The organism is Chitinophaga oryzae, assembly GCF_012516375.2.
In the GTDB taxonomy this organism is placed as follows: Bacteria; Bacteroidota; Bacteroidia; order Chitinophagales; family Chitinophagaceae; genus Chitinophaga; species Chitinophaga oryzae.
The window spans coordinates 7,436,534-7,551,876 of sequence record NZ_CP051204.2 but is presented as its reverse complement, the minus strand read 5'-3'; the positions used below and the strand labels follow the sequence as shown (position 1 = coordinate 7,551,876).

The window sequence follows — 115,343 nt, the reverse complement described above, 5'->3', positions numbered from 1 at the left end:
GATACCAGAGGCTTTCCAAAAAGGTAATATGTGCAGTTCGGGACTGCTTAAAGATGTTCCGATGATTGCCGGGCTTTCTGTCGGTCCTACGCCTTATGCGCCGACTGATGTCTACAGCATTCATTGTACCGGGGTGAAAACCGCCGCAGCGACCACGCCTGCCACGTTGTCCGTTGTTCCGGTTTACTTTTTGTGCAACCGGATTGGACATGGTATTATCAGGATCGATGAAAATGTGGTGATTAAAGAAGGCATGTACGTAATGCCTACGGTCTGTATGGCGAGCATACAGGTACTGGAATACGACATCGCGCCTGCGGAAATGGCTGCCAGAAATGCCGCTGCTGTAGCGGCTGCAAAAGCCGAAGCAGCCGCAGAGAAAGCCGAAGCCGCTGCAAAGAAAGCAGAAGAAAAAAAGCAGGAGGAAGCGGAAGCGCAACGGAAGCAGCAGGAGGAGGACTACTTCAGAGAAAGGCTCGATAAAGGAAAACCTTTCGGGATGGACGAACTGGATAGGCCGGTGCGCATAGTCCTCAAAGAGGATGTTGATACGGTTATGGCAGGCAGGGAGCTCGCCCGGTTGCTGCCCTCCGGAAAACGTGAATTTTATTCCTGTCGTGTCGAGGTGGACGCTACCGGTAATATTATCGATGTAGAAAGCGAAGACCTGAATGCTGAGGCGCTCCGTCCTCTGGTGACAAAGTATTTAAAACCAGCCAGGCGCGGTATGGTAACGCATCAGCATAAACAATATGATGTTCCCTTTTACCAATACCTTACGCTGCAGATAATTACCGAGAAAAAAGAAGTGAGCAGCTACGTACTGGCCGGAAAAAAAGGCATCGTTTTTATCTCACCTAAAACCGAGCAAAAGGATACAACGTCACCCTATGTTCCATTTTTGAGATATTATGTGAATAACCTGCCGGAGAAGGAACAGAAGTCGTTGCACAGGCGCTTGCTTCATACGGTTTATGTAAGGCAATACATCTCCATCAGCAATGGTAAACCAAGCCAGCTCTCGGGAAAATTCTTCGAGCAGGTGGTGCCGGGCATTGGTGCTGTTGAAGTAGATCCTAATGCCAGGCTGAAGAACGAAGTGGCTAATAAAATAGTGTCCGGAGCGCTGATACTGGGTTCTTTCCTGTAAGAAATTTTTCAGCAACCGCCGGGCTGTCTCATGTTACTGAGGCAGCCCGTTTTTTTTAACGCGTAGTTACGGTTACTTCTACGTTCATGCCTGGCCGTAATAAACGCAGTGTGGTATCGACGGCGTTTATTTTTATTTTCACCGGAATACGCTGCACTACTTTTACGAAATTGCCGGTGGCGTTGTCCGGCGGCAGCAGTGCAACTTTCGCGCCGGTGGTGGCCGCGAAATTATGTACGGTACCATTGAGTTCCAGGTCGGGGTAGGCATCTACCCGGATTTTTACCGGTTGTCCCGGGCGTATATGGGTCAGCTGTGTTTCCTTAAAATTTGCCGTTACATAGAGGCTCTTTTCATCAACGACAGAAAAAAGTGTTTGCCCCGGTTGTATCAGTTGCCCTGGCTGCGCTTTCCGCTTGGTGACAGGGCCGGTCACCGGTGCGGTGATGTGCGTATATGACAGCATCAGCTGTGCATAGTCCACGTCTACTGCTTCGCGGTGGACGGCGGTATGGGTGACCTGCAGCTGTGAGCGGTGGTTACCGATCTGCTGAAGGGCGGTATGGTATTGGCCATTGGCGGCGGCATAAGCAGCGGCTGCCGCATCTCTGTTGGTTTTGGCCTGATCGTATTGCTGCCGCGGAACGGCGCCTTTGGCGACCAGTGCGGAATAGCGGGCAAAGTCCTGTTCTGCCTGCCACAGCTTCGCTTTGGCGGCTTCTGTTTCCGCTTTATAACCGGAGGACGCAGCTTCTGATGTGGCCACCTGGGTGGCGGCGACATCGATGCGGGAACTGGCGAGCTTATGCGCGGCCAGCGCCTGCTCCAGTTTCAGGTGGTATTCCCTGTCTTCCAGTTTAATGAGCAACTGATCTTTTATCACCCGCTGGTTGTCTTCAAAATAAATAGAATCGATGTAACCGCCGGCACGGGATACCACCACACTCAGGTCTCCGTCAATCTGTGCGTCATCTGTTTCTTCGTGTGTGCTGTAATACTGGTACCTGTTTATCCCGATAATGACACCGGCGATAACTGCTACCAGTAAGATAACTGGCAGTAGCATTTTTTTCTTTTTCCTGTTTTCTTCCATGTGATATATTATTTAGTAGGATGTTGTAATACTACCGGTGGCTTTTAATAACCGGAACCATGCGAGGCTGGCGTCAGAACGTGCTATTTCTATGTTGGCCATCGCCTGATACAAGCGGCTGTTGGCATCGATCAGATCGGTGACAGAAGTGGTGTTGTACTGATAGCGGTCCGATTGTATACGGTTGTTTTCTGCGGCCTGCTCAATTGCCGATTGCAGCAGGAGTATCGTCTGAACGGCTTGTTCGTAGCGCTGGTAGCAGGCATTTACTTCCTGGCGTATGTGCTCTTTCAGCTGGTCGCGCAGGATCAGCGTCTGGTCCTGCCGGACCTTCGCCTGAGAAATCTGATGCCGCGCAGACCATAGCGAAGAGAAGTTCCAGGCTACCGTGACGCCTGCCGAGATAGGTGTCAGATAGGAGCCTGCCGGCGGGATAAAAGCAGCGCCTGCATGAATATAGTCAGCGGTGATACTGCCGGAAAGAGTGGGCAGTTGTTCTGCTTTGAGGCTGCGCAGATGGTACTGGTCCAGTGAGTACTGTACGGTTGACTGTTTCAGTTCCTGCCGCTGCCGGAAGGCCTGGGCCAGAAAGGTGTCCAGTGTATTGCCGGCCTGGAACGGCGGTTGTACCGGTGCAGGTGTTACTACCGTGTCTTCCGGGAAACCCAGCAATACATTGAGGCTGTATTGTATGGTACGGCGTTCTGCTTCCAGTTGTGTACGGGCTATTTGTATTTCCGAGCGTTGCAGCCTGAAACGCAAAACATCATTTTGGGTGACAATACCCTGTTCGTACAGATCAGTGGCTTGCCGCACCAGGCTGTCGACAGCCTGCGCCTGTTGTTGTGATACCTGCAGGTGACGATGGATTCTATACAGGTCGTGGTATAGCTCCGCGATAGCATAGGCTACTTCCGTGGTATGCTGTTCCAGGTCCAGGTTGGACAATTGCAGAAGCAGCAAAGCGGATTTCCGGGCATACCGGAGCTTGTTGCCTTCGTAGATAGTTTGTTTGATACCTGCATGGGCCATGTAGGTTTCGCCGCGTTTGCCCAGCGTCCAGTCGAGGCTGCCCAGCTCAATATGGTCTGCCGGCACTTCCATATGACTGAAAGTAGCGCTGATGCTGCCGGTGGGGAGACTGGCATCTTTTGCCTGCTGGTACCGCTGTATGGAAGCGGTGATAGCGGCCTTGTCCAGCCGTAGCGTATGGCTGTGGGCCAGTCCCCTGTTAATGGCGCTGTCGAGAAGGAGCACTGGTGTTTGCCCGTTGTGCCGAAGAGGCCACCAGAGGACAAGCGACAGGTATAAGAGCACCCGTCCTGTTTTAATTGCATTCATGATAGGATGATAATGTTGGCTTAATGAAATGATCAGTGAGCATCCGCAACGGCGGCTGCTTTTCCGTTTTTCAGTAACAGGATAAAAGGCACACAGCTGAGAAAGAGAAAACCGATAACGATGTAGACATCCATGTAAGACAATAAAGTAGATTGTTTGAGGACGACCATATCCAGCAGTTTATGTGCATGACCGGTGGCAACATCTTCCTGGAAGCCCTGGGCTTTAAAGGCCTGCGTAGTCTGATGCAGCCGTGCCAGCATGCCCGGCTCGTCTGCGCTCAGGTGCGAGAGCAATTGCCCGCGATGCAGCATGTTTCTCCGGACAATAAAAGTGGTGATGATGGCGATGCCGAAGGACCCGCCCAGTTGCCGCGTCATGCCGGTAAAGGCGGCGCCTTCTGCTATCTCCCGTGTCTGTAAGGTGGAAAAGGCGATGGCGCTGATGGACAACAGGATCATGTTAAGTCCGAAATACCGGAATATCAGCACCCAGAAGAATGTCTGAAAGCCGGTTTCCGGCGTGAGGATGTGGGCGCTCATATAGCAGTTCGCAAAGAAGATGATCATGCCGCAGCTCATCATGTATTGTGGTTTGACGCCGGACTTTAACAGCTTGTTGGTCAGCGGAAAGATCAGCAGGCTGGTAAGGGAGGTAAGGCATACCAGCAGCCCTGCGTCGGTGGCGGGCCAGTTGAGCTGCGACTGCGTAAATAGCGGCACGATAAACGTTGACCCGTACGACCCGAAGCCATAGATGAACGAGAAAGCGGTGCCGGCTGCCAGGTTCCTGTTGCGAAGCACCCTGAGGGAAACGATGGGATGGGAGCAGGACAGCTCTCGCCAGATGAACAATATGGCGCCGATGCCGGCGGTGACAGACAGGGTGATGATGGTACGGTTGCTGAACCAGTCTTCCTCCTGTCCCTTTTCCAGCACATACTGCAGGGAGCCTACCATAACGGTCAGCAATACAATGCCCGGCCAGTCCACATCGGCGGCCGGCAGCTTATTGTCATAGCTGGGTGACCGCACATATTGTAATGTCAGCAGGATGGCGAGGATGCCCAGCGGGACATTGATGTAGAAAATCAGCGGCCAGCTGTAGTGGTCGATGATGTATCCGCCGATGAGCGGCCCCATAGCCGGACCCACAATGACGCTCATCATAAAGATGAGGTTGGCCGTTCCTCTTTTTTCAACGGGATAGGACTCTGTGATGATTGTCTGCGAAGTAGCCAGCAGGGCGCCGCCGCCGATGCCCTGCAGAAAGCGGAACAACGCCAGCTCAGGGATGCTGCCGGCCATGCCGCACAGCAGTGAACAGAGCGTAAACAGGAAGATGGAAGCCGCAAAATAGTTGCGGCGGCCAAATTGCCGGGACAGCCAGCTGGTCATCGGGATCAGGATCACATTGCCGATACCGTAGGCTGTCACTACCCAGCTGACTTCAGAGAGGGTGGCGCCCAGATTTCCCTGCAGGTCGTTCAGGGCCACATTGACAATTGTGGTGTCCAGCAGTTCCAGAATGGCGCACAGCATAGCGGTGAGCGTGATAATGACCCGCCGCATCCCGTATTCTGTCATGGTATCTGACTGTGTCATCTTTTTTTAAGGGCAAATCTCGGCAGGCAGCCGCCGGGAAGCGTTTGATAAAAGGATAAAAAAGTATGCTAAAGGGATAATGTTTAATTTTACCGTATGTACCTCGAAGCTTTATTACCACATGCTACTTTAGTCAGGGAAGACAAAGCAAAGAATTACCGGCAGGCAGCTTATATGCTGTCGCCGGAATCCGGGCTGCAGGGCACCTTTGAACATACCGTTCTGGATGGATTTGAGATCAATTACAGCCATCTGTCGGTTTCGAGGCGTACTGCCGTGGAGCTGCGCGCCGGCAGGTCCTGCGTGGAGATGCATTTTTCCATGAGTGGCCGGTTTGTGGCCCGTAATGATGAACTCCGGAAACCGGTACAGGTAGCGGCGCTGCAACACAGCCTTTTCCCTGTGCCCGAAAAACTGTCTACCCACTTCGAATACCAAACCGGCGAACACCCGTTGGTGAAGGTGGATATTCTGTTTGACCGGCATTATTTTGAGTCGATCTCCCACGAGGAATGTACGGTACATACCGCGCTGCTCAAACAGCTGGCCCGCAATGAGATGAAGCTGGAAGACACCGGGATGCTGCATGTAACGCCGCAAATGCTCTCTGTGCTGACCGATATGATCACTTCCAGGCGTACCGGCTATTTCGGTAAAATGCTGATGGAAGCCAGGGTGCTGGAGCTGTTTATGTTACAAACGGAAGCGTTCCGGGATAAGTTCCCCGGCAAAGGCTGCGGTTACCTGTTGCAAAGTTCCCAGGATATAGAGAAGCTCTATTTCATTAAAGAGCTCATAGATAAAGAGCCGGAAACGGACCATTCTCTCCGGAAACTGAGCCGTCAGGCCGGGTTAAACATCTTCAAACTGAAAAATGGTTTTAAAAGTGAGTTTGGGGATACCGTATTCGGTTACATCCACCACCTCCGGATGGAGAAAGCACGGAAAATGTTGCAGGAAGGGGAGCAGGTCAGCACGGTGGCCTACCTGCTGGGATATACCAGCCCCAATAATTTCAGTACAGCTTTCCGCAAAAGATTCGGGGTGTCTCCGGGTAAATTCAAAGGGTAACATTTTGCCCCGTTATTTCGTTTAACGGTTAAATATTTTCATTCATTTAAAAACCCAAATTATGCATCTGTCGAAATCGTTGTTAGGAGCTATTCTGGCGGGTATTACCCTCCAAGCTGCCCCTTCCTGTAATGCACCCAAAGCTCCTGCCACCAAAGAGGAGAAAAAAGAAGTAAAAAGCGATTCGGTTCCTGCAAAACAAGATACATCGAAGCCGCAGCTGGCAGGTGACGGCTGCCCCGCGTGCGGTATGGGCTGAGGCCTGGCAGGTTATCTAGCAGAAGATCACTGTAACTTTTACCGCATGGCTTCGTTTCATACATATACAGCGCTGTAGTATTATTCATTATTACAAACCTTTAATTTATGAAATTGCCAAAATCATTACTGGGAGCTATCCTGGTGGGACTCACCCTGCAAACTGCCACATCGTGTAAAAAAGAAAAGCTTCCTACAGCGCAGGAAGAAAAGAAAAAACAGGAAGAAGAATTTAAGAAAAGATTCCCCGACGGCTGCCCCGCGTGCGGTATGGGTTGATTAAAACGTGCATTGTGTCGAAATTAGTTTCAACAGTCGCCTGTAATCTAGACAACAACATCCTGGCCGCCTGCCTTCCTTTGATGGAGGCGGCCAAGGTTGAAGCCATCGAATGGTCTTTCGATGCGCTGTATGCCGTAGAGAACGTGCCTGCCTGGTTTGAAGAGCTGCTGAACGTCTTCAGCGAAGAAAACAGATTGATCGGTCATGGTGTCTTTTTCTCTCTTTTTTCCGGGAGATGGTTACCGGAACAACAACAGTGGCTGGACCATCTGAAGACCGTCAGCCGTCATTACCGCTTCGATCATGTGACCGAGCACTTTGGCTTTATGACAGGTAAGGACTTTCACCACGGCGCACCATTAAATATTCCCTATACGCCGGTAACCCTCGGTATCGGGCGCGATCGGCTGAAACGTATGCAGGATGCCTGCGGATGCCCGGTAGGACTGGAGAACCTGGCTTTCTCCTATTCGCTGGAAGAAGTGAAAAGACACGGTGATTTCCTCAACGAGCTACTGGAACCGGTCAACGGCTTTGTCATCCTCGACCTGCATAACCTCTACTGTCAGGCCCATAACTTCGATCTTTCTTTTGAAGCGCTGAAAGACCTGTATCCGCTGCACCGCGTCCGGGAAATACATATCTCCGGCGGCAGCTGGGACGAGTCGGAAGCCACGCCGGGCAAGACCATCCGCCGCGATACCCACGATGATGCCGTACCCGCAACGGTCTTTAACTATCTCGATAAAGCGATAGACCTGTGTCCCTCTCTCAAATACGTGGTATTGGAGCAGCTGGGCTCCGGGCTGGCCAGCGAGGAAAGCCGGTCAGCCTTTCGCAACGATTTCCTCCGGATGGACCAGCTCCTCAATAACAAAAACAAGAGCACTGTTCCGCTGAATAGTTTCCTGCCGGAAGCCCTGCAGATACCGGCACAAGCGCAGGAAGACGAAACGTTGTACCGGCAGCAGCTGGAGCTGTCGCAGATCCTGGAAACGGCGGCTTCTTTCGGCGCAACCATGAAGGCGCTGCAAGCGTCTTCCCTGGCGCATTCCGACTGGCAGATAGAAAGCTGGGACCCGGCTATGATTGAGACGGCGGCGAAGATTGCACAGAAATGGAAGCGGAAAACAACAAACCCCTGAATTGGCTGAAGACTACTTTTGCGCCCTGACTACCGGGGCCGGTTGATACAACTTTCTCTCTTCGCCCTGCTCGAGGGAAACGAGCTTCCCATCCTGGAAATGCAGGATGTTGTTGATCTCAAACCAGTGGTCCTTATAAATGGTTTCCTTGTAGTAAAAATCTTCGTACAGTACATCCCCGATTTGCTCGAAGCTTTTTTTAAAAGGCTTTCCAAAGCGGGCAATGACGGTTTGTGTACTTATTCCCGGTTTTACCTCAGCGGAAGTGAAACGGCTATTGTAGGTGGTGGCACAGCTGCTTATCAGGATGGCTGCCATTAGCATAAGCATGATTTTCATAACACTGGTATTGGGTGATGGATGAATGCAAGAAATAACCGTACCACAATTATCTTTATGGTCCGAACGACAGTTGTATGAAGACTAACAAGATAAGATGCGTCATATTTGATTGCGATGGTGTACTGGTAGACAGTGAAATTATTGGTATCCGCGTGTTACTGGGGCTGGCAGCGGAATACGGCGTCACTATGGATGAAGGGGAGGCTGTCCGTTTTATGAGCGGCCGAAACCTGGCGGAGTCTGTAGCTGCGCTGCAGGCGCTGACTGACCGCCCCTTCGCGGATGATTTTATTGAGCAGTACCGTACCCGTTCTTACGCGCTGTTTGAAAAAGAAGTAAAGCCGGTAGAAGGTATCCGGGAAGTACTGGAGCAGCTCACGCTGCCTTTCTGTGTGGCGTCCAGCGGCCCGGTGAAGAAGATAGAGCTGAACCTGCGGTTGACGGGACTGCTGCCTTTTTTTGAAGGGAAAATATTCAGCGCCTATACGATCAACAGCTGGAAGCCGGACCCTGGTATTTTCCTGCACGCTGCTGCTACCATGGGTTATCCGCCTGCCGACTGCGTTGTGGTGGAAGATAGCCTTGCCGGCATACAAGCCGCTAAAGCAGGCGGGTTCCGTGCATTGGGATATGCCAGTGAACACAGTGCGGGTTATCTGGAAGCGGCGGGTGCGGAGGTGTTTTATTCGATGAAGGAATTACCCCGTTTGCTGTAAAAGCTTTTTTATTAATAGCAAAGGCCTGCTGCTTTTTCAGGAAAGCAGCAGGCCTCTATTGTTCACAGTGCTTAGTAGCCCGGATTCTGGGCGATATTTGGGTTAGCCCCTGTTTCCACTTCAGGGATGGGCTGCAGCCTTCTGAAGTCGGTGGTTTTTACGGTAGGATAACTGGTATAGCCTTTTACGCCCATGTTCTGACGGTGTATTTCTGCGTTGGTACGGGTAAGGTCAAAAAAACGAAGTCCTTCAAAGGCCAGCTCTTTGCGTCTTTCCAGCAGGATGGCATCGGTCAGTGCAGGGCCGCTATAGGTGTAGGGCGCCAGTGCGGCATCGCGGTTTTGTGCCACTTTATTCAGATAAAGCAGGGCGTTAGCTTCGTCGCCCAGCCTGGCGTAGGATTCAGCCAGTGTTAGCAGTACTTCTGCATAGCGTAGCAGCTTAACTTCGTCCTTGTCTGTTTTACCGGCATTCTGGTATTTGTTGACAATATACGCCTGATAGCCGCCACGGAGGCTGTCGATGATCAGTGAACGGCGTTTGTCCGTGGCCGTATAAAGGGCATAGGTGTCATCGGTGACGAGCAGGTCGCCCAGGCCGTTGCGGGAGTACATGTAATCCATTCCTTCCGGACCGTTGTTGGCGGCGGCGGAGTTGTTCAGTTCAAAAATGGTCTCCAGCTTGTCGGTGCGTGCGGCGGAGGATGACCAGTAGGCGTTAAAGCTGCCGGCGTCGGCCGCCAGCGTATAGCCGCCGTTCTTCACCACCAGCAGGGCGGCGTCGCGGGCTTTGGCATAATCGGCTTTGTACAGGTAGGCACGCGCCTGTAAGGCTTTTACGGCCTGTTTGGTGATGAAGTTGGAGCTGGCGGTATGGATGGATGGAGTGGCGTCGGGCATGATCTGATAGGCGCTGTCCAGATCGCTGATGATCTGATCATACACCTGGGCAACCGTGTTGCGTGCCGGTTTGATAAAGGCGCCGCCTACATCGGTGGAGAGAGTGACCAGCGGCACCCCGTCGGCGGAAGGCCTCACGGTGTATGGCGTAGCGAACCAGTTGACAAGGTTCAGGTAGCACAACGCCCGGAGGGTATAAGCCTCGCCTCTTAACTGGTTGACGTTATTGTTGATATTGATACGGGCGCCAATGATCCTGTTGGCCTGCAGGATGCTGTAATAGCTCTGCGCCCACAGCAACCTGGTTTCCGGGCTGGATACGATAAATGTATAACTGTATTGCGTCAGGAGGCGGCTGGAATTGGTGCTGCTGAGGTATACGTTATCCGCCAGCAGGTCACCGAATACGACCGCATTGCGGCCGAAAAGGAAATAGTTGTCGAGGTTTCTGTACAGGCCGGCCAGCGCTTCCATCATATCTGTATCGGTGAGAATACCTTTCTCTATGGAAACGGAAGTAGGGGGCTGTTCATCGAGGAACTGTTTGCCGCAGGCGCTTATCAGGGTGGTGGCGGCCACCAGTAGCAGCAACCATTTATGTTTATGGTATTTCTTCATGGTCAGTGGTTTAAAATCCTACGTTAATCCCGAAAGTGAATGTTTTGTATTTCTGCATGTTCTGGTAATCGAAGCCGGAATAGCTGACTTCCGGATCAAAAGGCAGACGGTCGTCGAACGTTTTGGTCCACAGGTTAGTGCCCCTGCCATATACATACAGCTTGTTGACGCCTACACGTTTCGCCAGCGGCAGCTGGCTGAAATCATAACCGATGCTGATGTTTTGCAAACGGATATGATCACCGCGGTACAACCGGTACGTGCTTACGGAATTATCGGTGGTGGTACTGAATTTGGGCACATCGGTTTGCTGTCCGGGTGTTGTCCAGCGCCTGTCGTAGATAAACTGGTATTTGTTGTAAGTGTAGTAGGCGCCGGAGGTGAAATAGATGTCGGAAGCGCCGTATACCCAATAGCCGAGGTTGTAATTGAAATCTACACTAAGACTAATGCCTTTATAGGTAAAAGTGTTATTGAATCCGCCTGCATATTTGGGTACAGATTGTTTGTCCTGTATCACGTAGGAGGCTTTTGAGATATCGGTGGTGGTGGCTGAATGCCCGCCGTCTGTATAGTACATGGGACTGCCGGTTTGCGGGTCTACTCCTGCGAATTCTTTCAGGTAGTAGTTGTTGAAACTGTAGCCCTCTTTCAGGTAGAACATATCATTGCGTTCCAGTGTGCCTTTGGGTAAGCGGGTGATCTCGTTTTTATTCAGCGCGAGGTTGAAATTGGCGTACCAGTTGAAATGCTTGTATTTCAGCACATCGCCTTTGATGGTGAATTCCCATCCTTTGTTGACCATAGCGCCAACGTTCTGGCTGACAGCGCCGAAGCCGGTGGTAAGGGAGGTGTTCACCGCGCGGATAAGGCCATCGATGTTGTTGTAGTAGTAATCGATGGTCAGCATGAAACGATCGTTGTTAAAACCTATATCGGCGCCGGCATCGAATTTTTTGGACGTCTCCCAGCGCAGGTCGGTGTTGCCGACGATGGAATACTGGCTTCCGTTATAACCTGCATAGCTATACGAACTACTGTAGCTGGCCTGCGGCATCCAGTCATAGTTGCCGAGGTTGGCATTGCCGGTGGTGCCGTAGGAGGAACGGATTTTCAGGGATGACAGTATCTGTTGCTGCTGAAAGAAGTTTTCTTCATGCACGTTCCAGGTGCCACCGATGGAATAGAAGCCTGCGTTGCGGTTGTTGGACGGGAACCGGGAAGAGCCGTCTCTCCGGTAGGAGCCGTTGAGCGCGTATTTGTTGCGGTAGTTGATGCCCGCGCTGGAATACAGCGATGTAAAGGCGTAGTTGCTGAACTGGCCATAGGCGCCTGTTGGCGTGGCAGCGTTACTCAGTGCGGTGAGGTCTTCATGGGAGGAAGGGAATCCGCTGCCGACGGCTGCCAGCAGGTATTTTTTGGATTTCTGTGCCTCGTAACCGACGGAGGCGGTCACGTAAAAATTATCATAGCCCGGAATATCATAACGATAGTCCAGCTGGTTGCGGGTAAGCCAGTTGGTGTAGCGGGAATAGTAGTTTTTGCTGGTGCCGCCGGCGGAAACGCCGTCGCCCATGACCGGGTTAAGGAAGATGGTTTCCTCCATGGTGTTATAATCGATGCTGAAGTAGCTGGTGTATACAAGTTTGTCCCAGATGTTCCATTTGAGTTTGGCATTGCCGAGCATTCTCGTTTCGGACAGTCGTTTACTATCGTTTTCAGCGATCCACAAAGGATTGTAGATGCCCGGAAAATTAGTATTGCCGGCGGTGGCGGTGTTTACGGCGCCATTGTCGTTGTAGGCGAGCTGGAAAGGACGCAGTGCGCGTGCTGCCCAGGTGGGGTTGCCGGAGTACTGGGTGCTATAGGGGGTGTTCTGGTCTACATTGGATACGTTGACGCCGGCAGACAGCAGAAAACGTTTGTTGATCTGGTGATCGAAGTTAATGAGGCCGGAGATGCGTTTGAAGTCTGCGCCGATGGTGGTGGCCTGTTGATCGAAATAACCGGCGGAGGCGAACAGTTTTGTTTTTTCGGTGCCGCTGTTGAGGCTAACGTTGTACTGTTGCTGACGGCCGGTGCGGGTCACGAGGTCGTACCAGTCGTTGCTTTTTCCGCTGTTGAGCCCATATTTATCAGCGAGGTCGGTGATCTGCGCATCTGTATAACCGGAGTTGCGCAGGCCTTCGCGGAACAGTTCGGCGTATTGCGCAGCGTTGAGCGGACGGCCGGCATGCGGGAGTGGGAGCTGGCTGGCTACGCCGCCTTCGGCGTCGGCTCTGACCTGTGTTTTTCCCGTTTTACCTCTTTTGGTGGTGATGACGATCACGCCGGTGCTGCCGCGGGAGCCATACAGCGCGGTGGCGGCGGCATCTTTCAGTACGTCGATGCTTTCGATGTCGTTCTGGTTGATGCCGGCGAGGGCGTTGGAGGTGGTCACGGCGCCGGAGAGCTGGCCGGAATTGACAATCATGCCATCTACCACGATCAGCGGATCGGAGGAGAGGGAGAGCGACCCTACGCCCCTGATACGGATGCTGACATTGGCGCCGGGCTGGCCGCTGGTAAGTGGCGCTGATACGCCTGCTATTTTTCCCTGCATACTTTGCATGAAGGTGGAAAAAGGTTTGTTTTCCAGTGCCTGGCCGCTGATGGTGCCGATGGCGCTGGTGTTGGCGGCGCGGGTGGTGACGCGGTAGCCGTCGGTGACCACTACTTCGTCCAGCAGCCGGACGCCTGGCCGCAGGCGGATATACAGCGGGGTGCTGCCGGCTTTTACTTCCTGCGGCAGATAGCCCATCATGCTGAACAGGATGGTGGCGCCTGCCGGCACCTGTTTCAGCAGGAAGTGTCCGGAGGCGTCGGTGGTGGTAGCCTGTGAGGTGCCGTTTACTTTCACCAGCACCCCCGGCATAGGAGCGCCGGTACTGTCGGTAACGGTGCCGGTTACACGTAGCGTGTCGGCCGCTGCGAGCGTCCGGGAATGGCATAGGAGCAGCAGGAGCAAGGAGAGCGCTGCCGTGAGTGACAATCTCAGGATACCAGGTCTGAACTGGTCAGTATTACTCCTGGTACGGATGTTGAAAACCATATTTTTAAATTACAGGTTATAAAATCCCGCAGGCCGTGGTGGCTGGCGTTGATGTTGGTTGCTTAGGTCCTGGTTACCAGCATGCCGCTCGTTGTTCAGTTGCTCACATACAAATCCTGTATCAGCCTTCGGCTGATGATCCTGTAAAATGGTATTGCTGGTATGATACTGTAATTCAATCGGCAGCCGGGAGGATGCCGGTTTGATTGGTTGATGTTTGCTTTATGGTCCGGAAAACCAGTGGTCCGCCGGATGGATCTCTACTCTATTTGTATACGAATATACATTTATTTTGTAAACAAAAAATTATTTCCAAAAAAAATGACGTCACTATTTTTTGATAGGCAAGATTGTGAAATGATCTCTTTGTAAGGTACTTAATACGCTTATTGTCTTTGCCTGATAAGACAAATTTGTTTACTTAATTTTTATTGTTTTGTATACAAAATGTATCTATCATTGTAACGGCTTCGTTATCTGTGAATGTAATTATCAACCAACATGTGTATTGTCAATAACAGCAGGCGTCTTCTTCTCATGCTTTCGGGACTGCTTTGGTGGAGCATCGCCGCATCACAACAACTGCAATGGAATGTGGATAAAGCAAAAATCAACCGGCATACAGCGGAGCTGGTGAAAGGCACGGGCAAGATAAGATGGGTAGCGCTGAAACCTGACCGGCCATCTGCCATAGACAGTAGTCATACCCCTGCCGATCTTGTGTTCCAGGTCAGCCTGCCACGGACAGGCACCTACGAAATGATCACCTGCGCCACTACCGCCCAAAACCTCGACTCCCTCGTGAAAATCGGGAAAGTGGAAACATCCCGCATTAAAATACAGTTCCCCGGCCAACGGCCCACCCGGCGCATCGTATTCGACAGCTGGAACCATTCTTTACAGACAGCCGGTAAATTCGACTTTTCCACAACCCGGCAACAGGTGAAAATATGGCTGCCCAAAAATATCCGCCTGCAATACATCGCTTTCAGGCCTTATGTGCCACCTGCCGTACCGGTTGCTGCGCAGCAATATAAGCCTGCCGTCGTGCCGCTTCCGGGAAGACCACGCTTATGGCTAAACGAAGAATCGCTGCCGGTGATAAAGTCGCGCTTACTCACAGGAGAAAATAAAACGGCATGGGAGAAAGTGAAGGCGGCGGCGCTACAACCGTTTGCCTTCGCCTTTGATCCGCAAAAAGAAGTGTTCTATAACGCCGCACTGGAACAGGCGGCAGAAAATAAAGCCTTTTATTACCTCATGACCGGAGACACCGCCATCGGCAGACAGGCGGTGGAGCTGATCACCCATTACCTGGTCATGCTGGAATTCGGAAATGTGAAATACGGAGACATTACCCGCGAAGTGGGCCGCGCCATCTACACCGGCGCGCTGGTATACGACTGGTGTTACCCGCTGATGGACACGTCCGCCAGACGAACGTTACGCTACCACATGATGCGACAGGCCCGCGAAATGGAAATAGGATGGCCTCCCTTTGACAACAGCGCTATTAATGGCCATGGTAACGAAGCGCAGGTCAACCGCGATCTGCTGGCCATGAGCATCGCTGTGTATGATGAAGACCCGCTGCCTTACCGGTACGCCTCCTACATCATCCTGGAGCAACTGGCGCCCATGCGGAAATTTGAATACGCATCGCCACGGCATAATCAGGGCGTAGACTACGGCGCTTACCGTTTCGGATGGGAAATGCATGCGGCCTGGCTGTTCAAACGGATGACCGGCCGGCCCGTTTTCGATGATAACATCAAAGACCTGCCTTACTGGTGGCTCTATATGCGCCTGCCCGACGGTACCATGCTGCATGATGGCGATATGTTCAGTGTGCGTGCCCACCGCAGGGCCGGCTATTGGAAACAACCGCAGACCATGCTGCTCAGTTACGCTTACGCCGATGATCCGGTGCTGAAAGCGGAATTCGAAAGGCAAGGAGGGCTGCCGGATAACCCCGTATTGTTCCTGCTGCTAAACGACCCGGCACTTAAACCGGACACCAGCCTCGCCTCTCTGCCGCTGACGAAAGACTACGGCCACGTCATTGGCAGTATGATTGCCCGTACGGGATGGAACAACCAGCCCAACAGCAACGATGTGATCGCGCAGATCAAAGGCGGCGGTTATCACTTCGGCAACCATCAACATGCCGATGCCGGCGCGCTGGAAATATACTATCACGGTATGCAGCTGGGCCATATAGGACTGTACCTCTCTTATGGCACGCCCTATGACTTTAATTTCAATAAACGCTCCGTTTCCCACAGCATGCTGCTGGCCGTTGACCCGGCGGAACCACTGCTGTTCCGGACCGAAGCTAACGATGGCGGCTCCCGCTTCAGTCAGCGTTTCCCTGTCACGCCACAGGAAACGGTTACGGACCCTTGGTTTAACTATGGCGCCGTTGCCTCTGCGGGCTATGCGCCGCCTTCCGCGGCACAGCCGGGCTACAGCTACTTTAAAGCAGACCTCACCGCCGCCTACACCGCCAAAATGCAGCAATACACCCGCGGCTTCTGTTTCCTTGATCTCGGTCGTGATGACGTGCCCGCAGCGATCATCCTTACGGATGATATGACCACGGCACAGGCGTCTTTCAAAAAATACTGGCAGATCACCACCTGCCAGCAGCCGGAACAGACCAACACCGGTTTCATCTTACACAACACGGTAAACGGCATCACAGGCAAAACGCATGTAAATATGTTACTGCCGGCGCCGGACAACCGGCAGCCGGATATACTGAGCGGAGACAGCGCCACCAGTACTTTCGGGCATCCTTATGTGGTAAACTCTCCGGCGGTGTACCGGATCATGGTATCGCCCAAAGCAGCACGCGTGCACGACCGCTTTCTGACGGTTTTCCAGATGGCCCGCGACAATGCCGCACCGCTGCCGGTCAGCTACTATGAGGCGGCACAGCGTTATGTGGTTACCATCGGCAACCGTATAGTTGTGATGGCCTCCGGTCCAGCGCTGATAGATACAGCATTCCCGCTCACTATTCCCGGCGATCAGGCTTACGAAGTTGTGCTGACCGGTCTTGCGCCGGGCTGCTGGAATGTGCAGGATGAGAGAGGTAACACCGTAAGCGTCATCGATATCGTTGCCGGGAAAAATGCATCGTCTTTCCGTGCAAAAGCAGGCACATATAAGATTTCGCCAGGAAAATAAATTTATGATGGTAACGGCTCGCCGCAGCCGGAAAGGTCCACCAGCTTTTTTACGTCGGTGATACAGATTTTTTTACCGGAAATAGTCAGTACGCCGGCCTGTTTGAAAGCGGATAAAAAGCGGGTCACATTTTCCACGCCGGTACCTACCATATTGGCCAGGTCGGTGCGGGGCACCTGGATGAGAATGTCTTCTCCCGCAGGTGTTTCGTCTTTAAATTTTTCCCGTAAAACAATCAGGGTGATAGCTAACCGCTCCTGTACGGAACGATGGGTGAAAGCGGAAATACTGTTGGTCAGTACCGTAAATTCGTGGCTCAGCGTTTTGAGCAACCGCCGCGCGAGGCTGGCAGAGCGGCTCAGCAGCTGCAGGAAATCGTCTTTAGGGATAAAAGCGATAGTGCTTTCTTCCAGCGTGGCGGCACTGTCGGGGTACCTGCCCCCGGCAAGGATAGCGTGGTAGCCTACCAGTTCACCGGTGTTGGCCACATAGATGATCTGTTCGTTCCCTGCTTTATCGGTCCTGTATTTTTTTACCTTTCCTTTTTGAATATAGTAGATGCCGAAGGCGGGCGCGCCTTCCCGGAATATGACTTCTCCTTTGTTATAACGCTGGGTGGTCATCAGTGAAGTGAGGGCAGCATACTCCTCTGCCGGCAGGTTGCTCAACACGGACCGGGACCGGAAGTTCCATTTGTCGATAGGAAAGAGGCCGGATAAACTCATAGCACCACAAAGGTAATTTTTAATTTTAAAATGCTAGTTTTGATCGCAATGAGCAAAGGCGCTTTCCCGATACATCAGTGGGATTTCAGTAATGAGTCTGTGCTGGTGGACCTCCCGCAGGAGGTGTACGACCGGCTTACTGCCCATAAGACCGAGCGGGTGTATGCACAGCATGAAATCCTTTTCCGCGAAGGGGCTTTCCCTTCCGGGATATTTTATATTGTCAAAGGCAAAGTGAAGAAGTATAAGGCGGACAGGGAAGGGAAGGAACAGATCGTGAACCTGGCCCATACCGGGCAACTGGTGGGCTATCACGCGGTCCTCTCTGAAGAACGTTATCCCGACACCGCCGCGACCCTCGAAAAGAGCACTATCGCTTTTATACCCAAAGAAGACTTTCTTGCCGCGCTGGACCAGTCGCCGTTATTGACCAACCGGCTGCTGACCACGCTCAGTCATGAGTTTGCGGTATTGGTGAATAACCTGACCATGTTCGCCCGGAAGACGGTCAGGGAACGGCTGGCGATGCAGCTGTTGATTGTCCGTGAGAAGTTCAGGGACGACGTCATCAGCCTGAACAGGGAAGACCTGGCCAATCTGGTGGGAACGGCCCGTGAAAATGTGATCAGGGTGCTGGCGGCTTTCAGGGAAGAAGGGCTGGTGGAAACACAGGGCCGCAAAATCATTATCCGCGATGTGGATAAGCTGATGGCGATTGCCAGCTACCCCTAAGCTACGTGGTCGCCGGCGTCTGCATGCGCCGCACCATTTTCCGCAGCCGCACCCGGAAAAGGTCGTAAAACAAAGCGATGACCAGCACGCCTGCGGGCAAATAAAAAGTGTAATAAGACAGCCGCAGAAAAGCATACCCGCCTGCAATACCTCCTCCCAGAAAAAAGAAGATGATCACCAGCCGGAGAACAATTTTTTTCCTGACATCGGTGTTGTGCTGATGCGGATGGAAGAGTACGCTATGAAGATCGATGCCCAGGTCGGTGAACATGCCGGTCAGATGGGTGGTGCGTACCACGTACCCGGAGATGGTGGATACCAGCGCATTCTGCATACCCATGGCAAACAGGAGACTCCCCGCAAAGTATTCCGTCTGTAAAATACTCTGGTCATAGGTATGCCCGAATGTGCCCACCAGTATAAGGATGATCATTTCGCAGAGGATGGGTATCACATAACCCCATCGCCTGAAAGGCCCGGTTTTACCGGAGAAGATGCTGGAGAAAAAAGCGCCTGCCAGGAAGAGCAACAGCCACAATGCTACCATGCGGGCGGCCCTGAAATCGCCGCTGGCCAGTTTTTGGGCCAGCAATGCGGCGTGACCGGTGACATTGGTGGTAAGAACGGCGAAGGCAAAAAGCCCCGCCGCGTTTACCATCCCTGCGGTAAAACACAACAGTACCGCCAGTCGTAGGTTATGCTTGTAACTTCTTTTTTTTCCGGTGTGGCGCAGCATAGGTCAAGCGCTTTTATTGCAGTTCAGGACATCCCCGCAGGCAGATCAGCGCATAGCGGAAGCTGCTCCATTGGGTGCTGTCCCATTCCAGCGGGGATTGGGTTTCCAGCCATGACTGCAGTTGAGCCGCCATGTCATCGTGGGAGATGCCGGAAACGATCTGTGTTACCTGTTGTTTATCTGTGGCCTGTTTTAATGCTTCAATAATTTCTGATATACGTCTGTCTATTACCATGATAATATATTTTATGATCGTTTTACCCACATCTTCAGCAGGAAATCCACGCTGGCATCTACCAGTTGATAGGTGGGAGGTATTTCATCTTCCAGGCTGTGGAAGGTGACTACCCTTGTGCCGGCTGGTTTGTGTGCCAGCCCCTGGAACATCTGCCGGCAATAGTAATGATACAGGCTGGCGGAATACTCCGTGTCCTGGTCAATATGCCCGTCTTCTGCCAGGTTCTCGAAAAAAGCGTTGTAGAAATAAAAGTGATCGAAATCGTCAAAGTCTATCTGGGTAACGTTCCCGTGGATAAACTGCGCGTTTTCGACACCGGTCAGCCGTTGTGCGGAGCGGGCGAAGTTATGCAGTTCCCTGCGTTGTTCGACGCCATAGAAGGTGCTCTCGGGGTAATGATGTGCGCCGATCAGGCAGAATTTGCCGACGCCGCTGCCTACATCGAGGATACGGTCGCCCATACCGGCAGACAGGAAGCGGGCCGCTTTGCGGGCCACTTCTACTGGTGTCCAGTGCCGTCTTGATAATTGCTGAATACGTTGCGGGTACAGCCAGTCAAAAGCTGCATCATTTACATACCACGTCGGGCTTGCGGTTATTTCGTTCATACCGGATGCAAAGTTAGCCTGCCCCGGCGTTGATAGCGTTGATACTTTTCAGGAAAAAAGCTGCAAAAAGTCACTTTTTGAGGGAGTTCCGGAAGGTAATATATGAGAAGAAGCGGATAATTTCCAAGAAGGGCGGACTTTGAATTCGCCCTAAATTTAATACCTTGGAAGAAAATTGCAACCAAAATAATTGATCGCACACCGGGTGGTTTTTTGAGGATGACCAGCCGGGTCTTATCTGTTTTAACATTGCCAACCGTCCAACTATATGATGATACGGCCCTTTTTAAAAAAGTGGCCCTCGGTGATGAAACGGCTTTCCGGACACTCTTCGACCGGTATTGGGATACCGTGTACGGCGTTGCTTTGGCCCTGACCAAATCAGCCAGCATGGCGGACGAGATGGCGCAGGACGTTTTCGTAAAGCTGTGGCTGAAACGGGATAAGCTGGCAGCCGTCGTCAATTTTGAAGGCTACCTGTTTATGGTGGCGCGCAACCATATCTTCAATACTTTCCGCAAAAAAATACAGCTCGCGTCTTTTACAGACCATCTGCTGGACTATGCCGCGGGGCACGTGGCGGCAGCCGATACGCCCGACAAACGCCTGTTGTGCCGGGAACTGGAAACCCTGGTGGCCAAAGCAGTGGACCAGCTGTCGCCGCAACAGCGGTCGGTGTACTGCATGAGCCGGCAACAGGGACTTAGCCAGGAAGAGATCGCAGATGCGCTGGACATCTCCCGGCATACCGTGAAAAGTCATATGAATAAAGCATTACATCTTATCCGCAATTATCTCCGGCAACATGCCACCATCGAAACGCTGCTGCTCTTTTATTTTATGGCGCTGACCGCCCGTTGAAAAAAAAATTTACTTCCGACTCATACCACCACCTTTTACCGGTGTCTTTACAGGCACAGCAACCACCATTGCCCATGGAACAGGCTCATTTGAAAACACTGCTGCAGCGTTATCTGGATAATTCCCTTCCGCCGGAAGAACTGAAGGAACTGATCGCTCACCTGCAGCAGGATGCACAACAGGATACGCTTTTACAGGCAGTGCAGCAGGCACTGGCCGGCGGCGCTTACGCCGTGCCCACTGATGCCGCACAGAAAGATGCCATTTTCCGGAATATCCTGCAAAAGGCGGCGGAGCAGGCAGCACCTGCCGCGCTGCAACCGGTGAAACACCGCTCCGGCCTGTGGAAGGCGGCCGTAGCAGCGATGGTGATCGTGCTGGCAGGTGCAGCGGCATATTTTACTGCCGGCCACCGGCGGACCAGCCACACGCCGGCGCTGGCCCGCCAGGATGTACTGCCCGGCGTCAACAAAGCCGTGCTGATACTGGCCGACGGCCGCCGTATCACGCTCGACAGCGCCGCCAGAGGCACGCTGGCACAGCAGGGCGACGTTACCATCTCCCAGACGGGCAACGGGCAGCTGGACTATAACGGCTCCGGCGCCAACGGAAAAGTAGTGTACAATACCGTTGCCACGCCCCGCGGCGGCCAGTTCCGCATCACCCTGCCCGATGGCACCAAAGTATGGCTCAACGCCGCCTCATCACTGCATTTCCCGACCGCTTTCCCCGCCGGCGAAAGAAACGTGGAGGTTACAGGGGAAGTATATTTCGAAGTGGCCCCGCAGGCGGCAGCCCCCTTTGTTGTAACAGCCCGCGGCACAGCAGTGACCGTACTGGGTACCCGCTTTAACGTAAACGCCTATACGGATGAAGCGTCGGTAAATACCACCCTGCTGGAAGGCAGCGTACGGGTAGCCCACCAGGGACATGCCGTGACGTTAAAGCCCGGTGAGCAGGCGCAGGTGAAAGAAGGCATCCGGGTGCTGGATAACGTGGACACGGAAGCGCTCATGGCCTGGAAAAACGGTCGGTTCTCCTGCAACGATATCCCGTTGGAAGACATCATGCGGCAGATCAGCAGATGGTACAATGTACAGGTGGTCTTTGAAGACCAGATTACCGATACCTACAGTATAGAAATATCCAGGGATGTGCCCCTGTCCAAACTATTACGCTTCCTGGAATTAAGCGGAGGTGTTCATTTTGAAGTCAATGAAAAAACAATCATCGTAAAAAAATAAAGAAAAACAACCATTCGCGCAGTTATCAGATACAATAAAAAACCGGGCGGTGTTCGCGGCACCACCCGGCGGATTGTTGGATCAGGACACTTATACAATCGTTTTCGGGACTGCTAATTGTTTACATCCAAACTTTAACAAAAGTATGCAAAATGTTCTTTGTAATTCCACATTACTGAAAGACTGCCATGCCCGTAAACCAAGGCGGCAAACGGCACTCATGGCCAAAATCGGGTTGATCATGAAGTTGACATTTATTCTTATGCTGGCGCTGATGCTGCAGCTGCATGCGGCTACCAGCGCCCAGACAATCACGCTCTCACTGAAAAATGTTCCGCTCAGGACAGTGTTCAAAGCAATCAGCCGGCAGGGCGGCTACAATTTTGTTTACAACAACAACCTGCTGCAACAAGCCGGCAAGGTGAACGTGGAGGTAAACAATGCGCAGGTGGAGGAAGTACTGAAACAGGTTTTCCGGCATCAGCCTGTCACCTATGAAATCATCGATAAAACGATCATCCTCCGTAAACCGGCCCCTGCGACACCGGCAGAGAATGACCGTGCGGCCGCGCCGGCCGCCATCATCCGCGGCCGTGTGACGGACGAAGCAGGCGAACCGCTCATCGGTGTCACCATCCAGCTGAAAGGCACCTCCGCCGGCGCAGTAACCGGCAGCAACGGCGAGTTCCAGATCAATGTGCCCGACAACTCGCCCGGTATCCTCGTCTTCACTTTTCTCGGAATGGAGAAACAGGAAGTGCTGATCGGCAAACGGGCTCATCTTGATGTGAAGCTGAAACGCTCCGTAGCACAGCAACAGGAGGTGGTCGTGGTAGGCTACGGCACGCAGAAAAAAGCGACGCTCACCGGCTCCGTGGCCACCATCAAGGGAGAAGAAATAGCCCGGGTACCGACGGCCAATGTGTCCAACGGGCTCGCAGGCCACATCCCCGGCGTTATCGCCAATAACCGCTCCGGCCGCCCCGGCGACGATTACTCCGCTATCAGCGTAAGAGGCTTTAACTCCTTCAGCGGAGGTACCGCCCCCCTCATCATCATCGATGGTATCCCCGACAGGAACATGGACCGTATTAATCCCAATGATATCGAAAGCGTTACTGTCCTCAAAGATGCGTCCGCGGCCATCTACGGCGTACGCTCCGCCAACGGGGTTATCCTCATCACCACTAAAAGAGGTAAAGCAGGTAAGCCCACCATCACCTACGAAGGTACCTATGATATCCAGCAGCTCACCCGTATGGACCACCGCGTGAACGCTTGGCAATACATGACTTACTACAATGAACTGAGCGGCTATCAGGGCACATCCCTTCCCTACAAACAGGTGGATATCGATAAGTATAAAGCAGGCAACGACCCCAACTATACCAGCACCGACTGGCTGCGTACGGTGTTCCGCAAAAACGCCCCCCAGACCAACCACAGCATCTCCGTAAGAGGCGGCAGCGAAGCCGTGAAATTTTTCCTCTCCGGCCAATACCTCTCCCAGCAAAGCAACTGGGCCAACAGTGATGAGAACTTCAAAAACTATAACCTGCGTTCCAATATCGATGCGGCTATTTCCAAAAACCTGAAACTGACGCTGGATATCGCTGCCAGAAAAGAAGACCGCAAATATCCCGCCCTCAGCGCAGGAAGCATCCTGCATGAAACGGTGAGCATGTATCCTTTTATCCCTGTACACTGGACAAACGGACTGCCTTCTGCAGGTATCGCTAACGGCAGGAATCCCTATACCATGACATCGTCAGCGGCAGGATATGATAATGTGACCGATCTCTTCGTACAGCCAAAAATCGGTTTCGACTGGCAACTGCCTGCCATCGTAAAAGGGCTGTCCATCAGCGGTTACGCTGCTTTCGATTACCGCCAGCGCAGCGGGAAAAATTTCTCCCGCCCCTGGGACGCCTACACCTACAGCGCCGCTACCAATACTTATAATAACCAGAAAGCCAGCACCGCCATCCTGAGCCTGTCCCAGGATGAACGCTCCTATAACGAAAACACCTATTTTTATAAAATCGCTTTCGACAGAACATTCGGCAAACACAGTATCAATGCTTTTGCCGGATATGAACAAACCGCTTCCACCTACCGGCAAACCATCGCTTTCCGTAAGAACCTGCTGAGCGACCAGCTGGACCAGCTCTTTTCCGGAGGCACCGTTGACCAGAACGCTAACGGCAGCGCCAGCCAGGACGGCCGTGAAAGTTACCTGGGCCGCGTATCCTACGCCTATGCGGATAAATATCTCGCTGAAATAGTAGGTCGCTACAATGGTTCTTTTAACTTCCCGAAAGACAGGCGCTGGGGCCTGTTCCCGTCTGTATCGCTCGGGTGGCGCATCTCTGAAGAAAGTTTCTTCAAAGACCGTGTGAAGTTTGTGGATAATCTGAAACTGCGTGCTTCATGGGGTATCATGGGAAGCGACGCCGTAGCCAAATACCTCTACCTCGCCCGTTATTCGCTGGTGAGCAATATGAGCCTCGATTATTTCTATAGCCCCAGGCAATACAATACCTATTTCGGGTCTTCTTATGCCGAGGCCACTGCTTTGTACCTGGCTTCCGCTCCCAACGCCAATATTACCTGGGAAAAACAGGATACGCGCAACTTTGGACTGGACGCTACATTGTTGAACAACCGGTTAAACCTGACCGTCGATTATTTCCGCAACGTGCGGAAAGATATCCTGGCGCCCAGGAACGCATCAGTACCGTTATATACCGGCCTTATCCTGCCGGACGAAAATATCGGCAGAACACTGAACAGGGGCTTCGACTTCATTGTCAGCTACAACGGTCAGGCACGTGCCGTGAAATATAACGTGGGCGCCAACTTTACCTACGCGAAAAGTAAAGTGCTGTTCCGCGACGAGGCTCCCAATATCCCCGATTATCAAAAATCTACCGGCCTGCCGATCGATTCATGGGTAGTATTTGAAACCAATGGTATCTATCATACGCAGGAAGAAGTGGATAAATCACCCCATATGGCGGGCGCCAAAGCGGGAGACCTGTGGTTGGTGGATAAAAACGGCGACGGCGCCGTCACCTACGACGACCAGGTACGCATACCCGAATCAGCCACACCGAAAATTGTATTCGGTATCACGATGGGCGCCGAATACAAAGGGCTCGCGGTAGACCTGGTATGGGCCGGGCAAACGGAAGCCAAACAGCTGATCATCCCGCAGGGACAGAGCGCTGTAGTAGCCCCGCCACAATGGTTATACGATGGCCGTTGGACGCCGGATAATCCCAACGCCGAATATCCCCGCGCCTTCAACTCCAAAGATCCCAGGAATAACGTCTACGCCGACTTCTGGCTGGTAGACGCTTCTTTCCTCCGCCTGAAATCCGCGCAGGTCTCCTATAACATTCCGAAAAATCTCTACCGCAGCATCGGCATAGAGAATATCCGGGTGTTTGTAAGCGGCTTCAATCTTTTCTCCATCGACAAGATGAAGAAATTCTACCGCGATCCGGAAACCAATGATATTACGGGTATCAACTATCCGCAAACCAGGATTTACCGCGCTGGTATCACCATTGGCCTGTAACCACTTTTATGACATTTAAATCTATCTACTGTGAAAAGAATATACCGGAGAATAGGTACTGCATTATTTGCTGCTTTGTTTTTTACAGCCTGTCAGAAAGATGTGCTGGATAAAGTGCCATTGGATTCCTTCTCAGACGAATCTGTCTGGAAAGACCTGCGCCTCGCCCGGGCCTTTGCCGAGTTCCAGTATAACATTCTGCCCGGCGCCGGTCATTACTGGAACACCCTGAGTAACCGCTCCTGGGCGCTCTCCTCCGCCTGTGATGAAGCCTTCAACAGGTTCGATGACTACAATGCCGTTGTCATGAATTCTGGTTCCCTTACCCCGGACAACCTGAGCAATTTTGACATCTGGGAAGAAACGTACAAACGCATCCAGGATTGTAATCTCTTTCTGTCCAGGATAGACGGCGTGCCCGGCGATGATGCCGTACGCGGCCGGTTGAAGGCTGAAGTCACGTATCTGCGTGCCTATGCCTACTTTAAACTTATCAGCGATTATGGCGGCGTGCCGCTGGTGACCAAACCCTTTGACCTTAACAGTAATTTCGTTATGTCGCGCAGCACTTTCGATGAATGTGTGTCGTTCATCGTGAAAGAATGTGATGCCGCCGCCGCCGTACTTCCCGGTAGTTATGGTAACAACGCGGCCGAACTGGGAAGGGCGACCAAAGGCGCAGCCCTGGCGCTGAAGTCACGGGTACTGCTATACGCTGCCAGCCCGCAATGGAACACCGGCAATGATAACGCCAGATGGCAGAAGGCATCCGACGCCGCCAAAGCAGTGATCGATATGCCCAACTACCAGCTGTTTACCGGCGCATACCCCATCCTGTTTACCACCTACAATACGGAGCTGATCATGACCCGCGGTACCAATAAACAATACCAGTGGTCTTCTTTCCAGGGCGTCGAAATGTTCCTGGCTCCCAATGGTTTCCGCGGCTGGACTTCTTTTGCGCCCAGCCAGGGCCTGGTAGACGCTTTTGGTATGGCCAACGGAAAAGACATCAGCGATCCGGCTTCCGGGTATGATCCGCAGCACCCCTATGCCAACCGCGATCCCCGCTTCTACCAGGATATCCTTTGCGATGGCCTTCCTTATGGCAGACCGGAATATTTCAAAGACCGCTACGATGCCGGTCATAGCAATGAGGTAGAGACCTACGAAGGCGGCCTGGATACCGAAACCGGGTGGGACACCTGGAACTCCAGCTATACCCGCTACAGCTTCCGTAAATACCAGGATACCACCTACAACTACAGGGTGGAAACACAAACCAACAAATTCTGGGTAATAGCGCGGCTCTCAGAGATATACCTGAACTATGCAGAAGCCGAATTTCACCTTGGACATGAGGACGTGGCCCGCCAGTACCTGGACCTGCTGCGTCACCGAGCCGGTATCACCACCGATCTCCCCGGTACGCTTGCCGGTGCAGCCCTGCTGAAGAAGATACAGAATGAAAGACAGGTAGAGCTGTGCCTCGAAGGTCATCGGTACTACGATGTGCGCCGATGGAAAATCGCCGGTGAAACGGAAAACAAACCGCTGAACGGTATGAAGATCGTGAAGAACGCCGACGGCACCAAAACCTATACTGTCATCAAAGTACAGGACCGTGTGTTTAAGCCGGAGCATTATCTGCTGCCTATTCCCCGCGACGAAATAAGAAGGACCAACCTGCCTCAGAATCCAGGATATAAATGATAACCATTAAAGTGATCAGCCGCATGAAACACCGATGCATCCTGGCACTACTGCTGGTAATAATGGGGGCGTGCAGGAAAAGCACCGCCCCCGCCGGTGGTAGCAGTCAGCATGACAAAATACAACTCACCGTCACCGCGCCGGAAACGGGTTACATCTATCTCGACGGCGCCTATACCGGCGTGCAGGCGCCGGGCAGTATCGCCGTCACCAGCGGTAAACATGTAGTAGGCGTGACCCTGCGTAACTCCTGGCAGTACCTGCGAAAAGAAAGCAATGTCACCGCCGCCACTACCATGAACTTCACCGCAGCAGACAAACCTGCTCCCAAAGTATGGAAAGCTCTTTGGATAGGACTGTACGAGACAAAAGGCATTACCTCTTCCGGTGAATGCAGTACGCATTTCTCCCAGGCCGACCTGAACATGGGTTACGATTTTTTTCAATGGAGCCTCCGGCAGCATTTTGAGAAATATGCCTACAATACGATCCATTGGGAGACGGTGCGGAAAGATATCACCCTGCCGGTAACGCTTACCCGTTCACCGGGCGGTAACTTCACGGTAGAACCGTCTGCCATCGCAGCGTTGATGCCGGAGATACAACCCGGCGCTTACGACTGCGTATTCGTTTTCTGGCGGGAGAGCGAAGGGACCTGTAGCTTTAAAAGCAACTACTTCGGCCTCGCATGGACCAACCCGCTCAGGGAAAGTATCAAAACAGGATACGTCACCATCAAGTTCGATGCGGCTGCCAGCCTGGCCGACAGGATCAGCTACTACAAAACGAATGATCCCGGCGTATGGCTGCATGAATGGCTGCATACCGTAGGCGAAAACTTCTACCAGGACAAAGGCCTGCAGCTGCCGCGTAAAGCCGGTGACGGCCTCACCGTCCATGCCGCGGAAATGTATAACTACGTTTTCCCGTGGATGGACTGGTACCGCGACTTTATGGCGGGCACCGTAGTCAACACCGGCGGAACACCGCTTTACCTCGGCATAGGCCCCGAAGCGATGCTGGGCTGCTCCCTCCGGGAGAAAGCCGCCGCCACTTGTCAGGATTAATTGTTCATCATCTCACAAAAAAAATGAAAAAACTGATATCCGGTATGCTGGCGTTAGCGCTGGCACATACTACCGCTGCACAGAAATTCGAAGGCCTGGCGCCTACGCCGCCCATGGGCTGGAACAGCTGGAATACTTTCCAGACAGGCATCAATGAAAAGCTGATCATGGAAACGGCAGATATCATGGTGTCTTCCGGCATGAAAGCCGCCGGCTACACTTACCTCGTGCTCGACGACGGCTGGATGGCCATGGAGCGCGACAGCGCCGGTAACCTGGTGCCTGACCCGCAGAAGTTCCCCCATGGCCTCAAAGCGGTGGTGGACTACGTACACGGCAAAGGCCTGAAATTCGGAATGTACAACTGCGCCGGCACGCTCACCTGCGCTAAATACCCCGGCACCCGCGGCTACGAATACCAGGATGCGCGCAACTATGCCGCCTGGGACATCGACTACCTCAAATACGACTGGTGCAATACCCACGGTATCAACGCTAAAGAAGCCTATACTACCATGAGCAACGCACTGCGCAAAGCAGGCCGGCCTATGATCTTCAGCCTGTGTGAATGGGGCGTGAACAAGCCATGGGAGTGGGGCGCCCCGGTAGGCCAAATGTGGCGCACCACCGAAGACATCTGGCAGGTGTTCGACTCCGTACACAGCCATGGCACCTGGGATGCCCTCAGCGTGATGCGCATCGCCGATATACAGGATAGCCTGCGCCGTTACTCCGGCCCCGATCACTGGAATGACCCGGACATGCTGGAAGTAGGTAACGGGATGACCTACACGGAAGACAGGACCCATTTCTCGCTCTGGGCCATGATGGCAGCTCCGCTGATGGCCGGCAACGATATCCGGAAGATGACGCCCGCGACTAAAGCCATACTCACCAACAAAGACGTGATCGCCATCGATCAGGACCCTTTGGGGATACAAGGCTTTAAATTTTCAGAGAAAGACAGTCTGCAGATATGGTGCAAACCCCTGCAGCGCGGCGACTGGGCCGTTTGTTTCCTGAACCGCAGCAGCCACAATGCTGCAGTACATTTCAACTGGAAGGAGACTGCCATAGCGGACAACGTTTTCCATCATACGTTGAAACAGGACATTCATTATACCCTGTACAACGTATGGACAGGCAAAAATGAAGGCACTACCCGGAAGCCGTTCAACGCGGTGATTAAGCCACATGATATCGTGATGTTCCGGTTAAAGCAATAGTACACATGAAACGACTCCTGATCATAGGCTGCCTGCTCGGCAGCAGCATCACAGCCCTTTCGCAGGGTGCTGTTTTTACGACTACCGATACGGCCGTACAGCAGGCTTACCGCTGGGCTGCCGGTATGGTACAGCATTACCGCGGTAATCCCGGTGATGCTGTGGGCCCGTGGTATGAGGCCGCGCTGCCTGCCCGCAACGCTTTCTGTATGCGCGATGTGGCGCACCAAACCATCGGCGCCGCCATCTGCGGACTGGACAAAGAGAACCGTAATATGCTGCGCGCTTTTGCCTCGCATATCGCGGAGAAAAGAGACTGGTGCTCGTACTGGGAGATCAACAAATGGGGACTTCCGGCGCCGGAAGACTATCGCAACGACCGCGAATTCTGGTACAACCTGAACGCCAATTTCGATATGCTGTTTGCCTGCTGGAAGCTGTACCGGTGGACCGGCGACAAATCGTACATACAGCATCCGGTGTTCACGCATTTTTTTGAGAAAACAGCGAATGAATATATCCGCCGGTGGGTGTTGCAGCCTGATTCGCTTTTTTCACGGCCGTTGCATCCGAATGCACCGTCGCCTTTCAATAAACAGGACTATTTCCATCGCTGCCGCGGGCTGGCTTCCTACGTGGAAAATGTACCGGACCTGAAAATGGGAGTGGACCTGATAGCGGCTATCTACCGTGGACTGTCATCGTTATCGGCGATAGCGCAACTAAACGGCGAAGTTGCCAAAGCAGCGCGTTATGAAAGCATGGCCCGTCAATACCGTGAAAAAATAGATGCCCACTGGTGGAACAGCGGCGATCAACGTTATTATACGTGGTACAACAGCGAGGGCCGGTTTGGAACAGGGGAGGGGGAGATGTTCCTGCTGTGGTTCGATGCATTGAAAGACACTGCCAGGAGCAGGCAGACAATGGAGTATCTTATGGCAGGCCGGTGGAATGTTGAAACAACCTCCTACCTGCCGGTGATCTGCTACCAGCAAGGGTACTGGCAACAGGCGCGCCGGTATGTGCTGCAGCTGTCCGACCCCGCTACTACGCGGCGGGAGTATCCGGAAGTGTCTTTTGGCGTGGTGGAAGGGATCGTCCGCGGATTGATGGGAATAGAACCGGATGCTGCGCAGGGGCGCATTACTACCCTTTACCGGGGACAGTCCGGCGATACGGCTGCTGTGCGCGGACTGCAGGTGATGAATACCATCGTCACGGTTACGCACACCGGAAAACAGACCGTTTTTCAGCATTCGGGCAAACAGCCGTTGTGCTGGCGGGCGGCTTTCGCAGGGAAGCATGACCGTATCCTGGTACAAAATGTGGCCATGGCCGCCCGTTACCAGGCAGATAACAACGGACGGATAATATCTTTCGTTGAGGTAAAGGCGCCTGCCGGTAAAAGCATACAGGCAACGATAAAGTAAAGCGGGACGACTGTAACCGAGAGCATTATAAACAAACAAAAGGCCCTGGAGCAACTGCTTCAGGGCCTTTTGTTTGTTTATAGTGCCGTATGGATTAGTAATTAACGGTAACGCCTATATTAAACGCGGTGCCTCTTCCTTTGGAATAGAATCCGGGGATCATGAACCATTGGGACCTGGCAGGGAAATAATCTGCGTTGAACACGTTTTCAATGCCTAAGGTGAGCATGGTGCTGCGGGTTACGCGGTAGCTGGCGTTGAAATTAACCAGGTGGTAGGGCTTCACGATGCCTTCGTTGCCTTTATACAATCCGCTGGGCAGCTTATCGAAGCGGTCGCGTTTCAGGATGCCGTTGTAGTGTACCTGTAATTCCAGTCCGCTCAGCGGCCGGTAAGCGATGCTGCTGCCTACTTTCGGGGCGGCAATGCGGCGGCCGTTGAGGTACATGTTATAGTGGCCGGTGCGGCCGGTATCGGCTTTGCCTTCCACATAGCTGAAAGCCAGGTTCAGGTCTATTTTGGATATGGGCTGGTAGTGCGCGGTGGCTTCAAAGCCATAGATACGTTCGGGTGTACGGCTCACGTTAAACAGATCGGTAGCGGCGTCGTATACCATTTCGGCGCCCAGTTTGGAGGTGCTGATAAAGCCGGTCAGTTCAAAACGGAATTTTTGTGCTTTGCTGACGAAGCCCAGTTCATAGTTATTCACCAGTACTGCTTCTGTATTGATTTTGCTGATGTTGTCCACTTTGGCGTCGCGCAGGGCGAGGCCTACGTCAGCCACGGAGAAGCCCTGGGAGAAGCTGGCGTAAGGCTGGAAGGCCGGGAACCGGTTGTAACGGACACCCACGTTGAACAGGGTGGAGGTGTAAGTGAGGTCGCCGCCTTTTACTGCAAAGCTGGGCGTGATAGTTTGACCGCTGGCGTTGGTGATGCGCAGGGTGGTATAATCCTCCACGCTGATTTTCACTCTTTCCATCCGCACGCCGCCTTTCAGGATCAGGTTGTCCAGCAGTATCCACTGGGTTTCCGCAAAAGGTGCTACGTTGAACATATTCATTTCCGGCACCCAGATACGGCCGTCTACCAGGGGCTGGGAGGTGATGTCGTTGACAAAGTCCGCACCGTAAGAGAGGCTGCCCTGGCGGGTGATGGGGGAGTTGAACATAAAGCGGAAGCCTTTTTTCTTTGACAGCGTATGGGATTGACCATCGCCGCCTTCAAAACGTCCGAGGGATACGTAGAACACATCGTCCCGGGATTCGTAGTAGGCGTCTGTTTGCAGGCTGGTACCACCTATCAGGCTGTCGGCATGCCAGGACAGCTGCAGGTTGTGGTTACCGTTGATGCCCGTCGGTTTACCGGTTTGTTTGCCCAATACGCCGGTGGCAGGCTGTTCTGTGAGATAGTTGCCATTCACGAGCGTGTAGTTGGAGTTTTGCTGGCTGTTGTAGTAGTTGTACATCAGCTGGATGCGCTGGCGGCGGTTGGGGGCGTAACCCAGTTTCACAAAAGCGTTGTAGCTGTCGGTTTCGCCAAGGCTGTAGTTGGTGCCTACCAGTTTTCCTTTGGCATCTTTCCATTCGCCGGTGCGTTCGTATACACCGCTCACAGCGTAATCAAATTTTCCGAGCTTCCCATGCAATAATTGTCCGATACGTCCGCCGGTGCTACCTTTCAGGCTGGCCAGGGAGCCGGTGAGATTGATGGAGGTCCTGCCGGCAACAGGCGTATTGTCTTTAGGCGTGAGTGTGATGTAGTTGATCAAACCGCCGGAAGCGCCGTTGCCATAGATGGCGGTGGCGCCTTTGATCACGTCGATGCGTTCCAGCACTGCCGGATCGATAGACCGCAGGTCTACCTCGCCGTTACGCAGCGGGGTGGATTGCGGGATGCCGTCAATCATGATGAGCACCGACCGGCCGCGGAGGGACTGCCCCACATTGCTGTTGGTTTGTGCCGACGGCGCGAGGCCGGGAACTTCATTGGCAAGTATCTGGGTGATGTCGGAGGTGACAGCAAGGTTGTCTTCCAGCGTTTTGCGGGTGAGGACGGTCACGGAAGAAGGGACGTTGTCCAGTGATTCCGGTTTGCGGCTGGCGGATACGATCACTTCGCCGAGGGCGCGGGTGGATTGTTCCAGCATCCAGTCGGCCGTAGCCTCGCCGGCGGCGAAGGACCGGGTTTGCGGGGTATAGCCCATCAGGCTGACCGTCAGCGAAAACGTGTCCGGCCGGTTGATGGAGAGCGAATATTTCCCGTCTTTATCGGTGAAAGTGGCTGTTTTTGTGCCGTTGACCCTGATGGTGGCATGTCTGAGCGGTCCTTCGGAAGATTGTACAGTACCGCTTATGGTGGTTTGCGCTACTGCAGCCATGGTAACCAGGCTGAGAAAAAAGCCTGTGACAGTGGCTTTGAATGAAGTGATCATGGTTGGATGTCGAAATTTTTGCAAAATTATCTTGTATAATTGACGGTGGTTAATCGAATCGGGAATTTCTTTTACCAGGAAGGGAAAAAAAATCGGATGCAGGAAATCATTAATTTGAAAGTTCAATATGAAAAATATTCCGGTTAGAAATATCCGGCGTGGCCATCCCGGGGACTTTGGTATACAGGATATCGCGGAGATGACGGCTGGTAAAGGAATGGTGCAGGCGCTGCACCGGCATGATTTCTTTTATGTGCTCGCCCTGGAGAAAGGCGCTGGAAAACATGAAGTAGATTTTGTACCCTACGTCATTGGCAATCATGCCGTTTATTTTCTGCGGCCCGGCCAGGTACACCAGCTCCGGCTCAATGCCGGAAGCACCGGCTTTATGATGCAGTTTACCACCGGCTTTTGTCACCATACGCAGCTGCTGCGCAGGGTAGGTGCCTGCAATGCCTATGTAGACCGGGAAGGCAACGTCCTTCGGGTGTTGAAAGACATCTTCCGGGAATATCAGCAACAGCAGGCGCAATACCGGGAGGTCATCCAGTCCTCGCTACACATTTTTCTGATAACATTGCTCCGGCTGCAGCAACAGCCGGCGACAGATAACGCCAACACCTATACGCAGGAGCGCCTGGAGGCGCTGCTGTCGCTCCTGGAAACACATATCCACACGCAGAAAAGAGCATCGCAGTACGCGGCCATGTTACATCTTTCGCTGTATCAGCTGAATGCCGTTACCCGGGCGGCGCTGGGGAAAACCGTGTCAGCACTGATCAATGAACACATCATACTGGAAGCCAAAAGACTCCTGCTGGCCACCACCGCGCAGGTGAGCCGGATAGCGGAGCAGCTGGGCTATGAAGATGTGTCTTACTTTATCCGTTTCTTTAAAAAACAGACAGGGTACACGCCGGAGGCGTTCAGGAGTAATAACGGCTGATGTGCCAGTATTAATTTAACCGCCATCCTGTTGAATTCCATTTTTGTCCTGTTCTTCTGCTGAAAGCCCTTGGTAACTTTACAGCAAACGATCCATATGAAACAGAAATGGGATGAAAGATACCGGCAGGAGGGATTCGCCTATGGGAAAGAGCCCAATGAATTTTTCCGGGAATGGTTGCCTAAGTTCACGCCGGGCGCCATACTGATGCCTGCCGACGGCGAAGGCCGCAACGGCGTGTTCGCCGCGCAACAAGGATGGCAGGTCACTTCCTTTGACCAGAGCGATACCGCAAAGGTAAAAGCTGAGCAATTGGCAGCAGAGCGGGAAGTAACATTGAATTACATCGTCGGCAACCTTGAAGACCTCCGTTTTGAGGAAGCCTCCTTCGATGCGATGGGCCTGATATATGCCCACTTTGCAGGTAATAAAAAAGCACAGTTTCACCGGCAACTGGATGCTTGCCTCAAACCGGGCGGTGTCATTATTTTTGAGGCATTCAGTAAAAAGCATCAGGGTTTTAAAAAAGCTGATCCCCGCGTGGGCGGGCCAGACGCATTGGATGACCTGTATTCACAGGAAGAGATCATTACAGATTTCGGCAATTATGATGTCCTGCTGCTGGCCGAAGAAGAGGTATTGTTGAATGAAGGCAGTTTTCATGCAGGGAGAGGATCGGTTATCCGGTTTGTGGGGCGGAAGAAAAACGTATAGGCGGTAACGGAGGGACGACTCCCCCCGTTACCTTTTGTGAATTAATAGTCCATGCCTCCCATGCCTGCAGGGGCGGTGGCAGGAGCTTCTTTCTTCGGTTTGTCGGCCACCACACATTCGGTGGTGAGTAACATGCCGGCGATAGAAGCTGCATTTTCAAGTGCAATGCGGGTTACTTTAGCGGGGTCGATAACGCCTGCCTGTAGTAACGGTTCATATTGTTCGGTCCGGGCATTGAAGCCGTAGTCGCCCTGGCCTTCTCTGATTTTCTGTACCACAACGCTGCCCTCTATGCCGCAGTTGGACACAATCTGGCGCAGGGGTTCTTCCACTGCTCTTTTCACCAGGGCGATGCCTGTGTTTTCATCGGCGTTCAGTCCTTTTAAGTCCGGCAGGGCCGCCACCGCACGTACATAGGCCACCCCGCCGCCGGGTACGATGCCTTCTTCTATGGCTGCGCGGGTGGCGTGCAGGGCGTCGTCCACCCGGTCTTTTTTCTCTTTCATTTCCACTTCGGTAGCAGCGCCTACATACAGTACGGCCACGCCACCGCTGAGCTTAGCCAGTCTTTCCTGTAGTTTCTCCTTATCGTAGGTGGAAGTCGTGGTGCTGAGCTGTGCCCTTATCTGGGCAATGCGGCCATCGATATCTTCTTTGTTGCCATGGCCGCCCACGATGGTGGTATTGTCTTTGGTGATGATCACAGAAGAAGCGGTACCGAGGTGGCTGAGATCGGCGTTTTCGAGCTTATAGCCCTGTTCTTCGCTGATAACGGTGCCTTTGGTGAGGATAGCAATGTCCGCGAGCAGGTCTTTCCTTCTGTCGCCAAATCCGGGTGCTTTTACGGCGGCTATTTTGAGCGTGCCACGGAGCCTGTTGACTACCAGTGTGGCGAGTGCTTCACCATCCAGGTCTTCCGCGATGATGAGCAGCGGTCTTCCGCTCTGGGCTGTTTTCTCCAGGATATGGAGAATGTCTTTCATCACGCTGATTTTTTTATCGCAGATGAGAATGTAGGGGTTGTCCAGCTCGGCCTGCATTTTTTCCGGGTTAGTCACGAAATAGGGAGAGAGATAGCCCCGGTCGAACTGCATCCCTTCCACTACTTCTACGGTAGTGTCGGTGCCTTTGGCTTCTTCTACCGTGATAACGCCTTCTTTGCCAACTTTACCGAAGGCTTCGGCGATCAGTTTGCCGATCGTATCGTCGTTGTTGGCGGAAAGTGCGGCTACCTGGCGGATCTTTTCTTCGGTATGGCCTACTGGCTGCGCCTGTGTCTGCAGGTTGGCCACAATGGCTTCCACCGCTTTGTCGATGCCGCGTTTCAGGTCCATAGGGTTAGCGCCGGCGGCTACATTTTTAAGGCCTTCGCCAATAATAGCCTGTGCCAGTACAGTAGCGGTGGTGGTGCCGTCACCTGCAATGTCGGCTGTTTTGGAGGCGACTTCTTTAATCATCTGGGCGCCCATGTTTTCAATCGGGTCTTCCAGCTCTATTTCTTTGGCTACACTAACGCCGTCCTTCGTGATGTGGGAGGCGCCGAATTTCTTTTCCAGTACTACGTTACGGCCTTTGGGGCCCAGTGTAACCTTCACGGCGTTGGCCAGGGTGTCAACGCCTTTCTTCATTTTGTTTCTTGCTTCGAGGTCAAAGAAAAGTTGCTTTGCCATAGGATTGTTCTTTTAAAAAAATGAAAGCGTACAGATAAAAAAGTGCATTAAATAATGGCGAGGATATCGGACTCGCGCATAATGAGAAGGTCTTCATTCCCAATGCGTACTTCCGTACCGGCGTACTTGCCGTAAAGGACGGTGTCGCCCGCTTTAACGGTTACGGGCTCATCTTTTTTTCCGGGACCGGCAGCAACAATGACGCCGCGTTGTGGTTTTTCTTTGGCGGTATCGGGAATGATGATACCACCGCTGGTTTTTTCTTCTGTCTGTGCGGGCCGGATGATGACCCTGTCATGAAGTGGAGTGGCCGTTAAATTGTTTGCCATAGTGTTGATGATTTTGAATTTAAGGTTAAATACAAAGTCACTTGATTAGGGTGTCGCAATCTTGACGGTGCTTGCTTTATAAAAAGGCGTTTTCAATCTGTATGCCAGCGGAAAAGTTGATTACATTTTGTCATTTTTCTTGAAAAAATGACAAGTTGAAATTTGAAAATTTGTCATGCGGATAGCCTGTGGCCAAGTGTTTTATCAATCTGTTCATTAAAATTTAAGCGTATGATTTTTAAAATTTTATAGCGGGATTTTTTATACATTACAGGTACATGAAATTACTGTCATCATCCGCATTGATCTGGTCGCCGGTAGTGGCCAACAACCGTATGAACCGGAAACCGCAGGCCAGCGGCATCAACAGCTATGAAAAAGAACTGGGCTTCAAACCGGAGGACTGGCAGAATAATTGTCTGCAGCAAAACGGACAAGCCGCCTGGCTGGACCTCTGCTGCGGTGAAGGCAATGCACTGCTGCAATACGCCCGGGGAGTCGCTGCTAACGGCCAACAGGCCAATGTGCGGCTGAAAGGCATTGACCTGGTGGACCAGTTCCAGCCGCTGCCACCGGACATTGACTGTGTGACGTTTGAAACCCGCCCGCTGGACGACTGGAGCAGTGATGAACAATACGACCTTGTTACCTGCATACACGGTTTACATTATGTGGGAGATAAGCTCAAGGTACTGGCGGCAGCCCTGAAGGCTGTCAGTAGCAACGGACTTTTCATGGCCAACCTCGACCTGAAAAGTATCCGGATCGCAGGCGACGGCCGGCATCAATACCTGAGAAAAATATTCGCGGAGAATGACATCACCGATAATGGCAGAAGAAAAATCATTAGCTGCAAAGGCACGCGGGATGTCCGTTTTAATGTATCTTACCAGGGAGCGGATGATACAGCCGGCCCTAATTACACCGGCCAGGAAGCGGTGGATTCGTATTATCTGGTTAAATAATCAATCTGGCCATAACGCATTCATTTGACCCACTTATGACCAAGTTGCCGTGAGCTTTTCAACAAACCATCTTTGAGCCGTACAACAAAGCTACCGGCCTCACACCGGTGTACCTTTGGTGTATCATCAAAAAGAAAAAAAATGCAAAAAGTATGGTTTATAACCGGCAGCTCCCGTGGGCTGGGCCGGAGCCTCACTGAGGCAGTATTACAACACGGCGATAAAGTAGCCGCTACCGCCCGTAACATTAGTCAGCTGGACGATTTACAACAACAATACGGCGATCAGATATTCCCCCTTGCGCTGGATGTGACAGACTATAAAAAAGTACCTGCCGTGGTAGCGGAAGCGGTGCAGCATTTTGGCCGCATTGATGTGCTGGTGAACAATGCCGGTTTTGGCATCATCGGTGCAGCGGAGGCGTATACCGAAGAGCAGGTACGCAGCCAGCTGGAGACCAACCTGTATGCCCCCATTGTAATCACCCGGGCGGTGTTGCCTTATATGCGTCAGCAGGGCGGCGGCCGGATATTACAGGTCAGCTCTATCGGCGGCAGGGTAGGCAATGCGGGCCTGACCATGTACCAGGCGGCCAAATTCGGGCTGAGCGGCTTTACAGAAGCATTGGCCAAAGAAGCCGGACCGCTGGGTATTTACGTCACCAGCGTGGAACCGGGCGGTTTCCGTACCGACTGGGCAGGCGCTTCCATGACCTACGCCCCTGAAATAGCCGGCTATGATATGGTGAACCAGCGGGTCGATTACTTCAGGGAAGGGAAGTTTGTCGCAGTAGGTGACCCTGTTAAAGCGGCCAAAGCGATGGTGGCGCTGGCGCAGCATCCCACTCCGCCTGTACACCTGGTACTGGGCAGCGAAGCCATCGGGCTGCTGAAAAACGCCGATAAGTTACGGCAGGCTGAAATGGAAGAATGGCTGCCGGTGAGTCTCTCTACCGATCATGAGGAGGCCGCGTCATTTATCGATTCACCGTTGGGCCAGTGGGCCACTCAGGGCGTTCAACGCAAAGCAGATTAAACAGACGGCGCAGACGGTATCCACATGCCGTCTGCTTTTTGTAATTTTAGTTATGACCGATTTGAACACAAATCCATCCCGCATCGCCTACTCCTGCTACTATTCCCGGACAAGGGACGGGGAGCAGTTTGTGCCGGAGCACGTATTCAGTTACCAGGTTGCCGGCCGGCTGACGCTTAACAACGCAGATAAAACCTATGTTTTTAACGAAGGAGACCTCCGGCTGATCCGGCGCAACCAACTGGTGAAATTTCTAAAGGAGCCGCTGGAAGATGGCGTCTTTAAAACATTATCCGTCTATCTCGACCAGGAAGTACTGAAGAGTTTTAGCCTGGAGTACGGCTATCAGGCGGAAACCGGCGGTAAGGCAGGAGAGACCGTATTGAAACTGAAGACAGGACCGCTGTGCAAAAGTTTCCTGGACTCATTGTTGCCTTATGTGCAGGGAAATCTGTTGATCAGCGAAGACCTGCAGCGGCTGAAACAACGGGAGGCGATTATGGTCCTGCTGCAGGCCCAGCCGGAACTGAAGGACGTGCTGTTCGATTTCCGGGAGCCGGGCAAGATAGACCTGGAAGAATTCATGAACAGGAACTTTCATTTTAATGTGCAGCTCAAGCGGTTCGCTTATCTTACCGGGCGCAGCCTTGCGACCTTTAAGCGGGACTTTGAGCATATTTTCCACACGTCGCCCAGCCGCTGGCTGATGCAGCGGCGCCTGCAGGAAGCGCATTTCCTGATTAGGGAGAAGGGGAAAGCGCCGTCCGACGTATACCTGGAGACCGGATTTGAAGACCTGTCCCATTTTTCCTTTGCATTTAAGAAGATGTACGGGGTAGCACCTTCAAAGCTGGTAAGTTGAGGCTATGTCGCAGTATTGTTGTATATTCGGATAGCTGTGAACGTTATGAGCAATACCGGTAAAAAAATAGAAGACAAAACAATAGTCGTCCCGGAGTACCCGCGGGTGTACCTGTATATCCGTATTGTTCAGGCTAAACTGTTTATCGACAATCATTACGCGGATGAAATAGACCTGGAGAACATCGCCGATGAAGCCTATTTCTCGCGGTTCCACTTCATCCGGCTTTTTAGGTCGGCCTATGGTAAAACACCCCATCAATACCTGAAATCCGTCAGGATCGAAAAAGCCCGGCAGCTGTTGAAAGAAGATAAAACGGTGGCAGAAGCCTGCTTCTCCGTAGGCTTTCAAAGCCTCACCACCTTCAGCGGCCTTTTTAAGAAAATCGTAGGGGAATCTCCTTCTTCCTATGCTGCACGCCATAAAGAGATGAAAAAACAAATCAGCGAGAAACCTTTGGCGTTTGTCCCTTCCTGTTATGCCTACCAGCATGGCTGGCTGGAAAAATAGCAATTTTGAAGAGGTGAATGACAGCGTAGTTGCAGATCTTTGTTTCAACAACAAAAACAAAGACTATGATTACGAAAATGACCATCACCAACATTCATGTACTGGACCAGGACAGTGCCTATGACTTTTATGTAAACAAACTCGGATTTAAGCTGGTAGACGATATCCCGATGGGACCGGACACCCGTTGGCTGACCGTGTCCCCGCCTGAACAGCCCGACCTGCAACTGGTGCTCTTCCCGGTAAAAGTAAGTAAGATGTTTCCCCAGGAAACAGCAGATATGCTGATCACCCTGATCAAGCAGGGCGTATTCGGCTGTGGCGTGCTTACCTGCAAAGACATTTTTGCCACGTACGAAGAACTGAAAGCGAAAGGCGTAGAATTTATGAAGCCGCCCACCAAAGAGTTTTACGGTACCGAAGCCCTGTTTAAAGACGATTCCGGCAACTATTTTTCATTGCAAACCATTGATAACTTTAGCCATGAAAACAATATTTGATGGTCCCGTAAGGACGGAACTAATAAACAGAATCAGCGCGCTCGGCGAGCACAGCAGCCGGCAATGGGGTAAAATGGACGTCTGGCAGATGACCAAACACTGCAGCCAGTGGTTTGAATGGATCATGGGAAAGCAGCAGACGGCCTACAAACAGGAATTCCTGGGAAAGATATTCGGGAAAATGGCGCTGAAAAGCAATACCAAAGACGACCGGCCCATGCAGAAAAATATGCCCGCAGGAAAACAGGTGGTAAAACAAAAAGGCGGTGACGTGGAACAACAGAAACAGATATGGATCGGTTTGATCAAAGAATGCGAACACTATTCAAATCCTGCTTTTATCCACGATTTCTTTGGTAAAATGACAAAGGAGCAGATCGGCGTTTTTGCCTATAAACACGCAGACCATCATTTAAGACAGTTTGGCGTTTAATTTTTACAGACATGCAGGTAATATTTATCCAGGGCGCCGGAGAAGGCGCTTATGAATGGGACCAGCCGCTGGTGCAATCGCTGCAACAACAGCTGCAGGCGGGTATTAGCTTTCATTATCCGCCGATGCCGCAGGAAGAGGCGCCCAACTATCAGATGTGGAAAACCGCGGTCCTGCAGGAGCTGGAAGCAAGCGATGCTCCCCTGGTACTGATCGGGCATTCTCTGGGTGGTTCTGTGCTGTTAAAGTTGTTGTCAGAAGAAAAGGTGCAGCAAAAGATAAAAGCGCTTTTCCTGGTTTCCGCTCCCTTTTGGGGAGAGGCGGAATGGCAGTCGCCGGAATTTATGCTGAAGGATGATTTTGACAGGCGTCTGCCCGCTATAGATCCCGTTTTTATCTATCATGCGGAAGATGATGAAGTGGTGGATTTTGCGCATCATCGGCGTTACGCCGCCAGCCTGCCCCGGGCAGTTGTCAGAACGTTCAAGCAGGGAGGCCATGAAATGGTGGCCGCAGCAAAGACACTGTCTGAAGATATTAACCAGCTCCGCTGATCACTTTGCTGCTTTGCCGCATTTAACAAGGTAGAATGGAAAATTTTCGTTCACTTCCATGATCTCCAGCAATCCTGCCTGATCAAACTCCGCATGGATCGATTCCCGGTCATAGAAGTACATGTTAACGCCGCCGAACATTTCATAACGGTCTTTGCTGATAAGCGTGCCCTGGCCGTAGGTATGCGCTGCTTTCGAAATCATGGTAAAAACCATGTAGCCGTTTGCTGATAACTGCTGATAGCAGTCGCTGATCAGTTTCTTTCTTTCTTCTCCATCCAGCAGGTGAATGAGGGCGTAACAGAAGATGCCGTCATACTCAACGTCGTCGAAAGGCATGGCGGTTACTGAGCCGTGATGGATCATCATGCCGTCGCCGTAATGTTTCCGCGCCATCTCAATCGCCGTTTGGGATATCTCGATGCCTGTTACGCTCATGCCTTTGTCTTTGAATATCTGCGCGTTCCGGCCGTACCCGATACCGGGGATAAGCACCTTTTTTACACCCTTTTCAACGAAAAAGTCGCTGGTTAACAAGGCGGAATGGGAAGGCTCAAAACCCCACATTTCCTGCTTTTCCGTGAAGGCGGCTTCCCAGAATTCTGGTTTCGCGTTTTCCTGCTGCATGGTTAAAAATTAAAATTTGCAACGAAGTTACAAAAAATACCCCGCTATTTTATACACAGGCTCAGCAACAGTGCCGCCAGGTACAGTCCTATCCCATAAACGGTGTGAGTTTTCAGGCTCCGCAATCTGGCAACGGCAGGATTAGGCGATTGATAGTCCTGCGTAAGGAAATTGTGTGCGTGGGTGGCTTTAGCGTTGCAGCGCCGGCCACCATCAATGATCAGCACATCCCGCAGTGAACGGCCCAGCGCCATCGCCGCAGAGAGGCCTGCGCAGCTGCCGCCGGACAAATCACAGTTATGCCTATATTTGACTACCAGCCTGGATTTTATGGAACACTACGAATACTTCAGACAATTTCACGATATCAGTCCGGCAGACTATCACCTGCTGACAGACCACCTCCAATACCGATCCTTTAAAAAAGGAACGGCCATCGTAGTGCCGGGGCAGGTCCAGCGGGACCTTTACTTTGTTAAAAGCGGCGTCCAGATGGCCAGCTTCGAAGCCGACAACAAAACTTATGTCATCGACTTTAGTTATTCCCCTGCGTTGTGTGCTATCGCGGAATCTTTCTCTTTCCAGACGCCTTCCAAATACTTTTTAACCTGCCTGACAGACAGTGAACTGGCCTGTCTTCCCTACACGCAGCTGCAGCAGTTACTGGACCAGTCACAGTCCGTGGAACGGCTCTTCCGGCGAATGATAGAGCGTATGTTAGCGGATATGGTGAACATGCATATTAACCTGCGCGCTATGACCATCGAAGAACGGTACCGGTCATTTTGCAGTAAAAACCCGGAACTGCTGCACCTGGTGCCGCATAAGTACATCGCCTCCTACCTGGGCATAGACCCGACGAACTTCAGCAAACTATTTAACCAGGTTAAATTCTGATGTTGGTATACACCAAGAATGGTTTACCTGCGGCTTCCGACTTTTACCGTCATTAAATAAAACACGATGATGACTGTAGAAAATCAGGGACGTTACGCCGATGTCAACGGATTGAAAATGTACTACGAGGTACATGGTCAGGGCAGACCGTTGCTGTTATTGCCCGGCGCCGTTTCCGGCGTAAGCACCGCCTTTGGCAGCTTAACCCCGCTGCTGGCGGCAGACAGGCAAGTAATAGCTGTTGAATTCCAGGGGTACGGACACACTGCCGATATCCCGGAACGTCCCCTTTCTTACGAACAACTTGCGGACGATGTGATGGCACTGCTACGGGTACTGCACATCACGGAGGCGGATTTTTTCGGTTACAGCACAGGCGCCGGCGTGGCATTGCAGATAGCCATGCGTCAGCCTGGGCTGGTAGGTAAACTCATCCTGGCTTCCGGCACATTCAACAGCAGCGGCCGCCATCCGGCGCTCGCCGGACTGGAATCCCTGCTCACCGCCGAAGGCATGAAAGGCACGCCCTATGAAGCGGAATATCTCCGCACCGCCCCGCGGCCGGAAGACTGGCCACGACATCTGGAGAAAGTAACCATCTTCAACAAAAGAGCACAGGCATGGTCTGCTGATGACATCCGGAAAATACAGGCGCCTGCATTGATCATTGCCGGCGATGCTGATATCGTTCAACCGGAACATGCGGTGGAATTATTCAGGCTGCTGGGCGGCGGTAGTCTGGGGGAATTATCAATGCCGGTTTCTCAACTGGCGATATTACCCGGTACCATGCATACTGCACTGACAACAAAAACAGCACTACTCATGGCCATCATTCCTGGTTTCCTTAAAGGCGGGACCCGCTAAAGGTGTAGTTGCCATTGCGCAGGTTGTCCTTTCATTGCCACTAATTACAGGTGATACTAAACTGAGCCATCAGTGACGGTAACGCTGTTATGCTCCGGCGACGCTATGTCCCTGGGGCGGGAAGCGGGACCGGGCATATCCGTAAGGAGTAGGAGTGGCCTGGATATTGGGGCATGTTAAGCGAAAAATTGATGTTATGCTTACAAGAGCAGAAAATAACGCAGGAAAACAAAGTACTGCCTGGGACCTGTCCGGTATCTATGACTTTCGCGGCCAGCAGGTTCGTTATGGGAAAACCGGGAAAGGCAGTCCCCTTGTTTTCATTCATGGAACACCTTTCTCTTCTGTGGTCTGGCGCAGAATTGCACCCTATATTGCTACAGAAAGGGAGGTGTTCTATTTCGATTTGTTAGGCTACGGTAAGTCGGACATGAAAGAAGGCGATGTATCGCTGGGCGTCCAGAACGAGCTTTTTACGGAATTGATGGACCATTGGAGTATCGACCGGCCGGACGTTGTGGCGCATGATTTCGGAGGAACGACCGCTTTGCGCGCTCATATACTCAATGAACGGGAATACCGTTCGCTTACCCTGATAGATCCGGTGGCTATCGGTCCGTCAGGTTCGCCTTTTGTGCAACAGGCAAGGCCCCACGAAAAAGTATTTGCCGGTCTCCCTGCTTATATTCATCAGGCCATACTGCGTGCCTACATTGCCGGTGCTGTACACCGGTCCCTGTCTGAGGAAGAAATGATGCTGTATATGGAACCATGGCTGGGAGACACCGGGCAGGCTGCTTTTTACCGCCAGATAGCCCAGATGAGCGACCGCTTTACGGATGATATTGAAAATCGTTTTAAGGAGGTAAGGTGCCCGGTTAACATTCTCTGGGGTGAGGAAGACCAATGGATTCCATCAGCGCGTGGACGCTTACTGGCAGAACGTATACCAGGAGCTTCGCTGCATATTGTACCCAACGCATCGCACCTGGTACAGGAAGACGCGCCGGAAGCTATTGTGGCAGCGATACTTCATTTTTTAAAAAGAGAGGTGCCATCATAGCCTGAAGTGTTAACAATAATTTACTTCTCTTCCCGGCTGCAAATACATTTAATGAAGCCCTTCCATCACCATCTTCACATAAAACAACCTGCTGGCTCCCTGGTCATTATCGGCCACCAGGTGAAGATACCATTCATTGCCCTTAATAGCCGATAAACAAACACCTTCCATCTTTTCCCCTTTGAAGGCAGGATCTATATCTGAGAGATTAACAATACCATCTAACTGTATGTCTGCACCATTTAGTTGCCGGCTGATATGCTTCACCCAGCCGAGGTAACTGTCGCCGATTGCCCCATCGTCATAGGCATTGCTGGTGGCTTCACTGGAAAGAAGAACGAGCAGCGCATCTTCCTGCTCCACATAACATAATTCGGAAACACCGGCGAATCCGTGCGTGGGAAAAGGGATGATCAGCTTTGAAACACTGACAGGAACTTCTTCCTGCCGCTCCCAGAAATCAGGCGTGGTGATCACCAGTTGATTGACCGGATGACCGTCATTGCCGCGGTTGGCAAGTATAAAATGCTCGCCTGCTACGGTGGCGCCTTCGATATTTATCTCCGGAATCTGCTGTAAACGTTTTATAAACGGGGCATAGGAAATGTAAACCGGTTTGCTGTCACGCGGAGGAAGCGGTAACAAAACGCCTGTTTCCCGTTCCTTTGTTGCGGCAGAGCCCAGTGCCAGCAACCTTTTTTGTTGGCCCGTATTCAGTATCACCGCGGTTTCCAGGTCGGGCTTTTTAGCTTTGGGGATGCGCTTCTCTTCATAATGAAACAGGGTTACTGTATTGACTTCATGATAATTACTGTCCAGTACCAGCAGTTGATTGGCATCGTCGCCAATGATATAAAGGTGGCCGTCGTAATAGTTGATGGCGGAGCCGGAGGGGAAGTGGCTCAGTAACAGTGTTTTCAATAAAGTGATGATCGCTTTCAAAGTTAGTCCTGTTAAGGTTTACAGATCGTTTACCGAAGAGCTCATTTTTCCGGGAGAAGCCTGATCTTTTGACAATGGTGGCAATACCAGTAGACCTTGTCATCATCTTCCAGCCTTATTTCACTTTTTATTCCGCAAGTGGTGCATATCCGTTCCAACGATTCATCTTCACGGGCCCTGTAGCCGCAAGCGGAACAGTGCCAGCTGGTAGGCGGCGTATTTTCTTCGTCATATGACCAGGTGAATGCCTGGTCCTGACAATGAGGACAAATGATCAAACTCACCGGCTTAAAGTTTTTACAAGGATAAAACAAAAAAGGTTATCAGACAGCTGCCGGATAACCTTTTTTGTTTGGTACGGGTGTACATTGCCAGCAATTTTGTACAGGCCGGACAAATTAATAATAAAATAATCTCCTGTGTGCAATGCCTGCAGCGGCCACTATATCTTTGCGTCCGCAAGGTAACTTATCATGGATAGAAGTACATTAAATGATGCCGCCTTATGGCAACAGGTAAAACGGGGAGATACAGCGTCGTTTTCATGTTTGTTTGAACGGTATTGGGATGAAATGTTTTCCATGGCCTACCGCAGGCTGGCCGACGAGGCGACGGCCAAGGATTTTGTACAGAACATCTTTATTCACGCCTGGGAGAACCGGCAACAGATAACCGTTGAAGATAAGTTAAGCCCCTATTTGTTTACTGCTTTAAAATACAGTGTTATACGCCATATTTACCGGGAAGCCAAACAGGGCACCACGGATTTACCATTGTCCGTTTACAGCCTGCCCGACGAAGCAGAACAAAGAAAACAGGATCATTACGAATTTGACGCATTGAGAGAAAAAGTCCGGTGGGAAATCGCTTCCATGCCGGATAAGATGCGGGAAGTCTTTATACTCAGCTATGAAAAAGAGCTATCCGTCAGGGAGATAGCGCTGCGACTGTCTATTTCGGAACAGACGGTCAAAAACCAGGTCCACAACGCCCTCAAACGGCTTCGTTTACGGCTGCAGGGCCAGTCGGTTTACCTGCCCTTTATCCTGTAACCATGCCCGTTCCGGGAGTTTACAATTTGGTAACATTAAAAGGATAGTACTACAGGCCCTAACCGGTATGTACATAACAGGAGGACTGTTATATGAAACTACACAACCGGTTAAAACTACTTCGGCATTATTTAGCGGGGAAGACAAACAAGGAGCAGGACAAGCTTGTTGACGACTGGTATCATTCGGTGGACGATATAAAGCCGATCGGGCTTTGGCAGCAGGAAGGGAAAAGAAGCGCCATCAAGGGAAGTATTCATTTACAGATCCTGGAGCAGATAAGCCAAAAGAAGGTAGTGCCCATGCGTGGCCGGATAGTGGCTGCCGCATGTATGGCGTCGTTGTTGATCGGCGCTTCCTGGTTTTTCCTGGTGAATCACGATAAGCAACCCGTTACCTGTTTTACAATAACAGCCCCTTCCGGCGAAATCAGACAGTTCCTGTTGCCCGATAGTACCCAGGTATGGCTGAAATCCGGTACCACTATTCAATACAGTTCCCAATATGGAAAACAAAACAGGCGCCTGGACCTGATAGAAGGAGAGGCATTCTTTGAAGTGAAAAATGACGAGACCCGGCCATTCATCGTAAAAGCAGGCAAACTTGAAACAAAGGTGCTGGGCACCGCCTTCAATGTGCAGGCATATCGTAACCGCCCTGCCATACAGGTATGGGTACAACAGGGACGGGTACAGGTGAGCGACAGTGTGCAGGTACTAACGGAACTGTCTAAAGGGAAAAGACTGCAATGGAATATCAACGATGGCCATTTCCGTGTTGACAGCCTCCATTGGAAACAGGCACTGGGCTGGCGCGACGGTATTCTGCTGCTGGAAGCTGCCACCTTCTCCGAACTGGCCAATGAGCTACAGGGAATATATGGCGTAACGTTGGTGACCTCCGATGTAAACATCCGCAATCAGCATTACGATGCTAAATTCTTTATCCGAAAGACTTCCGTCAGCGACATTATCGCCACCCTTGCGGAAGTACACGGTATACGCTACAAAATACAGGGAAAAACAATCACCTTATATTAAAAGCAAAATCCCGCTGGTAACGGGATTTGCCAAACATTCCGGTAATGCCATTTTTTGACGAAAGCAACATTACCATCTAAAAAAATCAATCATAAAGGTATGGAAAAAAAAGGAACAGGGACATTGGCCCTGACCAAACGAAGGCTTGTGCTGACGATGTGTTGGCTGCTGCTGGCGGTATCCGGGCTAAAGGCACAGGCGCCCGGAAAAGTAAAATTATCTATCCGGTTTACAAATGTGGCATTGGATGTTGCCATGCGGCAGGTGAAAGAGGCCAGCCCGGTGAATATAGCATACGACGCAGGAAAATTACAACTATCGCAATGGAACGTTTCCCCGAAAGAGTTTAAGCAGGCGGACCTGTCTGAAATCCTGCAGTATTTATTGCAACAGGCGAATGTCGGGTATAAAGAAGTAGCCGGAGGAATTGTATTGTTTGAAAAAGAGAAAGACGCTCCCGTTAAAAAAGAGAAAGGACGCCTTACCGGCAAAGTCATAGACGAGGAAAACGGTGACCCTGTGATTGGCGCTACCATCCGCATCGGCGAAGCAGGCGCAATTACAGACGATGCCGGTAATTTTTCACTGCCCCTGCCTCAGGGCCGCTACACCGTGATGATCAGGTCCATGGGATATGGCGCCAAGGAGGTAAGTGGCGTGGCCATCCATGAAAACGAAACGTTTACCTTGAACGCTACGCTGAAGCGGCAGAGAGGCAACCTGGCGACGGTAGTGGTAAAATCCTCTGTCAGAAAGGAAACTACAGCCGCCTTATACAGCCGTCAGAAAAACGAAGCCGGTATCATCAACGGCATCAGCCATGAGCAGATGGCTGCCTTACCCGATAAAAACATCGGGGAGACATTGAAACGTATTTCCGGTGTCAGCACCACCGACAACAGGCGGGTGGTGGTACGCGGTATTGCTGAACGATATAACATGGCCATGATGGACGGCGCCGCCCTGCCCAGCACAGATGTACAGGTACGCGACTTCGAATTTGACATCGTGCCCAGTAACCTGGTGGATAACGTTGTGGTATCAAAAACGGCTACTTCTGATATGGGATTTGGTTTTGGCGGAGGAATGGTACAGATCAATACGATGGCCATCGCTGACAATAATTTCACTACTGTCAGCGTGGGGAGTAAATACATCAGCGGCAGTACCGGCAAAGAGTTTATGGGTTACCAACGGGGAAAGAATGATTACCTTGGGTTTGATGACGGTGGCCGGAATCATTTTCCCAAAGAGATCCTCACGCTCACGCCCGGAAATTACGATCCTAAAAATCCCTATAATCATATCCCGCCGGCGGGTATTGAAAAAGTAACCCCTGAAATGATCGCAGCCCAGAACAAAAGGATCGGCGGCCTGGACAGGATAGGGACCCGCACCTATCGCGCAGCTCCCGGACAGAACTACCAGTTCAGCCTCGGCCGCAGCTATACCCTGAGAGACAGCCGTATCGGATTTGTAGGCTCGCTGAGTTATCGCAACGAGCAGGCCATAGATGATGTCCTCCATTTTGAACGCGGCGTTTTCAACAAGCAGGGCAACAATCTGTACGACGCTGAAACAGGAGCGGAAATCAGGGAATCAGCGGCGCAGCAGTACAATTTCACCACCAGCTGGGGAGCGTTGCTGAACGCAGGATGGAAAAGCAAACGCCATCAGATCATCTCCCGCAACTTTTATTCAAGGGTATTTGCCAACCAGTTTTTCCGCGTAAAGGGTTGGGGCGATGAGATCGGGTTTGGGGATGATGCCGCCATCAATGAATACGACAGGCCCAAGTTCATCGATCTGCTACAGAACAGGATAAACGGAGAACACACTTTTGGCCGTTTTAAATTCGACTGGGCTGTGGCCCGTAACCAGGTGGCCAATCACGAGCAGGATGCTGTCGATGCCAACCTAACCCCTATGGCAACGCTGAACGGCGCCGTGTACAACTATGTGCCCGGCGGCTACATTGCCAACCCCGGCCCCCTGAGCCGTTCTTCCTACCGGTACGTGGAAACCAACGGGATGGCGGATGCGGCGCTGAGCTATCGGTTCCATCTCAGAAAGCTGCCGCAGGTGATCAAGGCCGGTTACCAATACCTGGATAAAAGAGGGCACTATGACTGGAGCGTTTTGCCAGTAGGGGTGGCCGGAGACTTTAAAGACCTCTTTAAGCCGGTGCACCAATGGGATATGAGCTTTACGGACCCGCTGAAAGGTGCGTTTTATTATCCAGCCGCTTTTAACAATAATAGTTACGAAGGAAAGAACAACAACCAGGCGGGGTATGTGATGCTGGACAACCGTTTTACCAGCTGGCTCCGGCTGGTATGGGGTATCAGGGCGGAATACTATAGCTATGAAAAGGTAAAAGACGAGGCGGCGGACAAGATCTCGCAGGCTAACCTGGACGATTCGGACAAGCGGCGCTACGTAGATCCGGAAACAGGCAACCTGGTGCACAAAACCCTGGATGCCAGCGCGGAAGATAAAAAATGGCTGTACCTTCCTTCGGCCAATCTGACCGTTACACCGTTCCCTAACTTCAATATCAGGGCGTCTTTCGCGCAATCGGCCATTCGCCCGGCGTTGATAGAGAACTCCAGTTTTGCCCGGTTCAACTACCTCTATGGGCGTATACAGCGCAATACAGGCGTGGTGTCTACCATGATCTCGCATTACGATCTCCGGTTGGAATGGTATCCGCAGCCCGGTGAGGTGATCTCGGCAGGTTATTTCAGAAAACATTTCAAAAATCCCGTGGAAATGTACCTCGACATTACCAATACCAGCGGCGCTGTTGACCTGCTGACCGCCAACTCTGACTATGCCAATGTAAACGGATTTGAAGCAGACCTGCGCAAAAGCCTTGGATTTATCTCCAAACGGTCAAAGTTCCTGGACAACCTCTACTTCAGCGGTAACCTGACCATACAAAACTCGGAAGTGCAGGCCAGCGCTTTCCGCTATGAAACCATGGGATCAGGCGCTGATGTCAACAAGGTAACTTACTCCTACCGCAGGAAAACGTACCTGAAAGAAAAACGGCCGTTGTACGGCCAGGTGCCTGTTCTGTACAATATCGGTCTGCAGTATGCTGGAGACAGGCTGGGTGCCAATATCGCTTTCAATCACTCCGGCTATAAAACCTTTACCGTAGGGATGCAGCCCCACTATTCAGAAATGGAACGGCCCCGCGACCAGGTAGATGCACAGGTGAGCTACAAATTCCTGAAGGACCGCACGTTACAGGTAAGATTGAATATCAGTAACCTGACCAACAGCCCCTATCGCTTTTTTATCAACGGTAAGAATACCTATAGCCTGAAACCAGGCGCCGACAATATGTACATGAACGAATGGTCGGATGTATACGAATGGAAAGAGGGGTTTTCCCAGAAGTATGAAGAAGGGTACTATGTGGATGACCGCGATGGGAAACGGAAAGTTCGCATAGGCGATACTGATACTTTTATCCGTAAGATAGGATCTTCTTTCAGTCTCTCGATATCTTATAATTTCTAACAATCATAAACAAAAGAAATGAAAGTCTGTAAAACAAGCTGGCTGCTAACAGGTATAGTGGCTTTTGTGCTGGCTGCCTGTAATAAAGACAACGATAATCTGCTCTACAAAAAACAGGTATTACCCATTGTTATCAGCGGATATAATGCTACCCAGGAGGCGCTTACGGTGAAAGTAGACACATTTTATTTATCAACCAGGCTGGGAGGAGGGTCATTTAAACAAGGCAGCGCTTTCACTTTCGGGGAGCATCAGCATACGGTAAAGGTGAGTATTACAGAAGAAAGCAGCGGAAAACTGGTGTTGGAAAAAGAATTTACAAAGCAGGACAGCGTTGCCGCCTTCAACTTTTTGTATATGGATGGCAAAGCGAGCAATATGCCCGAAAAGCCGGCTGTGGAGAAGGAGAAGATCAGTCTTGTTTATATGTTCATTCCGAATATTACGCAATACAGCGAACCGGTTGACTTCGTCATTGGTAAATATTTCGTTGTGCCGAAGGTGTTTGAGGAAGTTACAAGGATTAAGAACGTAAAGCCTAATGAATTTAGTCCACCGGCTACATTCTCCACCTTCCTGACGGGCCGGCAGGAATACAATGGTGTAATAACCTCGGTTTCGTTTCAGGTGAGGATATACAAAACAGGTACCAATACACCCTATGTGGACGGTACCGCCTATACGTGGAATGATATTTCAACTTCTGCTCCCAAACCGGCGGCGTCTGTGGCTGCCTCTAAACTTTACATCTTCTCGGAAGCTCCCAGTGGAAACCTGATGAGGTTTTTTACCCGTTTGGATTACTAAAAATAAAACAGATCATGTTAAAGATAAAATTACTCGGACTGCTGGTCCTTCTGATAGTGCTGAATGCCTGCAATAAGGAAGAGGCGCCCACCAAAGCGGTGAATGTTGAGGTGTGGGGATACAATATAGGCGATGCCGAACTGGAAATGTCGATCGATACAACTGTTTATCGCAACTTTACCACACTGCCCAATATGCCCGTTACCTTTAGCAGGATATATACCTTTCCTTCCGTCCTGAAAGAGGTGTCTTTAAAAATAAAAGACAAGACATCGGGTAAAGAAGTGTACCAGCAACAGCTAAATCTCGCCGGTGAGCTGGAATTGTTTTTCCCTTTTATATGGATGAATGGAAATATGCTGAAGGTAGAAACTACCGCCGCCGATCCGGTTACCAACAAACTGAGCTTTTATATCCATTATCCGCAAAATAACGAGGCGCTGGATATCTTTCTGAAAAACGATGCCGGACAAATGGTGATCATCGCCCAAAATGTAAAACCCGGTGGCTGGGTGCATGCCAGCTATATACCCGGGGAAGGCTTTAAAGACAAAAGCAAGAGATATACACTGTACTTCACCAAAACCGGCACTACAGACGGCTGGTATTTTGAAGACAATGAAACAAAAAGCAAAGTGGACGAGTTTGGCCTGGTTTTTCCAAAAAATGAAGAAAAAGGACTGGTACGCGCGTATTTTGTTACGCCCGGTAATGCGCAGCTGGAGGTAATACGTTTATTCAAAAGGCCCAAAGCATAACAGTTACTGCCCGATTATCATAGTAGCCGAAGTGTGTGGTGCCTGCCGCCGCACACTTTTTTTATGTGCTGTAAATAACTATCTTGAAATAAACTATCCGTTGCTATGAGAAAAAAATCCTTTTTAAGTGTCATGTCCCTGTTGCTGGTGACATCACTCGTTCATGCCCAGTCAGATAGATCTGCCGTTCATTTCATGAATCCACCCGAAGTTGTCAAGCCCAATGGTTATTCTCAGGCTGCTGTTATAGACCTGGGAGCCAGCAAAATGGTCGTACTTTCAGGGCAGGTACCGCTGAATGTCAAAGGGGAGCTGGTCGGAAAAGATAATTTTGAGCAGCAGGCGGAGCAGGTTTTTGTCAACATTCAAAAGACGATAACGACTGCTGGCGGAAAGATGTCCGACATCGTGAAACTCTCTTATTTCATTCTGGACACGAAGCACCTGAAAACGCTCCGGGCTGTCCGGGACAAGTATATTGATGTGCAACATCCGCCGGCCAGTACGCTGGTGCAGGTCAGCGGCTTGTTCCGGGAGGATGTGTTACTGGAGGTGGAGGCCACCGCGGTGATTCCTGTTGGTAAGTAACCTATACCTTTTTGCCTTGCAGGTAGCGATTTTCCTTATCGTATCCGTAACCTGTTTCATCTTCCACCTTAAAATCAAATGCCCCTATGCTTTTAGAGCGGATTTTTTTGAATGATTTGTCAATGGTGCGTATAAACCAGGCCAACTTCTCATCTTTGGCATAAAAATCAATGTCGCAGTTCCGGTAGTAGGCTCTGCCGGCCGCTACGCAGCCGTTCAGAAAACGGAAGGTCCGGGCATCGGCTTCTGCTACAACCTGCTCGCGAAAGAATACGTGATCTTTGTCCAGCGCGACATTGCTGATAAGTTCAGGTTCAGGGATGACGAAAGTGGCTGCGTCTGCAGGCACCAGCCTCGTATAGGCGGCGTATATTTTCCCGTCGGCCTCGGCGTAGTGCTCATTCAGGAAACGGGCGTCAGCCAGCCGGTAGGGCAGTTGCTGTGCATAGTAATAATCGTGTTGCCCGTCCGTGCCGAATCCCTTTTTTATGTCCATGATTTCAAACGTGCGGGGAGCTGCTCCTTCCAGTGCGGAGAAGGTACACATGGAGCTGTAAATATAAACGTTGTTTTTATCCCTGAAATAGGTGGTCATCGGCGTATCGTTTTCCTGTATTACCTCAAAGGAGTCCAGGTCTATAGATTTCGTATGCCGGGTAAATACCCGGGAGCTGTTACAGAGGATGCCCTTATGGTCTTTGGAGTAGTTTTCTGATAACGGTTGCCAGGTATCAAGATGGGCTTCAACCGGAACTTTGAACAGTTCATCTCCGGATCTTACAGTAGCATAAGGTGGGTCAATGGTGATTACTTCATATTGTTTCAGAAATTTACCTTCCTGCATGGCTTTGTATTTAGGTTTCTCTATGGGTGTCGCTTTCGCCGGGTTAATAAATTCTGCTGACTTTTACGATCTTAAAAGCAGCGTTTGTTACGGCTAATATATAAAATATCATGTACTATTTGCAAACAGCTGTTACTATAGCAGGGCGTCTGAGGAGGCGATGGGTCTTTTCCGGCCGGAAGACGGACAGGGCCGTTCAAGGGATTTTATGCAAGACGAAAAGGTTGGTTAGACAGACTAACTATTTTGATGATCTGGTCCGGCTTTGAGAAAGATAAATGTTGTAAAAGCCCCCTGCATTTTTTCGCAGGGGGCCTTTGTGTATTAAGACTTTGAATGTTGTTGCCTGACGCGGCTAAGCGTTTCGCGGGAGACACCCAGGAAAGAGGCGACCATGTGCAGTGGTATCCGTTCGTAGATTTTAGGACAAGTGTTGATGAAATTCAGGTATTTCTCTTCAGCCGTTTCACTGATATTACTCAGTATTCTTCGCTGCGTAGCGTCGAAGCTCCTGGCTTCCAGTTTTTCCCTGAACAGCCGGAACTTAGGAATAGTATTGGATAACATATCGAAATCCTCTTTCCTGATCAGCAGCAATTCGCTGTCTTCAATCGCATCGATATAGCCTTTTGAAGGTTCTCCTGAATTATAGCTCTCATAGTCACTCATCCACCAATTTTCAATCGAGAATCTTAAGATATGCTCCGCGCCGTCTTTTCCAATGCGGTACAGCCGCAGGCAACCTTTGGCGACAAAACTGTTATAATAGGATACGTCGCCTTCCTGGAGCAGGTATTGACGCTTACGTAGTTTTTTTTCTTTGGTGACCTGCTTTACCAGTTGCAGTTCTTCATCGCTCAAGCCTGCCCCTTCTCTCAGATAATTGGCTAATGCTTCAAACATCATTTGACATCTTTTGGCAAAGCTATGCAAAATCCTTGATCGGGGTATTCACCGGCCTATTTCATGAGGCTGATATTCGTCATGCCCCCGTCTGCAATGATTTCCGTGCCCAGAATGAACGACGATTCGTCGGACGCCAGGAATACGGCGGCATTTCCAATGTCCGACGGTTGCCCGATCCTTCCGGCCGGGATATGGTTCACCCAAAGCTGTTTGATCTGTGCTGCTGCTCCGGGCGCGAATTTGTCAAACACCGGCGTGTCGATGGTCCCCGGTGAAAGTACATTCACCCTGATTTTCCTTTCCAGAAGATCCAGCGAAAGTCCTTTGGCGAGCGATATAACAGCGGCCTTGGCGGCGCCGTACACTGCCATCCCCGACGCGGCACGATGCCCTGCAATGGAGCCGATCAATATTATAGAGCTCCCTTCGTTTAAATAAGGAAGTGCCTTTTGAACGGTAAAGTAGACGCTTTTCAGGTTCAGCGCCATGTACTGATCATAATCGCTTTCTGTTGTCTCCGTAATACTCCCCATCTGACTGCCTTCAACAACTCCTCCGGCGTTCACTACCACAGTGTCAATCCTGCCGAATTTTTCAAATGTGGTTTTGAAGATGGTCTCCAGATCGTTTAGGTTAGTCACATCGCCGCCCAGTCCAATAAAGTTGCCTCCCAGCTGCTGAACAGCTATATCGATCGTCTTTTGGTTCCTGCCGGTAATGGCGCCCCTGGCGCCCTCTTTGTTGAAAGCTTCCGCTATTCCAAGGCCTATTCCGCTATTGCCGCCTGTCACCACGGCTACTTTGTCTTTTAGTCTCATTTTGTTGATGGATTTATTTAGGCAAAGTTGAGCTGCAGGCGACTCTGGGAGCAAGGACATTTGATAAGAAATTCAGGTGATAAATGTCACCGTCTGGTGGGTAGATGCCTCAAATAAAAAGGCTCCCGGTATATCCCGGAAGCCTTGCGCGTAGGGAGTATACACTGCGTTTTGAAAACATCTTTATGATCTCGCTGATTTTATAATAATGCTTTACAAAGAGAAAAAATATTAATATTAAAAAATAGATTAAAAGAGGTCCAGACCGGGCAGCCTCTTTTCACTATGAGCCAAAGGCTAATACTAAATGTGTGAAATTTTTAATAACATTGTGGCGAATTCGGATCAATCAACTTGTTAATTGTCAGGCATTAAACATAACAGTGACCGCCAACTGCTGCTACAGATCTCTGAAGGGGACGAGCAGGCGTTTGCTATGCTTGTGAAAGCGTATTCCGGCCTTCTTTTTACATACCTGGTCAAAATTACCAAAGATCAGGATATAGCTTCCGACGTGGTACAGGAAATTTTCACCCAGCTATGGTTAACAAGGGAATCTCTGAGCGAAGTGGAAAGCTTCCGTTCCTGGTTATTTGTGATCTCAAGGCATCATGCAGTCAGGATGCTGAAGAACATCGACAGAGAGTACAAAAAACGGGAGGAGTGGCATCAGATTACACAAACTGCGGCCGACGGCCTGGAGGCACAGGACGAGGCCTCTTTAAAGGATGCGTACGATATATTGGTGAAAAATGCGGTAGATCGGCTCCCGCCGCAGCAAAAGAAGGTTTGGATGCTTGCCCGGTTAGAAGGGAAGAAATATGCCGAAATAGCAGAGGAAATGCAGATTAGCCGGGAAACCGTAAAAAAATACCTCCAGATTGCGTCTTCATCCATCGTTGACTACATCAGGAATAATGGCTTACCAATCATAATTTCCTTCCTGATTATAAAATTGTAATTTTTTTTCCATTGGAATACCCCCTTTTTTACAGAAGCGTTCTCCTAAGATAAAGATAGATCATATCTGTTGAGATAAATTGATTGACTGTGAATAGCAGACTACAACACCTGTTGGAACGATGGTCGAATGACCGGTTTACCGAAGCAGAAAGACGGGAGCTTATTGATATGTTGCAATCGGCTTCTACTGAACAGGAAATTATTCCTGCACTGGAAGACATGTGGGAGAAAATACAGGATGAAGGCCTTTTTAGCGAAGCTCAGCAGCAAACGATGATCAAAAATATCCTGGATCGTTATCCCGGCAGGGAGTTCCCTGTTGATAAGGAAACAGGGAAGGGGATGCATGTTAGTCACAGGAATTGGTCCATACGGAAATGGAGTTGGGCTGTAGCGTCTTCTGTGGCATTGATAACAGGTGTTGGTATTTATTACTTATATCACAAAAAACAAGCGGAAACACCAGCTGGTGTTGCGCAGTCGGTAACAAAGGGGCAACAGGGGAAAAGTAGTGTTTTACTTACCTTGTCAGACGGATCACAGGTGCTTTTGGATACTCTTAAAAATGGCCGGATAACATTACAGGGAGGGACAGTTGCCAAAGTCACCAATGGGATATTTGAGTACGAAAGAACAGGTTCAGAAGCCCGGTATAATACAATATCTACCCCGAAGGGAAAGCAGTTCCAGCTTAGGCTATCAGATGGGACCAGCGTGTGGTTGAACGCGGAAAGCTCCATTAAATACCCGGTAGTATTTACGGGTAAGGAAAGACTGATCAGCGTTACAGGAGAAGTGTACATGGAAGTAGCTCAAAACCCTTCTATTCCCTTCAGGGTAGCGGTTAGCGGCGGCACTTCCGTTGAAGTGCTCGGAACAAGTTTTAACGTGAATGCATATAACAATGAGCAATCCGTTCGGACCACGCTGCTGGATGGAGCGGTACGGGTTGCAATGAAAGGGGCTGCCGGCAAATTGCTTAAACCCGGACAACAGGCGCTCACAACCGCTGGAAACAGGCCTGTCCAGGTCCTTGATAATGTAAATGCCGTTTCGGTTGTTGCCTGGAAAAATGGCGTCTTTGACTTTGATGATGTTCCGCTGGAGGAGGCTATGCGGCAACTTGCAAGATGGTATGATATTGAAGTAATCTATCAGCAAACAATTCCGAAGGTACAGCTGGGCGGTACTATTAAGAGAAGCCTTCCCCTTGCCGATGTGCTGTATTTTCTGAGCAACGTGGGACTTCACTACAAACTGGAAGGAAACAGGACATTGATTATACTTCCCTGATGGCTGTTGACAAACCATTCAGCAAGGGGCATTGATAACAAAATAATGCACTGAGCAGGCCAACTGGTAAAAAACCAAAAATACCGGGAATTTCTCCGGTAATGACCTGGTATGCCAATAAAGCATCTTGTTCGGGATTAATAGAAACCAACCAAAATTATTCAGAAAGTATGTGTTTTTCTGCATTAAACCAGCCGTGGAGGCTGGGATTGGCCTGTCGTGGCTTCTCCTGCCGTCCGGTATCAACCAAAATACGGTTCGCGATGAAACTAACATTTGTTTTATTAACTGTCGTTTTAATTCAGGCACAAGCCACAGGATTGGCACAATCTATCACCGCCAAACTACACAAGGAGCCTTTGCGTAATGTGTTTAAAATTATTGAGAAACAGACGGGAGTAACTGTTTTTTATAATGATGAGCATATTAAGAATGCGCACCCGGTGACTATTGAGGCACAGCAGATGCCATTGGATGATTTCCTTGCCGCCATTTTGAAGCGGGAGAAACTAGCTTTCGAGATAAAGCAGGGCAATGTGGTAGTGATGCGCAGAGATATTGGCGCATCAGGGAAAAATGGTAGTTTATCCGCTGCGGAGCCTAAAGCGAAAGTATCGGGATTGATCACGGATGCTGATAAAAACCCGCTGCCAGGGGCTACCATCCGTATTAAAGGCAGCCAGGTGGTAGCCGTGAGCGATGAAAAGGGGACGTTTCATATAGAAGCGGAAAAAGGCGCTGTGCTGATAATAAGCTTTATAGGATTCAATGAAAAAGAGGTGAAGGTGAATGATTCAGAAATGATTTCGGTTATTCTGGCGCCTTCGGAACAAAAGCTGGGATCTATTGAAATTGTTTCTACAGGTTATCAGAATATTACCAGGGAACGAAATACAGGAGCAGTGGCGAAAGTGGATATGGGCACCGTTGCCAGCAGGTCCGGCAGTACTAATATACTCCAAAGACTGGATGGGCTTGTGCCCGGCCTGGCGGTAAACAATGCACCGGGTGGAGAGCCGCTGCTGGTCCGGGGGCTGACTTCCCTCAATTCCACCAGGTCGCCATTGATCGTGGTAGACGGCGTGGAATTACCGGGGGACAATACCAGTGATGCGTCCCGTAATAATATTATGAACACTTCTAACCCCATCGCCAACATCAATCCGCAGGATATTGCGGATATAACTGTGCTGAAAGATGCCTCCGCAGCTTCTATCTGGGGCGCAAAAGCGGCGAACGGGGTAATTGTTATTACTACCAAAAAAGGTAAAACGGGACAAAAACTGCAGGTCGATTACGACGGCTATTATAATTTCCAGGGTAAACCGGACCTGTCCTATATTCCGAAAATGAACAGCAGGGATTTTATTGCTACCGCAAAAGAAATCTTTCCTCAATATGCGCCATATTTTAGCTGGAATGCAGTACAGACGTTTGCTCCGGTCTCGCCGCACCTGCAGATTCAATATGATGCGTATCGGGGGCTCATCACCGGTGCGCAGGCGGATAAGGCGCTGGATAGTCTGGCTGCCATCGATAACAGGAGGGAAATTTCCGGTATTTTTTACAGAAATGCTGCCTCCACTAATCATACGGTTTCGCTTTCAGGGGGCGGCGACATTTACAGTTTTTATGGATCGCTGAGCTATACCGGTATTCAAAGCAGTACGCCGGGCGAGCGGAACAATTCGTATAAGGTGAATGTCAGACAGGATTTCAATTTCAGTAAAAAATTGCAGTTATCGGTAATCACTGATCTTACCAATACAGTGGCAAGTACTTCAAATCTGGGCATAGGAGTGCAGGCCCCTGATGTTTCCATCGTACCATATCAGCGGTTCCGCGATAATGCAGGAAATCCGCTGGCAGTGAATTTCCTGGGAAATTACAGCGATTCTCTCAGGCTTGATTATGCCGCCAGGAGCCGGGTTAACCTGGACTACGTTCCGCTGGATGAGTTTAACAGGGGATATTCAAAGAGTAGCAGTATATCCGGAAGAGTAGTGGGAAGTGCGAAATTGCAATTGCTGAAAGGGCTGCGCTTTGAGGGTACTTATGGCTACCAGACGTTTGCAAGAAACAACCGGACAGTTCAGTACCAGGAAAGTTACGCGGTAAGGGACCAGTTGGTAGGTTTTACACAGGCGCCAACTGTAAACAGCACACCCAGGTATTGGTTGCCAAAGGATGGAGGGATGCTTAATGTAAGTAATGCGTCTCAGAAAAACTGGACGGTAAGAAATCAGCTGATATTTGATCGGAACTGGGACCCGCACCAGCTGACTGTCATGGCAGGACAGGAAGCCACAAGTTCTACACCACTAACGTCATACGCTACCTACTATGGCTGGGATGATCAGTTGCAGGTTTCCCGTCCGGTAAATATCGATACACTCATGAAAGGGATTACAGGAACGGTATCCGGCCTGCTGGGAAGAGTGCTGCCATCAAATAATGTCGGGGGAGGAGAAGGGGCTATCGCCAGGACCACCTCTTATTATTCCACATTGGGATACATGTATCAATGGAAGTATGCGCTGAATGCGAGCTGGAGGATTGATGAGAGCAATTTATTCGGTCTTGCCAAATCTGCTCAAAACAGGCCGGTTTATAGCATAGGCGGTAAATGGTTGCTGAACAGGGAAGACTTTATGAAATCATTTACATGGCTGGACCGGCTCCACCTGAGATTTACCTATGGCATAACGGGTAATGCCCCCAAGCCTGCTCAGGCAGCGTCATTCGATATCCTGCAGTCCTCGTCGAACGTAAACTATGTAACAGGCGTTGGTCTGGTGATTGGCACTCCCGGCAACGACAAACTTACCTGGGAGGGAACCACTGTCTATAACGCAGGACTGGACTTTACAGTGCTGGGTGGCAGATTGGGTGGTTCGATAGACGGATATATAAAAAAGACCAGTAACCTGATCGGCTCATTGATGACGGCGCCGTTGACGGGATATGCAACCGTTATCGGGAACTATGGAGATCTTGAAAATAAAGGGTTTGAGTTTAGTTTGACCTCACTTAACGTTATTTCCCGGGATTTTAACTGGAATACTGTCCTGAACCTGTCGTACAACAAAAATAAGATAACAAGGATGGCAACAGCAACCGCCATCACAACCGGTACAGGTATGATTGGAACTTCCTTCATGGAAGGTAAACCTGCATACGCTGTATTTGAATTCATCAACGGTGGGCTTAACGCTGCGGGCGATCCACAGATCATCCAGGCCGACGGAAAAATACTGTCTGATAAAAATGGCTCCAAGCCGGAAGACGTTCATTTGGCAGGAACTTCTCAACCTATCGTGACAGGTGGATTATTCAACACGTTTTATTACAGGCGGTTTCAATTGGGGGTTAATATCAGCTTTAACTTAGGACATGTATTGTTCCGTGATTTTAATAACTTTTGGCAGGATCCCCTTTATCAGAACACACTTCAACCTGAATTTGCTAATCGCTGGAAGGCGCCGGGAGATGAAAATAAAACCAATATCCCGAGGTATGCCTATAACACTACCATCGACAACGGCAGAAATATCTGGTACTACACCTACTCCAACCTGAATTCATTTGATGCGTCTTATGCAAAAATCAGAGAGATCACGCTTTCCTATGATGTAGGTAAGACATTGGTTCGGAGACTGCGTGCGGAAGGGTTGACTTTCAGGGCACAGGTATCCAATCTCATGCTCTGGAAGAAGAATCATTTCGGGATCGATCCGGAGTTTCAATCGCCGGCGGGTGTCAGAAATATTCGTACAGGACAAGGCACATTCACCGTTGGCGCACACATTACGCTTTAATTAAACCTGCATAAAATGATGAAATCCATTCATAGGGTATTATTACCCATTCTGTTTATATCGTTGATACTTCAGGCTTCATGCTCCAAAGACTTTTTGGAAATTGAGCCTAAAGGCTCCCGTGTGGCAAAAACGACGCTGGACTACGAGCAATTAATGAATGCAGTGAGCCTGCAGGTTTCCTATCCTCCGTCTTTGTATATGGGTGATGAAATGGCTGCCCAGGCAACCTATATGGACGCGGCCCAGATCAGAACGCAAAGGCTGTTCAGGTTTGAAGCAAGGGTATACGATGAAGACCAGCTTCCTAATGAAACCTGGCCACTGACCAACATTTATACCTTTAACAAGGTTATAAACGAGGTGATGCAATCGCAGGGAGGGACCGATCAGCAAAAACGTGCCATCCTCGCGGAGGCTAAAGTCGGACGGGCGCTTTGCCATCTTTATTTTCTGAATGATTTTTCGTTGCCCTATAATACTGCTACTGCTGCTAAGGATTTGGGAGTGCCGCTGCTCACAAAGGCAGACGTAACCCAAACAACATTTGTACGGGCCTCTGTACAGGAATGTTATGATTTTATCATCAAGGATTTAACAGAGGCGTTGCCTGACCTCGGTCCATTAACACACAGGCGAAAATTCTCCAGGCTGGCAGCGGAATTCATATTGGGCCGTGTTTATCTGTATATGGCAAAATTCAGTGAGGCCAGCATACATGTGGATGCTGCATTCGCGGAGCTGGGAAAAGCGGCAGTGCCGCTCGCGTTGTACGATTATAACATAGTACTTGATCCTGATAGCGATAATTCTTGGTTTCCTGACTTCGGTTTCGGACTCTCAAATTATCCGTTGGCCGCCAATAATGCACAGGTGATATACAATCTCAGCATGATTAATTTTCAGCTGCAACAAGCCAACACTTATGTGTTTTCCCCGGAAACGGCTGCTTTATATGATCCGGCAGATAAACGCCTGAAGCTGTTCTCAGGAACTGAAATGTTCAATCCCGACAAAACCTTCCCTGGGGGAATGAGGCGCTACTCCGCGTCACTTTTTTCCGGACTGGAAATCGGTCCTTCTTTACCTGATCTCTACCTGATGCGCTCAGAGCTTAAAGCGAGGGCAGGTGACCTTACAGGGGCAAAGAGTGATCTCGAAATGCTGCGGTCCAAAAGAATGCCTGCCAATATCGCAACTGTACCTGCAAATATAGCGGAAAGCAAAGAGGCATTGGTCCGCTTTATCCTTGATGAACGTATTCGTGAATTCGCTACCTCCGGCATGCGCTGGTGGGATATGCGCCGGCTTTCAGTTGACCCGGTTTATGGCAATACAGTTAAATACGCACATAAGCTTTATGATGATGCCGGCAACGTAGTGGCGACCTATGCGCTCAAGCCTGCGAGATTTGCCCTGAAGTTCGGGGAAAGGATGCTGGCTGAGAATAAAGGATTGGTGGAAAATGAATAGCACAGGTAAGCAAATGGCAGCATACAGTTGTACCATATTTACCTGGCAGGAAATTTCAATCGTAAAAATTCAAAATTTCTAATACCGTTTAATCCGAATCTGATGAAAATGAAAATGTTAATCTTGCTGTTGCTGATCTCGGGGTCCGTCTTCGCGCAGCAATCGCCATCCGCAAAATATAACTTCAGGGATTTTGCTTCGATAGTAGATGTGGAAGACCAGGAGAAGCAATACCACGAAATGTTGAAAGCAAATCCAATAGACCCCGCCAAACCATCTATGTATGAGGAATATCGTGCACAGCTGGCTATAGGATGGCTTACCAAAGGAAACTTTGAACGTTATTGGTATTATAAAAACACCAGGCCGAAATTCAACGTACTTCAATTCCTGTATCTGACTTATGCACTGGACAACCTCTTTGATGCAAATACCAACCCGGGCGAAGTGGAAAAGGTGTCAGCCGGAATATTGGAAGAGCTGGGAACAGGAGCACTGAAAGATGGAATTGGCAGAACGCAGACCGTTCTGGAGATAAATGCTGCAACTAATGCCCAACTGGGAAATACAGATACGGCATTGCAGTTATTGGCGAAATCCTCGGAGGTAAAAGACGGTATGCGCGAAATGCGTTATTTCAAAGATGCCAAATCCAATTACCTGAACCGGTATGGCGTAGTGATGCTTGCTGCCGGTAAGTACCAGGTGGCATTCGATACATTGAGTAAAGCATTCAGGGAAGCGGAGTCAAACCCGGCTATGGTTAATACATTCAGGTTGGTATACAAGAAGGTAAAAGGTACCGAAAATGGATTCGGGGAGTATCTTAAATCCCTGAAGGATGAAGCATACCATCACTGTTACAAGGAAGTGGAAAAATTGTACATAGCATCACCGAAAACAACGCTCGACGGTGCAATACCCAGCCAGGGAGGAGATGGTAAAATGTTTACGCTTTTTCATGCCACGAAACCTGTACAAGAGGTGTCGATGCCTGATCTGGACGGCAAAATCGTTCATCTGAGGGATTGTAAGAACAAGGTGCTGGCCCTTGATTTCTGGTCAACAGGATGTACGCCATGCGTAGCTGCCTTCAGCGGATTTGAGCGCGTGGTGGCGGACTATAAAAAAGATGTATTTCAAATGTTTGTGGTAAGCCTGTTTGAAGACAGGGCTACCGTGAAAACTTTCGTGAAGAAGAAAGGGATTACCCTCGATGTTTTACAGGATGAAGAAAACAAGTTCTTTGATGTCCAGGGAACACCCACCAAAATCATATTTGATCCATTGGGTAATATACGATTCTTTAGTTCTGGTTACGCCGGTTCCACAGACAGGGAGTATTATAAACTGAAGTCTATGGTAGAGATCACAAAATCAAGGTATAAAGGGTAATCCAATGAGAAGAGTAATTTTTTTGATATTGACCAGTCTGGCTGCTTTGTCCGGCACTGCGCAGGATAACCACCCGGTTTCGTGGAAATTCCGCAGTGACTCAATTGCGCCACTCACTTTTAAGATTGCCTTCATAGCGTCTATCAACGAACCGTTTCATATTTATCCACAGTCTTATGAGGGTGGAATGGGAATGCCTACTACTATTACATGGGAAGAAAATCCGAATGTTCAGTTGATGGGAGAGATGGAAGAAAAAGGAGCAGCATCTGCTGCCGGGGAAGCGCTGGCTTATTACACGAAGGGTGTTACGTTTTCACAAACTATCAAACTCAGGGCAGATGAAAAGACAGTATTGCATTTCCGGATCAGGTACATGGCATGCAATAATCAGATGTGTCTTCCTCCATCATCAAAGGAGTATACGCTGACTGTAAATGATGCTAGCGGTATTAGTGTTGCTGATGAAAAGGAAAATAATGTACAGGTGCCGGGTATGCAGAAAGCGGTACAGTATGAGGACTTTGCATTACCGGATGTAAAAGGAAAAAAAATCTGCACCAAAACAATCATCTCCGCGAACAGGTATACCTTTATTGATTTCTGGGCCAGTTGGTGTTCGCCATGCAGAATGCAGGCAAAAGCGCTTGTTCCGCTTTATGCCAGGTATAGGAACAAAGGGCTGGGTGTAATCGGCATTTCCCTCGATACGGATGCTGCTGCCTGGAAAAAGGCAATAGAGAAGGATGGTTATACCTGGACAAACCTGGCAGACCTGAAAGGATTTGATTCTCCTGTTACTAAAAAATATCAGATTAAAGCTATTCCCAGGAATTTTCTGATCGATAACAAGGGCGTAATTATTGCCAGAGACCTCCATGGGAAAGAGCTGGAAGCAAAGCTGATGGAACTGTTTAACTAAATCTTTTTCCGATGGTAGCGTATTAATCAACCATTGCAATTCTTATTATAATTCGATTTCTGAATCCAAATTGATCCTGTTTACATTGAGAAAGTTAATTATAGCCGGTTTGTCAATAATGCCGTTGACAGCTTTTGCCCAAAGTAGTAATAAGTTTACGATCAATGGTAAATATGGCGCAGGCAACGCTCCTGAAAAGGCATATCTGGAATATACGATGAAAGGTAAGTCCATCATTGATTCCGTGGGGTTAAAGGATGGCGTCTTCAAATTTTCCGGTGTGGCGTCGGCTTCGCCGGTATCCGCTACATTAACCTTTGATACGAAAGGTGTTGGGCGAACTAACAGCCTTGAACAGATAACCGTTTATCTTGAGCCGGGCAGCATTCATATTAAAACGAATGGAGCTACCGTACATGGAGCGCAGGTAATCGGAACGCCCAGAAATAATGATTATAATGATCTTAATCACCTGGTTGACGCCGGCTATGAACAAATGACCGATGAAGACAGGCAATTCATGGAAGGGAAGTTGTCGCCGCAGGGCACGCAGAATTATGCGGCCAGGCTGGAAGGTTTTCGAAAGCGGTTTAGTGACATGACCAAAGATGCCTATATTAAATTCATCCGGTCCCATCCTGCATCCATGCTTAGCCTGGAGTTGTTTCCTAAAATCGCTTATGAGCAACGCTATGACGTAGTGAAGCCCTTGTTCGACGGTTTATCATTCAAAATTAAGAATAGTGCGGAAGGTAAAAAAGTGGCGGCTAACCTGGATAAAATGAAAGTAACTGCAATAGGGCAACCGGCGCCGGACTTTGAAGTGCCTGATGCAGAAGGGAAGCGGGTTAAACTTTCGTCATTTCGTGGTAAATATGTCCTGGTCGATTTTTGGGCTTCCTGGTGCGGGCCATGCAGGGCAGAGAATCCCCACCTGGTGAGAGTCTACAATAAATTCAAGGACCAGAACTTCACCATTGTCGGTATTTCTCTCGATAAGCCTGACAGCAAAGCCTTGTGGCTGGCGGCAGTTAAAAATGACGGACTTCCATGGCTTCAGCTTTCTGATCTGAATTTTTGGGATAGTAAGGCTGCGAAATCATATGGGGTCCAGGCAATTCCTCAGAATTTTTTGATCGGTCCTGATGGAATTATAGTTGGAAGAACATTGTCAGGAAAAGCGTTGGATGAAATATTAAGTGGAATATTTTATCCTGTGCACAAGGCTAACTGACATCGGGTGTAGCGGATTGCTGAGGTAAGCTGCAGTTCGAAGAGACTATTACATAAAGTGTGTCAGTAAAAAGTTTTTTAACTTTAAACTGACAATATGGAAAAGCAAAACTTTGATTTCGAAGCCTTCAAGAAGCAAGCGGCGAGCCGTTTGAAGAACGGAGATACGCTTTTAGGTAAGGACGGCGTGCTAACGCCGTTGCTAAAGGAGTTTCTTGAAGGCGCCCTGGATGGTGAGTTGGAAGCGCATATTGAAGATGAAGGAGATGCCAACCGTAAGAACGGAAAAGGGCGTAAACAGGTAAAGACCGCCATTGGGTCGGTAGATATTAACCCGCCACGCGATCGTAATGGGACATTCGAGCCTGAGATAGTTCCCAAACGTCATAAAACTCTTGGGGTAGATTTGGATCGACAGATCATTTCTTTATACGCCCGTGGAGCCAGCTACAGCGATATCCGGGATCACCTGATGGATATGTATGGCTTGGAGGCTTCTACAGCCACGATAAGCCGTGTTACAGATAAAATTCTGCCATTGATACAAGAGTGGCGCAGTCGCCCTCTTGAGAGGGTTTACCCGTTCGTCTGGCTGGATGCCATCCATTATAAGGTCCGCCATGAGGGACGGGTTGTCAGCCGCGCTGTTTACTGCATTATAGGCCTTAATCAGGAGGGCTACAAAGAGTTGCTGGGTATGTATGTCGGGGAGAATGAAGGTGCTAAATTCTGGCTGCAGGTATTGACAGATCTACAGAATCGCGGTTTGGAAGATATCTTCATTGCCTGTATAGATAATCTTCAGGGCTTTGCTGATGCCATAGAAAGTATCTTCCCAAAGACCGAGGTTCAGCTCTGTATCGTACATCAGATACGCAATTCTCAGAAATATCTTTCCTACAAGGATGTTAAGCCATTTATGAAAGATCTTCAAAACGTCTACAAGTCCACTACTGCTGACCAGGCAGAACGAAGCCTTGATCAGCTGGAATCTAACTGGGGAACCAGGTATCCCAAAGTGATTGAATCCTGGCGAAAAAACTGGCCAAGATTGAGTAGCTATTTTCAGTACAACAAAGACATTCGCCGAATCATGTATACAACCAATATTATTGAAGGCTTCCACCGGCAGCTTCGCGCTGTTACAAAGTCAAAGGGCGCCTTCCAGTCGGAAGATGCCCTCATGAAGCTCTTATTCCTTGTCCAGGAGAATATATGTGCCAAATGGAACAAGCCAGTACACAACTGGAATCAGACATTGGCCCAATTATCTATTATCTTTAGTGAACGATTAAAACTTAATCTTTAATCACCCTGACACACTTTTTGTAATACTACCAGTTCGAAAAATTATAAAACTTGCGGATGATATGGACTTCCAGCGATTTGGAAGGTAAAACGAAGACTGCAAAAAACCATCTTTCCCGATGGCTTCTATTATGATGCGAAAAATCATCAATGTTTAACCGAAAAAATAAATGGGTTCGTTCGCGTAAGCACTGAACTGGCGCAGCTTTCGCCGGAAAAAGAAAAAGGGAATTTCCAAGATTTCCTTGGAAATTCCCTTTCTGTAGCGAGAATGGGAAAATTATTTAATCTTAAGGGAGATTTGATGAGTGTCTGTGATTTGTAATCTTCAAATTGAGATCATGAATATGCTTTTCGTTAAGGTGCACGATTTCTCTGGCATACTTTCGCCAAGCTCTTTGTTCCTCCCTGCTAAGGTTCTCTGGGGAGGGAGCTAGTTTTTCAATACTGTAATTTTGAAAACGTATAGTTTGAAGCGCTATCCGATTGAAAATGTCTGCACGCGAGTATTCATTGATCAAATCAAAGCTTAAAATCTCCTTCAAAAAATGTGATTCTCCTGTGAAATCATTCTCGATAAAAATCTTAGACTTCTTATCTTGTATTATCTCAGAATAATATTGTGTTTTCAATTTATCTGAAATTTCACCTTCGATTGGATTAATTATTGACTGATATAATTTAATGGATTTAACCCAAAAGGGTACCCTAATAATAGGTAACATTACACGGTTGTTTCCTGGCTCTAGTTCGCTTAGTATCCTATTGTCGCCTGGTATAAAGAGTTTCTTGCTTGGGGCAGGTAATCCTAATCTTTTTGAAAAACAAAATTCTTTAGAGAAATTGAACAGTGTAATGTTATTTATACATAATGTGAAACAGCTCGGAGAAGCTCTGAAAGTTAGAAAGCCAGTGCCGGTATAATTTATTCCTAATTCGAGATCATTAATAAATGAAATAGCAACAAGTCTATCGGATGCTCCCATACGTTGCTTAATGTGAAAATTCCTTTCGAAATCGTCAGTTTTTTCTAAGAGTAGGCTACCTAGCCACAACCCTATTCGAATTTTATCAAGCCAATCTAAAAGGGTATTTATTTCTATTTCATTTATAGGCTTTTTTTCTAAAATTTTAGATACAACCGGCTTGGTCATAGCTTCCAATTTTGAAAATTCCCCATTACAATGATTACATGCAGGAAAGGTGAAATTTTTCCAGGCAAATTTTTTTGGTTATCTCTATAACGCCCAAAGAAAGTTAGACGATTGGGATCCCCCGTCATTTCTATCAACCATTTTGGGATAATATGCTCTTTTGTTTTACTTTGAGGTTGTTCTCCACAGAAGATACAGTACTTCATTTTTGAGGATTACTTGGGGGAATTAGATCATAAACCTAATAAAAAAGCTTTTAAGTTTGAACTTTAAAGCGTTTCTACCTGTATATCGGAAAAGATGCCACAGAACATAACAATAACGTTTAGTTTTTTTGTCCTGACTTTTGGTGACTGAAATAATTTAATTGGTCAAACAACGTATCACAAGATCTTTACTATTTAACTTTATTATTGTGGTCATTTAAAAAATCAATAAATAGCTTGGGCAACATCTCACTTATTTCATTTTTTTCATCTTCTGTAAGACCTTCCAGTTTCACAACCTCTTTTTGCATTTTTTGAAGCGTTTCTTTGTTTTTTTTGAGATCAACTAGTTCAACCCTGGCATTTTCTGGCAGCATCGGGAAATGATTAATAACAATCAAATCTATCTTTCTTTTTAGTTCGGGATCGGATTCCAGTTTCTTTTTTAATTTATCATTCATTGTAGATGGTTTTGACCAAATTTACAGATAGTTAAAATGTAAACCTAAAAAGGCTTCCAAGCATCTGCCTGAAAGCCTTTCTGTAAGTGTAGCGAGATCGGGACTTGAACCCGAGACCTCAGGGTTATGAATCCTGTGCTCTAACCACCTGAGCTACCTCGCCATTTCCCTGTCTATCTTGAATATTCATTCTCAAAACGGGAGTGCAAAGATAACGGCTTATAAATGAAAATTCAAAATGTACAGCCCGTTTTTTTACAAATTTTTTTCCCCGTCATCGGCGGAGAGGTCTGATGTCCCTTTTTTATTGGATTTCCATTTGTTCAGCACGGCTTCATCGACGGTACGGATATGCAGGTCCCGTTGCGGGAAAGGCAGCTCTATACCGGCTTCGTTGAGGGCGTCGTAGATGAAGGTGAGCACTTTACTTTGCAGGGGACCGGCATTGCCCAGATCGGAAATCCAGAAATACACCTGGAAAGTAACGGCGTTATCGGCGAACTGCGACAGCTGTACGACCGGCTCGGGAGTGGTAAGAATACCTTCCTGGTCGACGAACGCGCTCTTGATAATATCGGTCACCTGGGTGATGTCGCTGCCGTAACCGACGCCAAGTGTGAAGTTCACACGGCGCACACGGCTGGTCATGGTCCAGTTGATCAGCTGTTGGGAGATGAGGTCGGCATTGGGTACTACCACGGTGGAGCCGTCGTAGGCGGAGATTTTACTGGAACGGATACCGATCTCTTTGACCACGCCGGAGCGCGTTCCGAGCTCTATCACATCGCCGACTTCAATCGGTTTTTCGAAAGCCAGGATGATACCGGACACCAGGTTGTTGACGACATTCTGCAGGCCGAAACCGATGCCTACGCTGAGGGCGCCGATCACGATGGTGATTTTGTCCATGGGGATGCCGGAGGCAGCGAAGGCCAGCAGGATACCGCCGGCCAGCACGGCGAGACGTAGCAGCAGCAGGGTGGAGCCGAAGCGGGGCTTCTGGGCGGGACTGGTACTCTGACCGGTATTGCCGAACATATAGGCGATCAGTTGGGAGGCGACAAAAGCGATCCAGATGACCAGCACAAAGATGATCACGCTGCTGAAGGTAAAGTCGGAATTGCCGATATGGCGCGTGGCGGACAGCAGCTCGCTGATGGCCTCGTAGATGGCGTCGTACAGGTACAGGTTGCGCGAGATGATAACGAGCCAGCCCACAAAAGCCAGTACGGTCAGGAATGTTTTCAGCTTGGCCTGCACGTCCTGGTAGTCCATGAAAGAAATGAAAGTGCTGGAGTTTTTGTTGGCTTCCACCTGTAAAAACACGGCCTCCAGCAATATCTTCACGAGCACATAGAGGTTCATGGCCATAACGGTGTTTACCACGGCGCTGGACCCGAATATCTTGGCGCTGCCCACCCGCGCCAGTATCACCAGCAGCATGGAAAAAGCGCTGGTGGCGATAAACAGCTTAATGACAGGCGCCGTGTATTTAGGATGGGCGAACGTGGTCAGCGACGTTTCTCTGAGCAGCCGGAAGCCCAGCGCTATACAGAGGCCGGCGCAGATCAGCAGCCCCCATTGTTCGGCGTAGGTCACCTCTATCAGCAGGTTGTTGATGCAATACATGAAGAGCAGCGCCATCAGCATCAGCCAGTACCGGTAGAGGGTCCTGGGAAGATGGGAGCGGAAAAGATAGGTGAGGGCGGCCATGGTCAGCCCCCAGATAATTTCGGTGTACAGGATGGGGTACCGTACGGAAAATACGGACGACAGCGTCGTCACAAAAATCACGGTGCTGGCCACCGGATGCCGGTACACATACTGTGCGTGTTGCAGGATAGCCTCGGCCTCCTGTTCCGGATGGTTACGGCGGATACGCCGTACGTTGGCATACACCCACCAGGCAAACAACGAGGCCAGTAAGACCCACACAATGAAAATAGGCCACTGGATGGAAAAGAAAATACTCAGCACCCGGGTGCTTTTATGCAACGATCGTTTAAATACCGGGAAGAACTCCAGCGGATTGATACTGTCGCGGTGCGGTTTCCAGATATACCGGTAATCCCGGGAAAACATATCGGCAGAGAACTGCTCCAGCTGATAGTTGCTGTCTTCCAATAGGTTGGACACGTCGATGTACCGGTTGGCGATCTTGTTCTGCAACAACCCTATTTTAACAAGACTCACCTTGTTGGCGCTGTCGACTGACCGGTATTTTTTAATCAGCCGGGTAAGCTGACCGATATAAAAACCATAGAGCTCATCTTCTGCAGGGATATTGCGCATAGAGGTGTCCCGCCGCAGCGAGTGCAGGGTGTCGTTAATAGCTACCAGGGAATTGTAATAGGAGAAGAGGTTGTTCTGCCAGCCGCCCAGCTTGCGCTGCAGCTGTTCCAGCATCACCTTGTTGGTGTAAATATCGTTGATGTTGGGGGTGCGGTCCTGCCCGGCAATATTCTCTTTGATCAGGGCGAGAGAGGTGTCTACCAGCGGTATCTCCCGGGTGATATTTATGGTGTCAAACCCGCGCCGCAGGCTGCTCATCAGCTGGTTGAGCAGCAGGGTATACCCTTCTATCCTGTTGATGATCACGGCTACCGCGGTGTCGGACTTCTTCATCTTTGAAGTGTCCTGCGCCAGCTTGCTGATGTTCTTGCTGATGGTGGCGCTGTCTATTACCGCCATATGAATGGTGTCCGGAGGTGGTGTCTTCTTTTTGGTGCGCTGCGCCGCTGCCGGCATAACAAGGCACAGCCATAGCAATGCCAGTAAAGGCCGGTAGAAAGCGCGTAATTTGGTGATAACCTGAATGGACATATGATAAAGGATATGGAACAGGAAGTTACGTCACTTTGAGGAACATTTTTTGTGCCTGAATGTTCCGGCCGCCAGAACTTTTCCTTTACCTGTCCGTTAACTTTTAAGGGCAGAAGCCGTTGCCGTTTGCGCAGCCGGTATTTCCGCAGTAATTTGTAGTACCCGAAACTTGGTATATGAAAAGAGAAGCTATTGTTACAGCCCTGAGAAAAGACCTGGAGCCCTGGGATATTATTGTTGCCGGCGGTGGCGCTACCGGCCTGGGAGCCGCACTGGAGGCCGTCACCAGGGGGTACCGCACCTTGCTGCTGGAACAGAACGATTTTGCGGCTTCCACCTCCAGTAAAAGCACCAAACTGGTACACGGAGGGGTGCGCTATCTGGCGCAGGGCGACGTCTCCCTCGTCCGTGAAGCCAGCGTGGAACGGGGCCGGCTCGCACATAACGCGCCACACCTGGTGCGTAACCTCAGCTTCGTGATCCCTACCTTCAACGCGTGGGAGAACCTGAAATATACGATCGGCCTGAAGATGTACGACTGGCTGGCGGGACGCCTCAGCCTCGGCAAGTCGGTACATATCTCCCGCCGGGATACGCTGGCAAGACTTACCACCCTCAAACCGGACCGCCTCGCCGGCGGCGTCCTGTACCACGATGGCCAGTTCGATGACAGCCGTCTGGCAGTGAACCTGGCGCAGACCATCTCGGATAAAGGCGGTACGGTGCTGAACTACATGAAAATCACCAGCCTTCGCAAGGATGAAGGCGGTAATATCAGCGGACTAACAGTCAGGGATACACTGAATGGTGGCCCTGAAATATTTTTAAACACCCGGGCGGTGATCAATGCGACCGGGGTTTTTGCGGATGATATCCTGGAGATGGACAACCCGGACGCTCCTAAGTCGATTGCAGCCAGTCAGGGTGTACATGTGGTGCTCGACAGCAGTTTCCTGCCCGGACATGACGCGCTGATGATCCCGGCTACCAGCGATGGCCGTGTCTTGTTCGTAGTGCCCTGGCATAATAAAGTCGTCGTGGGCACTACCGACACACCGGTCAATCATATCAGCCTCGAGCCGCATGCGCTGGAAGCGGAAATCAATTTTATCCTGCGCACTGCCGGACAATACCTGGCCAGGGCGCCCCACCGCGGCGATGTGCTGAGCGTATGGGCCGGCCTCCGTCCGCTGGCTGCCGCCAAAGCGGAAGGACATAAAACGAAAGAGATCTCCCGCAGCCATAAGATCATCGTGGCCGCTTCCGGACTGGTCACCATCATAGGCGGTAAATGGACTACCTATCGCCGCATGGCCGAAGATGTGATTCACCAGCTGGAAAAATCGCTGCGCTGGAAACAGACGGCCTCTGTCACCCATGCTATGCCCGTCCATGGCGCGGCCACAGGTATGAACTGGGACGATCCCTGGTATTTCTATGGCAGCGATATCGCCCGGCTGCAATTACTCATGAAGGACCACCCCGACCTGCAGGAGGTGCTCAGTGAACCGTTCGGTATCCGGAAAGTGCAGGTGGTATGGGCGGTAAGGGAAGAGATGGCGCGGAATATAGCCGATTTTCTCGCCAGGAGAGTGCGCCTCCTTTTTCTGGATGCGCGGGAAGCTATGCGTATAGCCCCGGCCGTAGCAGAGATCATGGCACGGGAACTGGGCAGGGACAGGCACTGGATAGAAGAACAACTGCAAACATTTGAAACGCTTGCCAAAGGATATATCTTATCCTGATATTTATATATTTAGATATTTGAGCATTTGATTTGCCTGCTATCCACAGTCTTCATATCTGTAAATCAAATGATCAAATACCTAAATATCAAAATTGAAAAATAATTACATCCATTTTACCTTCTCGGACAGGGGCTTCAGGCGCTTGCCGGGTTGTACCGGTTCGTCTGTATAGCCGAGATAGAAGAAGCCCAGCACCTGGTCGTCGTCTCCCAGCCCAAGATAGTCCTGCATGGCAGGGTGGAAGGTCATCCCGCCGGAACCCCAGTAGGCCGCAATGCCCTGGGAAGTAGCGGTCAGCCACATGTTCTGTACGGCGCAGGATACTGCTGCAATTTCTTCCACTACCGGAATTTTAGGGTTGCTGCCTCTTTTCATGCAGATGGCGATAACGTGGGACGCCAGGTCACCCTGACTTTTCAGCTTATCGTAACTGCCTGCGATGAACTTGTCGGCCGGCGTAAACTGCTTGTACAGTTCGGCATGGGCAGTGCAGAACTCCTGCACTTTGTCGCCACCGTATACAACGAAGTACCACGGCTCTGTGTACCCATGGGTAGGGGCCCAGTCTGCCATCTGCAGCAACTGCTGCACGGTCTCATCCGCTATTTTCCGGCCATTCATGCTGGTCGGCTTCACGGTGCGGCGGCTGGCGATTATTTTTTCCAGGTAACTGGTAGTTGTGTTTGTTTCCATTAAATAATAATATTTATAATAATGATGGTTTCCAATATTAATGCGCTGATGATGATATCCCAATATGAATGCGCTGATGATGACATCCCAATATTAATGCGCTGATGATGATATCCCAATATTAACAGCTCCTAATGATAAAGAACCTGAACAACATCGTAGCGCAGGGCGTCAGCCCTGGGCCCCCGGCGATTCCAGCGCCATTTTCATCCCGGCCGGCAGTTTCATGACCTTGCGGGCATTATAATCAAAGCATACCATCCCGGTTTTGGCGGTGGCGATGGTGATGGTTTGGCCGTTACGTTGGGTGGTCAGCTGGTAAAACAGTTCAAAGCCAAAAGCGCTGTATTCTCCGGCGGCTACTTCTACGGTGAAGATATCGCCATGGAAGCCTTCGCCTTTGTAGGTGACGGCTACGTCTGCCATGATCAGGCCGGTGCCGGCTTCATGGTCCAGTTCTTTGTAGCCGGCGTGTTGCAAAAACTGCATGCGGGCTTCGTGCATGATGGACAGGATAGCGTCGTTGCCAACATGTCCGCCATAGTTAACATCCTGTATCCTGATGGGTATTGTGGTGCTGAATCCGAATTGTGCCGGCAGGTCTATTTTTATTCTGGCCATTATTTTTTAGGTAGATGTTTAGGTAGATGTTAAACGGGTAATGTTTTCAGGAAGGCGACGAACTTGTCGAAGGCACGGCTGCGGTGGCTGTATTTATTTTTTTCGGTGAGTTCCATTTCGGCAAAGGAGCGGTCGGCTCCTTCGGGGACGAAAATGGGGTCGTAGCCGAAGCCTTGGGTTCCGGAGGTATGGTCCAGGATGGTGCCCTGGCTGACGCCTTCAAACTGGTATTCTTTCCCGTCGAGTATCAGGGAGATCACGGTGCGGAACCGGGCGTTGCGGTTGGTGGCGCCTTCCATTTCCGCCAGTACTTTGACGATGTTGTCGGATGCCAGCTTCTGTTCGCCGGCATAGCGGGCGCTTAATACGCCCGGGGCGCCGTCCAGTGTATCTATTTCCAGGCCGGTATCTTCGGCAAAGCAGTTCTGGCCGGTCATCCGGTGAATGGTCGTGGATTTCTCGCGGGCGTTCTCTTCCAGGGTGTCGTGCGGCTCCGGAATGTCAATGTCTATGCCGGCTTCCAGCAGGGTGATGATCTCAAAATGATCGCCCAGCATGGAACGGAATTCCTTCACTTTGTTCTCGTTATTGGTGGCAAAAATCAACTTCATCTATAAAAAATTCTAAATCCCAAAATCAATAATAAAATAAATAAATATCAAAATGACTAAATGCCAAGCAGTTGCTTTAATCCGGCCCACAGTTTGGCTTTCAGTACTTTATCGGCCCCGATGATCTGAAGATCGTCAGACAGCAGCAGGGTAGTGCTGTTCACGGTCAGCAGCTGGTAAAGGGGCGCATCTGCCAGGCCCAGCGGTGCCGATGAGGCGCCAAATACAATGGCCTTCTCAATCTTCACGGCTGTGTTCCACGAAGTGTAGTCCAGCTGCGGGTATGGAGCAGTGTTTATCAGGGATACGTCCTGCATCCCCAGTTTACAGGCGTTTAATATATTGGTGAGGAGGTTGAATAATTCCTCATTTAAGTAGGCTTCATTTTCGTTTTGTATGAAGAGCGCAACGTTTTTTTGATTTTCTCCTAAATATTTGACTTTGGGCACCTCAATTTGCGGCGCTGCAAGCGGTACGCTTTTCCCGGGAATGATCGGCTGGGTAAAGATTTTAGCCAGATAGTACGGATCAAGGTCTAATTGCTCGAGCGACATATTATTATGATTTAATTTAATATCAAAGTCCCGCGTGGGGAAAAATCAGTTTATTTGCACTGCCGTATCCGCAAGTGCGGCCAGCCAACGCAAGAAAGTGTAAAAATATTGAGATAAAATTGATTAACCATGATGGTAGCTAAATCAACAGTAAAGGAAGAAGCATTGCAGAAGATCAAAGTCACAAAAACTACGCATAGCCGTTTAAGTGAAGTGGATTTTAATAATCTGGTGTTCGGTAAAAAGTATGCTGACCACATGCTGGTAGCCGATTTTGATGGAAAAGAGTGGAAAAATGCCGAAATCCTGCCTTTTCAGAACTTTTCTGTAAGTCCTTCCAATGCAGCCTGGCACTATGGACAGGCCATTTTTGAAGGTATCAAGGCCTATAAAGATCCTCAGGATAACCCGATGATCTTCCGCCCGTATGACAACTACAGAAGGTTCAATACTTCTGCCGAAAGAATGGGGATGCCCGAAGTGCCGGAATGGCTCTTCATCGGCGGCATGGACATGCTGATCGACCTGGACCGCAACTGGATACCCACCGGCGAAGGTTGCTCCCTCTACCTGCGTCCCTTTATGATCGCGGCAGACGAGTTCATCGGGGTACGTCCTTCTGATACCTATCGTTTTGCTATTATCAACTCACCTTCAGGCCCCTATTTCAACAAGCCGATAAAACTGCTGGTACAGGATAAATATGTACGCGCATTCCCCGGCGGCGTAGGGTACGCCAAAGCTGCGGGTAACTATGGCGGTACCATGTATCCTACCATGCAGGCCAAAAAACAGGGATACGACCAGATCCTCTGGGTAGACGGCTATGAACATAAATACCTGCAGGAATGCGGTACCATGAACGTATTTGTCATTATCGGCAATACGGCCATTACCCCCGACCTGGCACAGGGCACCATCCTGGAAGGCGTTACCCGCGCCAGCGTGATCGATCTGCTGAAAGACCTCGGTCTCACTGTAGAAGAAAGGCCCGTATCTATAGACGAAGTGGTGACCGCCTACAAAAACGGCTCCCTGCGCGAAGTCTTCGGTACCGGAACCGCCGCCGCACTGGCCTATGTAGAACAGCTGGATTATCTGGATACCCAGATCAAACTGGACACCACAACGTATAAAACCGCTGCGGAAGTTATCCGCCGCCTGGACGCCATCCGTACCGGCCGCGCAGAAGATACCCGCAACTGGAATTATCATGTTGGTGAAAAATAAGCAGCTACATATTATTAAAACAAAAATCAAAAAGTATCAACATCAAAAAATGCCAAAATATAATAGGGTCTGGCAACCGGCCCTATTTTTTTATGGTAGATTCTAAAGGAAAGCATACCTTTGCAATCCGGATTTTGATAATCCTGCTTATACCAGATCGCATTTGACCAGTCTTCGACTACCTGGGAACTTCAAAGCCGGCAAAAAATATTCGAAACAATTTTGTTATTCACATATATAGTTTTACCTTTGCCCTCCCAAAATTCCCATATGGGAAATTTGGATGTCATTGTAAACCGACATAAAAAACTAGGTAAAGAATGCCTACTATACAACAATTAGTAAGAAAAGGAAGAGAAATTATCCGGGCTAAGTCCAAGTCCAGGGCATTAGATAGCTGCCCTCAGCGTCGTGGTGTTTGTACTCGTGTGTACACAACCACGCCTAAAAAACCTAACTCCGCTTTGCGTAAAGTTGCAAAGGTGCGTTTGACCAATAAAGTTGAGGTGATTGCGTATATCCCGGGTGAAGGTCACAACCTGCAGGAGCACTCCATCGTACTGATCCGTGGTGGAAGGGTAAAAGACTTACCTGGTGTTCGTTACCACATCGTTCGCGGTTCCCTGGATACTGCCGGTGTGAAAGACAGAAAGCAGAGCCGTTCCAAATATGGTACTAAAAAGGAAAAGGCTAAGAAATAATCAATTATAAATAGTCGTAATTTTCAATAATGAGAAAGCAAGCTGCAAAAAAATTGCCTCTGGCTCCGGATCCTCGGTTTAACGACAAGCTGGTTACACGCTTCGTTAATAACGTTATGGAACAAGGAAAAAAGAGCATTGCCTATAAAATCTTCTACGATGCCGTGGATAAGGTAAGCCAGATGACCGGTGAAAACGGTTATGAAGTTTGGAAAAAAGCATTGAACAACGTAACTCCTGCTGTAGAAGTTAGAAGCCGTCGTATCGGTGGCGCTACCTTCCAGATCCCTGCTGAAGTTCGCCCGGATAGAAAAGTATCCCTGAGCATCAAATGGCTGGTTCGTTACGCTGGTGAAAGAAACGGTAAGAGCATGGCGGATAAGCTGGCAAACGAAATCGTAGCAGCAAGCAAAGGTGAAGGCGCAGCGTTCAAGAAGAAAGAAGATACTCACCGTATGGCTGAAGCCAACAAAGCTTTCTCTCACTTCAGAGTATAGTTATAGCCCGAAAGGGCAACTCAATATATTTGGCAAACAGTTCCTCTCCGGAGCTGTTTGCCTTTTTATGTTTATAAGATGCCTGCGGTATTGGCGCAGGGTATCGCCCGGGCTTGCCGCCCTTTTCGACCACTACCCCGTTGGAACGCCCACCTGCAACAGTCACCGTCCCGCTTAGGCTCCGCCCGTCAAAATAAAAAGGCCACCGGCAAGAAACCGGCGGCCCTGGGTGCATCGTGGTATACTGCTTATGTTATCTCACGTTTACAAGCACTTTGATCTTACCCTGCGTGCCGTCAAACTCCTGTAAGGCTTTGCCAATGGCCTGCCCCGGTTTCACCTTGTCTGGGTCCGCTTTCATGGCATAGCCCGGCTTGCTGGCAGTTACCAGCAGATCGCCGCGGCGGATAGGCCCGTTTTCATTGCATACTTTGGTCGGGATCACGCCCACCACGCCCAAAGGCGCTTTGTCGGAAAGATCGGTTTCGATGTCTTCCTCTGTCAGCAATACCCCCGGCTTGGTGGCATATACGCCCACTACCAGGGAAGAATAAGCTTCGGAAGACTTTTCAATGGTCCGGTCTGCGTCTGTGGCAATCACCATCACATCGCCCGGCTCATATTGCTGTATAGCACCGGTTACGTCGAAAGCTTCGGCCACGTCGGCGCCGCTGTTCTGGGTGCCGCCGTTAAAGAAGCCCCTGCCGGCTTTGTTGATACGCGCCACATTAGCACTGGCACTCTGGAAAACAGCAATGTTGCCGCTGGGCCCCTGATGGTTAAGCAACATGCCGCTGCCGGTACCTGTGGTGGTGATATGCACTACCGGCTGACCGTTGGCGTTATTGAAATTCGCGAACCGCCCGGCTTTACCGGTACCGAAATTGGGAACGAAACCGGAAATAGCGTTGCCGCTGCCGTCGCAGGAAGCTTCCACACCGTCACCGTTACCGCCCGCATTGGCAGTAATACCATTGCCACTGCCTTCTGAAAGGGCCAGCAAAGCGGGACCGTTGCCCGCAGGATTGGAGGAATAGAACAAGCCGGCATAACCACCGGTACCGGAAGACTGGCCATAAACACCCGCAGTGCCAAAATTGGCAAACTGGGAATTCACCTCACCCTTCACCGCAGGAGAGGTGCCGGTGGTTTTGTCCACCTTGAAATTACCGGCGATACCGTTACCCACAGTCTTTACTGTGATCACATCGCTGGTATTGCTTTCGTTGAAGATCTCAAACCGTCCTGCCCTGCCGGTAGAAAAAGTAGGCACCCAGGCATATATTGCATTGCCGGCCCCGTCAATATTGGTTTCTACGCCGTTGCCGTCTTTGCCGGCATTGGCGGTAATGGCATTGCCATTGCCATCGGTGATGGAAATAAGGGAGGCGCCGTTACCAGATGGATTGGAGGCGTAAAAAAGCCCCGCGCGCCCGCCGGTTCCGGAAGAAACGCCAAATACACCGGCTGCTCCGAAGTTGCCAAAGATGGTATTGGTTTCTGCCCGGATGGCTGCTGCCACGCTATTGGTGTTGTTAACAAGGAAAGAGGCGGCATTGCCCTGTGTGTTGTCCGGGATATTACCATTACCATTGGTTTCTACCTCCAGTGTATTGCCGGTGGTGTTGGTATTGTTGAAATTCTCAAATCGTCCTGCCCGGCCGGTGCTGTTATTGAGACCTACCTGTCCCAACACCCCGATACCGGTACCGGAGGTGCTGGTAGCGATAAAGCCTCTTACACCGTAACCGCCGCCATCGTTGCGGCCTACCACTGCGCCGGCTATATCACTGGTGGTACGGCCCACCACAGCCTCGCCACCGCCGTTGTTATCGCCTACCACGCCGGCTGAAGTGAGGGTGGAGGTAATACCATGCACGCCAAAACCGGCAACGGTACTGGAACGCACACCGGCGCCATTGCCTGTAGTGGTTACGTTCACCACGGTACCATTACCAACAGAATTCACCACCAGCGCATTATTGTTATTGGCATTGTTGTAAATGCTGATATTGGCGGGGATACCATTGTTACTGGTGGCATTCAGCCCGGTGCCGGTATTACTGTTGGCATAAACGCCGTAACCGTTGGCGGAAGCATTGCCATAAACGCCTAACCCGTTGGGAGTAGTGCCGTAAACACCCCAGCCGGAACCGGCCTGTGAGCCATATACGCCCACACCCAGGCCGCCGGTGCCGTTATTGATACCCCTCACGGCTGCAGAAAAACCACCGGGACTGGCCGAGGACACAATACCCCTGATAGCGGCGACATTGGAAGTAGTAGTATTATTTACTCCTTCCAGCGAAGTGCCGTCACCATCGTTGGTAATGCTGAAAAGCGTGGCGGCATTGTTTTCTGTAGCCACAAAAGGAAGCGTCAGTCCGCCACCGGCTGCACCGGGCACCCACTGGGCGCCGTCAAATTTTAAAAGCTGCCCTGCCAACGGTGCTGCATTGCTCACAGGTATGCTCTGAAGTTTGGCAACCACCGGATTAGGGTAAGTACCCGTCAGATCACCACCTGCGGCAACACCGTTAATGTCTCCCGCAGGCCCTGCTGGTCCTACTGGCCCCGCCGGTCCAACCGGTCCTGCTGGTCCAGCTGGTCCAACCGGCCCTGCAGGACCTACTGGTCCCACCGGTCCGTCAGCTCCTGCGGGTCCTGCTGGTCCTGCTGGGCCGTCAGCTCCTGCCGGTCCTACTGGTCCCGCTGGTCCCACCGGTCCTGCTGGTCCTGCCGGTCCAACCGCGCCGGGAAGCCCCATAGGCCCCGCCGGCCCCTGTGGCCCCTGCGGTCCGGCCGGACCAACAGCTCCCGCCGGCCCTGCCGGTCCAACCGGACCTACGGCGCCGGTAGCTCCCACCGGTCCCGCTGGTCCTGCCGGCCCTGCTGGTCCTACTGCACCGGCAACACCTGCCGGTCCCTGAACACCCTGCGGCCCTGCCGGTCCTGCGGGGCCCGCAGGGCCTGCCGGACCCGGATTGCCATTGGCTGCATACAGTGCAAAGGGCACGCTGGCCAGCGGTGAATTGCCCAGCACCTGGAAGCTGCCGCCACCGATGGCGGCTTCTACTTTAATATATTGGTTGGCGTTAGCCCAGGGCACAGCCGCAAAAGTGCCGCTCACCGGCGTACCTGCGCCAATCTGAAGGTTGAACAACCCCAGCTGGTTGGTGATGGCATCATGTGTTTCCTGGTATTGCACCGGGCCGGCAGCAGAACCTCCCAGGATAGAGATCCGCACTTTAATGCTCTCATTGGCTAGCACCGTACCGTTGCTGTTTCTGGCTACCGCCTGATAGTTGATCGTTTTTAACCCGTTTTGTGCGTATGTCAGCTGTGTTAAAAGCAGCATACTGCAAAAGAGGGAAAGCAAGTATCTTTTTTTCATATCGGCTGATTTAAGGACTGTATTAAGGTTTGTTTTTCAGGGGTTTGCTGCCGTTGTCTTTGTGTTCTTCTCCCTGGTCAGGTATCTTGAACGGAACTACCGGCTGTGAGGACTTCTGGGTTGCGGCAGCAGCCGTTTCATTGTTGATATCAGAAGGGACCGCTGCTTTCTTGCCGGCGGCGGGTGCGGCCATCCTGGCGGTACTGCGGGGAGTGGAAGGTTTATAATCGTTGAAGATCAGCTCTTTGGTGGAACGGCCACGAAACTGGGCTTCTTTGGCGCTTTTTTCAGGAGCGGCAGATTGCAGCTTCGCAAAGTCCTTTTGGAAAGAAGGAAACAGGATATCCCGGGTTTTGTTTTGTGCGGCTGCCTGTATGCTGAGGCCTGCCAGCAGCAGGAAGAGAAAGATAGAAAGTTTCATATGGGCGTTTTAAATGTGTTAGCAAATTCATTCGGCTGCCGCATCCTTACGGGCGCCGATATTGTATACCAGGGAGAACTTCAGCGTGCGCCGTTCCCGCAGGCTGGTACCGGTGGGGACCAGGTACGCAACGTCAAATTCTATATTGGAGTACCGCACCCCCAGACCTGCGGAGAAATGCTGCCGCAACCCTTTCTGGGGATGCTCGTAGAAATAGCCGGTGCGTGCAAAAAATGCCTGCTTATAGGCGTATTCCAGCCCGCTGGCCACGGTAAACTCACGCAGCTCTTCGCTGAAACCGCCTGGCGCATCGCCAAAAGAAGAAAACAGGGCGCTAACCACCTGCCGGTTAGGGTCCTTCCCTTTAAGGATCTCGTTGGTGGGGATACCATTGTCATCAACCGCATACAGAGGAGGAGTAGGTACCAGCAACTTGTTGATGTCTACGGCAATGGTAAATTCATGATCGTAGGTGTGCACAAACGTATAGCCGCCGCCGATACGCAGGTTCATCGGCAGAAAACTCTTGCGGGTATTGTCGTCGGTGTACTGCAGCTTGGTGCCGATGTTGGTAAAACTCACCCCGAAAGAATAACGGTTGCCGAATTCAAGCCGGTCGGTGCTGTTCTGGTAGTAATAGCCTACGTCCCCGGCTACGGCCGATGCCGGCTTTTGCTGCAGGCCGTTGAAAGAGCCCTGCCCGAGCTGACTGCGTACATACCGCAGACTAATGGCCAGCGACATATGCTGCCCCAGCTTCCGGGCGTAGGCTGCATCCACCGCAAACTCCTTGGGAGAATAGGTTTGCAGGACAGTGCCGTTGTCGTCCCTGAATGTCACTTCTCCGTAGTTGAAGTATTTCATGGACACCCCTACGCCTTCCACTGCATTGAAGTTCTTATAGGCGGATACATAGGCCATGTTGGACTGGTTATTATTCAATTCCCACATCCAGGGAGAATAATTGGCGCTGACACCCCAGTCGCCGGCAAAAACAATTTTCGCAGCATTGGAAAACAGGGAGTTGGGATCGGCTTCCAGCCCGATGGTGGCGTCTCCGGCCCCGCTGGAACGGGCATCGGGGTTGACCAGCAGGAAGCTGGCACCGATATTGGGCGCTTTCTGCTCCGCTTTTTGGGCATGTACGGCCGGTTTTACGGCTGTCATGCCGCATAACAGTAGAATTATTCGACCATATTTCATGATTACGTTTTTTAAAAAAAAGAGGATGAGCAATAATGGATGGCGCTACTGGACGATCAGCTTCTCGAAATAAATACTGGCATTCACCTTCAATACCACCGTATAAATACCGGCGGCAAAATGATTCACCGGTAGTATGACCGTGGTTTTGCCCGCACCCATTTCCACGAACTGATGATACAGGGTCTGGCCTGCAGGATTCAGTACCTGGATGGTGACCGTAGCGCCCCGGAGCAGGTCAAATTGCACCTTGGCGTTGGTAACCGCAGGGTTGGGGAAGATGATGTAGTTCTTGACCGGATTGGCGCCGGGAGGTAATGCAGGAAGTTCTTCCGGTTGCTGAAAGCCCTGGGTGAGGAGCAGCCGGCCGTCTGTCACAGGCGTCACCACTGACTCGCCTATGGTATACTGTATCCGGACGTTATTCACCGCACCACTGCCTCCGTTGCTGGCCACCACCTGTCTGTTCAGGATCAGTTGAGCCCTCGCCGTGGTGCATAGCAATGCCAGTACCACCAGCGCAGGGATGCACTTGGAGATGTAAGATGTCATATGAAATCGGGGGTTAGAAAATGTACGTATGATATGGCCCGGCTGTTATCAACAGCCGATAGCTCAGGAAGAAAGTATATTTCCCTTCATGACAGTATTTTTTTGGATTTTATAGATAACAATTCGCAATAAGGCCGTTCTGTATACCACGTTTAGATTTATATGGTTGACGCTCAGTATTCGGTTCCAACAACAACAATACACAGGGATAAATCAGGACATTTTTGGGGCAAACCTGTTAAATCATGATACAAATGTGGAAGATTTATTGTTCAGTAAAAATACAGATTTTGTCTCCGGCAGGATTTTTTAAAAAAATGGCGGAATCCACCTAAAAACTGGTTCAGCTAACAGATACTTATTTTGAATTTGGATAATGTGTTGAAACGCCCGTGCTCGTTAATGAGAAATAACATTTGGACAATATTGCGCGTTTTATTTATTGCTAAAAATAAATTACCTTTGCCCCCCAAATTGCATTATTTAGTCATTTTAATATTATGGCAGACTTAAGATTTCAAAGGAACTTTGGTATTGCGGCGCACATTGATGCGGGTAAAACCACTACCACAGAGCGTATCCTGTATTATACAGGTAAATCCCACAAGATTGGTGAGGTGCACGAGGGTGCTGCTACCATGGACTGGATGGCACAGGAGCAGGAAAGAGGTATTACCATCACATCTGCTGCTACCACTTGTTTTTGGAATTTCCCAACTTTACAGGGTAAAGCTCTCCCGGACACTAAACAATATAAATTCAACATCATCGATACTCCGGGCCACGTGGACTTTACCGTGGAAGTAGAGCGCTCTCTGCGCGTACTGGACGGTCTGGTGGCACTGTTCTGCGCTGTATCCGGCGTTGAACCTCAGTCTGAAACCGTTTGGCGCCAGGCTAACCGCTACCGCGTACCCCGTATCGGTTTCGTTAATAAAATGGACCGTTCCGGCGCTGACTTCCTGAACGTGGTAAAACAGGTGAAAGAGATGCTGGGTGCTAACCCCGTTCCCCTGACCCTGCCTATCGGTGCTGAAGATACTTTCAAAGGCGTGGTAGACCTGATCACCATGAAAGGTATCATCTGGGACGAAGAAGGTAAAGGTGCTACCTACCAGGAAATCGAGATTCCGGAAGATATGAAGGAAGAAGCGAATGAATGGAGAGCTAAACTGGTAGAAGCCGTTGCTGAATACGACGATACCCTGATGGAAAAATTCTTCGAAGATCCTAACTCTATCTCCGAAGCTGAAATCCACGAAGCTATCCGTAAAGCTACCATCGACATCGCTATCATCCCGATGATGTGCGGTTCCTCCTTCAAAAACAAAGGTGTTCAGAAAATGCTGGATGCGGTTTGCCGTTACCTGCCTTCTCCAATGGACATCGAAGCGGTAAAAGGTACCAACCCCGATACCGGTGACGAAATTGAACGTAAACCAGACGCAAAAGAACCATTCTCTGCCCTGGCGTTCAAAATCATGACCGATCCTTTCGTAGGCCGTCTGGCGTTCTTCCGGGCTTACTCCGGTCACCTGGATGCAGGTTCCTACATCCTGAACACCCGTACCGGCAAAAACGAACGTATCAGCCGTATCATGCAGATGCACGCCAACAAACAGAACCCGATCGACTTCATCGAAGCCGGCGATATCGGAGCTGCTGTTGGTTTTAAAGATATCAAAACAGGTGATACCCTCTGCGATGAGAACCATCCGATCATCCTGGAATCTATGACCTTCCCTGAGCCGGTTATCCACATCGCTATCGAGCCTAAAACTCAGGCCGACGTTGATAAAATGGGTATGGCTATCGCTAAACTGGTAGAAGAAGATCCTACCCTGAAAGCGAGAACCGACGAAGAAACCGGCCAAACCGTACTGAGCGGTATGGGTGAGCTTCACCTTGAAATCATCGTTGACCGTATGAAACGCGAGTTCAAAGTGGAAGTTAACCAGGGTGCGCCTCAGGTGGCTTACAAAGAAGCCCTGACCGCTAAAATTGAACACCGCGAAGTGTTCAAAAAACAAACCGGTGGTCGTGGTAAATTCGCCGACATCCAGGTGGAAATCTCCCCTGCTGATGCTGAATGGCTGAAAGAAAACGACGGCAAATCCTTCCAGTTCATCAACGATATCTTCGGTGGTGCTATCCCGAAAGAGTTCATCCCGGCTGTTCAGAAAGGTTTCGAACAATCCATGAACCAGGGTGTACTGGCTAACTTCCCGCTGGTAAACCTGAAAGTGCGCCTGTTCGACGGCTCCTTCCACGCAGTGGACTCCGACGCTATGTCCTTCGAACTCTGCGCCAAACAAGCTTTCCGTGAAGCTGCCCGCAAAGCTAAACCAGTACTGCTGGAGCCTATCATGAAAGTGGAAGTGCAAACTCCTGACCAGTATATGGGTGACGTTACCGGTGACCTCAACCGTCGTCGCGGTATGCTGGAAGGTATGGACTCCAGAAATGGTGTTCAGGTAATCAAAGCCAAAGTACCTTTGAGCGAAATGTTCGGTTACGTAACCCAACTGCGCTCCCTGTCTTCCGGCCGCGCCAGCTCCATCATGGAATTCTCTCACTACGCTCCGGCTCCGAACAACGTGGCTGAAGAAGTGGTAGCGAAAGTAAAAGGTAAAGTAAACGCCTAATTACATCTCTTTCCATAAAAAAAGGTTGTCCTGCGAAAGCGGGACAACCTTTTTTGCTTACATGAACATGCTATTGCCAGGTGACAGTTTTTCGATAAATTCGGTGACACTATAGCCTGCAACTGAACGTACTTTTTGCCAAATGCCAGGGTCCTGCTCTTCAGGACCTTTTTTTTTGTTTTGTTATCGGGGTAGTAGGGGGTGGTCCGGCTTTTTTCGTCATACTATATGAAAATGCAATTCAACTGAGCCTGTATTTTTTTACTGATAGCCGAGTGACCAACAATATGTACTTAGAATTAACACAAGCACCACCTACAACTGTTAGATATGAAACAGGAGAAGAGGTCTTACTGGCTCCTGGCCTCGATGTGATTCTGCCCTGCTGGAACCCGTCGGGCCCCTGGGTAGAATCCCTCATCAGGCACTATCATGAAGTTATCCACTTGATGGGAGATGTCCCCGTACAGCTCATCCTCGTGAATGATGGCTCACTCCGTAATTTCACCAGTCAGCATATCTCCTGGCTGGAAGCCGCCATTCCGGGCATTATTATCGTCAACTATAAAGAAAACAGGGGAAAAGGCCATGCGGTCCGCGAAGGCGTGAAAAACTCCCGCTATGCCTACCAGGTATACACCGACCTCGATTTCCCCTTCGGCGTGGACGCCGTTAAAAAAGCCTACGATCAGCTGCAGCATGGCCTCGACGTAGTGGCCGGCGAAAGAGGCGCCGCCTACCTGAAAGAACTGCCCCGCAAAAGAAGGATCATCACCCGCATCAGCCGCCTGCTGAATAAAGTCGTGCTCCGCCTCAAAGTAAAAGACGCCCAGGCCGGCCTGAAAGGGTTTAACGCCCACGGCAGATCTGTACTGCTCAATACCACCATCGACGGTTTTTTATACGATAGCGAGTTTCTGTATAAAGCCGGTAAAAATCCACGTCTGAAAATCGGCGCAGTAGATGTATATTGTCGCCCCGGAATCAGCTTCAGCGCCTTTAAGATCAAACTGCTGCTGAAAGAACTCAGGAACTATTGCCGGATTATTACCAGTGCTAACGCAGCTAACTAATTATGAACCAGGAGAAAAGGATACTGCTCAGTGTCGACGTGGAAGAATTTGACATCCCCGAAGAATTTGGCCGGCAGGTGCCCCTGCAGGAAAAACTGGAAATATCCAGGAAAGGCCTGCAAACCACCCTCGACCTCTTTGATCAGTACAATGTACGTGCTACTTTCTTCATCACCGCCTACTGGGCACAGCACTACCCCGAACTGATCCGGCAGGTGGCCGCCAAACACGAAATAGCCTCTCACGCTTATTACCATAGCTCCTTTTCCGATGCGGACCTGGAAGGATCACGCCTGGCCCTCCAGGAAATCAGCGGGCAACAGGTACGCGGTTTCCGCATGCCACGCCTCCGGAAAGTGAATATGAAGGCGCTCAAAGATGCCGGTTACCTCTACGACGCCTCCCTGAACCCCACCTGGCTGCCCGGTCGCTACAACAACCGGCACCTGCCGCGTACTATGTTCAGAGATGACAACATGTGGATCATCCCTTCTTCGGTATCCCCCCTCATCCGGTACCCCGTTTTCTGGCTGAGCGTGAAAAATGCACCACTTTGGATAACCCGCCATTTCAGTAAAACAATCCTCCGGAAAGACCCTTACCTCTCTTTTTATTTCCACCCCTGGGAATTGGTGGATATCCGTGGATATGCCCTGCCTTCCTACATCAGCCGCGTTTCAGGCGCCAGAATGGAACAGAAAATGGACGGTTTTCTGCGCTTTCTGCAGCAACAGGGCCGCTTCTGCGCACATATCGATATGCTCTGATTTCCTGAACCGCTGAAGATAAACGCGCCCGGCAAACGCCGAAGTTGTTATTCCCGCATTCAGGCGGAAACGAACAGTGTACGCCAGCATCCTGTCAGGCTTCCCAACTATTTGCCATCATCGCAAATCATCACCGGGCCGGTAAAAGCAAAGGCAGGAAAAGACTTTTTACGCAACAACCTGTCGTGTATTATTGTTATAACCCTTAAGTGCGACGAGAAGAGAGATAGTTACAAGCTGTGCAATGTGAAAAAAAAATTATATTTTTTTTAACAAGGTGAATACTTATATGATTCATTTTCAGTATTTTTGTTTCGAGTTCAGATTTTATCCAAAGATGTGCTTTTGATTGTTTGTGATTGTTTGATGCTTTTGTTAAGCAACCCATTATCCCCTGCCGCTAAATTTTTTCAGTTCATTATTCAATAGCAACCTGCTATAGCTGCAAACCTCAAATTCTGATTTGCTGTTTTGCGCGATCGGCATATTTATTCATTCAGCATGTTAAATGTTAAAACTAAAATGCACACTATGAAAAAAATTCGTCTCCTAACCCTTGTTGCAGTGAGCGTACTGATGGGATCAACCGTTAAAGCACAGATCCAGAAAGGCAATATTATGGTAGGTGCAGACCTCACCAACCTGAGCGTGACTTTTCAAAAGGAAAGTACTGCCTTCAGTGCAAATCTATCTCCCAAGATCGGTTGGTTTATTACAGATGGTTTGGCTATCGGTGGTTATGTCGATTTTGGCGCCAATACCACCAAGAATAAAACAACGGACACCAGGGCTTCGAATACGAATTATGGCATCGGAGCTTTCGCCCGCTATTTTATAGAAGATAAAAACGTCCGGAAGCTGGAGTTCTCCAAGAGAGTGCGCTTCTTTGCAGAAGCCAATGCAGGATTTGCCGGCCAGAACCCGGCCAGCGGCGCTTCTACAAACGGCTTTAACGTTGGTGTAGGTCCCGGTATTTCCTATTTTATCACCCCCAATGTAGGTCTGGAAGGATTATTAAAATACGACCTGACCGTGGGAGGAGGAAACTCTACCACTGCTAATCGCCTCAGCCTGGGCATAGGTTTCCAGATCTATCTGCCTTCCGCTAAAGCAAAAGCTATTTACAGAGAAGAAAGAAGCGGAAAATAATACACTGGCAAGTGAAAAAAATGGTCCCGGTAGTCATTTATCATGACGGCCGGGGCCCTTTTTATTTTGATAAGGAGTCCTGACATATAGTATTTGTAACAGAAAAGCGGTGATCAGCGTCATTGGTTGGAAGGAGAGGAACCATTTACATTTGCAGCATGATCTGTTAATACAGGTCAGTTGGGATTGCTGAAAACCAATGAAAGAGTAGGCGTTTATCTTAAATTCTCTGTTATGTTACTGAATCAATTACTGGAACTGCTGCGCAGACTTTTATGCGGATGCAACGATGACGATCACGGCCACGGTGGCCATGGCGGCCATGGCGGTCATGGTGGTCATGGCGGTCATGGTGGTGGTTGCGGACATCGCTATTAAACACCCCCTGAAATTAATTCCTGCTCTTGAACCCCCATAGCCTGTTTGCTATCCCCAGACTGCACGAGCAATGAGCCTACCGAAAACCATGTAAAAGCGTAGCTGAGATCAAAAACCTTTTTCTCATGGTCCTCGATATACTCTTCACCTATTAAACAGGTTATTTGTGTTGCTGATGTCCGCACTGGGCGGCATTCGGCTGAAGAGCATGTTTGTGTTTGTTACCCGTAGAGCCATGACTGACGTCATGGCTTTTTCGCGGCCCTGCTGTGTTGAACAGAATGAATAAAAGCAGTTTGAATGGATTAACTGAACAGGCAGTTTTTACCGGGATGCGCTATTTTGCAGTTGTGCCCGGTAGGTACCGGTCATTGGGAATCGCTGAAAACCAATAAAAGAGTAAGCTCAGAGTCTTAATCGTTTTCCTATGTTAAAAACAATGCTCGACGCCTTTCTGAAATTCCTGCACACTGTAATAGGCGCCCTGTAATCCACACGTGCAGCAACAGGACCTTTATTACTCCTGCATCCTGTGATTGCCGGAATGACATTTTTTACTTGTATTTCGGAAATGCCGCGAATTTTTTCGCGGCTTTTTTATTGCAGATGAACTTTGTAAGTAATTAGGATTCCTCTTATTTTGATGAATTTTGCAAATATGATATTATTTTTTAAATTGTTTAAAGTCCGGCATAGTGCCTGTAAGTAGCGTGTTCAGTGGATTGAACAAGGGATTTGATTTTTGCTGAAAAATGAACAAAATGAATGTATGTTATTGAGAGAATAGCCCTTACTTTTATCGTGTTGGTTGTCCTGTGAAACCAATGGGGATGCCGAAAACCATAAAAAGAGTAGGCTTAAAGATGTAATACCATTCTTATGAACTTACTGAACCAATTACTCGCAGTTGTTGTTGGACTGCTGCAGTCTCTGCTGGGTGGCCTGTAATGATCGGCACCCCGTAAGGGAACTGTCCTATCCTTAGTTCGATTTCCCTTGCAACGCATTTAGCTCCGGGACCTGTTCCCGGAGTTTTTTTTGCTGTGCCCGTACAGTGCCTGTCTGTTGCTCCGCGAACAGAGATAGGCAACGCCTGGTTGCGCTTCCACCTCCTGGACTTAGCATACATTCCGGCTGTGAGCCCGAATAAGCCAGGCACAGCACACGGATGAGTTGTAAAAAAGCCCCCTATTCCTTGCTGGTAAAGGAATGAACAAAATGACCGCAGGTGCTGAAAATGAACAAAATGGGCTCATGGTAATTGCGGAAGAGCTTTTAAATTCGGCACCGGATGTTAACATTACCACTGGGATTGCCGAAAACCAGTCAATAGAGTAGGCATAACAATGAAAACCTAAAACTATGGATTTGCTGAACCAATTGCTCGCACTGATCTTAGGATTAGTAAAATCATTACTGGGCGGTATCGGTGGCGGTTTACCTCTGTAAGAGGCAACCGGATGCACCGTATCTGCTTTAACTAATTCAGAAACCGCTTCATCTTGCTTGCGCGAGATGGAGCGGTTGTCTTTTATGCAGCAGGCAGTCATAATTGGATTTTATGATGGTATGGCGTCCTTCCTTTTACTGTATTTATTTCCCGGTAACTATCAGGAATGCCCCTAGCTGAACAAAGGGGGCTGTATAGGTGCCTCCTGGTAGGGGTTGTAGCGGACTTCCCGGATATCTTCTCTTTATACTCCCGGTGGTTTGAGACGGACAAGTCGCCACGCAGCGCCAGTGGCTATTTTCCTGGGGGGAATAGTATTGCCCGGTCATCTCCCTATGCCGGCTGAGGGAAGCGGCCGGGTCCGGATCTGAATAAAAGCCTTTACAGCATTTGTATCGGGCACTGCCGATAGTTTACCGGCGGCGCAGCAGGCCGCTTGTCGTCAGCCCGGGGGGAGCAGGGGCAGGCGGTGGGGCAGGGCAGGGGATTGCTGCCGGACTGAGGGGGAGAAAGATTCCGGCTGATGTAAGACGCTGTATGAAAGGGGGGATATAGAGGGGCTGGGGCGCTGTAGCGCCGCGCTGGTCCTGCAACTTCACATTTTCCTGCCGGTGTTGGGAAAAATTTTTTGTTTTGATGTTTGTTTTCCTATATTTGTCGAAATCAGCATGTCAACTAAGCGTAAGACTTAATACGCACAAAATGAATGTTTTCGGAGGCTTAACCGCATAAAATCCGCCCCTCATAGCCCGCTTTCCCGTGACCATGGCAAACTTCTGCCGGGTATCTTTTTATTTTTTTCCTGAGATTTATTTGCCAATTCAAAAAAACCGGGTTACCTTTGCCCTCCCAAATTGTAAAGGGAAAAAACACGAAGAAGTTCATTGCATATGTCTCAGAGAATAAGAATCAAGCTGAAGTCCTACGATCATAACCTGGTAGACAAGTCTGCTGAGAAGATCGTTAAAACCGTGCGTAACACGGGCGCCGTGGTAACAGGTCCGATACCTTTACCTACAGAAAAGAAAATCTTTACGGTATTGCGTTCTCCGCACGTAAACAAGAAAGCGCGCGAGCAGTTCCAGTTGTGTACTCACAAACGTTTACTGGACATCTATACCTCCTCTTCCAGGACTGTAGATGCGCTGAGCAAGCTGGATTTACCTTCTGGCGTAGAAGTTGAAATTAAAGCATAAGGACAACAGCAAGGCTGGGCAAAAGGCCCGCCTTTTACTGATTTTATGGTTATTGGTTGATTTTCAATCAATAACAATTTTAACATATAACACATAGGTCGCGCCTTCTGGGCGGCCGCCCAATAAATGTATTTAACCGCCCATCCTGGGGATAGCTGGAAATCCCCCAGGCGCTGGGTAAAATCATATATAAGATGAAAGGTATTATTGGTAAAAAGATTGGTATGACCAGTATCTTCGAGTCCAATGGTAAGCAAACTGCTTGTACCATTATCGAAGCAGGTCCCAACGTTGTAACACAGGTAAAAAGCCTGGAATCAGATGGTTACAATGCAATTCAGGTTTCTTTCGGTGAGAAGAAAGAAAAACACACTACAAAAGCTGAGCTCAATCACTTCGCGAAAGCAAGCACCTCTCCCAAACGTTTTGTTAAAGAATTCCGCAACCCGGACGTACAGAAAGCCCTCGGTGAAATTATCACCTGCGAAATCTTCGCTGAAGGTGAATCTATTGACGTTGTAGGCACTTCCAAAGGTAAAGGCTTCCAGGGTGTTGTAAAACGCCACGGTTTTAGCGGTGTGGGTGAAGCCACCCACGGCCAGCACGACAGAAGCAGGGCTCCTGGTTCTGTAGGCGGTTCCTCCTATCCTTCCCGCGTTTTCAAGGGCATGCGTATGGCCGGCCAGACAGGTAACGAAAGAGTGAAAGTGAAAGGTCTGAAGATCCTGAAAATATTCCCTGAAAAGAATTATATCCTGGTAAGTGGTTCCGTTCCCGGCCACAATGGTTCAATCGTTTTAATCCAGAAGTAACATGCAACTTGATATTTTAAATATAGAAGGTAAGAAAACCGGAAGATCCATCGAACTTCCTGAGGAGATCTTTGGTGTAGAGCCTAACAACCACGTCATTTACCTGGCTGTTAAACAGTATCTCGCCGCTCAGCGTCAGGGTACCCACAAGGTAAAAACCAGAGCTGAAGTAAAAGGTGCTTCCCGCAAACTGCACAAACAAAAAGGTACCGGTGGTGCCCGTAAAGGTAACATCCGTAACCCGCTGTATAAAGGTGGTGGTACCATCTTCGGTCCCAAACCGCACAGCTGGAGCATCAAACTGAACAGAAAAGTGAAAGATCTCGCTAAGATCTCCGCCCTGTCAGTAAAAGCTAAAGAAAACAGCATCATCATCGTTGAAGATCTGGCGCTGCAGGCTCCTAAAACCAAACAATTCGTTGGTATCTTAAAGAACCTGAACATCAATGTAGACGGTAAGAAGACTATGTTCATCACTCCGGAATACAACGATAGCGTTTATCTGTCTTTAAGAAACATCCCTACTGTGGACGGCGCCATGCTGAGCGATATCAATACTTATGATATCATGAACAGCAACTACCTCGTGTTCACAGAAAGCGCTGCTAAAATCTTCACTGAAGAGCCTGCAGAAGCATAAGGTGTTGTAAACCAATTCAATAACAAAGCTACAAGCTCACAGCTTAAAAGCTATAAGCTATAAAGAAGATGAAACTTTCAGACGTTTTAATCAAACCGGTAGTAACCGAAAAGGTGAACAAAGCCACCGAAAAATTCAACCGCTACTACTTCATTGTTGACAAAAAAGCCAACAAACTGGAGATCAAAAAAGCAGTGGAAGAGTTCTACGGTGTAACTGTACAGGATGTGAATACTGCCGTAATGCCGGGTAAAGCTAAATTCCGCTTTACTAAAGCCGGTTTCATTGCAGGTAAAAAACCGTCTTACAAAAAGGCGATCATTACCCTCGCATCCAACGAAACTATAGATCTGTATGCTAACATGTAGTGCCGTTCCGGCCTGAACAGCCGGGATGTGGATGTATATACAGATCACGATTTATATTTATCAATAACATTTAACTTTTTAGGAAGTAATGGCACTGAAGAAGTTCAAACCAATGACGGCCGGTACCCGCTGGAAAATAGGCAACGCTTACGCTGAGCTGACCACGGATACCCCCGAAAAAAGCCTGCTCGAGCCCGCTAAAAGAAGCGGCGGTAGAAACGCTCAGGGTAGGATGTCTATGCGCTACATCGGTGGCGGTCACAAAAAAGCCTACCGCGTGGTAGACTTTAAACGTGAAAAAGTAAATATCCCCGCTACAGTTAAAACTATCGAATACGATCCTAACCGTAGCGCCTTCATCGCACTGGTAAGCTATGCAGACGGTGAAAAACGTTATATCATCGCACCACAAGGCCTCCAGGTAGGCAGCACCGTTGTCAGCGGTGAAACTGCTGCTCCTGAAGTAGGTAACGCCCTGCCGCTGAAAAACATGCCGCTGGGTACTGTGGTACACAATATCGAACTGCAGCCTGGTAAAGGCGGTGCTATCGCAAGAAGCGCCGGCGCCTACGCTCAGCTGTCGAACAAGGAAGAAAAATATGCTGTACTGAAAATGCCTTCCGGTGAACTGCGCAAAGTGCTGAACACCTGCATGGCTACCGTAGGTACAGTTTCCAACTCCGACCACGCCCTGCAATCTATCGGTAAAGCAGGTGCCAACCGTTGGAGAGGTATCCGTCCCCGCAACCGTGGTGTGGCCATGAACCCTGTAGATCACCCGATGGGTGGTGGTGAAGGTAAATCTTCCGGCGGCCATCCAAGATCCAGAACAGGCAAATATGCGAAAGGTCTGAAAACCAGAAAGCCGCATAAGAGCTCTGATAAACTGATCATCAGCAGGAAAAACGGTAAAAAATTATAATATTTCGGAATTCGGGTCCTGCTAACCCGGGACCCAAATTTGAAAAATCATAAATAAGAAGACATGGCTCGTTCCATAAGAAAAGGTCCTTACGTAGACCAGAAATTAGAGACTAAAGTTGAAAAAATGAACGCTGGCACCAAGCGCACAGTTATCAAAACCTGGAGCCGCCGTTCTACCATCACTCCTGATTTCGTTGGTCACACTTTCGCAGTTCACAATGGCAACAAATTCATTCCGGTTTATGTAACGGAATTTATGGTTGGCCACAAACTGGGCGAATTTGCACCTACACGTAACTTCAGAGGACACGCTAACAAGAAAATGTAAATTATAGTCTGAGGTTTGAGGTTTGAGAAGGCTCAAGCCCAATCTCAAACTCCAGACGTCAGACATTAAATAATAAAAGAAATTAATAACAATGGAAGCAGTAGCTAAGCTGAACAATAATCCCACATCTACCCGCAAAATGCGTTTGCTGGCAGACTTAATCCGCGGCCTGGATGTGGAGAAAGCTTTGAATATTTTGAAATTCCATCCAAAGCACCCCAGCGTTCCGTTGGAAAAACTGCTGGTATCCGCTATCGCAAACTGGAAAGTGAAGAATGAAGGTGCAAGGGTAGAAGATGCCAACCTGATCGTTAAAACTATCTTCGTAGACGGCGGCCGCACCCTGAAAAGAATGCGCCCCGCTCCACAAGGCAGAGGTTACCGTATCCGCAAGAGAAGTAACCACGTTACGATTGTGGTAGATGGTAAAAATGCACAGTAAGCGTTTCATACCAAAGAGAGATAAATTAATACTATTAAACTAATAGACAAATAACCAGAACATGGGTCAGAAAACAAATCCTATTGGTAACAGGTTAGGTATCATCAGAGGATGGGACTCTAATTGGTATGGCAGCAAAAAAGATTTTGCTACCAAACTGATCGAAGACAACAAGATCAGAACTTATCTGAATGCCCGCATCAACAAAGGCGGCATCTCCAGAGTTGTGATTGAAAGAACTTTAGGTAAGTTGATCGTCACTGTGCATACTTCCAAACCAGGTATCATCATAGGTAAAGGTGGTAATGAAGTTGATCGCATCAAGGAAGAACTGAAAAAACTGACTGGTAAAGAAGACGTACAGATCAATATTCTCGAAATCCGCCGTCCGGAAATGGATGCGAACATCGTTGCAGAAACTATTGCCAAACAAATCGAAAGCCGTATCAACTACAAACGCGCTATCAAAATGGCAATCGCTACCGCACTGAGAATGGGAGCTGAAGGTATCAAAATTAAAGTAAGCGGCCGTCTGGGTGGTGCTGAAATCGCCCGCGCGGAAGAAGTGAAACAAGGTCGTGTGCCCCTGCATACTTATCGCATGGACATCGACTACGCTTCCCTGTTCGCTTTGACTGTATACGGTAAAATCGGTATCAAAGTATGGATCTGTAAAGGTGAAGTACTCGGCAAACGCGACCTGAACCCGAACGTACTGACCGGCAAAGAAGGCGACAACCGCGGCGGTGGACGTGAACACGGTGGAGAAAGAAGAGAACACGGTGAAAGAAGAGAACGCGGAGGAGACAGAAGAGGCGGTGATAACCGTGGCGGTGGCCGCAGATAATCCCTGCAGGCAGAGCAAACATTAACAATTACTATTAACATTAACAATACAGACGATGTTACAGCCAAAAAGAGTGAAACACAGGAAGATGCACAAAGGCCGCATCAAAGGGAACGCTAAAAGAGGCGCTACCCTCTCCTTTGGTACATTCGGTCTTAAAGCATTAGAACCTAAGTGGATCACCGACCGGCAGATCGAAGCTGCTCGTGTCGCCCTCACCAGACATATGAAACGTGAAGGTAACGTTTGGATCCGCATATTCCCTGACAAACCTATCACTGCCAAACCACTGGAAGTAAGGATGGGTAAAGGTAAAGGTGCTCCGGACCATTGGGCAGCAGTAGTAAAACCAGGCAGAATTTTATTCGAAGCAGACGGCGTTCCCTTACAGGTAGCGAAAGAAGCGATGGAACTCGCAGCACAAAAACTGCCCATCAAAGTAAAATTCGTAACCAGCCGCGACTACGTTGCTTAATTTCTATCAATCACTAATATCACCCGTTTACCGCCCACGCTGTAAACGGACCAAATAAAATACAAATGGCAAAAGAAAAGCTGGATCTGAACGGCCTGAGCATTCAGGATCTCCAGGAGAAAATCTCTGCGGAAGAGCTGCGCCTGAAGAAAATGAAATTCGGTCATGCAATTACGCCCATCGAAAATCCCATGAGCATCCGCTCTGTGAGACGCGATATCGCCCGTATGCAAACCGAACTGCGTAAAAAACAACTGGGCTTCTAAGCATTCGTATAACAAAATTAACCTCCCCCGGAGGATTAAATACTTTCAACAATGACGACCGAAAGACAATTAAGAAAAACCAGGATTGGTGTGGTGGCCAGCAACAAAATGGATAAAACCATTACTGTTAAGGTGGAACGTAAAGTGAAGCACCCTATCTATGGTAAATTCGTTAAAAAAACTACCAAGTTCATGGCGCACGACGATAAAAACGAGTGCAGCATCGGCGATACCGTGAAAATCGCGGAAACCCGCCCTCTGAGCAAAAACAAATGCTGGAGATTGGTAGAAATTATCGAAAAAGTAAAATAATTTATCAAGTGTTTCATGCTGCTGCCGGCTACCCCGGCTTCAGCCGCTGATTAAAAAATCATTACGATGATACAACAAGAATCAAGACTGAGCGTAGCCGATAACAGTGGTGCCAAAGAAGTACTCTGCATCCGCGTACTGGGCAACTCCGGTCAGGACTACGCTAAAGTAGGCGATAAAATTGTAGTGACCGTTAAGGACGCAATTCCTGGTGGCGGCGCTAAAAAAGGTATGGTTACCAAAGCGGTAATCGTAAGAACCAAAAACAAATTACGCCGTAAAGACGGTTCATATATCCGTTTCGACGACAACGCGGTTGTACTGCTCAATAACTCAGACGAACCACGCGGTACCCGTATTTTCGGTCCGGTTGCCCGTGAACTGAGAGACAAGGGTTATATGAAAATTATCTCCCTGGCTCCTGAAGTATTGTAATTTTAAGATTTTGATATTTCGAAATTTTAAAATTTGAAATATGGCGATTTTGGGGTTTCAGAGTTTGGCGGCTAAATCAAAAAATTCGTAAATCCCAAAATCTCAAAATATTTCTTATCTTTGCAGCCCGTTTGCAAAACGAGACAAAACATTAATCAAGCGAAACAATTGTTTCGCTTGGCGTTTATAAATAAATCAAAGTGATGAAAACTAGATTTAAGCCTAAATTCAACATTAAGAAGGGCGACCTGGTTGCGGTGATTGCCGGCGACGACAAGGATAGGACCAAAGCACGCAAAGTGCTGGAAGTTCACCCTGAACAAGGCCGCGTTCTTGTAGAAGGCGTTAACATTATTACCAAGCATACCAAGCCTACTGCACAAAACACCAAAGGTGGTATCGTTAAGCAGGAAGCGCCGATTGCGATCTCCAACGTGATGCTGTGGGATGCCAAAGCTGGTAAACCTACCCGTGTGAACAGACAGCGGGAAAACGGTAAATTAATTCGTATCGCTAAAAAATCAGGGGAGGTAATTAAATAATGGCAAACACTAAATATACTCCAAGACTGCAGAAAAAATACTTCGACGAGGTAGCTCCTGCACTGATGAAGAAATTCAACTACAAAAGTGTAATGCAGGTTCCCCGTCTGGTGAAAATTTGCCTGAACCAGGGTATCAATGGCGCCGTTGGTGATAAAAAACTGGTAGACATCGCTGTGGACGAAATGACACGCATCTCCGGCCAGAAAGCAGTTGCCACCCTGTCCAAAAAGGATATCTCTAACTTTAAACTGAGAAAAAACATGCCGATCGGCGCCCGCGTTACACTGCGCAGCACCAACATGTTTGACTTCCTGGACCGCCTGGTTTCCGTGTCCCTGCCTCGTGTACGTGACTTCAAAGGCATCAACGAAAAAGCCTTCGACGGCCGCGGTAACTACACCATGGGTATCACCGAACAAATCATCTTCCCTGAAATCGATATCGATAAAGTAACAAAAATGTCCGGTATGGATATCACTTTCGTTACTACGGCTAAAACCAACGAAGAAGCTTACGAGCTGCTGAAAGAAATGGGTATGCCGTTCAGGAACATGAAAAAAGATAATCAGTAATTCGAAACGATAATATAATTATGGCAAAAGAATCCGTAAAAGCCAGACAAAGGAAAAGAGAAGCCATGGTAGCAAGATTCGCTGAAAAGCGCGCTGCCCTGAAAGCTGCCGGTGACTACGCTGCACTGGACCAACTTCCTAAAAACGCTTCTCCTGTTCGTCTGAAAAACAGATGCCAGCTGACCGGTCGTCCTAAAGGATACATGCGTCACTTCGGCCTCTGCAGGAACATGTTCCGCGACCTGGCACTCGCAGGTAAAATCCCTGGCGTAACTAAAGCCAGCTGGTAAAAAACTGATTTTTTGATTTTCGATTTTTTGATTTTCGATTTTTATCCCGAAATCAAAAAATTCCGAAATCAAAAAATCGACAATTAAAGTTATTTGATTCCCATCTCTTTCGATTGGATATCGCATTGTAAACATTATTCAAACTATTTCAACAATGGTTACTGATCCAATAGCAGACTTCCTGACCAGAATCCGGAACGCGCAAATGGCCACCCACAGGATCGTGGAAATTCCGGCTTCCAAGCTGAAAAAACGCATTACAGAAATTCTGTACGATAAAGGTTATATCCTGAAGTACAAATTTGAAGAGGACAACAAACAAGGCATCATCAAAATAGCCCTGAAATACGATCCTCAAACCAAAGAACCCGCTATCAAAGAACTGCAACGTATCAGCCGTCCGGGCCTGCGTCAATACGCTAAACCTGATGAGTTCAAACGTGTGAAAAATGGTCTCGGTGTAGCGATCATCTCCACTTCCAAAGGCGTAATGACCGATAAAGAAGCGAAAGCACAGAACGTAGGCGGCGAAGTAGTTTGCTACGTTTACTAATATATTGGCTTACAGGGATTTAACTCCCCGTAAGCCCCAACGGTTTTCTGACAATTAAGCTTTCTATACGGCGCTGAACACAGATAACCGCGAAACAATTATCAAAATTATACTTAAACTCAAGTTATGTCACGTATAGGTAAAGCTCCTATCAAATTGGCCAGCGGCGTTACGGTAACCGTTTCCCCGGCTAATGAAGTTACTGTTAAAGGTCCTAAAGGTGAACTGAAAAGAACCATCGACAGAGACCTGAAAGTAGAAGTGAAAGACGGAGTATTGACTGTAACCCGTCCTACAGATCAGATCCGCCATAAAGCACTGCACGGTCTGACCCGCGCACTCATCGCTAACATGGTGACTGGTGTTACAGACGGTTTCAAAAAACAACTCGAACTGGTTGGTGTGGGTTACAAAGCCGCCAACAGCGGTCAGCTGCTGGACCTGTCTCTGGGTTACTCCCACAACATCGTGATCGAAATTCCAAAAGAATTGAAAGTGGCTACCCTGACTGAAAAAGGTCAGAACCCTAAAATTATGCTGGAAGGTTCCGATAACCAACTGCTGGGCCAGGTAGCTGCCAAAATCCGCAGCCTCCGCAAACCTGAACCGTACAAAGGTAAAGGTGTTCGCTACAGCGATGAAGTGGTTCGTAAGAAAGCTGGTAAGTCAGCAGGTAAATAATTTTTAACTAGCTAATCAGCCCCCGGCTGGTTAGCTGGTTTTAACATATCCCGGCAGCATCGGGATAATAAAATAAAACTCACAATGAGCACAAAAGTTAGCAGAAGGGAAAAGATCCGCTACCGCATCCGTAAAAAGATCTCCGGTACTGCCAAAGCACCAAGATTGTCTGTATTTCGCAGCAACAGCGATATCTACGTACAGCTGATCGACGATACCAACGGTACTACCCTGGCATCCGCTTCTTCCCGTGATAAAGATATCAAAGCACAATCCGGTACAAAATCCGAGAAATCCAGACTGGTAGGTATGGCGCTGGCTCAGAAAGCAATCGCTTTAGGCCTCACCACCTGCATTTTCGACAGAAGCGGGTATTTATACCACGGCCGCATTAAAAGTGTAGCTGACGGAGCAAGAGAAGGTGGTCTCCAGTTCTAATTCCTGGGTCCTAATTTTATCATTCTGAACAAGTAATTCTTATAAAATAAAATGGCAAAGAATTCATTCAATAAAGTAAAGGCCGGTGATCTGGAGCTGAAAGAAAAAGTAGTGGCGATCAACCGTGTTACCAAAACCACCAAAGGCGGTCGTACTTTCAGTTTCTCCGCACTGGTAGTTGTAGGTAATGAAAACGGCGTGGTAGGTCATGGCCTTGGTAAAGCGAAAGAAGTACAGCAGGCTATCACCAAAGGTATAGACGATGCTAAAAAGAACCTGATCAAGGTTCCGGTAATGCACGGTACTATCCCTCACGACCAGTTCGCGAAAGAAGGTGCTGCCAAAGTATTGATCAAACCGGCTGCTCACGGTACCGGTGTGATCGCGGGTGGTTCTATGCGTGCAGTACTGGAAAGCGCAGGCGTTACCGACGTACTGGCTAAATCCCTGGGTTCTGCCAACCCGCACAACGTGGTGAAAGCTACTTTCAAAGCGCTGGGCCTGTTACGCGAACCAGTGAGCGTAGCCAGAACCAGAAGCATCTCCCTGAAGAAAGTTTTCAACGGTTAATCTCCCTTACAGGCGATCTTCCGGTGTAAACATATTCCCTCCGGGATATATTGACACTCATTATTAACAATTAAATTACTCCGCCTTCGGCGGATAGGGGTTTATGGCAAAGATTAAGATCACTCAGGTAAAAAGTGGTATCGACCGTCCCGAAAGGCAGAAACTGACCTTGAAGGCGCTGGGGCTGACTAAAATGAACGCTACTGTTGAAGTAGAAGCTACTCCTCAGGTCCTGGGAATGGTACGTAAAGTAGACCATCTGGTAAAAGTAGAAACAGTGAACGCTTAATAATTAAGTAACACTGCTGTGGGATTGTCTGCTGATAATCTTACTTTTACATTTGTAACTTTACGAAGTCATACTTTTTACAATTTAAATGCGAGCGGTTAATTTCCGCGTAAGTAAAAACAATTAAACTATGAATCTGCATTCATTAAAGCCTGCAAAAGGCGCCGTACATAAAGAAAAACGTCTCGGACGTGGTGAGGCTTCCGGTAAAGGTGGTACCTCTACAAAAGGTAACAAAGGTATCCAGCAACGTGCCGGTTACGCCAGCAAAAGAGGCTTTGAAGGTGGCCAGATGCCTATCCAGCGCCGTATGCCTAAACGCGGTTTCAAAAACAACAACCGCGAGGAATACACCATCTTCAACCTGGGTCAGATTGACCACTTAGTTGAAAAATATGGCCTGCAGGAATTCAACCTCGAAAACCTGTACATGAACGGCCTGGTAAACCGGACAGCTAAAGTGAAAATTCTGGCTAACGGGGAACTGAAATCCAAGGTGACTGTTAAAGTAAACGCTATCAGCGAAAAAGCTAAACAGGCCATCGAATCAACAGGTGGATCAGTAGAACTGGTATAAGACTTTACGACTGAGGAGACGCCTACGGAGTAGTGCGTCTTTTCATATTTAATAGCGCTATTAAACCTTTATCTTCCTGTGAAGAAATTTATCGAAACGATTAAGAATATCTGGAGTATCGAGGACCTGCGTAATCGCATCTTAACTACCCTGCTCCTGGTCCTCATTTACCGTGTTGGATCGTATATAGCCTTGCCCGGTATTGATGCAAACGCGCTCACCGACTTTGAAAAAAATTCTAACCAGGGCATTCTGGGGCTGGTAAACATGTTTGCCGGCGGATCGTTTTCAAGGGCCTCTATTTTTGCGTTGGGTATCATGCCCTACATCTCCGCCTCCATTGCTATTCAGTTGCTGACCATAGCAGTGCCTTACTTCCAGAAACTGCAGAAGGAAGGTGAAAGCGGCCGCAAGAAAATCAACCAGTATACCCGTATACTCACGGTAGTGGTAACCGGATTCCAGGCAAGTGCTTACGTAGCTTATCTGCGTAATCAATCAGGCAGCGCTATTATCCCAGAATACGGTACCTTCTTCTTCTGGCTCTCTACCACCATCGTCCTCACGGCCGGTACCCTGTTCGTGATGTGGCTCGGTGAAAAGATCACAGATAAAGGTATTGGTAACGGTACTTCCATTATCATCATGATGGGCATCCTCGCCCGCCTCCCGCAAGCCCTGATCGGAGAATTCTCCTCCAAAGTGGCCGGCTCCGGCGGCCCGATCCTCTTCCTGATCGAAATCGCGGTATTCATCATGATCACCGTGGGCCTCATCCTGCTCGTGCAGGGTACCCGGAAAATTCCCGTTAACTACGCCAAACGTATTGTGGGCAATAAACAATACGGCGGAGTTCGCCAGTTCATTCCCCTCAAAGTGAATGCAGCCGGTGTAATGCCGATCATCTTTGCCCAGGCTATTATGTTCATCCCTGCTACGGCCATCGGTTTCGCTACCAACTCTGAAAGCGCCTCCGGCTTTGTCCGTATCTTCAGCGACCACACTAATGGCTGGTACAACCTGATCTACGCTGTTCTCGTGATTGTATTTACTTATTTCTATACTGCGCTGATTTTCAACCCCACCCAAATGGCGGACGAAATGAAACGCAACAATGGTTTCGTTCCCGGTGTTAAACCAGGAAAAGCAACCGCTGATTATATCGGTGCTGTCATGGACCGCATTACCCTCCCGGGAGCATTCTTCCTGGCCATCGTGGGTATCATGCCAGGTCTCGCAGCTGCCTTCAAGGTTAACAGCAACTTCGCCACCTTCTTCGGTGGTACTTCCCTCCTCATCATGGTAGGGGTTATCCTCGATACGCTGCAACAGATCGAAAGCCAGCTCCTGATGCGCCACTACGATGGCCTCATGAGCACCGGCCGCATCAAGGGCAGAACTGCCCCGGCTAATGCATAAGTTATTGTCCGCCCCGGGCGCCCCGGTGCCCGATGCGTACAAACGCAATAAAATAGCCACAGAAGCTTTCACGCTTTGGTGGCTATTATATTTTGTTAAAGCCGTCAATTACCCCCTCAAAAGGACAGACGGTGAAAAGCTTACGAAAGATGATTCATTATAAGACGAAGGAAGAAATAGAGCTGATCCGTAAAAGTGCCCTTCTCCTCAGCGCCGCCCTGGCCGAAGTGGCCAAAAGCCTGAAACCGGGAATGAGCACCCTCGACGTAGACGCGGTGGCGGATAAATTTATCGTGGAAAACGGAGCCGTGCCTTCGTTCAAAAACTATAAAGGATTCCCCAACGCCTGCTGTATTTCAGTGAACGAGGCAGTGGTACACGGTATCCCCAACAAATACGTGCTGAAAGACGGCGATATCCTCACCGTAGACGTAGGCGTGTATATGAACGGCTTCCACGCAGACAGCGCCTATACTTTCGCGATCGGCGACGTGGCGGAAAACGTACGCCGCCTCATGGCTGCTACCAAGGCTTCCCTCTATAAAGGCATCGAAAAAGCAGTGGTCGGCAACCGCATCGGCGATATCTCCTACGCTATACAGGAATATACCGAGAAAGAACGCGGGTACGGCGTGGTAAGGGAACTGGTAGGACATGGCCTCGGCCGTCACCTCCATGAAGACCCGCAGGTGCCCAACTACGGCAAACGCGGCGCCGGACCGGTCATGAAAGAAGGCCTCGTCATCGCCATCGAACCCATGATCAACCTCCGAACCAAAGATGTGGAATACCTGGAAGATGGCTGGACCGTAGTGACACGCGACAGAAGCCCGTCCGTCCACTTCGAACATACCGTGGCGGTAGGAAAAGGCAAGCCGGATATCCTGTCATCCTTCTCGGAAATCGAAAAAGCGGAAAAAAACAACCCGGAACTGAACACAAATTACTAAAATCTGTTAGTGTATTTGGTTAATAGTGAAGGGGTTTTAAATAGCGATAGACAGGCATTCATCACGGGAACGGCAATATTAATAATAATTAAGGGAAATTTTTCTATTTCAAAAGATAAATGCTATCTTTGCAGTCCTAAAAATTTTTATGGCAAAACAGGCACTCATTAAACAGGATGGAATTATATTAGAAGCCTTGTCAAACGCTATGTTCCGTGTAAAACTGGAAAATGGGCACGAGATCCTGGCCACCATTTCTGGAAAAATGAGAATGCACTATATACGCATTCTGCCCGGAGATAAGGTGGGAGTGGAGATGAGTCCATACGATTTGTCAAGGGGCCGTATAATTTTCAGATACAAATAGGCGGGACCCGGATTCGTGTATCAGGCAGATAATTTAACAAAAAAACATAACCTTTTATAAAATAATCATCATGAAGGTAAGAGCTGCAATCAAAAAAAGAAGTGCGGATTGTAAAATAGTTCGTAGAAAAGGTGTTCTGTTGGTGATCAACAAAAAGAACCCTCGTTTCAAACAACGTCAGGGATAATCTGTTCCCCCACGGAATTTGATTTTTTAATCAGAATCATAAAATCTAAAATATAAATATGGCACGTATAGCCGGTATAGATCTTCCTAAAAATAAAAGAGGAGAAATTGGCCTCACCTATATTTTTGGTATAGGCCGTTCTACCGCCCAATATATCCTGAACAAGGCGGAAATTGATGTAAACAAGAAAGTGAAGGATTGGAATGACGACGATCAAGCTGCCATCCGTAACATTATCAACGGCGAGTTTAAGGTAGAGGGTCAACTGCGTTCTGAAGTACAAATGAATATCAAGCGTCTGCTGGATATCGCTTGCTACCGTGGTCTGCGTCACAGGAAAGGCTTACCGGTAAGAGGTCAGCGTACACGTACCAACAGCCGTACCCGCAAAGGTAAACGTAAGACAGTGGCTGGTAAGAAAAAAGCAACTAAGAAATAATAAATAATCCCAGGTTGGAATCCCAAATTCCCAAACGAGGGGTTTGGTTTCGATGTCAACAGGATCGGAAGATTTGGGATCTGGAATTTCATATTTGGAATTTAAATCATTATGGCAAAAGCAAATAATACAAAAACTGCTGCTAGTAAAAAAAGGGTAGTAAAAGTAGACAACTACGGAGACGTACACATCTCCGCCAGCTTCAATAACATCATTGTGAGCATCACCAACAAACACGGTCAGGTTATCTCCTGGTCTTCTGCTGGTAAAATGGGCTTCAGAGGTTCTAAAAAGAACACTCCGTACGCCGCTCAGCTGGCTGCACAGGATGCTGCTAAAGTTGCTATGGACGCCGGTCTGAAAAGAGCAGATGTATTTGTAAAAGGCCCAGGAGCAGGTCGTGAGAGCGCTATCCGTGCTATCGCTAACTCCGGTATCGAAGTGAGCATGATTAAAGACGTTACGCCTTTACCGCACAACGGTTGCCGTCCTCCCAAGAAAAGAAGAGTATAGTCAGCTATCATAACAGATTCCAGATACCGGACTTCCACAGAAGTTGGGTATCTGGACTTTGTAATTTATATTTATAATTGGGTGTATGATCAGGTTTTCAGATTTTTTGAAGAGCATACATCATTAACTAAAAAATCTAACTTATATTTAAATCATGGCAAGGTACACAGGCCCAAAGACCAAAATTTCCAGAATTTTTGGCGAACCTATCTTAGGTAACGGTAAATACTTAGGTAAAAACAGTAACCCTCCGGGTCAGCACGGTGCTAACCGCAAACGTAAACAACTGGGCGAATACGCACTGCAGCTGAGAGAAAAACAGAAAGCCAAATACACTTATGGCCTGCTGGAAAAACAATTCCGCAACCTGTTTGACGAAGCTACCCGCAGAAAAGGTGTTGCCGGTGAAGTATTGATTAAACTGCTGGAAGCCCGTCTGGACAACACTGTGTTCCGTCTGGGTATCGCTCCTTCCCGTCCTGCTGCCCGTCAGCTCGTTTCCCACAAACACATCACCGTTAACGGTATCGTGGTAAACACCCCCTCCTTCCAACTGAAACCAGGCGACGTTATCAGCCTGAAAAACAAAACTGCCAACAATACCGCTCTGACCAGCGTTATCCGTGGTAAAAATCCTAAATTCAGCTGGCTGGACTGGAATGAAAAAGAAATGAAAGGCGTATTCATTGCTTATCCTGAGAGAGAGAGCGTTCCTGAAAACATCAAGGAACAACTGATTGTAGAATTGTACTCTAAGTAATAAATATTAGTCCATGGCCTTCGCCATGGACTAACTTCATATTTAAACTAATAAATCTATCATATCAATGGCAATTTTAAATTTCCAGAAACCTGATAAGATCGTATTGCAGAAGTCTACCGACTTTGAAGCTCAATTCGAATTCCGTCCATTAGAACCAGGTTATGCTGTGACTATCGGTAATGCGTTGCGTCGCGTACTGTTGTCTTCTTTGGAGGGCTATGCCATTGTGGGTATAAAAATTGAAGGCGCCGATCACGAATTCGCTACACTCAGAGGTGTTACCGAAGACGTTACAGAGATCATCCTGAACCTGAAACAGGTTCGCTTCAAAAAGATCGCTGAAAACGACGTAACGAACGAAAAGATTACCCTGTCCATCAAAGGCAAAACAGAATTCCGCGCTGACATGATCGAAAAAGCCACCAGCGCTTTCCAGATCATGAACCCGGAACTGCTGATCTGCACCCTGGACCCTTCTGCCAAACTGGATATCGAACTGACCATCGGCAAAGGCCGCGGTTACGTGCCAGCAGAGGAAAACAAACCCAAAGATGCAGTATTCGGCTACATCGCTATTGACTCTATCTTTACGCCCATCAAAAACGTAAAGTACAGCATAGAAAATACCCGTGTGGAACAAAAAACCGACTATGAAAAACTCATCATGGAGGTTGTCACAGACGGTACCATCCACCCGGAAGAAGCAGTGAAACAAGCTTCCCGCATCCTCATTCAGCACCTGATGATCATCACCGATGAAAACATCAGCTTTGATACCAAAGACACTGAAAAAGAAGATGTAGTGGACGAACAAACACTGCAACTGCGCAAGATCCTGAAAACACCACTCGAAGACCTCGATCTGAGCGTGCGTGCCTTCAACTGTCTGAAAGCAGCGAAAATCAACTCCCTGAGCGAACTGGTACAATACGAACAGGAAGAACTGATGAAGTTCAGAAACTTCGGCCAGAAATCCCTCAGCGAAATCGAACAGGTACTCGGCGAAAGAGGCCTGCACTTCGGTATGGACCTGTCCAAACTGAAACTCGAAGAAGAATAAAATTATTTGGGGATTTTTTGATTTACGATTCTGAGATTTTAAAATCATAAATCAAAAAATCCCTAAATCGTAAATCCTTTTATAAAAGTACCTTACAATTCCTGACACGGTGTAAGGGGTAAAACAACAAATGTCATGCGTCACGGAGTTAAATTAAACAAATTAAGCAGAACTGCTGCCCACCGCAAAAGCCTGATGTCTAACCTGGCTTGCGAACTGATCAGCCACAAACGTATCACCACTACCCTCGCAAAAGCGAAAGCACTGCGTGTTTACGTTGAACCGCTGCTCACAAGAGGCAAAAACGATACTACCCACAACCGTAGAATCGTGTTCAGCTACCTGCAGGACAAAGAAGCTATCAAAGAACTGTTCGGTGCGATCAGCGAAAAAATAGCTACCCGTCCTGGTGGTTACACCCGTATCATTAAGCTGGGTAAACGTCATGGGGATAACGCAGAAGTTGCCCTGATCGAGCTGGTTGATTTCAACGAAATCTACGGCGCTCCGACAGAAAAAGCTGCTGCTAAGAAAACCCGTCGTGCCGGTGGTGCTAAAAAGAAAGCTGACGCTGCTGCTCCTGCTGCAGAAAAAGCTGCTGACACTACTGCCACTGAAGAAAAATCAGCTGAGTAGTCGTACTTTACGATACAAAAAAAAAGGACAAAGCCCCGCTTTGTCCTTTTTTTATGACTAATTAAATATATTTATTTTGTAATATTATGGTACGTTTCCCTTACGGGAGTAACCAACACCTAATCATTGCCTATGAAATACCTGCTTTGCGGAAGCTGTTCGCATGCCAATCCCCTGAAATCAGAGTACCTCACCTTCTGCGACCAATGCGGCAAAAAACTGCCCGACACTTTCTCCGACTGGCGCAAAATCCACCCCATGGGCTCTTTCCCGGAATACCAACAGACGGTGGGCGTCTCCATAAAAGAAAAAAAGCCCGGCCGCACCGCCAGCTGGGTAAAAAGACAACTGCAACCGGCCAACAAAGGCAAAGTCATTATATTTTTTACCCTGGTAGTGGCGCTGCTGGCCACCGCCGGCACCTTGTTCGGTAAAAGAGCAGTGTTTACGCTGCTGTATGCCAAAGTGCCGAAATCATACCTCTACAGCAGCTGGCAAACAGCTACCATCGGCCGGCAGGCGCTGGAGATCAGCACGCCGGTAAAACTATGGATACATGACCAGCCCATGGACCCGGAGACCGCCAAAGTCATCGAATACGCCAAAAGCTACCGGAACGAGGAGGGGGGCGGTATCCGTATCACAGTGAATATGTACAGCTACTTCGAAAATGTGGCCAATACCCTCGACAACGCCAGGGAAGACAATCGCGTTGCCATGGAACAGGACGACCTGTCCGATATTCACGCCAAGGCAGTCCCGGTGCTCGTTTCCGGCATACAGGGCCAGCTGGAGGAAGGTAACTATCTCTACCAGGGCGCTATCAGGCTCGCCTTCCGGCACCTGGTGGTAGTCAAAGGGGCCAACCGCTGGGAGATCCGGATCCAATACCGGGATGACGACCCCATCGGTCCACAGGTAGCACAGCGCGTCCTTAAATCAGTAAAAATTAAATAAACGGGGCAAAAGCAAAAAAAATCTGTATTTAAACCTTGCATTTCATAACTTTGCACGGTTTTTTATCCGAACCTTCAGGGCGCACTAACCCTTGAAGGTTTTTTTTAAAATATAAAACAAGAACAGATACCAGAAATGCCTCAGACAAGAACCATCCAGCCTGCCATACTGTTGCTCGACGACGGTACGGTTTTTCAGGGAAAAGCTTTTGGGAAAATTGGCACTGCCGCCGGTGAATTAGCTTTCAATACCGGTATGACGGGTTACCAGGAAGTGTTTACAGACCCTTCTTACAAAGGACAGGTACTTATCATGAACAACTGCTATATCGGCAACTACGGCACCCGTAAAGAGGACGTAGAAAGCGGCAGCGTGAAGATAAGTGGTCTGATTGCGAAAAATATCGCGTACAACTATTCCAGAAAGATGGCAGACGAGTCACTGGAAAAGTTCCTGACCGATAATAACCTGGTAGCCATCTATGATGTAGATACCCGCGCGCTGGTGTCCCACATCCGTAGCAAAGGTGCTATGAACTGCATCATCTCCTCCGAAATCCTGGACGTGGAACAGCTGAAAGCACAGCTGGCCCAGGTGCCTTCCATGGAAGGACTGGCCCTCTGCCAGGAAGTGACCACCGCTGAGCCTTACTACATCGGCGATCCGGAGGCGGAAATCCGCATCGCGGTGATGGACAACGGCGTGAAAAGAAATATGCTGAAGTGCCTCTCCGAAAAAGGAGCTTACCTGAAAGTATTCCCAACCGATACCAAATTTGAAGTATGCGAGGAGTTTAAACCGCACGCTTACTTCATCTCCAATGGTCCCGGCGATCCGGCTCCCCTGAAATATGCAGTGGACACCGTAAAACAGATCCTCGCTGCCGAAAGACCAATGTTCGGCATCTGCCTGGGCCACCAGCTGCTGGCCCTGGCCAACGGTATCCCGACATATAAGATGCACCACGGTCACCGCGGTCTGAACCATCCGGTGAAAAACCTTAAAACCGGTCTGTGCGAAATCACCACCCAGAACCACGGCTTCGCGGTAGACGCTGCTGCCATCGCCGCCAGCGAACAGGTGGAAGTAACGCACATCAACCTGAACGACAATACCGTAGAAGGTATCCGTATCAAAAACAAACCGGCTTTCTCCGTGCAATACCACCCGGAAAGCACTCCCGGCCCGTTCGACTCCCGCTATCTGTTCGATGATTTCTTCGAAATGATCAAGGCAAACAAAAAATAACTCTGGTTTATAAGACGGAATATAATGAAGACGGTCCCGAGGAATCGGGACCGTTGCATTTTAAAATTCCACGTTATGAAAACAAACGAAAATACTATGCAACTAGGCATTAGCTTTTCCGCCGTTTTATTACATAACAATATTATAAAAAAAAGGTGTGTAATCTGAAATCGGGTAGGTGAAAATTTTAGCAAACAAGGCTAAAAGGGGGATTTTCGGCAGTTTCCGGTGGAAAACCGGTATGTAAGGACAAAAAAATACGGCTCTGTGATCAGAGCCGTTTGCCTTTATAAATTCCACGTTATGAAAAACTGATACAAAAATACGATATTTTGCTAAAACGTTTTAGTAAGCTTTATACTTTTTACAGATTGCTGATAATTCTCTTTCTGTAATGTGGATTCAAAGTTCGCTCCAAAAAAACGTTTGTCGAAATTCTCCAGGTTAAATTTTTCTTAAACAAGTTTAGATTTTGCAATCTATCGTATATGTAAATATTTTTATTTATGTTGAATTATTCGCTTTGTCGTCGTTTATGATTCAAATATACGAAACAAAATATTAAAAATGCAAGAGGCGAACGTTAAAAAATGGTGAATTTGACGAATAAAACAAATATATATTTATATATAATATGTTTTTTGAACAAATCCTTTCCTGAATCACCTCTTGCTTTTGTAGCTTATTATTGATGGGTACGGCCCGGATATACTTCCAGCGCTTTTTCCAGGCAAACTATTGCATGACGAATGTCGTCACGGTTCAGCACATACGCCAGCCGCACTTCCTGCTTGCCGAGGCCGGGCGTAGCGTAAAAACCGGTTGCCGGAGACATCATCACCGTTTGTTTTTCGTATTCAAAAGACTCCAGCATCCACTGGCAGAACTTGTCGGAATCATCGATCGGCAGGCTCGCCATGGCATAAAAGGCGCCGCCGGGATTCGGACAGAAAACGCCCGGGATCTTATTAAGGCCCTCTACCAGCACATCACGGCGGCTTTGGTATTCTGCCTTGATACCGTCGAAATAATCCAGCGGCAGGTCCACGGCCGCTTCACCGGCGATCTGCGCAAAAGAAGGAGGACTCAGGCGGGCCTGCGCAAACTTCATCGCAGCGTCCAGCACTACCTGGTTTTTGGTCACAAAAGCACCGATACGGCCGCCACAGGCGCTGTAACGCTTGGAGATCGTATCCATCAGGATCACATTGTCATCCATACCTTCCAGGTTCATCGCGGAGAAATGCGCGCCGGCATAGCAGAATTCACGGTAAGCCTCGTCGGAGAAGAGGAACAGGTTATGCTTCAGGCACAGCTGTTTCAGCACTTCCATCTCTTCCCTGCTGTACAGGTAACCGGTGGGGTTGTTCGGGTTACAGATCAGGATAGCTTTGGTGCGCGGCGTAATAGCTGCTTCAAACGCTTCCATGGCCGGTAGCGCGAAACCGGTTTCGATATTGGCGGTAATCGTTTTGATCTTCACTTCGGCTTCTACGGCAAAACCATTGTAGTTGGCATAGAACGGCTCCGGTACAATCACCTCGTCACCCGGATCCAGACAAGCCATAAAGGCAAATACAATGGCTTCGGAGCCACCGGTGGTCACAATAATCTGGTTATGGTTCAGGGATACGTTGAAGCGTCCGTAATACTCCACCAGCTTGCGGCGGTAACTTTCATTGCCCGCGCTGTGGCTGTATTCCAGGATCTTGAAATCGGAATGACGCACCGCGTCCAGCACCGGTTTCGGGGTTTCGATATCGGGCTGTCCGATGTTCAGGTGATATACCTTCACACCTCTTTTCTTGGCTGCTTCGGCGAAGGGAACAAGTTTTCTGATGGGAGAAGACG

113 protein-coding genes and 1 tRNA gene (2 of these 114 running past the window's edge) are annotated in these 115,343 nt (G+C 49.4%); 81 read left to right on the top strand and 33 right to left on the bottom strand.

The features are described from left to right. Positions 1-1,150, top strand: partial view of a hypothetical protein gene (locus tag HF324_RS29960; RefSeq protein WP_168859586.1) — the 3' portion only. 146 nt of this gene lie to the left of the window's left edge; 1,150 of the gene's 1,296 nt are visible here — the last part of the coding sequence; its start codon lies beyond the left edge, outside the window; the stop codon is at positions 1,148-1,150. A 55-nt stretch (positions 1,151-1,205) separates the two neighbouring features. Here the strand turns inward: HF324_RS29960 and HF324_RS29955 are convergent, their stop codons facing one another. Genes HF324_RS29955 through HF324_RS29945 form a run of 3 tightly spaced genes read right to left on the bottom strand, consistent with a single transcriptional unit; the run spans position 1,206 to position 5,188 of the window. Then, complete coding sequence (locus HF324_RS29955; RefSeq protein WP_168861510.1) at positions 1,206-2,243, bottom strand: HlyD family secretion protein; 1,038 nt, start codon at positions 2,241-2,243, stop codon at positions 1,206-1,208. A 12-nt stretch (positions 2,244-2,255) separates the two neighbouring features. Further along, positions 2,256-3,584, bottom strand: coding sequence for a TolC family protein (locus HF324_RS29950; protein WP_168861509.1), 1,329 nt, complete (start codon positions 3,582-3,584; stop codon positions 2,256-2,258). A gap of 32 nt (positions 3,585-3,616) precedes the next feature. Then, positions 3,617-5,188 (bottom strand): DHA2 family efflux MFS transporter permease subunit, encoded by a 1,572-nt coding sequence (locus tag HF324_RS29945; protein ID WP_168861508.1) that lies wholly within the window; start codon positions 5,186-5,188, stop codon positions 3,617-3,619. A gap of 96 nt (positions 5,189-5,284) precedes the next feature. Here HF324_RS29945 and HF324_RS29940 point away from each other — a divergent pair, with 96 nt between their 5' ends. The 4 genes from HF324_RS29940 (at position 5,285) to HF324_RS29925 (ending at position 7,944) form a co-directional block, all read left to right on the top strand. After that, positions 5,285-6,259: a helix-turn-helix transcriptional regulator gene (locus HF324_RS29940; RefSeq protein ID WP_168807093.1), complete on the top strand. Its 975-nt coding sequence runs from the start codon at positions 5,285-5,287 to the stop codon at positions 6,257-6,259. A gap of 61 nt (positions 6,260-6,320) precedes the next feature. After that, complete coding sequence (locus HF324_RS29935; protein WP_168807091.1) at positions 6,321-6,518, top strand: chryseobasin-related MNIO class RiPP peptide; 198 nt, start codon at positions 6,321-6,323, stop codon at positions 6,516-6,518. Positions 6,519-6,625: 107 nt separating this feature from the next. Next, positions 6,626-6,796 (top strand): chryseobasin-related MNIO class RiPP peptide, encoded by a 171-nt coding sequence (locus tag HF324_RS29930; RefSeq protein WP_168807089.1) that lies wholly within the window; start codon positions 6,626-6,628, stop codon positions 6,794-6,796. 14 nt (positions 6,797-6,810) lie between these two features. Beyond that, positions 6,811-7,944, top strand: coding sequence for a multinuclear nonheme iron-dependent oxidase (locus HF324_RS29925; RefSeq protein WP_258539328.1), 1,134 nt, complete (start codon positions 6,811-6,813; stop codon positions 7,942-7,944). Positions 7,945-7,956: 12 nt separating this feature from the next. Here HF324_RS29925 and HF324_RS29920 read toward each other — a convergent pair whose 3' ends face one another. After that, positions 7,957-8,283 (bottom strand): hypothetical protein, encoded by a 327-nt coding sequence (locus HF324_RS29920; protein ID WP_168861507.1) that lies wholly within the window; start codon positions 8,281-8,283, stop codon positions 7,957-7,959. A 77-nt stretch (positions 8,284-8,360) separates the two neighbouring features. Between HF324_RS29920 and HF324_RS29915 the strand changes: the two genes are divergently transcribed. Next, positions 8,361-9,002, top strand: coding sequence for an HAD family hydrolase (locus tag HF324_RS29915; protein ID WP_168861506.1), 642 nt, complete (start codon positions 8,361-8,363; stop codon positions 9,000-9,002). A gap of 71 nt (positions 9,003-9,073) precedes the next feature. On the opposite strand, the gene HF324_RS29910 is transcribed toward HF324_RS29915, so the two are convergent. Next, entirely contained in the window at positions 9,074-10,519 is a 1,446-nt protein-coding gene (locus HF324_RS29910) for a RagB/SusD family nutrient uptake outer membrane protein (RefSeq protein WP_168861505.1), read from the bottom strand. A 10-nt stretch (positions 10,520-10,529) separates the two neighbouring features. Beyond that, positions 10,530-13,610 carry a SusC/RagA family TonB-linked outer membrane protein gene (locus HF324_RS29905; RefSeq protein ID WP_168861504.1) on the bottom strand — a complete coding sequence of 1,027 codons (3,081 nt, stop codon included), beginning with the start codon at positions 13,608-13,610 and terminating at the stop codon, positions 10,530-10,532. A 501-nt stretch (positions 13,611-14,111) separates the two neighbouring features. Between HF324_RS29905 and HF324_RS29900 the strand changes: the two genes are divergently transcribed. After that, entirely contained in the window at positions 14,112-16,802 is a 2,691-nt protein-coding gene (locus HF324_RS29900; RefSeq protein ID WP_168861503.1) for a hypothetical protein, read from the top strand. 2 nt (positions 16,803-16,804) lie between these two features. On the opposite strand, the gene HF324_RS29895 is transcribed toward HF324_RS29900, so the two are convergent. Then, on the bottom strand, positions 16,805-17,527 hold the full coding sequence (locus HF324_RS29895) for a Crp/Fnr family transcriptional regulator (protein ID WP_168807072.1): 723 nt from the start codon (positions 17,525-17,527) through the stop codon (positions 16,805-16,807). A gap of 30 nt (positions 17,528-17,557) precedes the next feature. Here HF324_RS29895 and HF324_RS29890 point away from each other — a divergent pair, with 30 nt between their 5' ends. Further along, positions 17,558-18,259, top strand: coding sequence for a Crp/Fnr family transcriptional regulator (locus HF324_RS29890; RefSeq protein ID WP_258539327.1), 702 nt, complete (start codon positions 17,558-17,560; stop codon positions 18,257-18,259). A gap of 1 nt (position 18,260) precedes the next feature. Here HF324_RS29890 and HF324_RS29885 read toward each other — a convergent pair whose 3' ends face one another. The 3 genes from HF324_RS29885 to HF324_RS29875 are packed head-to-tail and all read right to left on the bottom strand — an operon-like array spanning position 18,261 to position 19,841. Next, entirely contained in the window at positions 18,261-18,995 is a 735-nt protein-coding gene (locus HF324_RS29885) for a YoaK family protein (protein ID WP_168807070.1), read from the bottom strand. 13 nt (positions 18,996-19,008) lie between these two features. Beyond that, positions 19,009-19,230 carry a hypothetical protein gene (locus HF324_RS29880; RefSeq protein ID WP_168807068.1) on the bottom strand — a complete coding sequence of 74 codons (222 nt, stop codon included), beginning with the start codon at positions 19,228-19,230 and terminating at the stop codon, positions 19,009-19,011. A gap of 11 nt (positions 19,231-19,241) precedes the next feature. Then, complete coding sequence (locus HF324_RS29875) at positions 19,242-19,841, bottom strand: methyltransferase domain-containing protein (protein WP_168807065.1); 600 nt, start codon at positions 19,839-19,841, stop codon at positions 19,242-19,244. Between the two features lie 249 nt (positions 19,842-20,090). Here HF324_RS29875 and HF324_RS29870 point away from each other — a divergent pair, with 249 nt between their 5' ends. The 7 genes from HF324_RS29870 (at position 20,091) to HF324_RS29840 (ending at position 30,968) form a co-directional block, all read left to right on the top strand. After that, positions 20,091-20,702, top strand: a complete 612-nt coding sequence (locus HF324_RS29870; RefSeq protein WP_168807063.1) for an RNA polymerase sigma factor — start codon at positions 20,091-20,093, stop codon at positions 20,700-20,702. 74 nt (positions 20,703-20,776) lie between these two features. Then, positions 20,777-21,946 carry a FecR family protein gene (locus HF324_RS29865; protein ID WP_168861502.1) on the top strand — a complete coding sequence of 390 codons (1,170 nt, stop codon included), beginning with the start codon at positions 20,777-20,779 and terminating at the stop codon, positions 21,944-21,946. 241 nt (positions 21,947-22,187) lie between these two features. Next, positions 22,188-25,529, top strand: a complete 3,342-nt coding sequence (locus HF324_RS29860; protein WP_168861501.1) for a TonB-dependent receptor — start codon at positions 22,188-22,190, stop codon at positions 25,527-25,529. 30 nt (positions 25,530-25,559) lie between these two features. Next, the gene (locus HF324_RS29855; RefSeq protein WP_168807057.1) at positions 25,560-27,242 is read left to right on the top strand and encodes a RagB/SusD family nutrient uptake outer membrane protein; all 1,683 of its coding nucleotides are present in this window, start codon (positions 25,560-25,562) and stop codon (positions 27,240-27,242) included. A 23-nt stretch (positions 27,243-27,265) separates the two neighbouring features. Further along, positions 27,266-28,309, top strand: a complete 1,044-nt coding sequence (locus HF324_RS29850; protein ID WP_168807055.1) for a hypothetical protein — start codon at positions 27,266-27,268, stop codon at positions 28,307-28,309. Positions 28,310-28,332: 23 nt separating this feature from the next. Then, positions 28,333-29,535: a glycoside hydrolase family 27 protein gene (locus HF324_RS29845; protein WP_168861500.1), complete on the top strand. Its 1,203-nt coding sequence runs from the start codon at positions 28,333-28,335 to the stop codon at positions 29,533-29,535. Positions 29,536-29,540: 5 nt separating this feature from the next. Further along, entirely contained in the window at positions 29,541-30,968 is a 1,428-nt protein-coding gene (locus HF324_RS29840; protein ID WP_168861499.1) for a trehalase family glycosidase, read from the top strand. 94 nt (positions 30,969-31,062) lie between these two features. Here HF324_RS29840 and HF324_RS29835 read toward each other — a convergent pair whose 3' ends face one another. Next, entirely contained in the window at positions 31,063-33,399 is a 2,337-nt protein-coding gene (locus HF324_RS29835) for a TonB-dependent receptor (RefSeq protein WP_168861498.1), read from the bottom strand. A gap of 127 nt (positions 33,400-33,526) precedes the next feature. Between HF324_RS29835 and HF324_RS29830 the strand changes: the two genes are divergently transcribed. Continuing rightward, a complete protein-coding gene (locus HF324_RS29830) occupies positions 33,527-34,345 on the top strand; it encodes a helix-turn-helix domain-containing protein (protein WP_168861497.1) in 819 nt (272 codons plus the stop codon). 96 nt (positions 34,346-34,441) lie between these two features. After that, the gene (locus tag HF324_RS29825; protein WP_168807045.1) at positions 34,442-35,059 is read left to right on the top strand and encodes a class I SAM-dependent methyltransferase; all 618 of its coding nucleotides are present in this window, start codon (positions 34,442-34,444) and stop codon (positions 35,057-35,059) included. Positions 35,060-35,100: 41 nt separating this feature from the next. Here the strand turns inward: HF324_RS29825 and groL are convergent, their stop codons facing one another. Continuing rightward, positions 35,101-36,729, bottom strand: coding sequence for a chaperonin GroEL (groL, locus tag HF324_RS29820; protein WP_168807043.1), 1,629 nt, complete (start codon positions 36,727-36,729; stop codon positions 35,101-35,103). 47 nt (positions 36,730-36,776) lie between these two features. After that, the gene (locus HF324_RS29815) at positions 36,777-37,058 is read right to left on the bottom strand and encodes a co-chaperone GroES (RefSeq protein WP_168807040.1); all 282 of its coding nucleotides are present in this window, start codon (positions 37,056-37,058) and stop codon (positions 36,777-36,779) included. A gap of 278 nt (positions 37,059-37,336) precedes the next feature. On the opposite strand from HF324_RS29815, the gene HF324_RS29810 reads away from it, so the two are divergent. From HF324_RS29810 to HF324_RS29780, 7 genes are all read left to right on the top strand, one after another. Then, positions 37,337-38,023 (top strand): class I SAM-dependent methyltransferase, encoded by a 687-nt coding sequence (locus HF324_RS29810; RefSeq protein WP_168861496.1) that lies wholly within the window; start codon positions 37,337-37,339, stop codon positions 38,021-38,023. Positions 38,024-38,164: 141 nt separating this feature from the next. Beyond that, positions 38,165-39,058, top strand: a complete 894-nt coding sequence (locus tag HF324_RS29805; protein WP_168807036.1) for an oxidoreductase — start codon at positions 38,165-38,167, stop codon at positions 39,056-39,058. A gap of 61 nt (positions 39,059-39,119) precedes the next feature. Continuing rightward, positions 39,120-39,920: an AraC family transcriptional regulator gene (locus tag HF324_RS29800; RefSeq protein ID WP_373997294.1), complete on the top strand. Its 801-nt coding sequence runs from the start codon at positions 39,120-39,122 to the stop codon at positions 39,918-39,920. Between the two features lie 45 nt (positions 39,921-39,965). Then, complete coding sequence (locus HF324_RS29795) at positions 39,966-40,430, top strand: helix-turn-helix domain-containing protein (RefSeq protein WP_220100884.1); 465 nt, start codon at positions 39,966-39,968, stop codon at positions 40,428-40,430. A 65-nt stretch (positions 40,431-40,495) separates the two neighbouring features. Further along, positions 40,496-40,930, top strand: coding sequence for a VOC family protein (locus HF324_RS29790; protein ID WP_168807032.1), 435 nt, complete (start codon positions 40,496-40,498; stop codon positions 40,928-40,930). Next, positions 40,914-41,363 (top strand): DUF1569 domain-containing protein, encoded by a 450-nt coding sequence (locus tag HF324_RS29785; protein ID WP_168861494.1) that lies wholly within the window; start codon positions 40,914-40,916, stop codon positions 41,361-41,363. Before HF324_RS29790 ends, HF324_RS29785 begins: the two co-directional genes overlap by 17 nt. 11 nt (positions 41,364-41,374) lie before the next feature. Next, positions 41,375-41,917: an alpha/beta hydrolase gene (locus HF324_RS29780; protein ID WP_168807028.1), complete on the top strand. Its 543-nt coding sequence runs from the start codon at positions 41,375-41,377 to the stop codon at positions 41,915-41,917. Here the strand turns inward: HF324_RS29780 and HF324_RS29775 are convergent, their stop codons facing one another. Further along, entirely contained in the window at positions 41,918-42,544 is a 627-nt protein-coding gene (locus HF324_RS29775) for a class I SAM-dependent methyltransferase (protein WP_168807026.1), read from the bottom strand. Between the two features lie 44 nt (positions 42,545-42,588). After that, positions 42,589-42,834 carry a hypothetical protein gene (locus tag HF324_RS29770; RefSeq protein ID WP_193114974.1) on the bottom strand — a complete coding sequence of 82 codons (246 nt, stop codon included), beginning with the start codon at positions 42,832-42,834 and terminating at the stop codon, positions 42,589-42,591. A 40-nt stretch (positions 42,835-42,874) separates the two neighbouring features. Between HF324_RS29770 and HF324_RS29765 the strand changes: the two genes are divergently transcribed. The 3 genes from HF324_RS29765 (at position 42,875) to HF324_RS29755 (ending at position 45,371) form a co-directional block, all read left to right on the top strand. Further along, on the top strand, positions 42,875-43,441 hold the full coding sequence (locus tag HF324_RS29765) for a Crp/Fnr family transcriptional regulator (protein WP_168811967.1): 567 nt from the start codon (positions 42,875-42,877) through the stop codon (positions 43,439-43,441). Positions 43,442-43,507: 66 nt separating this feature from the next. Next, complete coding sequence (locus tag HF324_RS29760) at positions 43,508-44,308, top strand: alpha/beta fold hydrolase (RefSeq protein WP_168807022.1); 801 nt, start codon at positions 43,508-43,510, stop codon at positions 44,306-44,308. Between the two features lie 196 nt (positions 44,309-44,504). Continuing rightward, positions 44,505-45,371, top strand: a complete 867-nt coding sequence (locus HF324_RS29755; protein WP_168861493.1) for an alpha/beta fold hydrolase — start codon at positions 44,505-44,507, stop codon at positions 45,369-45,371. Positions 45,372-45,419: 48 nt separating this feature from the next. On the opposite strand, the gene HF324_RS29750 is transcribed toward HF324_RS29755, so the two are convergent. After that, positions 45,420-46,313: a DUF6929 family protein gene (locus HF324_RS29750; protein WP_168807018.1), complete on the bottom strand. Its 894-nt coding sequence runs from the start codon at positions 46,311-46,313 to the stop codon at positions 45,420-45,422. Between the two features lie 473 nt (positions 46,314-46,786). Here HF324_RS29750 and HF324_RS29745 point away from each other — a divergent pair, with 473 nt between their 5' ends. The 6 genes from HF324_RS29745 to HF324_RS29720 all read left to right on the top strand — a co-directional run bounded on the left by HF324_RS29745 (position 46,787) and on the right by HF324_RS29720 (position 54,089). Beyond that, positions 46,787-47,365: an RNA polymerase sigma factor gene (locus tag HF324_RS29745; protein WP_168807016.1), complete on the top strand. Its 579-nt coding sequence runs from the start codon at positions 46,787-46,789 to the stop codon at positions 47,363-47,365. Between the two features lie 92 nt (positions 47,366-47,457). Next, on the top strand, positions 47,458-48,405 hold the full coding sequence (locus tag HF324_RS29740) for a FecR family protein (protein ID WP_168861492.1): 948 nt from the start codon (positions 47,458-47,460) through the stop codon (positions 48,403-48,405). A 99-nt stretch (positions 48,406-48,504) separates the two neighbouring features. Then, a complete protein-coding gene (locus HF324_RS29735) occupies positions 48,505-51,936 on the top strand; it encodes a TonB-dependent receptor (RefSeq protein ID WP_168861491.1) in 3,432 nt (1,143 codons plus the stop codon). Positions 51,937-51,954: 18 nt separating this feature from the next. Next, complete coding sequence (locus HF324_RS29730; RefSeq protein WP_168807010.1) at positions 51,955-52,743, top strand: hypothetical protein; 789 nt, start codon at positions 51,955-51,957, stop codon at positions 52,741-52,743. Positions 52,744-52,757: 14 nt separating this feature from the next. After that, positions 52,758-53,501, top strand: a complete 744-nt coding sequence (locus HF324_RS29725) for a hypothetical protein (RefSeq protein ID WP_168807008.1) — start codon at positions 52,758-52,760, stop codon at positions 53,499-53,501. Positions 53,502-53,606: 105 nt separating this feature from the next. Continuing rightward, positions 53,607-54,089, top strand: a complete 483-nt coding sequence (locus tag HF324_RS29720) for a RidA family protein (RefSeq protein ID WP_168807006.1) — start codon at positions 53,607-53,609, stop codon at positions 54,087-54,089. A gap of 1 nt (position 54,090) precedes the next feature. Here the strand turns inward: HF324_RS29720 and HF324_RS29715 are convergent, their stop codons facing one another. The 3 genes from HF324_RS29715 to HF324_RS29705 form a co-directional block, all read right to left on the bottom strand. Further along, positions 54,091-54,933: a DKNYY domain-containing protein gene (locus HF324_RS29715; protein ID WP_168861490.1), complete on the bottom strand. Its 843-nt coding sequence runs from the start codon at positions 54,931-54,933 to the stop codon at positions 54,091-54,093. A 324-nt stretch (positions 54,934-55,257) separates the two neighbouring features. Beyond that, positions 55,258-55,839 carry a Crp/Fnr family transcriptional regulator gene (locus tag HF324_RS29710; protein ID WP_246269321.1) on the bottom strand — a complete coding sequence of 194 codons (582 nt, stop codon included), beginning with the start codon at positions 55,837-55,839 and terminating at the stop codon, positions 55,258-55,260. A 53-nt stretch (positions 55,840-55,892) separates the two neighbouring features. Beyond that, positions 55,893-56,657, bottom strand: a complete 765-nt coding sequence (locus tag HF324_RS29705; RefSeq protein ID WP_168861489.1) for an SDR family NAD(P)-dependent oxidoreductase — start codon at positions 56,655-56,657, stop codon at positions 55,893-55,895. Positions 56,658-57,018: 361 nt separating this feature from the next. On the opposite strand from HF324_RS29705, the gene HF324_RS29700 reads away from it, so the two are divergent. From HF324_RS29700 to HF324_RS29665, 8 genes are all read left to right on the top strand, one after another. Continuing rightward, on the top strand, positions 57,019-57,618 hold the full coding sequence (locus HF324_RS29700) for an RNA polymerase sigma factor (RefSeq protein ID WP_168807001.1): 600 nt from the start codon (positions 57,019-57,021) through the stop codon (positions 57,616-57,618). A gap of 89 nt (positions 57,619-57,707) precedes the next feature. Further along, a complete protein-coding gene (locus tag HF324_RS29695; RefSeq protein WP_168861488.1) occupies positions 57,708-58,913 on the top strand; it encodes a FecR family protein in 1,206 nt (401 codons plus the stop codon). Positions 58,914-59,176: 263 nt separating this feature from the next. Beyond that, positions 59,177-62,731: a SusC/RagA family TonB-linked outer membrane protein gene (locus tag HF324_RS29690; protein ID WP_168861487.1), complete on the top strand. Its 3,555-nt coding sequence runs from the start codon at positions 59,177-59,179 to the stop codon at positions 62,729-62,731. A 15-nt stretch (positions 62,732-62,746) separates the two neighbouring features. After that, the gene (locus HF324_RS29685) at positions 62,747-64,204 is read left to right on the top strand and encodes a RagB/SusD family nutrient uptake outer membrane protein (protein WP_168861486.1); all 1,458 of its coding nucleotides are present in this window, start codon (positions 62,747-62,749) and stop codon (positions 64,202-64,204) included. 108 nt (positions 64,205-64,312) lie between these two features. Continuing rightward, a complete protein-coding gene (locus HF324_RS29680) occupies positions 64,313-65,599 on the top strand; it encodes a TlpA family protein disulfide reductase (protein ID WP_168861485.1) in 1,287 nt (428 codons plus the stop codon). Between the two features lie 4 nt (positions 65,600-65,603). Then, positions 65,604-66,521, top strand: a complete 918-nt coding sequence (locus HF324_RS29675; protein WP_168861484.1) for a peroxiredoxin family protein — start codon at positions 65,604-65,606, stop codon at positions 66,519-66,521. 85 nt (positions 66,522-66,606) lie between these two features. Then, positions 66,607-67,755, top strand: a complete 1,149-nt coding sequence (locus HF324_RS29670) for an AhpC/TSA family protein (protein WP_168861483.1) — start codon at positions 66,607-66,609, stop codon at positions 67,753-67,755. 96 nt (positions 67,756-67,851) lie between these two features. After that, positions 67,852-69,063, top strand: a complete 1,212-nt coding sequence (locus HF324_RS29665) for an IS256 family transposase (RefSeq protein ID WP_168860047.1) — start codon at positions 67,852-67,854, stop codon at positions 69,061-69,063. A gap of 289 nt (positions 69,064-69,352) precedes the next feature. Here HF324_RS29665 and HF324_RS29660 read toward each other — a convergent pair whose 3' ends face one another. From HF324_RS29660 to HF324_RS29640, 5 genes are all read right to left on the bottom strand, one after another. Further along, complete coding sequence (locus HF324_RS29660) at positions 69,353-70,216, bottom strand: hypothetical protein (protein WP_168861482.1); 864 nt, start codon at positions 70,214-70,216, stop codon at positions 69,353-69,355. Then, complete coding sequence (locus tag HF324_RS29655) at positions 70,213-70,422, bottom strand: hypothetical protein (protein WP_168861481.1); 210 nt, start codon at positions 70,420-70,422, stop codon at positions 70,213-70,215. The genes HF324_RS29660 and HF324_RS29655 overlap by 4 nt, the downstream gene beginning before the upstream one ends. Positions 70,423-70,613: 191 nt before the next feature. Next, positions 70,614-70,883: a hypothetical protein gene (locus tag HF324_RS29650; protein WP_168861480.1), complete on the bottom strand. Its 270-nt coding sequence runs from the start codon at positions 70,881-70,883 to the stop codon at positions 70,614-70,616. 89 nt (positions 70,884-70,972) lie between these two features. Continuing rightward, positions 70,973-71,046: transfer RNA gene (locus HF324_RS29645), tRNA-Met, on the bottom strand. Between the two features lie 92 nt (positions 71,047-71,138). Beyond that, a complete protein-coding gene (locus tag HF324_RS29640; RefSeq protein WP_168861479.1) occupies positions 71,139-73,706 on the bottom strand; it encodes a mechanosensitive ion channel family protein in 2,568 nt (855 codons plus the stop codon). 176 nt (positions 73,707-73,882) lie between these two features. Between HF324_RS29640 and HF324_RS29635 the strand changes: the two genes are divergently transcribed. Further along, a complete protein-coding gene (locus HF324_RS29635; protein ID WP_168861478.1) occupies positions 73,883-75,451 on the top strand; it encodes a glycerol-3-phosphate dehydrogenase/oxidase in 1,569 nt (522 codons plus the stop codon). 105 nt (positions 75,452-75,556) lie between these two features. Here HF324_RS29635 and HF324_RS29630 read toward each other — a convergent pair whose 3' ends face one another. From HF324_RS29630 to HF324_RS29615, 4 genes are all read right to left on the bottom strand, one after another. Further along, entirely contained in the window at positions 75,557-76,147 is a 591-nt protein-coding gene (locus tag HF324_RS29630; protein ID WP_168806989.1) for a nitroreductase family protein, read from the bottom strand. Between the two features lie 171 nt (positions 76,148-76,318). Beyond that, on the bottom strand, positions 76,319-76,768 hold the full coding sequence (locus HF324_RS29625) for an acyl-CoA thioesterase (protein WP_168806987.1): 450 nt from the start codon (positions 76,766-76,768) through the stop codon (positions 76,319-76,321). 29 nt (positions 76,769-76,797) lie between these two features. Beyond that, entirely contained in the window at positions 76,798-77,379 is a 582-nt protein-coding gene (gene rdgB, locus HF324_RS29620) for an RdgB/HAM1 family non-canonical purine NTP pyrophosphatase (protein ID WP_168806985.1), read from the bottom strand. A 56-nt stretch (positions 77,380-77,435) separates the two neighbouring features. Continuing rightward, positions 77,436-77,933: a hypothetical protein gene (locus tag HF324_RS29615; protein WP_168806983.1), complete on the bottom strand. Its 498-nt coding sequence runs from the start codon at positions 77,931-77,933 to the stop codon at positions 77,436-77,438. Positions 77,934-78,062: 129 nt separating this feature from the next. Here HF324_RS29615 and HF324_RS29610 point away from each other — a divergent pair, with 129 nt between their 5' ends. From HF324_RS29610 to rpsG, 3 genes are all read left to right on the top strand, one after another. Continuing rightward, positions 78,063-79,163 (top strand): branched-chain amino acid aminotransferase, encoded by a 1,101-nt coding sequence (locus HF324_RS29610; protein WP_168806981.1) that lies wholly within the window; start codon positions 78,063-78,065, stop codon positions 79,161-79,163. Positions 79,164-79,483: 320 nt separating this feature from the next. Next, positions 79,484-79,864: a 30S ribosomal protein S12 gene (gene rpsL / locus HF324_RS29605; protein WP_012789278.1), complete on the top strand. Its 381-nt coding sequence runs from the start codon at positions 79,484-79,486 to the stop codon at positions 79,862-79,864. 29 nt (positions 79,865-79,893) lie between these two features. Then, on the top strand, positions 79,894-80,361 hold the full coding sequence (gene rpsG, locus HF324_RS29600) for a 30S ribosomal protein S7 (RefSeq protein WP_078666966.1): 468 nt from the start codon (positions 79,894-79,896) through the stop codon (positions 80,359-80,361). 253 nt (positions 80,362-80,614) lie between these two features. On the opposite strand, the gene HF324_RS29595 is transcribed toward rpsG, so the two are convergent. From HF324_RS29595 to HF324_RS29580, 4 genes are all read right to left on the bottom strand, one after another. Continuing rightward, positions 80,615-83,755, bottom strand: a complete 3,141-nt coding sequence (locus HF324_RS29595; protein WP_193114973.1) for a collagen-like domain-containing protein — start codon at positions 83,753-83,755, stop codon at positions 80,615-80,617. A gap of 22 nt (positions 83,756-83,777) precedes the next feature. Further along, complete coding sequence (locus HF324_RS29590; protein ID WP_168861477.1) at positions 83,778-84,176, bottom strand: hypothetical protein; 399 nt, start codon at positions 84,174-84,176, stop codon at positions 83,778-83,780. Between the two features lie 27 nt (positions 84,177-84,203). Next, complete coding sequence (gene porV, locus HF324_RS29585) at positions 84,204-85,343, bottom strand: type IX secretion system outer membrane channel protein PorV (RefSeq protein WP_258539326.1); 1,140 nt, start codon at positions 85,341-85,343, stop codon at positions 84,204-84,206. Between the two features lie 81 nt (positions 85,344-85,424). After that, positions 85,425-85,931 (bottom strand): T9SS type A sorting domain-containing protein, encoded by a 507-nt coding sequence (locus tag HF324_RS29580; protein WP_168806975.1) that lies wholly within the window; start codon positions 85,929-85,931, stop codon positions 85,425-85,427. A gap of 500 nt (positions 85,932-86,431) precedes the next feature. Between HF324_RS29580 and fusA the strand changes: the two genes are divergently transcribed. The 36 genes from fusA to carA all read left to right on the top strand — a co-directional run bounded on the left by fusA (position 86,432) and on the right by carA (position 113,492). Further along, positions 86,432-88,576 carry an elongation factor G gene (fusA, locus tag HF324_RS29575; protein ID WP_220100641.1) on the top strand — a complete coding sequence of 715 codons (2,145 nt, stop codon included), beginning with the start codon at positions 86,432-86,434 and terminating at the stop codon, positions 88,574-88,576. A gap of 287 nt (positions 88,577-88,863) precedes the next feature. Further along, positions 88,864-89,649 carry a glycosyltransferase gene (locus tag HF324_RS29570; protein WP_168806974.1) on the top strand — a complete coding sequence of 262 codons (786 nt, stop codon included), beginning with the start codon at positions 88,864-88,866 and terminating at the stop codon, positions 89,647-89,649. A 2-nt stretch (positions 89,650-89,651) separates the two neighbouring features. Further along, the gene (locus tag HF324_RS29565) at positions 89,652-90,416 is read left to right on the top strand and encodes a polysaccharide deacetylase family protein (RefSeq protein ID WP_168806972.1); all 765 of its coding nucleotides are present in this window, start codon (positions 89,652-89,654) and stop codon (positions 90,414-90,416) included. 531 nt (positions 90,417-90,947) lie between these two features. Then, the gene (locus tag HF324_RS29560; RefSeq protein WP_168806970.1) at positions 90,948-91,565 is read left to right on the top strand and encodes an outer membrane beta-barrel protein; all 618 of its coding nucleotides are present in this window, start codon (positions 90,948-90,950) and stop codon (positions 91,563-91,565) included. A 2,718-nt stretch (positions 91,566-94,283) separates the two neighbouring features. Continuing rightward, complete coding sequence (gene rpsJ / locus HF324_RS29555) at positions 94,284-94,589, top strand: 30S ribosomal protein S10 (protein WP_012789286.1); 306 nt, start codon at positions 94,284-94,286, stop codon at positions 94,587-94,589. 194 nt (positions 94,590-94,783) lie between these two features. Continuing rightward, complete coding sequence (gene rplC / locus HF324_RS29550) at positions 94,784-95,401, top strand: 50S ribosomal protein L3 (protein WP_078666974.1); 618 nt, start codon at positions 94,784-94,786, stop codon at positions 95,399-95,401. Between the two features lies 1 nt (position 95,402). Continuing rightward, on the top strand, positions 95,403-96,041 hold the full coding sequence (rplD, locus tag HF324_RS29545) for a 50S ribosomal protein L4 (RefSeq protein ID WP_078666975.1): 639 nt from the start codon (positions 95,403-95,405) through the stop codon (positions 96,039-96,041). Between the two features lie 68 nt (positions 96,042-96,109). After that, positions 96,110-96,409: a 50S ribosomal protein L23 gene (gene rplW / locus HF324_RS29540; RefSeq protein WP_078666976.1), complete on the top strand. Its 300-nt coding sequence runs from the start codon at positions 96,110-96,112 to the stop codon at positions 96,407-96,409. An 88-nt stretch (positions 96,410-96,497) separates the two neighbouring features. After that, positions 96,498-97,331 carry a 50S ribosomal protein L2 gene (gene rplB / locus HF324_RS29535; protein ID WP_168806968.1) on the top strand — a complete coding sequence of 278 codons (834 nt, stop codon included), beginning with the start codon at positions 96,498-96,500 and terminating at the stop codon, positions 97,329-97,331. Positions 97,332-97,394: 63 nt separating this feature from the next. Further along, on the top strand, positions 97,395-97,661 hold the full coding sequence (rpsS, locus tag HF324_RS29530) for a 30S ribosomal protein S19 (protein WP_078666978.1): 267 nt from the start codon (positions 97,395-97,397) through the stop codon (positions 97,659-97,661). A 91-nt stretch (positions 97,662-97,752) separates the two neighbouring features. Continuing rightward, a complete protein-coding gene (gene rplV, locus HF324_RS29525) occupies positions 97,753-98,103 on the top strand; it encodes a 50S ribosomal protein L22 (protein WP_078666979.1) in 351 nt (116 codons plus the stop codon). 61 nt (positions 98,104-98,164) lie between these two features. After that, on the top strand, positions 98,165-98,950 hold the full coding sequence (gene rpsC / locus HF324_RS29520; RefSeq protein ID WP_168806966.1) for a 30S ribosomal protein S3: 786 nt from the start codon (positions 98,165-98,167) through the stop codon (positions 98,948-98,950). Positions 98,951-99,005: 55 nt separating this feature from the next. Next, a complete protein-coding gene (gene rplP / locus HF324_RS29515; protein ID WP_078666981.1) occupies positions 99,006-99,425 on the top strand; it encodes a 50S ribosomal protein L16 in 420 nt (139 codons plus the stop codon). A 65-nt stretch (positions 99,426-99,490) separates the two neighbouring features. Then, positions 99,491-99,691 carry a 50S ribosomal protein L29 gene (rpmC, locus tag HF324_RS29510; RefSeq protein WP_078666982.1) on the top strand — a complete coding sequence of 67 codons (201 nt, stop codon included), beginning with the start codon at positions 99,491-99,493 and terminating at the stop codon, positions 99,689-99,691. 51 nt (positions 99,692-99,742) lie between these two features. Continuing rightward, positions 99,743-100,003, top strand: coding sequence for a 30S ribosomal protein S17 (gene rpsQ, locus HF324_RS29505; protein WP_078666983.1), 261 nt, complete (start codon positions 99,743-99,745; stop codon positions 100,001-100,003). Between the two features lie 66 nt (positions 100,004-100,069). Then, positions 100,070-100,438 (top strand): 50S ribosomal protein L14, encoded by a 369-nt coding sequence (rplN, locus tag HF324_RS29500; protein WP_078666984.1) that lies wholly within the window; start codon positions 100,070-100,072, stop codon positions 100,436-100,438. Between the two features lie 203 nt (positions 100,439-100,641). Further along, complete coding sequence (gene rplX / locus HF324_RS29495; protein WP_078666985.1) at positions 100,642-100,980, top strand: 50S ribosomal protein L24; 339 nt, start codon at positions 100,642-100,644, stop codon at positions 100,978-100,980. Continuing rightward, complete coding sequence (rplE, locus tag HF324_RS29490; RefSeq protein ID WP_078666986.1) at positions 100,980-101,555, top strand: 50S ribosomal protein L5; 576 nt, start codon at positions 100,980-100,982, stop codon at positions 101,553-101,555. The genes rplX and rplE overlap by 1 nt, the downstream gene beginning before the upstream one ends. A gap of 20 nt (positions 101,556-101,575) precedes the next feature. After that, positions 101,576-101,845, top strand: a complete 270-nt coding sequence (gene rpsN / locus HF324_RS29485; protein WP_168806964.1) for a 30S ribosomal protein S14 — start codon at positions 101,576-101,578, stop codon at positions 101,843-101,845. 154 nt (positions 101,846-101,999) lie between these two features. Beyond that, complete coding sequence (gene rpsH, locus HF324_RS29480; RefSeq protein WP_168806953.1) at positions 102,000-102,398, top strand: 30S ribosomal protein S8; 399 nt, start codon at positions 102,000-102,002, stop codon at positions 102,396-102,398. A gap of 126 nt (positions 102,399-102,524) precedes the next feature. Further along, positions 102,525-103,079 (top strand): 50S ribosomal protein L6, encoded by a 555-nt coding sequence (gene rplF / locus HF324_RS29475; protein WP_168806951.1) that lies wholly within the window; start codon positions 102,525-102,527, stop codon positions 103,077-103,079. A gap of 84 nt (positions 103,080-103,163) precedes the next feature. Next, positions 103,164-103,517, top strand: a complete 354-nt coding sequence (rplR, locus tag HF324_RS29470) for a 50S ribosomal protein L18 (RefSeq protein WP_168806949.1) — start codon at positions 103,164-103,166, stop codon at positions 103,515-103,517. A gap of 51 nt (positions 103,518-103,568) precedes the next feature. Continuing rightward, complete coding sequence (gene rpsE / locus HF324_RS29465; RefSeq protein ID WP_078666991.1) at positions 103,569-104,087, top strand: 30S ribosomal protein S5; 519 nt, start codon at positions 103,569-103,571, stop codon at positions 104,085-104,087. A 103-nt stretch (positions 104,088-104,190) separates the two neighbouring features. Next, complete coding sequence (gene rpmD, locus HF324_RS29460) at positions 104,191-104,376, top strand: 50S ribosomal protein L30 (RefSeq protein ID WP_078666992.1); 186 nt, start codon at positions 104,191-104,193, stop codon at positions 104,374-104,376. A 130-nt stretch (positions 104,377-104,506) separates the two neighbouring features. After that, the gene (gene rplO, locus HF324_RS29455; RefSeq protein WP_078666993.1) at positions 104,507-104,953 is read left to right on the top strand and encodes a 50S ribosomal protein L15; all 447 of its coding nucleotides are present in this window, start codon (positions 104,507-104,509) and stop codon (positions 104,951-104,953) included. 78 nt (positions 104,954-105,031) lie between these two features. Then, positions 105,032-106,372 carry a preprotein translocase subunit SecY gene (secY, locus tag HF324_RS29450; RefSeq protein WP_078666994.1) on the top strand — a complete coding sequence of 447 codons (1,341 nt, stop codon included), beginning with the start codon at positions 105,032-105,034 and terminating at the stop codon, positions 106,370-106,372. A gap of 149 nt (positions 106,373-106,521) precedes the next feature. Further along, a complete protein-coding gene (gene map / locus HF324_RS29445; protein ID WP_168861475.1) occupies positions 106,522-107,322 on the top strand; it encodes a type I methionyl aminopeptidase in 801 nt (266 codons plus the stop codon). Positions 107,323-107,470: 148 nt separating this feature from the next. Continuing rightward, the gene (infA, locus tag HF324_RS29440) at positions 107,471-107,689 is read left to right on the top strand and encodes a translation initiation factor IF-1 (RefSeq protein ID WP_012789309.1); all 219 of its coding nucleotides are present in this window, start codon (positions 107,471-107,473) and stop codon (positions 107,687-107,689) included. Positions 107,690-107,759: 70 nt separating this feature from the next. Beyond that, complete coding sequence (rpmJ, locus tag HF324_RS29435; protein WP_073083232.1) at positions 107,760-107,876, top strand: 50S ribosomal protein L36; 117 nt, start codon at positions 107,760-107,762, stop codon at positions 107,874-107,876. 58 nt (positions 107,877-107,934) lie between these two features. Continuing rightward, the gene (gene rpsM, locus HF324_RS29430) at positions 107,935-108,315 is read left to right on the top strand and encodes a 30S ribosomal protein S13 (RefSeq protein WP_078666996.1); all 381 of its coding nucleotides are present in this window, start codon (positions 107,935-107,937) and stop codon (positions 108,313-108,315) included. Positions 108,316-108,426: 111 nt separating this feature from the next. Beyond that, positions 108,427-108,828, top strand: a complete 402-nt coding sequence (gene rpsK, locus HF324_RS29425; protein WP_078666997.1) for a 30S ribosomal protein S11 — start codon at positions 108,427-108,429, stop codon at positions 108,826-108,828. 154 nt (positions 108,829-108,982) lie between these two features. Continuing rightward, positions 108,983-109,588, top strand: a complete 606-nt coding sequence (gene rpsD / locus HF324_RS29420; RefSeq protein WP_078666998.1) for a 30S ribosomal protein S4 — start codon at positions 108,983-108,985, stop codon at positions 109,586-109,588. A gap of 67 nt (positions 109,589-109,655) precedes the next feature. After that, on the top strand, positions 109,656-110,651 hold the full coding sequence (locus tag HF324_RS29415) for a DNA-directed RNA polymerase subunit alpha (RefSeq protein WP_078666999.1): 996 nt from the start codon (positions 109,656-109,658) through the stop codon (positions 110,649-110,651). Between the two features lie 135 nt (positions 110,652-110,786). Then, on the top strand, positions 110,787-111,287 hold the full coding sequence (gene rplQ / locus HF324_RS29410) for a 50S ribosomal protein L17 (RefSeq protein WP_168806944.1): 501 nt from the start codon (positions 110,787-110,789) through the stop codon (positions 111,285-111,287). 132 nt (positions 111,288-111,419) lie between these two features. Then, positions 111,420-112,244: a hypothetical protein gene (locus HF324_RS29405; RefSeq protein WP_168861474.1), complete on the top strand. Its 825-nt coding sequence runs from the start codon at positions 111,420-111,422 to the stop codon at positions 112,242-112,244. Positions 112,245-112,379: 135 nt separating this feature from the next. Next, a complete protein-coding gene (gene carA / locus HF324_RS29400; RefSeq protein ID WP_168806940.1) occupies positions 112,380-113,492 on the top strand; it encodes a glutamine-hydrolyzing carbamoyl-phosphate synthase small subunit in 1,113 nt (370 codons plus the stop codon). Positions 113,493-114,177: 685 nt separating this feature from the next. Here carA and HF324_RS29395 read toward each other — a convergent pair. Then, positions 114,178-115,343 carry the 3' portion of a pyridoxal phosphate-dependent aminotransferase gene (locus HF324_RS29395; protein ID WP_168806929.1) on the bottom strand. 34 nt of this gene lie beyond the right edge of the window, so 1,166 of the gene's 1,200 nt are visible here — the last part of the coding sequence; its start codon lies off the right edge, out of view; its stop codon occupies positions 114,178-114,180.

What these genes read in the sequence shown, in the direction of transcription:
- HF324_RS29955 (WP_168861510.1), bottom strand. Translation starts at nt 2,243, where the DNA reads ATGGAAGAAAACAGGAAAAAGAAAAAAATGCTACTGCCAGTTATCTTA.
- HF324_RS29950 (WP_168861509.1), bottom strand. Translation starts at nt 3,584, where the DNA reads ATGAATGCAATTAAAACAGGACGGGTGCTCTTATACCTGTCGCTTGTC.
- HF324_RS29945 (WP_168861508.1), bottom strand. Translation starts at nt 5,188, where the DNA reads ATGACACAGTCAGATACCATGACAGAATACGGGATGCGGCGGGTCATT.
- HF324_RS29940 (WP_168807093.1), top strand. Translation starts at nt 5,285, where the DNA reads ATGTACCTCGAAGCTTTATTACCACATGCTACTTTAGTCAGGGAAGAC.
- HF324_RS29935 (WP_168807091.1), top strand. Translation starts at nt 6,321, where the DNA reads ATGCATCTGTCGAAATCGTTGTTAGGAGCTATTCTGGCGGGTATTACC.
- HF324_RS29930 (WP_168807089.1), top strand. Translation starts at nt 6,626, where the DNA reads ATGAAATTGCCAAAATCATTACTGGGAGCTATCCTGGTGGGACTCACC.
- HF324_RS29920 (WP_168861507.1), bottom strand. Translation starts at nt 8,283, where the DNA reads ATGAAAATCATGCTTATGCTAATGGCAGCCATCCTGATAAGCAGCTGT.
- HF324_RS29915 (WP_168861506.1), top strand. Translation starts at nt 8,361, where the DNA reads ATGAAGACTAACAAGATAAGATGCGTCATATTTGATTGCGATGGTGTA.
- HF324_RS29910 (WP_168861505.1), bottom strand. Translation starts at nt 10,519, where the DNA reads ATGAAGAAATACCATAAACATAAATGGTTGCTGCTACTGGTGGCCGCC.
- HF324_RS29905 (WP_168861504.1), bottom strand. Translation starts at nt 13,610, where the DNA reads ATGGTTTTCAACATCCGTACCAGGAGTAATACTGACCAGTTCAGACCT.
- HF324_RS29900 (WP_168861503.1), top strand. Translation starts at nt 14,112, where the DNA reads ATGTGTATTGTCAATAACAGCAGGCGTCTTCTTCTCATGCTTTCGGGA.
- HF324_RS29895 (WP_168807072.1), bottom strand. Translation starts at nt 17,527, where the DNA reads ATGAGTTTATCCGGCCTCTTTCCTATCGACAAATGGAACTTCCGGTCC.
- HF324_RS29890 (WP_258539327.1), top strand. Translation starts at nt 17,558, where the DNA reads ATGCTAGTTTTGATCGCAATGAGCAAAGGCGCTTTCCCGATACATCAG.
- HF324_RS29885 (WP_168807070.1), bottom strand. Translation starts at nt 18,995, where the DNA reads ATGCTGCGCCACACCGGAAAAAAAAGAAGTTACAAGCATAACCTACGA.
- HF324_RS29880 (WP_168807068.1), bottom strand. Translation starts at nt 19,230, where the DNA reads ATGGTAATAGACAGACGTATATCAGAAATTATTGAAGCATTAAAACAG.
- HF324_RS29875 (WP_168807065.1), bottom strand. Translation starts at nt 19,841, where the DNA reads ATGAACGAAATAACCGCAAGCCCGACGTGGTATGTAAATGATGCAGCT.
- HF324_RS29865 (WP_168861502.1), top strand. Translation starts at nt 20,777, where the DNA reads ATGGAACAGGCTCATTTGAAAACACTGCTGCAGCGTTATCTGGATAAT.
- HF324_RS29860 (WP_168861501.1), top strand. Translation starts at nt 22,188, where the DNA reads ATGAAGTTGACATTTATTCTTATGCTGGCGCTGATGCTGCAGCTGCAT.
- HF324_RS29850 (WP_168807055.1), top strand. Translation starts at nt 27,266, where the DNA reads ATGAAACACCGATGCATCCTGGCACTACTGCTGGTAATAATGGGGGCG.
- HF324_RS29845 (WP_168861500.1), top strand. Translation starts at nt 28,333, where the DNA reads ATGAAAAAACTGATATCCGGTATGCTGGCGTTAGCGCTGGCACATACT.
- HF324_RS29840 (WP_168861499.1), top strand. Translation starts at nt 29,541, where the DNA reads ATGAAACGACTCCTGATCATAGGCTGCCTGCTCGGCAGCAGCATCACA.
- HF324_RS29835 (WP_168861498.1), bottom strand. Translation starts at nt 33,399, where the DNA reads ATGATCACTTCATTCAAAGCCACTGTCACAGGCTTTTTTCTCAGCCTG.
- HF324_RS29830 (WP_168861497.1), top strand. Translation starts at nt 33,527, where the DNA reads ATGAAAAATATTCCGGTTAGAAATATCCGGCGTGGCCATCCCGGGGAC.
- HF324_RS29825 (WP_168807045.1), top strand. Translation starts at nt 34,442, where the DNA reads ATGAAACAGAAATGGGATGAAAGATACCGGCAGGAGGGATTCGCCTAT.
- groL (WP_168807043.1), bottom strand. Translation starts at nt 36,729, where the DNA reads ATGGCAAAGCAACTTTTCTTTGACCTCGAAGCAAGAAACAAAATGAAG.
- HF324_RS29815 (WP_168807040.1), bottom strand. Translation starts at nt 37,058, where the DNA reads ATGGCAAACAATTTAACGGCCACTCCACTTCATGACAGGGTCATCATC.
- HF324_RS29810 (WP_168861496.1), top strand. Translation starts at nt 37,337, where the DNA reads ATGAAATTACTGTCATCATCCGCATTGATCTGGTCGCCGGTAGTGGCC.
- HF324_RS29805 (WP_168807036.1), top strand. Translation starts at nt 38,165, where the DNA reads ATGCAAAAAGTATGGTTTATAACCGGCAGCTCCCGTGGGCTGGGCCGG.
- HF324_RS29795 (WP_220100884.1), top strand. Translation starts at nt 39,966, where the DNA reads ATGAGCAATACCGGTAAAAAAATAGAAGACAAAACAATAGTCGTCCCG.
- HF324_RS29790 (WP_168807032.1), top strand. Translation starts at nt 40,496, where the DNA reads ATGATTACGAAAATGACCATCACCAACATTCATGTACTGGACCAGGAC.
- HF324_RS29785 (WP_168861494.1), top strand. Translation starts at nt 40,914, where the DNA reads ATGAAAACAATATTTGATGGTCCCGTAAGGACGGAACTAATAAACAGA.
- HF324_RS29780 (WP_168807028.1), top strand. Translation starts at nt 41,375, where the DNA reads ATGCAGGTAATATTTATCCAGGGCGCCGGAGAAGGCGCTTATGAATGG.
- HF324_RS29775 (WP_168807026.1), bottom strand. Translation starts at nt 42,544, where the DNA reads ATGCAGCAGGAAAACGCGAAACCAGAATTCTGGGAAGCCGCCTTCACG.
- HF324_RS29765 (WP_168811967.1), top strand. Translation starts at nt 42,875, where the DNA reads ATGGAACACTACGAATACTTCAGACAATTTCACGATATCAGTCCGGCA.
- HF324_RS29760 (WP_168807022.1), top strand. Translation starts at nt 43,508, where the DNA reads ATGATGACTGTAGAAAATCAGGGACGTTACGCCGATGTCAACGGATTG.
- HF324_RS29755 (WP_168861493.1), top strand. Translation starts at nt 44,505, where the DNA reads ATGCTTACAAGAGCAGAAAATAACGCAGGAAAACAAAGTACTGCCTGG.
- HF324_RS29745 (WP_168807016.1), top strand. Translation starts at nt 46,787, where the DNA reads ATGGATAGAAGTACATTAAATGATGCCGCCTTATGGCAACAGGTAAAA.
- HF324_RS29740 (WP_168861492.1), top strand. Translation starts at nt 47,458, where the DNA reads ATGAAACTACACAACCGGTTAAAACTACTTCGGCATTATTTAGCGGGG.
- HF324_RS29735 (WP_168861491.1), top strand. Translation starts at nt 48,505, where the DNA reads ATGGAAAAAAAAGGAACAGGGACATTGGCCCTGACCAAACGAAGGCTT.
- HF324_RS29730 (WP_168807010.1), top strand. Translation starts at nt 51,955, where the DNA reads ATGAAAGTCTGTAAAACAAGCTGGCTGCTAACAGGTATAGTGGCTTTT.
- HF324_RS29725 (WP_168807008.1), top strand. Translation starts at nt 52,758, where the DNA reads ATGTTAAAGATAAAATTACTCGGACTGCTGGTCCTTCTGATAGTGCTG.
- HF324_RS29720 (WP_168807006.1), top strand. Translation starts at nt 53,607, where the DNA reads ATGAGAAAAAAATCCTTTTTAAGTGTCATGTCCCTGTTGCTGGTGACA.
- HF324_RS29715 (WP_168861490.1), bottom strand. Translation starts at nt 54,933, where the DNA reads ATGCAGGAAGGTAAATTTCTGAAACAATATGAAGTAATCACCATTGAC.
- HF324_RS29710 (WP_246269321.1), bottom strand. Translation starts at nt 55,839, where the DNA reads ATGATGTTTGAAGCATTAGCCAATTATCTGAGAGAAGGGGCAGGCTTG.
- HF324_RS29705 (WP_168861489.1), bottom strand. Translation starts at nt 56,657, where the DNA reads ATGAGACTAAAAGACAAAGTAGCCGTGGTGACAGGCGGCAATAGCGGA.
- HF324_RS29690 (WP_168861487.1), top strand. Translation starts at nt 59,177, where the DNA reads ATGAAACTAACATTTGTTTTATTAACTGTCGTTTTAATTCAGGCACAA.
- HF324_RS29685 (WP_168861486.1), top strand. Translation starts at nt 62,747, where the DNA reads ATGATGAAATCCATTCATAGGGTATTATTACCCATTCTGTTTATATCG.
- HF324_RS29680 (WP_168861485.1), top strand. Translation starts at nt 64,313, where the DNA reads ATGAAAATGTTAATCTTGCTGTTGCTGATCTCGGGGTCCGTCTTCGCG.
- HF324_RS29675 (WP_168861484.1), top strand. Translation starts at nt 65,604, where the DNA reads ATGAGAAGAGTAATTTTTTTGATATTGACCAGTCTGGCTGCTTTGTCC.
- HF324_RS29665 (WP_168860047.1), top strand. Translation starts at nt 67,852, where the DNA reads ATGGAAAAGCAAAACTTTGATTTCGAAGCCTTCAAGAAGCAAGCGGCG.
- HF324_RS29660 (WP_168861482.1), bottom strand. Translation starts at nt 70,216, where the DNA reads ATGACCAAGCCGGTTGTATCTAAAATTTTAGAAAAAAAGCCTATAAAT.
- HF324_RS29655 (WP_168861481.1), bottom strand. Translation starts at nt 70,422, where the DNA reads ATGAAGTACTGTATCTTCTGTGGAGAACAACCTCAAAGTAAAACAAAA.
- HF324_RS29650 (WP_168861480.1), bottom strand. Translation starts at nt 70,883, where the DNA reads ATGAATGATAAATTAAAAAAGAAACTGGAATCCGATCCCGAACTAAAA.
- HF324_RS29640 (WP_168861479.1), bottom strand. Translation starts at nt 73,706, where the DNA reads ATGTCCATTCAGGTTATCACCAAATTACGCGCTTTCTACCGGCCTTTA.
- HF324_RS29635 (WP_168861478.1), top strand. Translation starts at nt 73,883, where the DNA reads ATGAAAAGAGAAGCTATTGTTACAGCCCTGAGAAAAGACCTGGAGCCC.
- HF324_RS29630 (WP_168806989.1), bottom strand. Translation starts at nt 76,147, where the DNA reads ATGGAAACAAACACAACTACCAGTTACCTGGAAAAAATAATCGCCAGC.
- HF324_RS29625 (WP_168806987.1), bottom strand. Translation starts at nt 76,768, where the DNA reads ATGGCCAGAATAAAAATAGACCTGCCGGCACAATTCGGATTCAGCACC.
- rdgB (WP_168806985.1), bottom strand. Translation starts at nt 77,379, where the DNA reads ATGAAGTTGATTTTTGCCACCAATAACGAGAACAAAGTGAAGGAATTC.
- HF324_RS29615 (WP_168806983.1), bottom strand. Translation starts at nt 77,933, where the DNA reads ATGTCGCTCGAGCAATTAGACCTTGATCCGTACTATCTGGCTAAAATC.
- HF324_RS29610 (WP_168806981.1), top strand. Translation starts at nt 78,063, where the DNA reads ATGATGGTAGCTAAATCAACAGTAAAGGAAGAAGCATTGCAGAAGATC.
- rpsL (WP_012789278.1), top strand. Translation starts at nt 79,484, where the DNA reads ATGCCTACTATACAACAATTAGTAAGAAAAGGAAGAGAAATTATCCGG.
- rpsG (WP_078666966.1), top strand. Translation starts at nt 79,894, where the DNA reads ATGAGAAAGCAAGCTGCAAAAAAATTGCCTCTGGCTCCGGATCCTCGG.
- HF324_RS29595 (WP_193114973.1), bottom strand. Translation starts at nt 83,755, where the DNA reads ATGAAAAAAAGATACTTGCTTTCCCTCTTTTGCAGTATGCTGCTTTTA.
- HF324_RS29590 (WP_168861477.1), bottom strand. Translation starts at nt 84,176, where the DNA reads ATGAAACTTTCTATCTTTCTCTTCCTGCTGCTGGCAGGCCTCAGCATA.
- porV (WP_258539326.1), bottom strand. Translation starts at nt 85,343, where the DNA reads ATGACAGCCGTAAAACCGGCCGTACATGCCCAAAAAGCGGAGCAGAAA.
- HF324_RS29580 (WP_168806975.1), bottom strand. Translation starts at nt 85,931, where the DNA reads ATGACATCTTACATCTCCAAGTGCATCCCTGCGCTGGTGGTACTGGCA.
- fusA (WP_220100641.1), top strand. Translation starts at nt 86,432, where the DNA reads ATGGCAGACTTAAGATTTCAAAGGAACTTTGGTATTGCGGCGCACATT.
- HF324_RS29570 (WP_168806974.1), top strand. Translation starts at nt 88,864, where the DNA reads ATGTACTTAGAATTAACACAAGCACCACCTACAACTGTTAGATATGAA.
- HF324_RS29565 (WP_168806972.1), top strand. Translation starts at nt 89,652, where the DNA reads ATGAACCAGGAGAAAAGGATACTGCTCAGTGTCGACGTGGAAGAATTT.
- HF324_RS29560 (WP_168806970.1), top strand. Translation starts at nt 90,948, where the DNA reads ATGAAAAAAATTCGTCTCCTAACCCTTGTTGCAGTGAGCGTACTGATG.
- rpsJ (WP_012789286.1), top strand. Translation starts at nt 94,284, where the DNA reads ATGTCTCAGAGAATAAGAATCAAGCTGAAGTCCTACGATCATAACCTG.
- rplC (WP_078666974.1), top strand. Translation starts at nt 94,784, where the DNA reads ATGAAAGGTATTATTGGTAAAAAGATTGGTATGACCAGTATCTTCGAG.
- rplD (WP_078666975.1), top strand. Translation starts at nt 95,403, where the DNA reads ATGCAACTTGATATTTTAAATATAGAAGGTAAGAAAACCGGAAGATCC.
- rplW (WP_078666976.1), top strand. Translation starts at nt 96,110, where the DNA reads ATGAAACTTTCAGACGTTTTAATCAAACCGGTAGTAACCGAAAAGGTG.
- rplB (WP_168806968.1), top strand. Translation starts at nt 96,498, where the DNA reads ATGGCACTGAAGAAGTTCAAACCAATGACGGCCGGTACCCGCTGGAAA.
- rpsS (WP_078666978.1), top strand. Translation starts at nt 97,395, where the DNA reads ATGGCTCGTTCCATAAGAAAAGGTCCTTACGTAGACCAGAAATTAGAG.
- rplV (WP_078666979.1), top strand. Translation starts at nt 97,753, where the DNA reads ATGGAAGCAGTAGCTAAGCTGAACAATAATCCCACATCTACCCGCAAA.
- rpsC (WP_168806966.1), top strand. Translation starts at nt 98,165, where the DNA reads ATGGGTCAGAAAACAAATCCTATTGGTAACAGGTTAGGTATCATCAGA.
- rplP (WP_078666981.1), top strand. Translation starts at nt 99,006, where the DNA reads ATGTTACAGCCAAAAAGAGTGAAACACAGGAAGATGCACAAAGGCCGC.
- rpmC (WP_078666982.1), top strand. Translation starts at nt 99,491, where the DNA reads ATGGCAAAAGAAAAGCTGGATCTGAACGGCCTGAGCATTCAGGATCTC.
- rpsQ (WP_078666983.1), top strand. Translation starts at nt 99,743, where the DNA reads ATGACGACCGAAAGACAATTAAGAAAAACCAGGATTGGTGTGGTGGCC.
- rplN (WP_078666984.1), top strand. Translation starts at nt 100,070, where the DNA reads ATGATACAACAAGAATCAAGACTGAGCGTAGCCGATAACAGTGGTGCC.
- rplX (WP_078666985.1), top strand. Translation starts at nt 100,642, where the DNA reads ATGAAAACTAGATTTAAGCCTAAATTCAACATTAAGAAGGGCGACCTG.
- rplE (WP_078666986.1), top strand. Translation starts at nt 100,980, where the DNA reads ATGGCAAACACTAAATATACTCCAAGACTGCAGAAAAAATACTTCGAC.
- rpsN (WP_168806964.1), top strand. Translation starts at nt 101,576, where the DNA reads ATGGCAAAAGAATCCGTAAAAGCCAGACAAAGGAAAAGAGAAGCCATG.
- rpsH (WP_168806953.1), top strand. Translation starts at nt 102,000, where the DNA reads ATGGTTACTGATCCAATAGCAGACTTCCTGACCAGAATCCGGAACGCG.
- rplF (WP_168806951.1), top strand. Translation starts at nt 102,525, where the DNA reads ATGTCACGTATAGGTAAAGCTCCTATCAAATTGGCCAGCGGCGTTACG.
- rplR (WP_168806949.1), top strand. Translation starts at nt 103,164, where the DNA reads ATGAGCACAAAAGTTAGCAGAAGGGAAAAGATCCGCTACCGCATCCGT.
- rpsE (WP_078666991.1), top strand. Translation starts at nt 103,569, where the DNA reads ATGGCAAAGAATTCATTCAATAAAGTAAAGGCCGGTGATCTGGAGCTG.
- rpmD (WP_078666992.1), top strand. Translation starts at nt 104,191, where the DNA reads ATGGCAAAGATTAAGATCACTCAGGTAAAAAGTGGTATCGACCGTCCC.
- rplO (WP_078666993.1), top strand. Translation starts at nt 104,507, where the DNA reads ATGAATCTGCATTCATTAAAGCCTGCAAAAGGCGCCGTACATAAAGAA.
- map (WP_168861475.1), top strand. Translation starts at nt 106,522, where the DNA reads ATGATTCATTATAAGACGAAGGAAGAAATAGAGCTGATCCGTAAAAGT.
- infA (WP_012789309.1), top strand. Translation starts at nt 107,471, where the DNA reads ATGGCAAAACAGGCACTCATTAAACAGGATGGAATTATATTAGAAGCC.
- rpmJ (WP_073083232.1), top strand. Translation starts at nt 107,760, where the DNA reads ATGAAGGTAAGAGCTGCAATCAAAAAAAGAAGTGCGGATTGTAAAATA.
- rpsM (WP_078666996.1), top strand. Translation starts at nt 107,935, where the DNA reads ATGGCACGTATAGCCGGTATAGATCTTCCTAAAAATAAAAGAGGAGAA.
- rpsK (WP_078666997.1), top strand. Translation starts at nt 108,427, where the DNA reads ATGGCAAAAGCAAATAATACAAAAACTGCTGCTAGTAAAAAAAGGGTA.
- rpsD (WP_078666998.1), top strand. Translation starts at nt 108,983, where the DNA reads ATGGCAAGGTACACAGGCCCAAAGACCAAAATTTCCAGAATTTTTGGC.
- HF324_RS29415 (WP_078666999.1), top strand. Translation starts at nt 109,656, where the DNA reads ATGGCAATTTTAAATTTCCAGAAACCTGATAAGATCGTATTGCAGAAG.
- rplQ (WP_168806944.1), top strand. Translation starts at nt 110,787, where the DNA reads ATGCGTCACGGAGTTAAATTAAACAAATTAAGCAGAACTGCTGCCCAC.
- HF324_RS29405 (WP_168861474.1), top strand. Translation starts at nt 111,420, where the DNA reads ATGAAATACCTGCTTTGCGGAAGCTGTTCGCATGCCAATCCCCTGAAA.
- carA (WP_168806940.1), top strand. Translation starts at nt 112,380, where the DNA reads ATGCCTCAGACAAGAACCATCCAGCCTGCCATACTGTTGCTCGACGAC.